Origin of the sequence: Phenylobacterium sp. LjRoot219 (genome assembly GCF_964252995.1) — a bacterium.
Taxonomy (GTDB): Bacteria; Pseudomonadota; Alphaproteobacteria; order Caulobacterales; family Caulobacteraceae; genus Phenylobacterium.
The window spans coordinates 1,159,440-1,267,329 of sequence record NZ_CAXUQI020000001.1 but is presented as its reverse complement, the minus strand read 5'-3'; the positions used below and the strand labels follow the sequence as shown (position 1 = coordinate 1,267,329).

Annotated in this window: 113 protein-coding genes, 1 tRNA gene and 1 pseudogene (2 of these 115 only partly in view); 65 read left to right on the top strand and 50 right to left on the bottom strand. The window is 70.2% G+C overall.

Features of this window, described 5'->3' with window-relative positions; genetic code table 11:
• Window positions 1-185, bottom strand: the start of a protein-coding gene (locus tag ACSQ14_RS06230) for a hypothetical protein (protein WP_436010810.1). Its footprint begins 757 nt before the window's first position; 185 of the gene's 942 nt are visible here — the first part of the coding sequence; its start codon is at window positions 183-185; the stop codon falls past the left edge of the window.
• 158 nt (window positions 186-343) lie between these two features.
• Between ACSQ14_RS06230 and purB the strand changes: the two genes are divergently transcribed.
• Entirely contained in the window at window positions 344-1,666 is a 1,323-nt protein-coding gene (gene purB, locus ACSQ14_RS06225; protein WP_436010808.1) for an adenylosuccinate lyase, read from the top strand.
• Window positions 1,667-1,945: 279 nt separating this feature from the next.
• Here purB and ACSQ14_RS06220 read toward each other — a convergent pair whose 3' ends face one another.
• A complete protein-coding gene (locus ACSQ14_RS06220) occupies window positions 1,946-2,269 on the bottom strand; it encodes a DUF1476 domain-containing protein (RefSeq protein WP_436010806.1) in 324 nt (107 codons plus the stop codon).
• A gap of 233 nt (window positions 2,270-2,502) precedes the next feature.
• Between ACSQ14_RS06220 and purC the strand changes: the two genes are divergently transcribed.
• The 6 genes from purC (at window position 2,503) to ACSQ14_RS06190 (ending at window position 7,501) form a co-directional block, all read left to right on the top strand.
• A complete protein-coding gene (gene purC / locus ACSQ14_RS06215) occupies window positions 2,503-3,258 on the top strand; it encodes a phosphoribosylaminoimidazolesuccinocarboxamide synthase (RefSeq protein WP_436010804.1) in 756 nt (251 codons plus the stop codon).
• Complete coding sequence (gene purS, locus ACSQ14_RS06210) at window positions 3,258-3,497, top strand: phosphoribosylformylglycinamidine synthase subunit PurS (protein ID WP_436010802.1); 240 nt, start codon at window positions 3,258-3,260, stop codon at window positions 3,495-3,497. Before purC ends, purS begins: the two co-directional genes overlap by 1 nt.
• Window positions 3,494-4,378 (top strand): hypothetical protein, encoded by an 885-nt coding sequence (locus ACSQ14_RS06205; RefSeq protein ID WP_436010800.1) that lies wholly within the window; start codon window positions 3,494-3,496, stop codon window positions 4,376-4,378. The genes purS and ACSQ14_RS06205 overlap by 4 nt, the downstream gene beginning before the upstream one ends.
• On the top strand, window positions 4,375-4,749 hold the full coding sequence (locus ACSQ14_RS06200) for a hypothetical protein (RefSeq protein ID WP_436010798.1): 375 nt from the start codon (window positions 4,375-4,377) through the stop codon (window positions 4,747-4,749). The genes ACSQ14_RS06205 and ACSQ14_RS06200 overlap by 4 nt, the downstream gene beginning before the upstream one ends.
• A 90-nt stretch (window positions 4,750-4,839) precedes the next feature.
• A complete protein-coding gene (gene purQ / locus ACSQ14_RS06195) occupies window positions 4,840-5,502 on the top strand; it encodes a phosphoribosylformylglycinamidine synthase subunit PurQ (RefSeq protein ID WP_436010796.1) in 663 nt (220 codons plus the stop codon).
• A gap of 64 nt (window positions 5,503-5,566) precedes the next feature.
• The gene (locus ACSQ14_RS06190; protein ID WP_436010794.1) at window positions 5,567-7,501 is read left to right on the top strand and encodes a CocE/NonD family hydrolase; all 1,935 of its coding nucleotides are present in this window, start codon (window positions 5,567-5,569) and stop codon (window positions 7,499-7,501) included.
• Window positions 7,502-7,592: 91 nt separating this feature from the next.
• Here ACSQ14_RS06190 and ACSQ14_RS06185 read toward each other — a convergent pair whose 3' ends face one another.
• Window positions 7,593-7,745: a hypothetical protein gene (locus ACSQ14_RS06185; RefSeq protein WP_436010792.1), complete on the bottom strand. Its 153-nt coding sequence runs from the start codon at window positions 7,743-7,745 to the stop codon at window positions 7,593-7,595.
• Between the two features lie 183 nt (window positions 7,746-7,928).
• Here ACSQ14_RS06185 and purL point away from each other — a divergent pair, with 183 nt between their 5' ends.
• The 6 genes from purL to ACSQ14_RS06155 all read left to right on the top strand — a co-directional run bounded on the left by purL (window position 7,929) and on the right by ACSQ14_RS06155 (window position 13,154).
• Complete coding sequence (gene purL / locus ACSQ14_RS06180; protein ID WP_436010790.1) at window positions 7,929-10,124, top strand: phosphoribosylformylglycinamidine synthase subunit PurL; 2,196 nt, start codon at window positions 7,929-7,931, stop codon at window positions 10,122-10,124.
• A 215-nt stretch (window positions 10,125-10,339) separates the two neighbouring features.
• On the top strand, window positions 10,340-11,572 hold the full coding sequence (locus tag ACSQ14_RS06175; protein ID WP_436010788.1) for a serine hydrolase domain-containing protein: 1,233 nt from the start codon (window positions 10,340-10,342) through the stop codon (window positions 11,570-11,572).
• 13 nt (window positions 11,573-11,585) lie between these two features.
• Window positions 11,586-11,990, top strand: coding sequence for a VOC family protein (locus tag ACSQ14_RS06170; protein ID WP_436010786.1), 405 nt, complete (start codon window positions 11,586-11,588; stop codon window positions 11,988-11,990).
• 75 nt (window positions 11,991-12,065) lie between these two features.
• Entirely contained in the window at window positions 12,066-12,299 is a 234-nt protein-coding gene (locus tag ACSQ14_RS06165) for a BolA family protein (protein ID WP_436010784.1), read from the top strand.
• A 78-nt stretch (window positions 12,300-12,377) separates the two neighbouring features.
• Window positions 12,378-12,722, top strand: coding sequence for a Grx4 family monothiol glutaredoxin (gene grxD, locus ACSQ14_RS06160; protein WP_436010782.1), 345 nt, complete (start codon window positions 12,378-12,380; stop codon window positions 12,720-12,722).
• Between the two features lie 12 nt (window positions 12,723-12,734).
• Window positions 12,735-13,154, top strand: a complete 420-nt coding sequence (locus ACSQ14_RS06155; protein WP_436010780.1) for an acyl-CoA thioesterase — start codon at window positions 12,735-12,737, stop codon at window positions 13,152-13,154.
• 242 nt (window positions 13,155-13,396) lie between these two features.
• Here the strand turns inward: ACSQ14_RS06155 and ACSQ14_RS06150 are convergent, their stop codons facing one another.
• The 3 genes from ACSQ14_RS06150 to ACSQ14_RS06140 all read right to left on the bottom strand — a co-directional run bounded on the left by ACSQ14_RS06150 (window position 13,397) and on the right by ACSQ14_RS06140 (window position 14,744).
• The gene (locus ACSQ14_RS06150; RefSeq protein WP_436010778.1) at window positions 13,397-13,858 is read right to left on the bottom strand and encodes a hypothetical protein; all 462 of its coding nucleotides are present in this window, start codon (window positions 13,856-13,858) and stop codon (window positions 13,397-13,399) included.
• 2 nt (window positions 13,859-13,860) lie between these two features.
• Window positions 13,861-14,208 carry a hypothetical protein gene (locus tag ACSQ14_RS06145; protein WP_436010776.1) on the bottom strand — a complete coding sequence of 116 codons (348 nt, stop codon included), beginning with the start codon at window positions 14,206-14,208 and terminating at the stop codon, window positions 13,861-13,863.
• Window positions 14,209-14,270: 62 nt separating this feature from the next.
• On the bottom strand, window positions 14,271-14,744 hold the full coding sequence (locus tag ACSQ14_RS06140; protein ID WP_436010774.1) for a hypothetical protein: 474 nt from the start codon (window positions 14,742-14,744) through the stop codon (window positions 14,271-14,273).
• Between the two features lie 251 nt (window positions 14,745-14,995).
• On the opposite strand from ACSQ14_RS06140, the gene ACSQ14_RS06135 reads away from it, so the two are divergent.
• Window positions 14,996-15,574 (top strand): hypothetical protein, encoded by a 579-nt coding sequence (locus ACSQ14_RS06135; protein ID WP_436010772.1) that lies wholly within the window; start codon window positions 14,996-14,998, stop codon window positions 15,572-15,574.
• A gap of 7 nt (window positions 15,575-15,581) precedes the next feature.
• On the opposite strand, the gene ACSQ14_RS06130 is transcribed toward ACSQ14_RS06135, so the two are convergent.
• From ACSQ14_RS06130 to ACSQ14_RS06110, 5 genes are all read right to left on the bottom strand, one after another.
• Window positions 15,582-16,385, bottom strand: a complete 804-nt coding sequence (locus ACSQ14_RS06130) for an alpha/beta hydrolase (RefSeq protein ID WP_436010770.1) — start codon at window positions 16,383-16,385, stop codon at window positions 15,582-15,584.
• A gap of 191 nt (window positions 16,386-16,576) precedes the next feature.
• Window positions 16,577-17,194, bottom strand: a complete 618-nt coding sequence (gene rpsD, locus ACSQ14_RS06125) for a 30S ribosomal protein S4 (protein WP_436010768.1) — start codon at window positions 17,192-17,194, stop codon at window positions 16,577-16,579.
• A gap of 153 nt (window positions 17,195-17,347) precedes the next feature.
• The gene (locus ACSQ14_RS06120; protein ID WP_436010766.1) at window positions 17,348-17,827 is read right to left on the bottom strand and encodes a nuclear transport factor 2 family protein; all 480 of its coding nucleotides are present in this window, start codon (window positions 17,825-17,827) and stop codon (window positions 17,348-17,350) included.
• 61 nt (window positions 17,828-17,888) lie between these two features.
• Window positions 17,889-18,962, bottom strand: coding sequence for an NAD(P)H-dependent flavin oxidoreductase (locus ACSQ14_RS06115; RefSeq protein WP_436010763.1), 1,074 nt, complete (start codon window positions 18,960-18,962; stop codon window positions 17,889-17,891).
• Window positions 18,962-19,747 carry an RNA methyltransferase gene (locus ACSQ14_RS06110; protein WP_436010761.1) on the bottom strand — a complete coding sequence of 262 codons (786 nt, stop codon included), beginning with the start codon at window positions 19,745-19,747 and terminating at the stop codon, window positions 18,962-18,964. Before ACSQ14_RS06110 ends, ACSQ14_RS06115 begins: the two co-directional genes overlap by 1 nt.
• A 203-nt stretch (window positions 19,748-19,950) precedes the next feature.
• On the opposite strand from ACSQ14_RS06110, the gene ACSQ14_RS06105 reads away from it, so the two are divergent.
• Window positions 19,951-21,165 (top strand): NADP-dependent isocitrate dehydrogenase, encoded by a 1,215-nt coding sequence (locus ACSQ14_RS06105; RefSeq protein ID WP_436010759.1) that lies wholly within the window; start codon window positions 19,951-19,953, stop codon window positions 21,163-21,165.
• 271 nt (window positions 21,166-21,436) lie between these two features.
• Window positions 21,437-22,174: a glutathione S-transferase family protein gene (locus tag ACSQ14_RS06100; protein WP_436010757.1), complete on the top strand. Its 738-nt coding sequence runs from the start codon at window positions 21,437-21,439 to the stop codon at window positions 22,172-22,174.
• A 3-nt stretch (window positions 22,175-22,177) separates the two neighbouring features.
• Here the strand turns inward: ACSQ14_RS06100 and ACSQ14_RS06095 are convergent, their stop codons facing one another.
• From ACSQ14_RS06095 to recA, 3 genes are all read right to left on the bottom strand, one after another.
• Window positions 22,178-23,125, bottom strand: coding sequence for an aldo/keto reductase family protein (locus ACSQ14_RS06095; RefSeq protein ID WP_436010755.1), 948 nt, complete (start codon window positions 23,123-23,125; stop codon window positions 22,178-22,180).
• A gap of 102 nt (window positions 23,126-23,227) precedes the next feature.
• Window positions 23,228-25,870 (bottom strand): alanine--tRNA ligase, encoded by a 2,643-nt coding sequence (gene alaS, locus ACSQ14_RS06090; RefSeq protein ID WP_436010753.1) that lies wholly within the window; start codon window positions 25,868-25,870, stop codon window positions 23,228-23,230.
• 558 nt (window positions 25,871-26,428) lie between these two features.
• A complete protein-coding gene (gene recA, locus ACSQ14_RS06085; protein WP_436010751.1) occupies window positions 26,429-27,496 on the bottom strand; it encodes a recombinase RecA in 1,068 nt (355 codons plus the stop codon).
• Window positions 27,497-27,780: 284 nt separating this feature from the next.
• Between recA and ACSQ14_RS06080 the strand changes: the two genes are divergently transcribed.
• Both ACSQ14_RS06080 and ACSQ14_RS06075 read left to right on the top strand, forming a co-directional pair.
• Window positions 27,781-28,596, top strand: a complete 816-nt coding sequence (locus ACSQ14_RS06080; RefSeq protein ID WP_436010749.1) for a sugar phosphate isomerase/epimerase family protein — start codon at window positions 27,781-27,783, stop codon at window positions 28,594-28,596.
• A gap of 26 nt (window positions 28,597-28,622) precedes the next feature.
• Window positions 28,623-29,648: a zinc-dependent alcohol dehydrogenase gene (locus ACSQ14_RS06075; RefSeq protein WP_436010747.1), complete on the top strand. Its 1,026-nt coding sequence runs from the start codon at window positions 28,623-28,625 to the stop codon at window positions 29,646-29,648.
• A 137-nt stretch (window positions 29,649-29,785) separates the two neighbouring features.
• Here the strand turns inward: ACSQ14_RS06075 and ACSQ14_RS06070 are convergent, their stop codons facing one another.
• Complete coding sequence (locus ACSQ14_RS06070) at window positions 29,786-30,574, bottom strand: SDR family NAD(P)-dependent oxidoreductase (protein WP_436010745.1); 789 nt, start codon at window positions 30,572-30,574, stop codon at window positions 29,786-29,788.
• Window positions 30,575-30,817: 243 nt separating this feature from the next.
• Between ACSQ14_RS06070 and ACSQ14_RS06065 the strand changes: the two genes are divergently transcribed.
• Window positions 30,818-31,591: an outer membrane protein gene (locus tag ACSQ14_RS06065; RefSeq protein ID WP_436010743.1), complete on the top strand. Its 774-nt coding sequence runs from the start codon at window positions 30,818-30,820 to the stop codon at window positions 31,589-31,591.
• 78 nt (window positions 31,592-31,669) lie between these two features.
• On the opposite strand, the gene ACSQ14_RS06060 is transcribed toward ACSQ14_RS06065, so the two are convergent.
• A complete protein-coding gene (locus tag ACSQ14_RS06060) occupies window positions 31,670-32,074 on the bottom strand; it encodes a VOC family protein (RefSeq protein WP_436010741.1) in 405 nt (134 codons plus the stop codon).
• 39 nt (window positions 32,075-32,113) lie between these two features.
• On the bottom strand, window positions 32,114-32,539 hold the full coding sequence (locus ACSQ14_RS06055; protein WP_436010740.1) for a DUF2214 family protein: 426 nt from the start codon (window positions 32,537-32,539) through the stop codon (window positions 32,114-32,116).
• On the opposite strand from ACSQ14_RS06055, the gene ACSQ14_RS06050 reads away from it, so the two are divergent.
• Window positions 32,538-33,590, top strand: coding sequence for a TonB-dependent receptor domain-containing protein (locus tag ACSQ14_RS06050; protein ID WP_436010738.1), 1,053 nt, complete (start codon window positions 32,538-32,540; stop codon window positions 33,588-33,590). The genes ACSQ14_RS06055 and ACSQ14_RS06050 overlap by 2 nt on opposite strands.
• A gap of 124 nt (window positions 33,591-33,714) precedes the next feature.
• Here ACSQ14_RS06050 and bluB read toward each other — a convergent pair whose 3' ends face one another.
• The 5 genes from bluB to ACSQ14_RS06025 all read right to left on the bottom strand — a co-directional run bounded on the left by bluB (window position 33,715) and on the right by ACSQ14_RS06025 (window position 36,762).
• On the bottom strand, window positions 33,715-34,365 hold the full coding sequence (gene bluB / locus ACSQ14_RS06045; RefSeq protein ID WP_436010736.1) for a 5,6-dimethylbenzimidazole synthase: 651 nt from the start codon (window positions 34,363-34,365) through the stop codon (window positions 33,715-33,717).
• Between the two features lie 44 nt (window positions 34,366-34,409).
• Window positions 34,410-35,330 carry a TIGR03619 family F420-dependent LLM class oxidoreductase gene (locus ACSQ14_RS06040; protein WP_436010734.1) on the bottom strand — a complete coding sequence of 307 codons (921 nt, stop codon included), beginning with the start codon at window positions 35,328-35,330 and terminating at the stop codon, window positions 34,410-34,412.
• 84 nt (window positions 35,331-35,414) lie between these two features.
• Window positions 35,415-35,741 carry a YnfA family protein gene (locus tag ACSQ14_RS06035; protein WP_436015373.1) on the bottom strand — a complete coding sequence of 109 codons (327 nt, stop codon included), beginning with the start codon at window positions 35,739-35,741 and terminating at the stop codon, window positions 35,415-35,417.
• 150 nt (window positions 35,742-35,891) lie between these two features.
• Window positions 35,892-36,107: a hypothetical protein gene (locus ACSQ14_RS06030; RefSeq protein WP_436010732.1), complete on the bottom strand. Its 216-nt coding sequence runs from the start codon at window positions 36,105-36,107 to the stop codon at window positions 35,892-35,894.
• Window positions 36,108-36,366: 259 nt separating this feature from the next.
• Window positions 36,367-36,762 (bottom strand): hypothetical protein, encoded by a 396-nt coding sequence (locus ACSQ14_RS06025; RefSeq protein WP_436010730.1) that lies wholly within the window; start codon window positions 36,760-36,762, stop codon window positions 36,367-36,369.
• A gap of 165 nt (window positions 36,763-36,927) precedes the next feature.
• On the opposite strand from ACSQ14_RS06025, the gene ACSQ14_RS06020 reads away from it, so the two are divergent.
• Together ACSQ14_RS06020 and ACSQ14_RS06015 are read left to right on the top strand one after the other, a co-directional pair.
• Window positions 36,928-37,410 (top strand): OmpA family protein, encoded by a 483-nt coding sequence (locus ACSQ14_RS06020; protein WP_436010728.1) that lies wholly within the window; start codon window positions 36,928-36,930, stop codon window positions 37,408-37,410.
• A 69-nt stretch (window positions 37,411-37,479) separates the two neighbouring features.
• Window positions 37,480-38,892, top strand: coding sequence for an NAD-dependent succinate-semialdehyde dehydrogenase (locus tag ACSQ14_RS06015; RefSeq protein ID WP_436010726.1), 1,413 nt, complete (start codon window positions 37,480-37,482; stop codon window positions 38,890-38,892).
• A 204-nt stretch (window positions 38,893-39,096) separates the two neighbouring features.
• On the opposite strand, the gene ACSQ14_RS06010 is transcribed toward ACSQ14_RS06015, so the two are convergent.
• Window positions 39,097-39,684, bottom strand: coding sequence for a TIGR00730 family Rossman fold protein (locus ACSQ14_RS06010; protein WP_436010724.1), 588 nt, complete (start codon window positions 39,682-39,684; stop codon window positions 39,097-39,099).
• A 179-nt stretch (window positions 39,685-39,863) separates the two neighbouring features.
• Here ACSQ14_RS06010 and ACSQ14_RS06005 point away from each other — a divergent pair.
• Window positions 39,864-40,070, top strand: a pseudogene (locus tag ACSQ14_RS06005) (cold-shock protein); the annotation flags it as partial.
• A 168-nt stretch (window positions 40,071-40,238) separates the two neighbouring features.
• Window positions 40,239-40,457 carry a cold-shock protein gene (locus ACSQ14_RS06000; RefSeq protein WP_436015371.1) on the top strand — a complete coding sequence of 73 codons (219 nt, stop codon included), beginning with the start codon at window positions 40,239-40,241 and terminating at the stop codon, window positions 40,455-40,457.
• 131 nt (window positions 40,458-40,588) lie between these two features.
• On the opposite strand, the gene ACSQ14_RS05995 is transcribed toward ACSQ14_RS06000, so the two are convergent.
• Window positions 40,589-41,272, bottom strand: a complete 684-nt coding sequence (locus ACSQ14_RS05995) for a DUF1345 domain-containing protein (protein ID WP_436010722.1) — start codon at window positions 41,270-41,272, stop codon at window positions 40,589-40,591.
• A 110-nt stretch (window positions 41,273-41,382) separates the two neighbouring features.
• Here ACSQ14_RS05995 and ACSQ14_RS05990 point away from each other — a divergent pair, with 110 nt between their 5' ends.
• On the top strand, window positions 41,383-42,021 hold the full coding sequence (locus ACSQ14_RS05990) for a hypothetical protein (RefSeq protein ID WP_436010720.1): 639 nt from the start codon (window positions 41,383-41,385) through the stop codon (window positions 42,019-42,021).
• 87 nt (window positions 42,022-42,108) lie between these two features.
• Complete coding sequence (locus ACSQ14_RS05985) at window positions 42,109-43,713, top strand: EAL domain-containing protein (RefSeq protein WP_436010718.1); 1,605 nt, start codon at window positions 42,109-42,111, stop codon at window positions 43,711-43,713.
• A 217-nt stretch (window positions 43,714-43,930) separates the two neighbouring features.
• On the opposite strand, the gene grxC is transcribed toward ACSQ14_RS05985, so the two are convergent.
• Both grxC and ACSQ14_RS05975 read right to left on the bottom strand, forming a co-directional pair.
• Window positions 43,931-44,194 carry a glutaredoxin 3 gene (grxC, locus tag ACSQ14_RS05980; protein WP_436010716.1) on the bottom strand — a complete coding sequence of 88 codons (264 nt, stop codon included), beginning with the start codon at window positions 44,192-44,194 and terminating at the stop codon, window positions 43,931-43,933.
• Between the two features lie 31 nt (window positions 44,195-44,225).
• Window positions 44,226-45,029 carry a ComF family protein gene (locus ACSQ14_RS05975; RefSeq protein WP_436010714.1) on the bottom strand — a complete coding sequence of 268 codons (804 nt, stop codon included), beginning with the start codon at window positions 45,027-45,029 and terminating at the stop codon, window positions 44,226-44,228.
• On the opposite strand from ACSQ14_RS05975, the gene ACSQ14_RS05970 reads away from it, so the two are divergent.
• Together ACSQ14_RS05970 and ACSQ14_RS05965 are read left to right on the top strand one after the other, a co-directional pair.
• Window positions 45,028-45,909 carry a methyltransferase domain-containing protein gene (locus tag ACSQ14_RS05970; protein ID WP_436010712.1) on the top strand — a complete coding sequence of 294 codons (882 nt, stop codon included), beginning with the start codon at window positions 45,028-45,030 and terminating at the stop codon, window positions 45,907-45,909. The genes ACSQ14_RS05975 and ACSQ14_RS05970 overlap by 2 nt on opposite strands.
• 225 nt (window positions 45,910-46,134) lie before the next feature.
• Window positions 46,135-47,052, top strand: coding sequence for a hypothetical protein (locus ACSQ14_RS05965; protein ID WP_436010710.1), 918 nt, complete (start codon window positions 46,135-46,137; stop codon window positions 47,050-47,052).
• A gap of 127 nt (window positions 47,053-47,179) precedes the next feature.
• Here the strand turns inward: ACSQ14_RS05965 and ACSQ14_RS05960 are convergent, their stop codons facing one another.
• Window positions 47,180-47,596, bottom strand: coding sequence for a secondary thiamine-phosphate synthase enzyme YjbQ (locus ACSQ14_RS05960; RefSeq protein ID WP_436010708.1), 417 nt, complete (start codon window positions 47,594-47,596; stop codon window positions 47,180-47,182).
• Window positions 47,596-48,003: an 8-oxo-dGTP diphosphatase MutT gene (gene mutT, locus ACSQ14_RS05955; RefSeq protein WP_436010706.1), complete on the bottom strand. Its 408-nt coding sequence runs from the start codon at window positions 48,001-48,003 to the stop codon at window positions 47,596-47,598. The genes ACSQ14_RS05960 and mutT overlap by 1 nt, the downstream gene beginning before the upstream one ends.
• A gap of 556 nt (window positions 48,004-48,559) precedes the next feature.
• Between mutT and ACSQ14_RS05950 the strand changes: the two genes are divergently transcribed.
• The gene (locus tag ACSQ14_RS05950; RefSeq protein WP_436010704.1) at window positions 48,560-50,011 is read left to right on the top strand and encodes a DEAD/DEAH box helicase; all 1,452 of its coding nucleotides are present in this window, start codon (window positions 48,560-48,562) and stop codon (window positions 50,009-50,011) included.
• Window positions 50,012-50,177: 166 nt separating this feature from the next.
• Here ACSQ14_RS05950 and cutA read toward each other — a convergent pair whose 3' ends face one another.
• Window positions 50,178-50,501 (bottom strand): divalent-cation tolerance protein CutA, encoded by a 324-nt coding sequence (cutA, locus tag ACSQ14_RS05945; RefSeq protein WP_436010702.1) that lies wholly within the window; start codon window positions 50,499-50,501, stop codon window positions 50,178-50,180.
• A 45-nt stretch (window positions 50,502-50,546) separates the two neighbouring features.
• Between cutA and ACSQ14_RS05940 the strand changes: the two genes are divergently transcribed.
• Window positions 50,547-51,569 carry a Gfo/Idh/MocA family protein gene (locus tag ACSQ14_RS05940; protein WP_436010700.1) on the top strand — a complete coding sequence of 341 codons (1,023 nt, stop codon included), beginning with the start codon at window positions 50,547-50,549 and terminating at the stop codon, window positions 51,567-51,569.
• 138 nt (window positions 51,570-51,707) lie between these two features.
• On the opposite strand, the gene argJ is transcribed toward ACSQ14_RS05940, so the two are convergent.
• The gene (gene argJ / locus ACSQ14_RS05935; protein WP_436010698.1) at window positions 51,708-53,138 is read right to left on the bottom strand and encodes a bifunctional glutamate N-acetyltransferase/amino-acid acetyltransferase ArgJ; all 1,431 of its coding nucleotides are present in this window, start codon (window positions 53,136-53,138) and stop codon (window positions 51,708-51,710) included.
• A 319-nt stretch (window positions 53,139-53,457) separates the two neighbouring features.
• Between argJ and secA the strand changes: the two genes are divergently transcribed.
• The gene (gene secA, locus ACSQ14_RS05930) at window positions 53,458-56,211 is read left to right on the top strand and encodes a preprotein translocase subunit SecA (protein ID WP_436010696.1); all 2,754 of its coding nucleotides are present in this window, start codon (window positions 53,458-53,460) and stop codon (window positions 56,209-56,211) included.
• A 125-nt stretch (window positions 56,212-56,336) separates the two neighbouring features.
• Entirely contained in the window at window positions 56,337-57,347 is a 1,011-nt protein-coding gene (locus ACSQ14_RS05925) for a beta-eliminating lyase-related protein (protein ID WP_436010694.1), read from the top strand.
• A gap of 135 nt (window positions 57,348-57,482) precedes the next feature.
• Here ACSQ14_RS05925 and ACSQ14_RS05920 read toward each other — a convergent pair whose 3' ends face one another.
• The gene (locus ACSQ14_RS05920; RefSeq protein WP_436010692.1) at window positions 57,483-58,442 is read right to left on the bottom strand and encodes an acetyl-CoA carboxylase carboxyltransferase subunit alpha; all 960 of its coding nucleotides are present in this window, start codon (window positions 58,440-58,442) and stop codon (window positions 57,483-57,485) included.
• Window positions 58,443-58,698: 256 nt separating this feature from the next.
• On the opposite strand from ACSQ14_RS05920, the gene ACSQ14_RS05915 reads away from it, so the two are divergent.
• Complete coding sequence (locus tag ACSQ14_RS05915) at window positions 58,699-59,469, top strand: glycine zipper 2TM domain-containing protein (protein ID WP_436010690.1); 771 nt, start codon at window positions 58,699-58,701, stop codon at window positions 59,467-59,469.
• Window positions 59,470-59,646: 177 nt separating this feature from the next.
• A complete protein-coding gene (locus ACSQ14_RS05910; protein ID WP_436010688.1) occupies window positions 59,647-60,078 on the top strand; it encodes a hypothetical protein in 432 nt (143 codons plus the stop codon).
• A gap of 1 nt (window position 60,079) precedes the next feature.
• Here the strand turns inward: ACSQ14_RS05910 and ACSQ14_RS05905 are convergent, their stop codons facing one another.
• Complete coding sequence (locus ACSQ14_RS05905; protein WP_436010686.1) at window positions 60,080-60,994, bottom strand: site-specific tyrosine recombinase XerD; 915 nt, start codon at window positions 60,992-60,994, stop codon at window positions 60,080-60,082.
• Window positions 60,995-61,157: 163 nt separating this feature from the next.
• Entirely contained in the window at window positions 61,158-61,700 is a 543-nt protein-coding gene (locus ACSQ14_RS05900; protein WP_436010684.1) for a hypothetical protein, read from the bottom strand.
• Window positions 61,701-61,711: 11 nt separating this feature from the next.
• On the opposite strand from ACSQ14_RS05900, the gene ACSQ14_RS05895 reads away from it, so the two are divergent.
• The 5 genes from ACSQ14_RS05895 to ACSQ14_RS05875 all read left to right on the top strand — a co-directional run bounded on the left by ACSQ14_RS05895 (window position 61,712) and on the right by ACSQ14_RS05875 (window position 66,060).
• Window positions 61,712-61,858 (top strand): hypothetical protein, encoded by a 147-nt coding sequence (locus ACSQ14_RS05895; RefSeq protein ID WP_436010682.1) that lies wholly within the window; start codon window positions 61,712-61,714, stop codon window positions 61,856-61,858.
• Between the two features lie 588 nt (window positions 61,859-62,446).
• Window positions 62,447-62,995, top strand: a complete 549-nt coding sequence (locus tag ACSQ14_RS05890) for a shikimate kinase (RefSeq protein WP_436010680.1) — start codon at window positions 62,447-62,449, stop codon at window positions 62,993-62,995.
• Window positions 62,992-64,104, top strand: coding sequence for a 3-dehydroquinate synthase (gene aroB / locus ACSQ14_RS05885; RefSeq protein ID WP_436010678.1), 1,113 nt, complete (start codon window positions 62,992-62,994; stop codon window positions 64,102-64,104). Before ACSQ14_RS05890 ends, aroB begins: the two co-directional genes overlap by 4 nt.
• The gene (locus tag ACSQ14_RS05880) at window positions 64,101-65,378 is read left to right on the top strand and encodes an HlyC/CorC family transporter (RefSeq protein WP_436010676.1); all 1,278 of its coding nucleotides are present in this window, start codon (window positions 64,101-64,103) and stop codon (window positions 65,376-65,378) included. Before aroB ends, ACSQ14_RS05880 begins: the two co-directional genes overlap by 4 nt.
• A 307-nt stretch (window positions 65,379-65,685) precedes the next feature.
• A complete protein-coding gene (locus ACSQ14_RS05875; protein ID WP_436010674.1) occupies window positions 65,686-66,060 on the top strand; it encodes a response regulator in 375 nt (124 codons plus the stop codon).
• 49 nt (window positions 66,061-66,109) lie between these two features.
• On the opposite strand, the gene ACSQ14_RS05870 is transcribed toward ACSQ14_RS05875, so the two are convergent.
• Entirely contained in the window at window positions 66,110-66,385 is a 276-nt protein-coding gene (locus ACSQ14_RS05870) for a BolA family protein (RefSeq protein ID WP_436010672.1), read from the bottom strand.
• Window positions 66,386-66,437: 52 nt separating this feature from the next.
• On the opposite strand from ACSQ14_RS05870, the gene ACSQ14_RS05865 reads away from it, so the two are divergent.
• Complete coding sequence (locus tag ACSQ14_RS05865; protein WP_436010670.1) at window positions 66,438-67,103, top strand: DnaJ domain-containing protein; 666 nt, start codon at window positions 66,438-66,440, stop codon at window positions 67,101-67,103.
• A gap of 135 nt (window positions 67,104-67,238) precedes the next feature.
• Here ACSQ14_RS05865 and ACSQ14_RS05860 read toward each other — a convergent pair whose 3' ends face one another.
• Window positions 67,239-68,369, bottom strand: coding sequence for a pyridoxal phosphate-dependent aminotransferase (locus ACSQ14_RS05860; protein WP_436010668.1), 1,131 nt, complete (start codon window positions 68,367-68,369; stop codon window positions 67,239-67,241).
• Window positions 68,370-68,619: 250 nt separating this feature from the next.
• On the opposite strand from ACSQ14_RS05860, the gene ACSQ14_RS05855 reads away from it, so the two are divergent.
• The 3 genes from ACSQ14_RS05855 (at window position 68,620) to cobS (ending at window position 72,388) form a co-directional block, all read left to right on the top strand.
• Entirely contained in the window at window positions 68,620-69,933 is a 1,314-nt protein-coding gene (locus ACSQ14_RS05855; protein WP_436010666.1) for an MFS transporter, read from the top strand.
• 66 nt (window positions 69,934-69,999) lie between these two features.
• Window positions 70,000-71,289 (top strand): MFS transporter, encoded by a 1,290-nt coding sequence (locus tag ACSQ14_RS05850; RefSeq protein WP_436010664.1) that lies wholly within the window; start codon window positions 70,000-70,002, stop codon window positions 71,287-71,289.
• A gap of 97 nt (window positions 71,290-71,386) precedes the next feature.
• Window positions 71,387-72,388, top strand: coding sequence for a cobaltochelatase subunit CobS (gene cobS / locus ACSQ14_RS05845; protein ID WP_436010662.1), 1,002 nt, complete (start codon window positions 71,387-71,389; stop codon window positions 72,386-72,388).
• Window positions 72,389-72,461: 73 nt separating this feature from the next.
• Here the strand turns inward: cobS and ACSQ14_RS05840 are convergent, their stop codons facing one another.
• Complete coding sequence (locus ACSQ14_RS05840) at window positions 72,462-72,641, bottom strand: DUF1328 domain-containing protein (RefSeq protein WP_436010660.1); 180 nt, start codon at window positions 72,639-72,641, stop codon at window positions 72,462-72,464.
• A gap of 293 nt (window positions 72,642-72,934) precedes the next feature.
• Between ACSQ14_RS05840 and cobT the strand changes: the two genes are divergently transcribed.
• The 3 genes from cobT to ACSQ14_RS05825 all read left to right on the top strand — a co-directional run bounded on the left by cobT (window position 72,935) and on the right by ACSQ14_RS05825 (window position 76,763).
• Window positions 72,935-74,884 (top strand): cobaltochelatase subunit CobT, encoded by a 1,950-nt coding sequence (gene cobT / locus ACSQ14_RS05835; RefSeq protein WP_436010658.1) that lies wholly within the window; start codon window positions 72,935-72,937, stop codon window positions 74,882-74,884.
• A 209-nt stretch (window positions 74,885-75,093) separates the two neighbouring features.
• Window positions 75,094-76,011 carry an esterase-like activity of phytase family protein gene (locus ACSQ14_RS05830; RefSeq protein ID WP_436010656.1) on the top strand — a complete coding sequence of 306 codons (918 nt, stop codon included), beginning with the start codon at window positions 75,094-75,096 and terminating at the stop codon, window positions 76,009-76,011.
• Window positions 76,008-76,763: a dienelactone hydrolase family protein gene (locus ACSQ14_RS05825; protein ID WP_436010654.1), complete on the top strand. Its 756-nt coding sequence runs from the start codon at window positions 76,008-76,010 to the stop codon at window positions 76,761-76,763. Before ACSQ14_RS05830 ends, ACSQ14_RS05825 begins: the two co-directional genes overlap by 4 nt.
• Window positions 76,764-76,965: 202 nt before the next feature.
• Here the strand turns inward: ACSQ14_RS05825 and rpmB are convergent, their stop codons facing one another.
• Together rpmB and ACSQ14_RS05815 are read right to left on the bottom strand one after the other, a co-directional pair.
• Window positions 76,966-77,259 carry a 50S ribosomal protein L28 gene (rpmB, locus tag ACSQ14_RS05820; protein WP_436010652.1) on the bottom strand — a complete coding sequence of 98 codons (294 nt, stop codon included), beginning with the start codon at window positions 77,257-77,259 and terminating at the stop codon, window positions 76,966-76,968.
• 294 nt (window positions 77,260-77,553) lie between these two features.
• Window positions 77,554-78,237, bottom strand: a complete 684-nt coding sequence (locus ACSQ14_RS05815; protein ID WP_436010650.1) for a M23 family metallopeptidase — start codon at window positions 78,235-78,237, stop codon at window positions 77,554-77,556.
• Between the two features lie 224 nt (window positions 78,238-78,461).
• Between ACSQ14_RS05815 and mtnN the strand changes: the two genes are divergently transcribed.
• From mtnN to ACSQ14_RS05785, 6 genes are all read left to right on the top strand, one after another.
• Complete coding sequence (gene mtnN / locus ACSQ14_RS05810; RefSeq protein WP_436010648.1) at window positions 78,462-79,205, top strand: 5'-methylthioadenosine/S-adenosylhomocysteine nucleosidase; 744 nt, start codon at window positions 78,462-78,464, stop codon at window positions 79,203-79,205.
• Between the two features lie 41 nt (window positions 79,206-79,246).
• Window positions 79,247-80,734 carry a hypothetical protein gene (locus ACSQ14_RS05805; protein WP_436010646.1) on the top strand — a complete coding sequence of 496 codons (1,488 nt, stop codon included), beginning with the start codon at window positions 79,247-79,249 and terminating at the stop codon, window positions 80,732-80,734.
• A 167-nt stretch (window positions 80,735-80,901) separates the two neighbouring features.
• Window positions 80,902-83,475, top strand: coding sequence for a helicase-related protein (locus ACSQ14_RS05800; RefSeq protein ID WP_436010644.1), 2,574 nt, complete (start codon window positions 80,902-80,904; stop codon window positions 83,473-83,475).
• A 40-nt stretch (window positions 83,476-83,515) separates the two neighbouring features.
• Window positions 83,516-83,797, top strand: a complete 282-nt coding sequence (locus ACSQ14_RS05795; RefSeq protein WP_436010642.1) for an RNA-binding S4 domain-containing protein — start codon at window positions 83,516-83,518, stop codon at window positions 83,795-83,797.
• A 138-nt stretch (window positions 83,798-83,935) separates the two neighbouring features.
• Window positions 83,936-84,277 (top strand): ferredoxin FdxA, encoded by a 342-nt coding sequence (fdxA, locus tag ACSQ14_RS05790; protein WP_436010640.1) that lies wholly within the window; start codon window positions 83,936-83,938, stop codon window positions 84,275-84,277.
• 308 nt (window positions 84,278-84,585) lie between these two features.
• A complete protein-coding gene (locus tag ACSQ14_RS05785; protein WP_436010638.1) occupies window positions 84,586-85,098 on the top strand; it encodes a CarD family transcriptional regulator in 513 nt (170 codons plus the stop codon).
• A gap of 264 nt (window positions 85,099-85,362) precedes the next feature.
• Here the strand turns inward: ACSQ14_RS05785 and ACSQ14_RS05780 are convergent, their stop codons facing one another.
• Complete coding sequence (locus tag ACSQ14_RS05780) at window positions 85,363-86,670, bottom strand: dicarboxylate/amino acid:cation symporter (RefSeq protein ID WP_436010636.1); 1,308 nt, start codon at window positions 86,668-86,670, stop codon at window positions 85,363-85,365.
• Between the two features lie 133 nt (window positions 86,671-86,803).
• On the opposite strand from ACSQ14_RS05780, the gene ACSQ14_RS05775 reads away from it, so the two are divergent.
• On the top strand, window positions 86,804-87,604 hold the full coding sequence (locus ACSQ14_RS05775; RefSeq protein ID WP_436010634.1) for a glycosyltransferase family 25 protein: 801 nt from the start codon (window positions 86,804-86,806) through the stop codon (window positions 87,602-87,604).
• Between the two features lie 137 nt (window positions 87,605-87,741).
• Window positions 87,742-87,818, top strand: a tRNA-Arg gene (locus tag ACSQ14_RS05770).
• Window positions 87,819-87,836: 18 nt separating this feature from the next.
• Here the strand turns inward: ACSQ14_RS05770 and ACSQ14_RS05765 are convergent.
• Window positions 87,837-88,784, bottom strand: coding sequence for a quinone oxidoreductase family protein (locus ACSQ14_RS05765; RefSeq protein ID WP_436010632.1), 948 nt, complete (start codon window positions 88,782-88,784; stop codon window positions 87,837-87,839).
• A 62-nt stretch (window positions 88,785-88,846) separates the two neighbouring features.
• Complete coding sequence (locus ACSQ14_RS05760) at window positions 88,847-89,413, bottom strand: TetR/AcrR family transcriptional regulator (protein ID WP_436010630.1); 567 nt, start codon at window positions 89,411-89,413, stop codon at window positions 88,847-88,849.
• A gap of 99 nt (window positions 89,414-89,512) precedes the next feature.
• On the opposite strand from ACSQ14_RS05760, the gene ACSQ14_RS05755 reads away from it, so the two are divergent.
• Together ACSQ14_RS05755 and ACSQ14_RS05750 are read left to right on the top strand one after the other, a co-directional pair.
• The gene (locus ACSQ14_RS05755; protein ID WP_436010628.1) at window positions 89,513-90,289 is read left to right on the top strand and encodes an SDR family NAD(P)-dependent oxidoreductase; all 777 of its coding nucleotides are present in this window, start codon (window positions 89,513-89,515) and stop codon (window positions 90,287-90,289) included.
• Window positions 90,290-90,587: 298 nt separating this feature from the next.
• Window positions 90,588-91,790, top strand: a complete 1,203-nt coding sequence (locus ACSQ14_RS05750) for a GAF domain-containing sensor histidine kinase (RefSeq protein WP_436010625.1) — start codon at window positions 90,588-90,590, stop codon at window positions 91,788-91,790.
• A 31-nt stretch (window positions 91,791-91,821) separates the two neighbouring features.
• On the opposite strand, the gene ACSQ14_RS05745 is transcribed toward ACSQ14_RS05750, so the two are convergent.
• Entirely contained in the window at window positions 91,822-92,610 is a 789-nt protein-coding gene (locus tag ACSQ14_RS05745; RefSeq protein ID WP_436010623.1) for a sterol desaturase family protein, read from the bottom strand.
• A gap of 428 nt (window positions 92,611-93,038) precedes the next feature.
• Between ACSQ14_RS05745 and ACSQ14_RS05740 the strand changes: the two genes are divergently transcribed.
• From ACSQ14_RS05740 to ACSQ14_RS05730, 3 genes are all read left to right on the top strand, one after another.
• Window positions 93,039-93,245, top strand: a complete 207-nt coding sequence (locus ACSQ14_RS05740; protein ID WP_436010621.1) for a hypothetical protein — start codon at window positions 93,039-93,041, stop codon at window positions 93,243-93,245.
• Between the two features lie 57 nt (window positions 93,246-93,302).
• On the top strand, window positions 93,303-93,575 hold the full coding sequence (infA, locus tag ACSQ14_RS05735; RefSeq protein WP_436010619.1) for a translation initiation factor IF-1: 273 nt from the start codon (window positions 93,303-93,305) through the stop codon (window positions 93,573-93,575).
• 161 nt (window positions 93,576-93,736) lie between these two features.
• On the top strand, window positions 93,737-94,228 hold the full coding sequence (locus tag ACSQ14_RS05730; protein WP_436010617.1) for a hypothetical protein: 492 nt from the start codon (window positions 93,737-93,739) through the stop codon (window positions 94,226-94,228).
• Here the strand turns inward: ACSQ14_RS05730 and ACSQ14_RS05725 are convergent.
• On the bottom strand, window positions 94,225-95,436 hold the full coding sequence (locus ACSQ14_RS05725) for a TCR/Tet family MFS transporter (RefSeq protein ID WP_436010615.1): 1,212 nt from the start codon (window positions 95,434-95,436) through the stop codon (window positions 94,225-94,227). The two genes, ACSQ14_RS05730 and ACSQ14_RS05725, sit on opposite strands and share 4 nt — an antisense overlap.
• A gap of 61 nt (window positions 95,437-95,497) precedes the next feature.
• Window positions 95,498-95,995 carry a hypothetical protein gene (locus ACSQ14_RS05720; protein ID WP_436010614.1) on the bottom strand — a complete coding sequence of 166 codons (498 nt, stop codon included), beginning with the start codon at window positions 95,993-95,995 and terminating at the stop codon, window positions 95,498-95,500.
• A 217-nt stretch (window positions 95,996-96,212) separates the two neighbouring features.
• Between ACSQ14_RS05720 and ACSQ14_RS05715 the strand changes: the two genes are divergently transcribed.
• From ACSQ14_RS05715 to ACSQ14_RS05700, 4 genes are all read left to right on the top strand, one after another.
• Window positions 96,213-97,295, top strand: coding sequence for an NAD(P)H-dependent amine dehydrogenase family protein (locus ACSQ14_RS05715; protein ID WP_436010612.1), 1,083 nt, complete (start codon window positions 96,213-96,215; stop codon window positions 97,293-97,295).
• Window positions 97,296-97,368: 73 nt separating this feature from the next.
• Window positions 97,369-97,767, top strand: a complete 399-nt coding sequence (locus tag ACSQ14_RS05710) for a VOC family protein (RefSeq protein ID WP_436010610.1) — start codon at window positions 97,369-97,371, stop codon at window positions 97,765-97,767.
• Between the two features lie 90 nt (window positions 97,768-97,857).
• Complete coding sequence (eco, locus tag ACSQ14_RS05705; protein ID WP_436010608.1) at window positions 97,858-98,343, top strand: serine protease inhibitor ecotin; 486 nt, start codon at window positions 97,858-97,860, stop codon at window positions 98,341-98,343.
• A gap of 138 nt (window positions 98,344-98,481) precedes the next feature.
• The gene (locus tag ACSQ14_RS05700) at window positions 98,482-99,369 is read left to right on the top strand and encodes a bile acid:sodium symporter family protein (protein WP_436010606.1); all 888 of its coding nucleotides are present in this window, start codon (window positions 98,482-98,484) and stop codon (window positions 99,367-99,369) included.
• Window positions 99,370-99,373: 4 nt separating this feature from the next.
• Here the strand turns inward: ACSQ14_RS05700 and ACSQ14_RS05695 are convergent, their stop codons facing one another.
• The 5 genes from ACSQ14_RS05695 to ACSQ14_RS05675 form a co-directional block, all read right to left on the bottom strand.
• Entirely contained in the window at window positions 99,374-100,492 is a 1,119-nt protein-coding gene (locus ACSQ14_RS05695; protein ID WP_436010604.1) for an amidohydrolase family protein, read from the bottom strand.
• Window positions 100,493-100,527: 35 nt separating this feature from the next.
• Complete coding sequence (locus tag ACSQ14_RS05690) at window positions 100,528-102,042, bottom strand: hypothetical protein (RefSeq protein WP_436010602.1); 1,515 nt, start codon at window positions 102,040-102,042, stop codon at window positions 100,528-100,530.
• 50 nt (window positions 102,043-102,092) lie between these two features.
• Entirely contained in the window at window positions 102,093-103,130 is a 1,038-nt protein-coding gene (glsA, locus tag ACSQ14_RS05685) for a glutaminase A (RefSeq protein ID WP_436010600.1), read from the bottom strand.
• 22 nt (window positions 103,131-103,152) lie between these two features.
• On the bottom strand, window positions 103,153-104,598 hold the full coding sequence (locus ACSQ14_RS05680; RefSeq protein ID WP_436010598.1) for a DcaP family trimeric outer membrane transporter: 1,446 nt from the start codon (window positions 104,596-104,598) through the stop codon (window positions 103,153-103,155).
• Between the two features lie 161 nt (window positions 104,599-104,759).
• The gene (locus ACSQ14_RS05675; RefSeq protein WP_436010596.1) at window positions 104,760-106,049 is read right to left on the bottom strand and encodes a patatin-like phospholipase family protein; all 1,290 of its coding nucleotides are present in this window, start codon (window positions 106,047-106,049) and stop codon (window positions 104,760-104,762) included.
• Between the two features lie 238 nt (window positions 106,050-106,287).
• On the opposite strand from ACSQ14_RS05675, the gene ACSQ14_RS05670 reads away from it, so the two are divergent.
• Entirely contained in the window at window positions 106,288-106,683 is a 396-nt protein-coding gene (locus ACSQ14_RS05670) for a PPOX class F420-dependent oxidoreductase (protein WP_436010594.1), read from the top strand.
• Here ACSQ14_RS05670 and ACSQ14_RS05665 read toward each other — a convergent pair.
• Window positions 106,680-107,594, bottom strand: a complete 915-nt coding sequence (locus ACSQ14_RS05665) for a DUF481 domain-containing protein (protein ID WP_436010592.1) — start codon at window positions 107,592-107,594, stop codon at window positions 106,680-106,682. The genes ACSQ14_RS05670 and ACSQ14_RS05665 overlap by 4 nt on opposite strands.
• Window positions 107,595-107,748: 154 nt before the next feature.
• Here ACSQ14_RS05665 and ACSQ14_RS05660 point away from each other — a divergent pair, with 154 nt between their 5' ends.
• Window positions 107,749-107,890, top strand: the 5' end (the start) of a protein-coding gene (locus ACSQ14_RS05660) for an AAA family ATPase (RefSeq protein ID WP_436010590.1). 2,714 nt of this gene lie beyond the right edge of the window; the window shows 142 of its 2,856 coding nt (coding positions 1-142); it begins with the start codon at window positions 107,749-107,751; its stop codon lies off the right edge, out of view.

The window sequence follows — 107,890 nt, the reverse complement described above, 5'->3', positions numbered from 1 at the left end:
TCGCGGGTCAGCGGGGCGATGTTGGCCTGATTGATCGCCATCAGCAGCACCGCTTCCAGCGGCTTCAGCCCCCGGATGCCGTGCCCGGCCATGTCGGAGACGAAGTTGAAGGCGAAGTAGGCGATTTCCCGGTCGCGCGAGGCGCGACCCGTTCCAGCGCCAGACTGTGTGCGCAGTTCGTCCAAGAGACCTGTCCGCAATCTCCCCTGAACTGGACCTTTACCACGTTCGCCGAACGCTTATGTCGGCGATCAGACGCAACCGCGAAATTGCCGGCGCCGTGCTCGGGCGGCGTGCGCCCTGGGCCTTGACTCCCCAGGCCCCCGCGCACACACCGCGCGCCATGATCCCCCGTTATACCCGCAAGGAAGCCGCCGAGATCTGGGCGCCGCAAACGCGCTTCAAGATCATGTTCGAGATCGAGGCCCACGCGGCCGACGCCATGGCTGAGCTAGGCGTCATTCCCAAGGAGGCCGCCCGGACCATCTGGGAAAACGGCCGCGACGCCGTCTGGGACGCCGACCGCATCGACGAGATCGAGCGCGAAGTGAAGCATGACGTCATCGCCTTCCTGACCCACGTCACCGAGGTGGTGGGGCCTGAGGCGCGCTTCCTGCACCAGGGGATGACCTCCTCCGACGTCAACGACACGACCCTGGCGGTGCAGCTGGTGCGCGCCACCGACCTGCTGCTGGAAGACGTCGACCTGCTGCTGGCGGCGCTGAAGAAGCGCGCCTTCGAGCACAAGCTGACGCCGACCGTCGGCCGCAGCCACGGCATCCACGCCGAGCCGACCACCTTCGGCGTCAAGCTCGCCGGCCACTACGCCGAGTTCCAGCGCGCCAAGGAGCGGCTGGCGATGGCCAAGTTCGAGGTCGCCACCTGCGCCATCTCCGGCGCCGTCGGCACCTTCGCCAACGTCGCGCCGCAGGTTGAAGAGTACGTCGCCGAGAAGATGGGCCTGGCTGTCGAGCCGGTCTCGACCCAGGTGATTCCGCGCGACCGCCACGCCGCCTACTTCGCGGCCCTGGCCGTGGTCGCCTCGTCGATCGAGCGGCTGGCGGTGGAGATCCGCCACCTGCAGCGCACCGAGGTGCTCGAGGCCGAAGAGTTCTTCGACAAGGGTCAGAAGGGCTCGTCGGCGATGCCGCACAAGCGCAACCCGATCCTCACCGAGAACCTGACCGGCCTCGCCCGGCTGGTGCGCTCGGCGGTGACGCCGGCGCTGGAAAACGTGGCGCTGTGGCACGAGCGCGACATCAGCCACTCCTCGGTCGAACGCGGCATCGCCCCGGACACCACCGTCCACCTCGACTTCGCCCTGCGCCGGCTGGCCAACGTCGTCGACCGGCTGCTGGTCTATCCGGAGAACATGGCCCGCAACCTCGACCACCTGGGCGGGCTGGTGCACAGCCAGCGCGTGCTGCTGGCGCTGACCCAGAAGGGCCTCTCGCGCGAAGCCAGCTACGCGGCGGTGCAGCGCAACGCCATGAAGGTCTGGCGCGGCGAGGGCAACTTCCTCGACTTCCTCAAGGCCGACCCGGAAGTGACCCTGTCGGACGCCGAGCTCTCCGAGCTGTTCGACCTCGGCTACCACTTCAAGAACGTCGACGTGATCTTCGGCCGGGTGTTCGGCCAGGACGCGGTGAAGGCCGCGGCGCAGTAAGCCGCAGCCTCATGGCTCATCCCGGACCGCGCTCAGGGGCGGTCCGGGGCTCATGCCTACGCAAAGAAAAAGCCGCAGCGGCGTCGCTGCGGCTTTTTCTTTGGCTTGGTGGCGGGCGGAGCGGCCCGCGGCGCAATGCCGCGGCGTCCAGGCGCAACGCCCTGACAGCTATCGGCGCCCAGCCGGCCTCGCCGTGGTCATGGGGCCCGGACAAGCCGCACGCGCGGCTTTCCGGGATGACAGGCGTTGAAGGACCGGCGCGCAGAGCGCCGCGGAGGCCTAGGCGCCGCCGCGGACCTCTTCACGGGCCTGGGCGAGCAGTTCGTCCATGCGACGGCGCACTTCGCCCTCGGAGACCTGCACGCCGGCGCCCTTCAGGTCCTCGAAGACCTTGCGCAGCACGTCGTCGTCGCCCGGCGCTTCGAAGTCGGACTTCACCACCGCGCGGGTGTATTCCTCGACATGCGGGCCTTCCAGCCCCATCAACCCGGCGGCCCACTGGGCGAGCGCGCGGTTGCGGCGGACGGCGGCCTTGAACTCTTGTTCCTGATCGAGCGCGAACTTCTTCTCGAAACCGCGTTCTCGATCGTCGAAGGTGGTCATGTCGTCCCCAAAAGCGGCCGCGAAAACGGCGCTGACATATCGCGGCCGGCGCCCGCCCGCAATCGAAAGCCAAAGCGCGCGGGGAAGTTTGCGCCGCAGCCCACCATCCGCTAATTTCCCGCCGCCTGAGATATGAGCGAGAGGCCGAGTCGGATCCGCGCGCGAGGGAATCATTCGCGCGCGTTTTTTCGTTTCGCCGACCGGCAAACCCCGCTCCCGGAGAAGGCGCGACGATGACCCGCCGTAAGAAGATCTACGAGGGCAAGGCCAAGATTCTCTATGAGGGTCCGGAGCCCGGCACTCTCATTCAGTACTTCAAGGACGACACCACTGCGTTCGACGCGACCAAAAAGGCCGTGCTCGAAGGCAAGGGCGTGATCAACAACCGCATCAGCGAATACATCATGACGCGGTTGAACTCGATCGGGGTGCAGAACCACTTCATCAAGCGGCTGAACCTGCGCGAGCAGCTGATCCGCGAAGTGGAGATCATTCCGCTGGAAGTGGTCTGCCGCAACGTGGCCGCCGGGTCGCTGTCGACCCGCTTCGGCCTGCCCGAAGGCCAGCCCCTGCCCCGCTCGATCATCGAGTTCTACCTGAAGGACGACAAGCTCCACGACCCGATGGTCGCCGAGGAGCACATCACCGCCTTCAACTGGGCCACCACCCAGGAGATCGACGACATGATGGCGCTCACCCTGCGGGTGAACGACTTCCTGACCGGCATGTTCGGCGCGGTCGGCATCACCCTCGTCGACTTCAAGATCGAATTCGGCCGGATCTGGGAGAACGAATTCTCCCGCATCATCCTGGCCGACGAGATCAGCCCCGACAGCTGCCGGCTGTGGGACTCCCAGACCAACGAGAAGCTGGACAAGGACCGCTTCCGCCGCGACCTGGGCAACGTCATCGAGAGCTACACCGAGGTGGCTCGCCGGCTCGGCATCATGAAAGAGATGCCGACGGTCATTCAAGGAGGCCTCCACTAGTGCGCGCCACGGTCCATGTTTTCCTGAAGCCCGGCGTCCTCGACGTGCAGGGCAAGGCCGTCGAACGCGAACTGCATGGCCTGGGCTGGAGCGGCGTCGAACACGTCCGCGTCGGCAAGACCATCGAGTTCGACCTCGCCGCGCAGGACAAGGCCGCGGCCGAGTCCGAGGTGAAGGCGATGTGCGAGAAGCTCCTGGCCAACACGGTCATCGAGAGCTACCGCGTGGAGCTGGCGTGAGGGCGCTTTCGCCCCTAGCACTCTTCCTAACCCTCTCCGCCGCCGCCCCCGCCGTCGCGCAATCCGCGGCGGAAGGGCGGTGGCACGCCTGGACCGGCGGCAAGACCGCCGACGCCTTCCAGATCGGCGACATAAGCCTACGCTTTCGCCAGGAGGTCGGTCCTGGCGACCTCCTGACCCCGGTCGCGGTGATCGAGAAGAACGGCGTCTCCGAAACCCTGCGGGGCGAAACGGCCGGGTCGTTTGGCGCCGGCGCCAATTTCGGCGTGTTCCGCCTCGACGCGGCGCGCACGCCGATCCTGCTCTTCCGCAGTTGGAGCGGCGGCGCGCACTGCTGCTTTGCTTACCTCGCGGCGACGCCAACCGCCGACGGCTGGCGAGTCGCCAAGCTCGGAGTTTGGGACGGCAGCGCCGCGCCTGACCCGAAGGACGTCGACGGCGATGGGCGGCTCGAGCTCGTCGGTCGCGATCCGCGGTTCCTCTACCGCTTCGGCTCCTACGCCGACAGCCTGCCGCCGCCGATCATCTACGAGCTGCGGGACGGACACCTGGACGACGCCTCCGCGAACCCGAAATACCGCAGCTTCTTCAAGGCCAAGATCCCCGAGTACCGGGTGCGCTGCCAGACCGGTTCGGCAGGCGCCTGCGCCGGCTACGTCGCGGTCGCCGCCCGCGCCGGCGAAGCGCGCGCCGCCTTCGCCCGGCTCGACCGCGTCACGCTCCAGGCGAAAGGCCCGTTCGAGGTTCCCGTCCATTGCGCGGACAGCTGCGCCAGCGAGCCGGCCAAGACCTTCAACCGGCTCGGCGACGCGATCGACTGGTTCCTGCGCGATCTGGGCTATCTTCCCAAGGCCCGGTCCAGTCGCGGAGCCCGCCCATGATGAAGATTCGACAGCTGGCGCCGCTGCTGGCGATCACCCTCCTCGCCGCCTGCGCGCCGAAAGCCAAGCCGTCGGCCGCGGCGGCGCTCGATTGCGGCCAGCCGTTCGAGGCGCAGGTCGCGAAGATCACCGCCCAACCCGGCCTGAAGCCCGCGCCCGAGGAGACCGGCGAGCCCTACCGGGCCTATTCGACCGCCGACGGCGCCGCCTCCTACTTCGTAACCAAGCCCGGCGCGCCGGCGCACCCGGCGATCCTGATGCAGGAGGCCGCCGGCGGGCAGATGCGCAACACCGGCTGCGCCTGGGGCGACAAGGCCGCCTACCAGGAGCTGATGACCTACCTGACCGGCCTCAGCGCCGGCCGGAAGTGACCGGTCGCAAGTGACCGGCCGCCGCAGCCGGCTTGACGCCCGCGCTGCATTCGACCACCTGAAGCCCTCCCCGCCCACCGGAACCCGCCCATGAAAGCCGCCGTCATCGTCTTCCCCGGCTCCAACTGCGACCGCGACTGCAAGGTGGCGGTGGAGCGCTCGACCGGCGCGAAGGTCGACATGGTCTGGCACGGCGACACCGAACTGCCGTCGGGCCTCGACCTGATCGTGCTGCCGGGCGGCTTCTCCTACGGCGACTATCTGCGCTGCGGGGCGATGGCGGCGCTGTCGCCGATCATGCGCGAGGTCCGGGCGGCCGCCGAGCGGGGCGTGGCGACCGTCGGCATCTGCAACGGCTTCCAGGTACTGTGCGAAATGCACCTGCTGCCGGGGACCCTGCTGCGCAACGACAAGCTGAAGTACGTCTGCAAGCCGGTGGCGCTGGAAGTCACCAACGCCCAGACCCGCTTCACCGCCGGCTACGCCGGCCGCCGCGAAGTGACGATGACCGTCGGCAACGGCGAGGGGAACTTCTTCGCCGACGAGGCGACGCTGGACCGGCTGGAGGGCGACGGCCAGGTGGTGTTCCGCTACCTCGACAACCCGAACGGCTCGGCCCGCGACATCGCCGGGATCGTCAACACCAGAGGCAACGTGCTGGGGCTGATGCCGCACCCGGACCGCGCCTTCGAGGCCGAGCTCGGCTCCGCCGACGGCGCCATCCTGTTCCAGAGCGCGCTCGCCAGCGCCTGATCGCACTTGCCGGCGGACTTGGGACGGCTTAACGGCCGTCACAATGTTACGCTCGGGGAGCTAGATGACCCTTCGTTCCTTCGCCCTGCGCACGGCCTGCGCCGTCGCGGCGCTTTCCTTCGCCCTGCCGCCGCTGGCCCAGGCGGCCGGCAAGACCGATCCGATGACGCCGGACATTCCGGCGAAGTTCGCCGCGCCGACGGCGGACAACGACTACGTCAAGCGCGTCGAGATGATCCCTATGCGCGACGGGGTGAAGCTCTACACCGTCATCGTCATGCCGAAGGGCGCGCACGATGCGCCGATCCTGCTGACGCGCACGCCCTATAACGCCAAGAAGCGCGCCGCGCGGAACGTCTCGCCGCACATCGAGGCGACCCTGGCGCAGATGGACGAGGACTTCGTTCGTGACGGCTACATCCGCGTCTACCAGGACGTCCGTGGGCTGAACGGCTCGCAGGGCGACTATGTCGCCACCCGCCCGCTGTCGGGTCCGCTGAACAAGACCGGGATCGACCACTCGACCGACGCCTACGACACCATCGAATGGCTGGTGAAGCACGTGAAGGAGTCGAACGGCCGGGTCGGCATGATCGGCTCGTCCTACGACGGCTTCACCGTGGTCAATGCGCTGATCAATCCGCACCCGGCGCTGAAGGCCGCGGTGCCGCAGAGCCCGATGATCGACGGCTGGATGGGCGACGACTGGTTCCACAACGGCGCCTTCCGGCAAGTGAACCTCGACTATTTCCCGGAGCAGATGAGCGCCAAGGGCGGCGGCGATCCGGTCCCGCGCCAGGGCTTCGACGACTACGAGAACTTCCGCCGCGCGGGCTCGGCCGGCGATTTCGCGCGCGCCGCCGGCCTCGACCAGATCGCCTTCTGGCGGAAGATCGAAGAACACCCGGCCTACGACGACTTCTGGAGCCAGCAGGCGCTCGACAAGATCCTCGCCGCCCAGCCGCTGAAGGTGCCCACCCTGTGGGTCGGCAGCCTGTTCGACCAGGAAGACATCTACGGCGCGCCGCACGCCTACGCGGCGGTGGAACCGAAGGACGTCGGCAACAACATGAACTTCCTGGTGCTGGGCGCCTGGCGGCATTCCGGGGTGAACTACGAGCAGCGCGCGCTGGGCGCCTACAAGCTGCCGGGCGACACCGCCACCGAGTTCCGCCGCGACTACCTGAAGCCGTTCCTCGACCAGCGGCTGAAGACCAACGGCCAGACGGCCGACATCCCGCCGGTGCTGATCTACCAGACCGGGACCGATCGCTGGCTGAAGCTCGACAAATGGCCGACCGGTTGCGCGGAGGCCTGTCAGGTCGGCCTGAAGCCGCTCTACCTGCAGGCCGACAAGGGGCTCAGCTTCCGGCCGCCGGCGGGCGGCGGCTATGACGAGTACGTCGCCGACCCGGCCAATCCGGTACCCTACGTGGCGCGGCCGGTGCGCACCGACGCGCCCGACCAGTGGCGCTACTGGCTGACCAGCGACCAGCGCCACGTCGACGGCCGGACGGACGTGCTGACCTACGTCTCCGAGCCGCTCACCGCGCCGATGACCATCGCCGGCGCGCCGATCGTCAACCTGATCGCCTCGACCAGCGGCTCCGACGCCGACTGGGTGGTGAAGCTGATCGATGTCTATCCCGACACCGTGCCCTCGCAGGTGGAGATGGGCGGCTATCAGTTCCCGGTGGCCATGGACATCTTCCGCGGGCGCTACCGCGAGAGCTTCTCCGACCCGAAGGCGATCGCGCCGGACCAGCCGCTGGCCTACCGCTTCGCCCTGCCGCAGGCCAACCACGTGTTCCAGCCGGGCCACCGGATCATGGTGCAGATCCAGTCGAGCTGGTTCCCGCTCTACGACCGCAACCCGCAAACCTTCGTGCCGAACATCTTCAACGCGAAGCCGGCGGACTACCGGAAGGCCGTCCAGCGGATCTACCACGCCCCGGCCCAGGCCTCGGCGATCGAGCTGCCGGTGGTCAGCGGGGGTTAGGCAAACGAAAGGGCCGGAGCGCGCCGAGCGCTCCGACCCTTCCCTTCGGCCGCCAACCGCCGATTACGACGGCCGGGCCGGACCGGCGTGGCTAGTGCTTGCTGTCACGCCGCTGTGGGGTTTCGCCGCCTTGCTTCTTGTCGGCCTGCCTCGGCGAACCCTGAGTCTTCTGGTTCAGGTCACGCGGGCCGGCTTGCTGTGGCTGGGGCGGCTGCCGGTTGTCGTTCGTCTGCTGATTGGCCATACGCGCCTCTCTTGCATCGATGTCTCCAGACATCCGGGATCGCCGAAAAACCCGCGGACGAGCGAGTAGTTCCGCTCAATCGCGGCCCACGCGGAGGCCCAAAGCCCATCGTTTTTAGCTTCGGGCGCATCTCGGGCGCCAAACCGGTTTCCACTTTGGCTGGATGCGATCTAGAACGCGCGCATGAGCGCCCAGCCTTCCAAGACCATGGCCGAATCGGCCGCCGAATTCGGCCTGAAGCCTGACGAGTACCAGCTGATCCTGCGCCGGCTGAACCGCGAGCCCAACCTCGTGGAGCTGGGGATCTTCTCGGTGATGTGGAGCGAGCACTGCTCCTACAAGTCGAGCAAGAAGCAGCTCGGCAAGTTCCCGACCACGGGCCCCCGCGTGATCTGCGGCCCGGGCGAGAACGCCGGGGTCATCGACATCGGCGACGGCCAGGCCTGCATCTTCAAGATGGAGAGCCACAACCACCCATCCTACATCGAGCCCTACCAGGGCGCCGCGACCGGCGTCGGCGGGATCATGCGCGACGTCTTCACCATGGGCGCCCGCCCGGTGGCCCTGCTCAACGCGCTGCGCTTCGGCGCGCCGGAGCACCCGAAGACCAAGCGGCTGGTCAGCGGCGTGGTGGCGGGCATCGCCGGCTACGGCAACTGCGTCGGCGTGCCGACGGTCGCCGGCGAGACCAACTTCCACACCGGCTACGACGGCAACATCCTGGTCAACGCCATGTGCGTGGGCCTGGCCGACGCTGACAAGATCTTCTACTCGGCCGCCCCGGCCCCCGGCCTGCCGGTGGTCTACTTCGGCTCCAAGACCGGCCGCGACGGCATCCACGGCGCGACCATGGCCTCGGCTGAGTTCGACGACGCCTCCGACGAGAAGCGCCCGACCGTCCAGGTCGGCGACCCCTTCGCCGAAAAGCTGCTGATCGAAGCCACCCTCGAGCTGATGGCCTCGGGCGCGGTCGCCGCGATCCAGGACATGGGCGCGGCGGGCCTGACCTCCTCGTCGGTCGAAATGGCCGGCAAGGGCGGGGTCGGCATCGATCTCGACCTCGACCAGGTGCCGCAGCGCGAAGACGGCATGAGCGCCTACGAGATGATGCTGTCGGAGAGCCAGGAGCGGATGCTGGCGATCCTCAAGCCGGGCCGCGAGGCCGACGGCTACCGGATCTTCGAGAAGTGGGGCCTTGACGCCGCGGTGATCGGCAAGACCACCGACACCGGTCGCATGGTGCTGAGGCACCTGGGCGAGGTCGTCGCCGACGTACCGCTGGCGCCGCTGTTCGACGACGCGCCGCTCTACGACCGCCCCTGGACCCAGCCCGAGCTCCAGGCGCGGCTGAGCCCCGCCGACGTCGCCGCCCCGGCCGACTACGCCGAGGCCGTGGCCAAGCTGATGAGCGCCCCGGACATGGCCTCGAAGCGCTGGATCTGGGAGCAGTACGACCGCCACGTCATGGCCGACACCCTCGAGGATTCGGCCACCGGCGCCGACGCCGGCGTGGTGCGGGTGCACGGCAGCCGCAAGGCGCTGGCCGTCACCTCGGACGTCACCCCGCGCTATGTGCTGAACGACCCCTACGAGGGCGGCAAGCAGGCGGTCGCCGAGGCCTGGCGCAACCTGGTGTCGGTCGGCGCCGAGCCGATCGCCATCACCGACAACCTGAACTTCGGCAACCCCGAGCGGCCGGAGATCATGGGCCAGATCGTCCGCGCCACCGACGGCATGGCCGAGGCCTGCGCGGCGCTCGACTTCCCGGTCGTGAGCGGCAACGTCAGCCTCTACAACGAGACCAACGGCCGCGGCATCCCGCCGACCCCGACGGTCGGCGGCGTCGGCCTGATCGCCGACTACGCCCACACCGCCGACTTCTCGAGCCTGAAGGCCGGCGACACCCTGGTGCTGCTCGGCGAGACCAAGGGCGAGCTCGGCGCGTCGATGTACCTGCGCGAGTTGCTGGGCCGCGAGGACGGCGCCCCGCCGCCGGTCGACCTGAAGGTGGAACGGCGCAACGGCGAGCTGGTGCGCAAGCTGATCCTGGACGGCGTGGCGACCACCGTGCACGACCTCTCCGACGGCGGCCTGGTCGCCGCGGCGGCTGAGATGGCGCTGGCCTCCAACGTCGGCGTCGAGCTGGCGCCGAGCGGCGAGGCCCCGCACGCCCAGCTGTTCGGCGAGGACCAGGCCCGCTATCTGGTCGCTGTCGCCGATCCCGCCCCGGTGCTGGCCGCCGCCCAGGCCGCCGGCGTCCCCGCCGCGGTCGTCGGCAAGGCCGGCGGCGAGGCGCTGAGCGTCCAGAGCCTGTTCACCCTGCCCCTCGCCCGCCTGCGCCAGTCCCACGAGGGCTGGATGCCGGGGTACATGGGCTGAGCCAGGTTCTGAAAGATCGGCCGTCATCCCGGACGGCCTGATAAGGCCGACCCGGGACCCAGGAGCCGCGCACGTCGCCCTGGGTCCCGGCTCTCCAGCCCGCCAGCGGGCTTCCGGCCGGGATGACGAACTGATTTCGGCGTTCCGCCCCGCCCCCTTCCCTTCTCCCGCGCTCTTCCCTCATCATGCGCCCAGCGCGTTGGGAGGAAGTCGCCATGGACGCACGCTCGCAATGGAGCGGCTTCGACGCCGGCCGGCTGGCGCGGATCGGCGAGCACATCGAACGGGCGTGGCTGGCGCCGGGCGTGCTCGCCGGCTGCCAGGTCGTGGTCGCCCGCCATGGGCATATCGCCTACGCCAAGTCGTTCGGCCTGATGGACCGCGAGCGCGGCAGGCCGGTGCAGGACGACGCGATCTGGCGCATCTATTCAATGACCAAGCCGATCACCTCGGTGGCGTTGATGATGCTCTACGAGCGCGGCCGGTTTCAGCTCGACGAGCCGGTCGCCAACCACGTGCCGGCCTGGCGCGACCAGAAGGTCTGGGTGTCCGGCCTCGACGCCGACGACCTGGTGACCGAGCGGGCGCATCGGCCGGTCAGCTTCCGCGACCTGCTGCGCCACACCTCGGGCCTGACCTACGGCGGCCTGCTCGGCCCGCACGCCGAGCTGCCGCTCGACCTGCTCTACCAGGCCGAGGACATCCGCGGCCGCGGCTCGACCGACAGCCCGCAGAGCTTCCTGGAGAAGCTCGGCCGCTTGCCCCTGGCCTACCAGCCCGGGACCGCCTGGCTCTACTCGCTGGCCACCGACGCCTGCGGGGCCCTGGTCGAGGTGATCTCCGGCCGGCCGTTCGAGCGCTTCCTGCAGGAGGAGATCTTCGGCCCGCTCGGCATGGCCGACACCGGCTTCCACGTGCCGGCCGAGAAGCTCGACCGCCTAGCCGCCTACTATCGCCAGGAGCCGGGCGGGACTTTGAGCCTGGTCGAGGATCCGGCCGCCAGCGCCTACGCCCGCGAGCCGGTGTTCAAGTCCGGCGGCGCGGGCCTGGCCAGCACCACCGCCGACTATCTGCGCTTCTGCGAGATGCTGCGCCGCGGCGGCGAACTGGACGGCGAACGCATCCTGGGGCCGCGCACCGTCGAACTGATGCACCAGAACCACCTGCCGGGCGGCGCCGACATCGCCGAACTGGCGCTCTCCGCCGACGTCTGCGAGGTGCAGCCCGGCGTCGGCTTCGGGCTCGGCTTCGCCAACAGCCTGGGCCAGGCGCCGACCCGCGACCTGGGCGCCTGCGACTACTACTGGGGCGGCGCGGCCTCGACCCTGTTCTGGGTCGATCCGAAGGAGGACATGTCGGTGGTCTTCATGACCCAGCTGATGCCCACCGAGCTGATCGACTTCCGCGGGCCGCTAAAGAGCCTGGTCTATTCAGCGATCGTCGACTGAGCGGCGGCCGGCGATGGATCTGCTGGTCAACATCGACGTGCCGGACCTGGCCCAGGCCGAGCGGTTCTACGTCGCGGCGTTCGGCCTGACGCCGACCCGGCGCTTCGGCGCCGGCGGGGTGGAGCTCAGCGGCTGGCCGGCCAAGCTCTATCTGCTGGAGACGGCCGAGGGCATGGTCGGCGCCGGCGCGGAGCTGCGCCGCTACGCCCGGCACTGGACGCCGGTGCATCTGGACGTGGCGGTCGACGACATCGAGGCGGCGCTGGCCCGGGCCGTGGCGGCCGGCGCAACGCCGGAGGGCGAGATCCGCACCGCCGCCTGGGGCAAGATCGTCACCCTCGCCGATCCGTTCGGCCACGGGCTGTGCCTGATCCAATTCCTCGGCCGCGGCTACGACGAGATCGCCCAGCCCGCCTGAGCCGCGAAGCGGCCACGGGCCTTGCGCCCGCCCCCCGGGAACGCCTATCGAACGGCCGCAAGACGGAGCCCGCCCATGCCGATGCCGATTGAAGACCTCGAAGCCGCCCTGCGCGAGGGCTTCCCCGACGCGCAGATCCAGGTCGACGATCTGGCCGGCGACGGCGACCACTACAAAGCGCGCATCGTCTCGAGCGCCTTCGCCGGCCTGCCGCGGATCAAGCAGCACCAGCTGGTCTACGCCGCCCTGAAGGGCAAGATGGGCGGCGAACTGCACGCCCTGGCGCTGGAAACCTCGGCGCCGGCCTGACGCGGCGCCGCGCCAACTTGACCCCTGGGGGTCCGATCCCTAGCTCTTCCCCGTAAGTTTGCGCCGAAAGGGCGATCCATGACCGACGCTGCGACCACCGATCCCGTGCACGACTTCATCGCCAAGGCGGTGGCCGACCACCCGGTGATCCTCTTCATGAAGGGCGTGCCGGACCAACCGCGCTGCGGCTTCTCCTCGACCGTGGTGCAGATCCTGGACCAGCTGGGCGTCGATTTCGTCGGCGTCGACGTGCTGCAGAGCGAAGCCCTGCGCCAGGGCATCAAGAGCTTCTCCGACTGGCCGACCATTCCGCAGCTCTACGTGAAGGGCGAGTTCGTCGGCGGCTCGGACATCATCCGCGAAATGTACGAGAGCGGCGAACTGCAGAGCTTCCTCCAGCAGCAAGGCGTGGCCGCCCAATAGCGGAGGCCCGCCGTGAGCCGCATGCTCGAGCCGCCCGACGGTCGTCAGGTGTTCGAGCTCGGCTTTGCGCCTGAGCCGGTGCACATCGACGGCAACGGCCACGTCAACAACGTGGTCTATCTGGCCTGGGCGCAGCAGCTGGCCATCGCCCACTGGTCGGCGCGCGCCTCGGAAGACGACCAGGCGCGCTGGGGCTGGATCATCCTGCGCCACGAGGTCGATTACCGCCGGCCGCTGAAGCTCGGCGAAATGGCCCGCGGCTTGACCTGGGTGGCCGACGCGCCGGACGGCCCGCGCTTCGACCGGCTGGTCCGCATCGACGCCCCGGACGGCGGGATGTGCGCCCAGGTGCGCACCGTCTGGTGCCTGGTCGACCCCGCCACCGGCCGCCCGCAGCGCGTGCCGCCGCACATGGCGACGATGTTTTCCTGAAGCCGTCCGCTCCCCGCGCAGGGGCGGAAGGGGGACCATCCGCCGACGGTGGATGGTGAAGGGACCAGCCGGTCGCGCCGCGCCGCCTTTGCGCCCGCATCCTCGAGCATCGGCTTCGCGTCGCCCTGCCTGTCGCTCGCTCCTTCAGCACGCGCTCTCCAACGCGCGGTCCCCCTCCCCCGCTGCGCGGGGAAGACGGCGAGAAACGGGCCCCGCCCCAGCGCCGGGGCCCGCCCAGATCGTCACTTGGTTTTCGTCGTCGTCCCCTCCGGCGTGGTGACCGAATAGGTCATCTCCCGCTCCGGCTTTTCGCCGTGTTGCTTGTACATCGACATGGTCCGGGAGCGGACCTCGCCCTCGCGGACGACCGTGCGGGTGCGCGAGCGCGCGCGTTCGTCCTCGTCGCGCGCCGCAGCCGTCGAACGCTGCATGGCCCGGCGCTCGTTCAGCTTGGCGTCGGACTGGGTCTTGGCGCTGCCGTCGACGGCCGTGGCCTCGCCGCCGCCCTGGACGCCGATGGAGGATCCGTCGGGCGTCGTCGTCTGCTGGCCCGAGCCGTAGGTCGAGGCCGAGACGCCTGGCCCGCCCACCCCGCCCGACGTGCCGCCGGATACGGACTGGGCCAGGGCGGCGCCCGGCAGGGTCGCGCCGATGAGGGCGCTCAGGACGGCGGCGCCCGCCGCCGCTCTCGCTTTGCTGATCATGATCATTCTCCTCGGACCGGCCGCGCGTCGATCACGACCGTGCAGCCGTCCGTCTCGTAGGTCTTGGTGATGCTCCGCCCGTCGCTCTCGCTGCGGACGACGGACGCGCCGCCGCCTGAGCTGGACGAACTAGCCGAAACGCTGGTCGAGGACCGTGCGTGACCGCCTGACGCGCTGGAGCTCACATGGACGCCCGACGGCCGGCTGTAGGGCCGGCTGGGCGGGGTCTCCTGGCGTGATCCGTCGGCGGCGTAGCGCACCACCCGGCATTGGGCGTCCTGAGGATCAGGCGCCCCCGTGAACTCGGCCGCGGCGAGGATCGAGGCGGCCAGGGTGAGACCGGCCATCATGGTTCTGCTCCCAGGGCGGGCGCGGCCTGGAGGATCCAGGCCGCGCCGCCCAGCGTGAGGGCTTACTGGACCGGCTTCTCGCCCGACTGGGCGGCCGAGTCGCCGTAGAGGTCGGCGTTCGAACCCTGGCGGTTGGTCTCGCCATAGGCGTCGATGGTCGAACCGGCGCGATTGGCGCCCGCGCCCGACGCCGCGGCGCCGGTGGTCACGCCGACATTGGCGCTGTTGCGCGTGGTGGTCACCGCCCCGGAGCCGTAGGTCGACGCGGAGTTCGCTTCAGCCGGCGACTTCGTCCGCTCGGCGCGGCGCTCGGCCCGGTTCTGCTTGTCGGACTTGTCGGCGCGATGGTCCCAACTGCGGTTGGCGGCGCTGCCGGCGCTCAGACCGCCGGCGCTGGCACCCTGAGGGGTGGTCGCCGCGGCGCCGGCGCCGACCGTGCCGGCGGTGTTCTGTTGCGCCGACTGGGCGAAGGCGGCGCCGGCGCCGCCAAGGGCGAAGCAGGCGACAAGAGCGGGGATCGTCGACTTGAAGGTCATGACTGTCTCCAGTTCTCTGAGGATACGGCTCTCCCGGTCAGCCAGAAACCCAGTGATCCAAATACTGTTCCCAGAAATACAATATAAAATTCACCTAACTTGCGCGTTCATGCGCCATTCATCTAAGATGTTAAGGCCATATCGCGGCCCACATTGGGACCTATTCTCACCCTAAGAACAGCTAACCTGAAGCTGAGCCCATGAACTCTCCGCGGAGTGAGGCGTTCGGCGCTGATCCAGGGAGAAGGCCCATGCGCATCGCCATATCCGTGCTCGCGTTCGGCGCAGCCGCGCTGGCCGTCCAGCCGACGACGGCGGCGGCGCAGGAGGGAATCGTCCGGCAAGGGGCCTCGGCCGCCGGCGCGACCGCCGGCGCTTTGGCCGGAACCGTCGTCGGCGGTCCGATCGGCGGCGCGCTCGGCGGGGTCGTCGGCGGCGCCGTCGGGGAGAACACCGTGAAGGCGGTCGGCGCGGTCATGCCCGGCAGCCGCAAGAAGAAGCGGGAGAAGGCTGAGGCCGAGGCGCGCGCCGCGCAGCAGGCTCAGGCCGAGGCCGAAGCGCGCGCCCAGGCGGAGGCCGAAGCCCGCGCCACGCAGCAGGCGCAGACCGAGGCGCTGACCCAGGCGACCCGACAGCTGCAGGCTGCGACCCAGGCCGCCGAGCAGGCCCAGGCCAAGGCCGCCGCCCAGGCTGCGGCCCTAGCCGCGGCTCAGACCCCGGCGACGCCGCACCTCGGGGCGCTGCCGCCGCCCGAGCCGGCGACAGCGGCGCCGAACGCACAGACCGCGGAACAGCTCGCAGCGCCGGCGCCGGAGGCTGGCGCCCCCTGACCCGACCTCAGACCGTGGTCGAGGCCTGCTGGCGGCTGTCGCAGTTCGTGACCGCCCAGCTGAGCGCCAGGTCGGCGACCTCCTCCCAGCCGTCGTCGAGGCAGGTCCAGTGCGAGCGGCCGGGCAGGATCCGCAGCTCCGTCGTCGAGGGCGCGCGCGACTGCTTGGCGTAGATCGCCCGGGTCATGCTGGCGTCGGCGATCAGGTCGAGCTCCCCGCCGATCAGCAGCAGCGGCGAGCGCGCCGCGTTCGCCCAGTGCAGCTTCATCGCGTTGATCACCCCGTCCCAGTAGACCTTGCCCGGGGTCGGCACGACGTATTGGTCGTAGAGGGCGTCGCTTTGCTCCGCCGGCGCGGTCTGGGCGAAGCGGGTGCGGAAAAACTTGCGCGACATCTGCAGCGCCTTGCGGCCGCTGAACGGATCGGAGAACACCGGCAGCGCCGAGACGATCGCGTGCGGGCCCAGCGGCACGCCCGGGGTCGGCGCCGGATGGATCGCCACCCCGGCCACGCCACGCCCGCGGTCGAGCAGGTGCTGGACGATCACCCCGCCGAGCGAATGGCCAATCAGGATCGGCGGCTCCGGCAAGGCGCCGATCAGCGCCTCGTAATGGGCGAGGATGTCGCGCTGCCCGAGGTGCGCCAGCTCCTGCGCCGGCGCGCGCCGCAACTCGGCCGGCGGGCGGTCGTCGAACGGCCAGTCCGGCGCGGTCACCGCATAGCCCTGCGCCTCGTAGCGGGCCTTGAAACCGTCCCAGCAGCGGCCGTTCAGCCAGGCGCCGTGGATCAGCATGATGGTCTTCGAAGTCATCAGCCCGCTCCGCTCAGAGGTTCGCAAGATGACCACAGGTTGGCGCGGCCGCCTGCACCTATGTCAGGTCGCGCGCGATTTCGCAGGCTCTGCCCAGCGTCCGCGCACGTCCTCCCCCGCTACCGGCCCCAAAAGCAAAAGGCCCCGGATCGCTCCGGGGCCTTCGCAGAACGTGCGTGAAGTCCGGCGTCTTACGACGCGTAGAATTCGACGACGAGGTTCGGTTCCATCTTCACCGGGTACGGCACTTCGGCCAGTTCCGGGGCGCGGACGAAGGTCGCGCTCATGCCCTTCACGTCGACGGTGATGTAGTCCGGCGTGTCGCGCTCGCCCGAGGACAGGGCTTCCAGCACCAGCGCCATGTTGCGCGAACGCTCGCGCACCGTCACCACGTCGCCCGCCTTCACGCGGTAGGACGGGATGTTCACGCGCTTGCCGTTCACCAGCACGTGGCCGTGGTTGACGAACTGGCGGGCCGCGAACGGGGTCGGCACGAACTTGGCGCGGTAGACGACGGCGTCCAGGCGCGACTCGAGCAGGGCGATCAGGTTCTCCGAGGTGTTGCCCTTGCGGCGGGCGGCTTCCTCGTAGGTGCGGCTGAACTGCTTCTCGGTCAGGTTGCCGTAGTAGCCCTTCAGCTTTTGCTTGGCGCGCAGCTGCAGGCCGAAGTCCGAGACCTTGGACTTGCGGCGCTGGCCGTGCTGGCCGGGGCCGTAGGAGCGGGTGTTGATCGGGGACTTCGGGCGACCCCAGATGTTTTCGCCCATCCGGCGGTCGAGTTTATACTTGGCGCTATGGCGCTTGGACATGCCAATCTCTTCACTTCGATACGGCCCGGCGCTCCTCAGGAGGAGAAGCACGATCGCAACGGCGGCGCCCGCATCAATCCGTCATAGATTTCCGCCCGCACAGGCGAACCCGGCGGCAGAAGGGCGCGTATATGCTTGCCGCGCCTTCTTGAGTCAAGCCGAGGCGGCGGGCTCGCATCCCTGGAACATCCGCCACTTCCAGTCGCCGCCGTGCGGTTCGAGCACGCCGGCCAGGCGATAGGGCCGGCGCACCTCGCCGGAGTCGGTCTTGCGGACCACGTCGCCCTCGGCGTGGATCCAGGCGACGTCGCCGCGCACCGAGACGTCGACCTCGCGCCAGGCGAAGGACAGCGCCTCCGGCTTGGCGAACAGCTGCTCGTAGTAGGCCTCGATCTCCGCCCGGCCGCGCGCCCGCTCGCCCGGCTCGGCGCCGATCAGCAGGGTGTCCGCAGCGGCTACGAATTCGTGGACGATGGACAGGTCGCGCCGGCTCAGCAGGCCGTTCAGCCGGATCAGCGCCAGCCGCACGCCGCGTTCGGCGATCGACCGCGGCGGCGCGAGCACCTGCGGTCCGAGGCCGAAGATCATCAGAAGGGCCGCGCCCGCCGCCAAGCTCCGTGTGGATAACGCCATCAATCTCTCCTGACCGGATCTGATTGATCGCCGACTGCGCCGCGCGGGGCAAGACCGGCGGTCAAATCCCTGTCCGCGCGGCAAGCCCGCGGGCCGCGGCCTGGGCCTCCGCCCACCAGCGGCGAACCAGATCCTCGGCCGGGCCGCGCTCGGCCAGCCGCACCCCCTGCCCGGCCCACAGCGAGAGCGTCTCGGGGTCCCCGGCGCGCGTTGCGGCGGCCCGCAGCGGCTGGGTCAGCCGGTTCTGCACCGGATAGGGCGGGACTTCGCGCTCGACGCTGCGCATCTCGCGCATGAAGCGGTTCTCGATGCCGCGCGCGTAGCGGCCGGTGAAGGCGCGGGTGAGCCGGGTCGGATCGTCCGGCGCGGCTTCGGCCGCCGCCCGCCAGGGCCCGGAGGTGGTCGCCTCGTCGGCCAGCAGGAAGGCGGTGCCCATCTGCGCCGCACCGGCCCCCAGGGCCAGCGCCGCGGCGACGCCGCGGCCGTCCATGATCCCGCCGGCGGCGACCACCGGCAGCTCGACCGCGGCGCGGATCGTCGCCACCAGGGCGAAGGTCCCGACCAGGCTGTCCTCGACGTCGGCCAGGAAGTTACCGCGATGGCCGCCGGCCTCGGCGCCCTGCGCGCAGATCCCGTCGGCCCCGGCCGCGGCCCAGGCGCGGGCCTCGGCGACGGTGTTGGCGGCGCCCAGCACATAGGTTCCGGCGGCCTGCAGGGCGGCGACCTGCTCGCGGTTCAGCACGTCGAAGGCGAAGGAGGCGACCGGCGGGGCGGCGGCAATCAGCGCCGCCAACTGCGCGTCGAAATCAGGCGCGAACTGATTGGGCGCGGCCGGCGGCGGCTCGCCGAGCGCGGCGTACCAGGGCCGCAGGCGCTCGAGCGCGGCCTCGACGGTCGCCGCGTCCGGCGCGACCTTGGGGGCCATCAGCAGGTTGACGCCGAACGGCCGGTCGGTCTGCGCCCGGATCTGCGCCACCGCAGGGCCGATGTCGGCCGGGGCCAGCGCGCCGGCCGCCAGCGTCCCCATCCCGCCGGCGCGGCTGACCGCGATCGCCAGCGCCCCGTCCGAGGCCCCGACCATAGGCGCCTGCAGGATCGGGATCTCCAGCCCGTCGAGCAGCGCCTGGAAGCTCATCACGCAGATTCCTCGCCAGGCCCCTTGCGGGCCAGCTTCTCCAGCACCTTGCCGCGGCCGCGCGACAGCGCCGTCACCACGCCGCGGAAGGTGCGCACCTCCTGGTCGGTGAACCGCGCGCGGCCGAGCGCGGAGCGCAGGTTCTGCACCATCGACGGGGTCTTTTCCGGCGGATGGAAGAAGCCCGCCGCGTCCAGCTCGCGCTCGAGGTGCTCGTAGAAGCCGAGCAGCGCCGCCCCGTCGGCCGGCGGCGCGCCCTCGCGGAAGGCCGGCGGCGGCGCGTCGAGCGCGGTGGTGCGCCATTCATAGGCGTTGAGTGCGACGGCCTGGGCGAGGTTCAGCGAGCGGAACTTCGGATCGATCGGGATGGTCACCACGGCCTGGCACAGGGCGATGTCGGCGGTCTCCAGCCCGGCGCGTTCGCCGCCGAACAGCAGGCCGGTGCGCAGGCCCTCGCCCGCCGCCTGCCACAGCTCGCCGGCCGCCGCGCGGGGCGTCAGCACCGGCAGCTGCAGCTCGCGCGGCCGCGCCGTCGTGGCGAACACCAGCTTCAGGTCGGCAATCGCGTCGGCGACGCTGGTGAACAGCTTGGCGTCGTTCAGCGGCCAGTCCGCGCCCGAGGCGCAGGCCCAGGCACGCTCCTGCGGCCAACCGTCGCGCGGATTGACCATGCGCAGCTCCGTCAGGCCGAAGTTCGCCATCACCCGGGCGACCGCGCCGATGTTCTCCGCCAGCTGCGGGGCGTTGAGGATGACGACGGGGGTCTGGAGCGCGGCTTCGGCCATGCCGCGTATAGAGGAGCCCGCGCTCGCGATGGCAAGCCTTCCCCGTCCGGGAATGCGAAGGGCGCATCGCCGAGGTCGGCCGCGCCCCGCCCGGCGCCTTCGTCGACTGTCGACAGTTCGGCAAAAAATCGCAGGCGTTTCGCCTTGCGTCCAACGGATTGGCCGCTATACGGCCTCAACGAAAATCCGTCTGGGAGCGCTTCGTGGCCAAGATTAAAGTCGCCAATCCCGTCGTCGATATCGACGGCGACGAGATGACCCGCATCATCTGGAAGCTGATCAAGGATCAGCTGATCTTCCCGTTCCTGGACGTCCAGCTCGACTATTACGACCTCGGCGTCGAGTATCGCGACCAGACCGAGGACAAGGTGACGGTCGAGGCCGCCGAGGCGATCAAGAGGCACGGCGTCGGCGTGAAGTGCGCCACCATCACCCCGGACGAAGCGCGGGTGAAGGAATTCAACCTCAAGAAGATGTGGAAGTCGCCGAACGGCACGATCCGCAACATCCTGGGCGGCGTCGTCTTCCGCGAGCCGATCATCTGCAAGAACGTGCCGCGCCTGATCCCGGGCTGGACCCAGCCGATCGTCGTCGGCCGTCACGCGTTCGGCGACCAGTACCGCGCCACCGACTTCGTCGTGCCCGGCAAGGGCAAGCTGACGATGAAGTGGGAAGGCGAAAGCGGCGAAAAGATCGAGCACGAAGTGTTCGACTTCCCGGGCGGCGGCGTCGCCATGGGCATGTACAACCTGGACGAGTCGATCCGCGAGTTCGCCCGCGCCTCGCTGGCCTACGGCATCAACCGCAACTACCCGGTCTACCTCTCGACCAAGAACACCATCCTCAAGGCCTACGACGGCCGCTTCAAGGACATCTTCCAGGAAGTCTACGAGGCCGAGTTCGCCGAGAAGTACAAGGCCGCCGGCCTGGTCTACGAACACCGCCTGATCGACGACATGGTCGCCTCGGCGCTGAAGTGGTCGGGCGCCTTCATCTGGGCCTGTAAGAACTACGACGGCGACGTGCAGTCCGACCAGGTCGCGCAGGGCTTCGGCTCGCTGGGCCTGATGACCTCGGTGCTGGTCACGCCGGACGGCAAGACCATGGAGGCCGAGGCCGCCCACGGCACCGTCACCCGCCACTTCCGCCAGCATCAGCGCGGCGAGAGCACCTCGACCAACTCGATCGCCTCGATCTTCGCCTGGACCCGCGGCCTCGAACACCGCGCCAAGCTGGACGGCAACGAGGAACTGGCGAAGTTCGCCAAGACCCTCGAGAAGGTCTGCATCGACACCGTCGAGAGCGGCATGATGACCAAGGACCTGGCCCTGCTGGTCGGCGACCAGCAAGGCTGGCTGACCACCGAAGGCTTCATCGAGAAGGTCGCCGAGAACCTCGAAAAGGCCGTCGCCGCCTAAGCCTGGCGACAGCCCGAAGACCAGACGCCCGCCGCGGGAGACCGCGGCGGGCGTTTTGTTTTCCCACCTATGTCATCCTGGTTTCGCGCAGCGAAGACCGGGCCCCATGCACACGGCCGGCGGAGAGTTCCAGCCGCGTCGCCGCCCGGGCCTCGCCTTACAGCCGCCGTGTCCATGCGTCCCGGATCGGCCTAGCGGCCGTCCGGGATGACAGCTGGAGTTCCCGCCCCGCCTCCGCGTATCGTCGGCTCCCCACAGGAGGCCCGCGCCCATGACCCAACCGCTCGTCGTCTACGGCATGCAGAGCCCGAACGTCCGCAAGGTCGTGATCATGCTCGAGGAACTCGGCCTCCCTTACGAGCTGCGCCACGTGGCGGTGTTCAAGGGCGAGCAGTTCACGCCCGAGTTCCTGGAGATGAACCCGCTCGGCAAGGTGCCGGTGCTGCTCGATCCGCAGCTCGGACAGCCCTTGGCGGAATCCGGGGCCATCCTGTTCTGGCTGGCCGAGCGCAGCGGCGCTCTGCTGCCGGCGGCCGGCCCGGACCGCTACGAGGTCATGCAGTGGCTGATGGTGCAGATGGCCAACGTCGGCCCGCTGTTCGGCCAGCTCAACCACTTCCAGCTGCTGCCGGCCGACTCCGAGCCCTATGGGCTGGGCCGCTACGCCGCCCAGGCCGAGAAGCTCTACCGGCTGCTCGACGAACGCCTGGCGACGCGGGAATGGATCGCCGGCGAGGCCTACTCGATCGCCGACATCGCCACCCAGCCCTGGGCCCACTACCTGGAGCGGCACGGCTTCGATCCGGCGGCCCACCCCAACCTGCTGCGCTGGCGCAACGCCATCGACGCGCGCCCGGCGATCGCGGCTGCGAACCAGCGGATCAGCGAGGCCTTCGACGACGTGGCGACGCGGACCCGGCGGGCCGCGACCAAGACCGACCTCGACCGCTTCTTCGGCCGGACCGAGACCGTGCCGGACGCCGACTACTCGTCGGTGGTCCGCGCCTGACGGCTAGCCATCCGCGACCCGAGCGACGATCTCCTCGGCCTGGCGGAACAGCGCCGGGTCGAGGTCGAGGTCGGCCGCAGCGGCGTTGTCGTCCACCTGCTCCGGCCGGCTGGCGCCGACGATGGCCGAGGCGACGTTCGGCTCGCGGAGCACCCAGGCCAGGGCGAACTGCGACAGGCTGCAGCCGGCGGCCTGGGCGAGCGGCCTCAGGTCCTGCACCGCCGCGAGCACGGCCGGCCGTAGCAAGTCGCCCATGCTGTGGCCCATGCGCTCGCTGGCCGCGCGGCTGTCGCCCGGCGGGCGGGCCCCGGGCAGATACTTTCCGGTCAGCACGCCCTGGGCCAGCGGCGACCAGACGATCTGCGAGACGCCGTTGGCGGCGCACAGCGGGAAGACCGCCCGCTCCGGCGCGCGGTGCAGCAGGGAGTACTGCGGCTGGCTGGAGACGAAGCGCTCGACGCCGGGAATGGCCAGCGCCGCGGCGATCTGCTCGGGCGACCACTCGCTGAAGCCGATGTAGCGCGCCTTGCCGGCGCGCACGACCTCGCTGAGCGCCGCCATCGTCTCCTCCAGCGGCGTATCGGGGTCGTAGCGATGGCACTGGTAGAGATCGACGTAGTCGGTCTTCAGTCGCGCCAGCGAGGCGTCGATCTGCTTCAGCACCTGGGCGCGCGACAGGCCCCGGTCGGTCGCGCTCATCGGGAAGAACAGCTTGGTCGCCAGCACGTAGGAGCCGCGCGGCCGGCCGCTGAGCGCCTCGCCGAGGAAGGTCTCGGCCGCGCCGCGGCCATAGACGTTGGCGGTGTCGATGAAGTTGACGCCCCGCTCGAACGCGCGTTCGACGCAGGCGCGGCTGCGCTCGGCCTCGACGCCGGAGCCATAGGTCAGCCACGACCCCAGCGAGATGACCGACACCTCGAGATTGCTCGCGCCGAGCCTGCGGTATTTCATCGGGAGCCTCGCCTCGCTGCGTCCGGGGTGAACTCCCGGGGCCGGCGTGGCGATCCCGGACACCCGCGCGCGGCGTGTCCGGGATGATCGCGAGGGCGGAAGCTAGCCGGCGATCGCCGCCTTCACCGCCGCCAGGCCCTCGGCCGCCTTGGCGCCGTCCGGCGCGCCGCCCTGGGCGAAGTCCGGACGCCCGCCGGCGCCCTGCCCGCCCATCGCCAGCACGGCGGCCTTGGCCAGCTCGGCGGCGTTGAACCGGCCCTGGGCCGCGCCCGTGACCGCCACGGTCACCGCCGCCTTGCCGTCGGCCACGCCGACCAGGGCGATGATCCCGTCGGCGATCTGCTTCTTGAACTCCTCGGTGATCGGCCGCAGGTCCTTGCCGCCGACGCCGTCCATGACGCGGGCCAGCACCTGGACGCCGGCGATCTCTTCCGGCCCGGCGGCCGCGCCGCCGCCGCCGCCCATCGCCAGCTGGCGCTTGGCCTCGGAGAGCTCCTTCTCCAGCTTGCGGCGCTGGGCCTCCAGCGCCTCGACCCGGGCGGTGACCTCGACGACCGGCACCTTGAACTGGTCGGCCAGGCCCTTGGCGACCGCGGCCTGCTCTAGCAGCCAGCGGCGCGCCGCCTCGCCGGTCAGGGCCTCGATCCGCCGCACGCCGGCGGCCACACCCTGCTCGGAGACGATCTTGAACAGGGCGATGTCGCCGGTGCGGGCGACGTGGGTGCCGCCGCACAGCTCGACCGAATAAACGCCCTCGCCGGCCAGCGCGTGGCCCAGCGTCAGCACCCGCACGGACTCGCCGTACTTCTCGCCGAACAGCGCCATCGCACCGGCCTCGATGGCCTCCTGCGGGGCCATCAGCTTGGTCTCGGCCGGCAGGTTCTGGCGGACGACCGCGTTCACCTCGGCTTCGAGGCGGTCGATCTCGGACAGGGTCAGCGGCTGGCCGTGGCTGAAGTCGAAGCGGATCCGCTCGCCGTCGACCATCTGGCCCTTTTGAGTCACGTGCGGCCCCAGCACGTTGCGCAGCGCCGCATGCAGCAGGTGGGTGGCCGAGTGGTTCGCCCGGGTGGTCTGCCGGCGCTCGGCGTCGACCGCCAGCCGCACCCGCGCGCCCGGCGCGAGCTCGCCCTGGAGGATCTCCAGGTCGTGGACGTTCAGATCGCCGGCCTGCTTCTGGACGTCGTGGATGCGGCCGCGGCCGCCGTCCCATTCGACGTCGCCCTGGTCGCCGGCCTGGCCGCCGCTCTCGGCGTAGAACGGGGTGCGGTCGAACAGCGCCTGGACCCGCTGGCCGGCGCCGGCGCGCTCGAGCTCGCCGCCCTCGGCCGCCAGCACCAGCAGTTCGGCGGTGGTTTCGGTGGCGTCGTAGCCGACGAAGTCGGTCGGGCCGAGCCGGTCGCGGATGGCGAACCATTCGGCCGCCGCGGCGACCTGGCCGGAGCCGGTCCAGTTCTCGCGCGCCTGTTCGCGCTGGCGGTTCATCGCCGCGTCGAAGCCTTCCAGGTCGACGGTCAGCCCCTTGGCGCGCACCGCGTCCTGGGTCAGATCGAGCGGGAAGCCGTAGGTGTCGTAGAGCTTGAAGGCGGTCTCGCCGGAGAGCACCGCGCCCTCCTGCAGGTCGGCGGTCGCCTCGTCGAGCAGGCTCATGCCGCGGCCGAGGGTGCGACGGAACCGCTCCTCTTCCTGGCGCAGGGTGTCGACGATCGCCGGCTCGGCGCGCTTCAGTTCCGGATAGGCGTCGCCCATCAGCTGCACCAGGGTCGGCGCGAGACGGTGCATCAGCGGCTGCTCGGCGCCCAGCAGGTGGGCGTGGCGCATCGCCCGGCGCATGATCCGGCGCAGCACATAGCCGCGGCCCTCGTTCGACGGCGTCACGCCGTCGGCGATCAGGAAGCTGGTCGAGCGCAGGTGGTCGGCGATCACCCGGTGCGACGGGGTGGTGGCGTCGCCCTCGGCGTGCAGCTCGCGCTTGGAGGCGGCGATCAGGTTGCGGAAAAGGTCGACGTCGTAGTTGTCGTGCACGCCCTGCATGACCGCGGCGATCCGCTCCAGGCCCATGCCGGTGTCGATCGACGGCTTCGGCAGCAGCGTGCGGTCGCCGTTGGCGTGCTGCTCGAACTGCATGAAGACCAGGTTCCAGATCTCGACGAACCGGTCGCCGTCCTCATCCGGGCTGCCGGGCGGGCCGCCGGGGATGTGGGCGCCATGGTCGAAGAAGATCTCCGAGCACGGACCGCAGGGGCCGGTGTCGCCCATCGACCAGAAATTGTCCGAGGTGCCGATGCGGATGATCTTGTCGTCCGACAGGCCGGCGACCTTCTTCCACAGGGCGTGGGCCTCGTCGTCCTCGGCGTAGACGGTGACCAGCAGCTTGTCGGCCGGAAGCCCGAACTCCCTGGTCAGCAGGGTCCAGGCGGCGTCGATCGCGCCTTCCTTGAAATAGTCGCCGAAGGAGAAATTCCCCAGCATCTCGAAGAAGGTGTGGTGGCGGGCGGTGTAGCCGACGTTGTCGAGGTCGTTGTGCTTGCCGCCGGCGCGAACGCACTTCTGCGACGAGGCGGCGCGCGGCCACGGCGCGGCTTCGGCCCCGGTGAAGTAGTTCTTGAACGGCACCATGCCGGCGTTGACGAACAGCAGGGTCGGATCGTTCTGCGGCACCAGCGGAGCCGAGGCCGCGACCGCATGGTCCTTGCGCCGGAAGTAGTCCAGGAAGTGGCTGCGGATCTCGTTCAGGCTCGCCATAGCTCGTTCACGCGTAGGGATTCAGGAAGCGGCGACAGCGCGCCGGCCCCCCGGATGTGGGGACGCTCCGCCGTTTAAGGCGCCCCTCCCGAAAGTGAAAGCCGCCAAGGCCTTGTGGAAAGCGAACATGCCGCGCGCGCCGACGATGCGGACCCAGGCGGAGGCCCGTAAAGAAGAAGGACGCCTGGGGCGGGCCCAGACGTCCTCAAACCTCGTCAGCGGTCTTGCGCGCGAGCGGGGCGCGACGCGCCGGGTCCGGGGTGGCAGGGGAGGACCCGAGGCATCGAGGCGCTTAAGACCCCCGACGGGGAAGCTTTAGCTGTGAAGCTTTGCTGTTAGCGAAGCTCGGCTGCAAAAAAGGCGATTTAAAGGAGAGACTTGGGCGAATGCGCTCAGTCTCGCTGACAGCAGCCGCATTTCCGCCCCCAGCCCGCCCTAGTTGCAGGCGCGGCACTAACCACCCGCTATACGGGTAAATTCTGTCCGACTGGAGAATTCGTCGGACTGAGCGAAATGCGACGCGCGAAGCGCCGGCCCAGCCGGACCGGCGCCGCCGGCTCAATCCTCTTCGGGTTCCGGACCGCCGACGAGGAGCTCTTCCTCGATGGTTTCCTTGCGGCCGCGGACCTGCTTCTCGATCTCGTTGGCGATGTCCGGGTTGGCCTTGAGGAACTCGCGGACGTTGTCACGGCCTTGGCCGATCCGCTGGCTGTTCCAGGAGAACCAGGAGCCGGACTTGTCGATCACCCCGGCCTTGACGCCAAGGTCGATCACCTCGCCGAGCTTGGAGATCCCCTGCCCGTACATGATGTCGAACTCGACCTCGCGGAACGGCGGGGCGACCTTGTTCTTGACCACCTTCACCCGGACGTTGTTGCCGATGATCTCGTCGCGCACCTTGACCGAGCCGGTGCGGCGGATGTCGAGGCGCACCGAGGCGTAGAACTTCAGCGCGTTGCCGCCGGTGGTGGTCTCCGGGCTGCCGTACATCACCCCGATCTTCATGCGGATCTGGTTGATGAAGATCACCAGGGTCTTGGCCTTGGAGATCGAGCCGGTGAGCTTGCGCAGCGCCTGGCTCATCAGCCGCGCCTGCAGGCCGGGCAGCTGGTCGCCCATCTCGCCTTCGATTTCCGCCCGCGGCGTCAGCGCCGCGACGGAGTCGATGACGATCACGTCGATCGCGCCCGAGCGCACCAGGGTGTCGGTGATCTCCAGCGCCTGCTCGCCGGTGTCCGGCTGCGAGACCAGCAGGTCGTCGAGGTTGACGCCCAGCTTGTGGGCGTAGGACGGATCGAGCGCGTGCTCGGCGTCGATGAAGGCGGCGGTGCCGCCGGCCTTCTGCACCTCGGCCACGACATGCAGCGCCAGCGTCGTCTTACCCGACGATTCCGGGCCGTAGATCTCGACGATGCGGCCCTTCGGCAGACCGCCGATGCCGAGCGCCAGGTCGAGGCCGAGCGAGCCGGTGGAGACGGATTCGATCTCCACCACCTTGCCCTTGTCGCCGAGCTTCATCACCGAGCCTTTGCCGAAGGCCCGATCGATCTGTGACAGCGCCGCTTCGAGCGCGCGCTGCTTATCTCCGTCTTCTTTCGCCACGAGCCTCAACGCTGACTGAGTCATTGATCCGAGCCCCTTATATCCACGATTCCGCCGGCCCGCCGCGGAGTTGATGACTCCGCCAGGGCGTCGCGCCGCGGCCATGACTTAGCTGTACGTGGTTTGTTCTCTGTTCGCAAGATGTTCTCGTTCAGACGTAGCGCAGCGGCGCACGGCGGATTGCGGCCGGCTGTCGCGATTTTGGCCGTTTTCGGCGGCGGCTTTCGCTTTCCGGCCGCCGGCATCGGGACCAAGCTGCGGCCAACGAACGCCGCCGGTCCACCGGCGGCCCTTGGGAGGAGACCGCGATGCCGGCGCTTGGGATTGAACAGATCAGCGTGTTCGGCATGCCGCCGGTCGAGTTCGTCAACCTGGCGGCGGATCTCGGCTGCCAGCACATCTCCGTCGGGCTGATCTCGTTCGGCTACAATCCGCACAACTACGCCCCCTGGTCGCTGCGCGCGGACGCCGGCCTGCGGCGCGAGATGATCGCGGCGATGGCCGACCGTGGGGTGTCGATCTCGCTGGGCGAAGGGCTCGGCGCGCGGCCGGGCGCCGACGTGCGCGACCTCGCTTCTGACCTCGACATCATGTGCGAACTGGGCGTGCGGCGGATCAACATGGTCAGCATGGACCCGGACCTTGCCCGCACCTTCGACCAGTACGGCCTGCTGGCCGAGATGGCCGCGGCGCGCGGGGTCGAGAGCACGACCGAGTTCGCGCCGGGCCTGACCGTCGCCGACCTGCCGACCGCGCTGGCCGCGGTGCGCCACGTCGGCCGCCCGGACTTCCGGCTGCTGATCGACACCATGCACCTGGTGCGGTCGGGCTCCGGCCCGGCCGACATCGCCGCGCTCGATCCCCAGCTGATCGGCTATGTGCAGCTCTGCGACGCGCCGCTGACGCCCCGCTTCGAGACCTATTTTGAGGAGGCGATGTTCGAGCGGATGGCGCCGGGGACCGGCGAGCTCGGCCTGCTCGAAGTGGTCAAGGCGCTGCCACGCGACCGGGTGTTCGCCCTGGAGATCCCGCTGCGCAGCGAGGCGGCGGCCGGGGCCGGCCCGCACGCGCGGCTCGGCAAATGCGTCGAGGCCGCCCGCAACCTGTTCGCCCAGCTGGACTGATCGCCCCGCCGATCGGAGGACCGAAGATGACCCAAGCGACCTACAAGGCGGCGATCTTCCGCGACGCCGGCCGCGTCGATGTGGTGGACCTGCCCTACCCGGCCTGCGGCGACGACGACGTCATCGTCCGCAACCTGATGACCGGCGTCTGCGGCTCCGACATCGCCGCCTACAAGTACGGCGGCGACGCCAACATGATCTGGCGCGACCACGAGTTCGGCCACGAGTCGATTAGCGAGGTGGTCGAGCTCGGCAAGAACGTCAAAGACCTGCAGCTCGGCGACCACGTCTTCCCCAACCAGGGCAAGGCGCTGCGCGACATGCGCCGGATGGCCACCGTCGGCGGCTTCTCCGAGTTCATCCGCATCCCGCAGTGCGAGGTCGGCTACAGCGTCCTGAAGATCGACACCGACATCCCGCTGAAGGCCGCGGTGCTGTTCGAGCCGTTCGTCATCGGCACGCGCGGCGCCCGCAGCCTGAACCCCGGGCCGGACAAGACCGCCATCGTCTTCGGCGCGGGCATCATCGGCATCTCCGCCGCGATCATGCTGCAGTGGTACGGCTGCCCGAAGGTGATGGTCGTCGACATCTCCGAGTTCCGGCTGGAGAACGCCCGCAAGTTCGGCCTGCTGACCTGCAACTCGGCGACCGAGGACCTCAAGAGCCGGGCCATCGCCGAGTTCGGCGCCCAGACCACCTTCCTCGGCGAGCGCTGCGGCGCGAACCTCTACCTGGACGCCGTCGGCCTGGCGCCGGCGATCGACGCCTTCGCCGAGATCGCCGGGCGCGAAGCCGCACTGGCCATCGTCGGCGTGCACCACGCGCCGGTGCCGCTCGACCTGGTGAAGGTCTGCTACAGCAACTGGCATATCAGCGGCTGCGGCTCGATCGCGATCGAGGACGCGATGGCCGACATCCTGGCGATGATGCGCTCCGGCCGCTACGACCTCGCCTCGCTGGTGACCCACGCCTATCCGGTCGACCAGATCGCCGACGCCCTGGTGATGGGGGCCAACGCCAAGGAAGCGCAGAAGGTCTGCATCACCTTCTGAGGCGGCGTTTCCATTCTTCGGTCACGGCCCGCGTCATGCGGGCCGTCCATCCCAACGTCGTCCTGCACCGGCTGCAGCCGGCGCCTTGGGCTGGGTCGCCCGGACAAGCCGGGCGATGACGATTGGGGGCCCGGCCGTCAGCGCGGCTTCATGCCGGCGGCCATCGCCCGCAGCGCGTCGCGGCGCGGCATCGACAGCAGCGCCTCGAAGCTGGCCCGGTAGTGGTCGCTGGAGATGAAGGTCGGCCCGTTCTGGATGTTGTCCAGCGTCAGCCGCGCCACTTCGGCCGCCGGCATCACATTCTGCAGCTTGGTGATGTCGATGCCCTGCTTGGCCGCGGCCTCGGATTCCGTGGCCCCGGGGCACAGGGTCAGCAGGTCGATGCCTTCCGGCTGCAACTCGGCCCACAAGCCCTCGCCGAGCGCCACGACCAGCGCCTTGGTCGCCGAATAGGCGGTCGAATAGGGGCAGCCGATCAGGCCCTCCACCGAGCTGGTGAGGATGATCCCTCCCCGGCCGCGGGCCCGCAGCCGCGGAATGAAGCCGTGGGCCAGCTGCATCGGCACGTTGCAGTTGACCATCAGCATCTCGGCCATCGCCTGCGGGTCGTTGGCCGCATGCTCGCCCTTCAGGCCGAAGCCGGCGTTGCTGACCACCAGGCCGACGTCGAGCTCGCCGACCGCGTCGAGCATCTGCTGCGCCGCATCGGGCTGCCCCAGGTCGACCTGCAGCGCGCGCGCCTGGACGCCGTAGGTCGTCGTCAGGCGGGCGGCCAGCGCCTCGAGCCGATCGCGCCGCCTGGCGACCATCACCACGTCCAGCCCCCGGGCGGCGAGGGCTTCGGCGAAGGCATCGCCGATCCCCGAGGAGGCGCCGGTCACCAGCGCCACCGGCCCATAGCGGCGCTTGAAGTCTTCGTCGTTCATGGCCTGGCGGCTCCGTCCCGTGATTTTTTGCGCGCGCGGCGCTGGCGGAATGATGGTCGCCGCACCGGGCCGCGGCAAACCCGCAGACCCCTCTCCGCCACGCCAAACCGTCGATGACCGGCCGTTTCTCGCGGCGATTTCGCCGCCGCGCCCCTGAAGGAGGCCTAGGGCCTTCACCCGATTGGCTTTCCACCACCGCCGCTAAAGGGTGCCCGCCGTCTCATGCCAAGGAAGGAGATCGCAATGATCTCGTTACGGATATTGCTCGCGACGACCGCCACCTTATCGCTCGCCGGCCTTGCGGTCGCGGGCCCGGCGGCGGCGCAGGACATGGAAGACTACTGGTCCGGCTTCTATGTGGGGGGCAACATCGGCGCCAGCTGGGCCGACACCTCGACCCAACTGCAGGCCACCACGCCGAGCGGCTCGACCATCATTCCGCCGGCCGATATCGCCCGGATCAACACCTTGTCCGACGACGACAAGAACAAGACCGATTTCACCGGCGGCATCGAGGGCGGCTACAACTATGTGACGGGCAACTTCCTGCTCGGCCTCGAAACCGACTTCGGCTTCCTCAACATCAACGAAAGCCGCAACCGGACCTTCACCTCCGCCGTGGCGGGGGCGAATCCGCCGACCTTCAACATCCAGCAGCGGGTGAAGACCGACTGGATGTGGACCCTGCGGCCGCGGCTCGGCTACGCCAGCTCGAACTGGATGGTCTACGGCACCGGCGGGCTGGCGATGACCAAGATCAAGTACACCGCCAACTACGCCGACACTCGGATCCCGCCGAACAACGTCACCGCCGACGCCAGCGACACCAAGACCGGCTGGGTGCTCGGGGTCGGCGGGGCCTATGCGATCAACCCGCAATGGTCGGTCAAGGGCGAGTACCTGTACGCCAGCTTCGGCCACGTGAACGGCAGCTCGCCGACCGGGGTGATCTCGCTCGACAGCCGCGAGCGAGTGAAGGCCAACATTCTGCGGATGGGCGTCGACTACCGGTTCTGACCGCGATCGGAAGGGCTCAAGCCTCTGCTGAGCCATTCTTCTGCGATCGGGCCCGGGTCGACCTGATCGCGAATGGCTCTAGCGGGCGGCCGGGCCGCGGACGCAGGCCTCGATGTTGTTGCCGTCGGGGTCGAGCACGAAGGCGCCGTAGTAGTCGCCGGCGCCTTCCCGCGGCCCGGGCGGACCGTTGTCGCGGCCGCCCGCCGCCAGCGCTGCACGGTAGAAGGCGTCGACCTGCGCCTTGCTGGCGGCGCTGAAGGCGACGTGCATCTGGTTCAGGCCGGCGCGCGATCCCGCCGCCCAGTAGGACGGGCGCAGGGTCCCGATCCAGAGGTAGGGGATCGGCTCCGCCGCGCTGCGGCCGAACAGGAAGGCCTGGTCGCCGTTGTCGACGGTCTGAAGCCCCAGTGCCTGGGCGATTGCGTCGTAGAAGCGGCGCGCCTGAGCCAGGTCGGAGACGACGATGCCGGTGTGATCGAACATGGGCCTCGGAAGGCGTCTTCGGCGGATTGGTTCCGCACGCTAGCCGAAGCGCACCATCAGCGCGGCCAGCACCGGGATCAGCGCGAACACCGCCAGCTCCAGCCACAGCCAGCGCCGCAGCTGCGCCACCTGGGCCGGCGACGGCGGATCCTTGCGCCATCGCAGGATCGCGATGGTCGGGGCGATCGACAGCAGGCCGACCGCGGCGAAGGCCGCCATCTTCGCCCAGAAGAACGGGTTCTCGAGGAAATAGTCGGCGCCCTTCGCGCCCCAGAACAACCGGCCGATGCCGACCGCGATCAGCAGGCCCGCCGTAGCCCCGTAGCCGGCATCGAGCCGGGCCAGCCGCGCCCGGCCAGCCGGGTCCAGCGTCGCCGCCGTCACCGCCAGCTCCGCGGCGAGGATCCCCAGCAGTCCGAAGGCCAGCAGGTGATGGGCGACGGCCAGGAGGGTGTCGATGAGCATGGCTAAACCTAACATGGTTTTCCGCGCCCGGTCCCGGCGGCGCTCCTTCAACGTCGGGCTGAAGACGCGCAGCCGTTCGACCGGCGTCTACCTTGCCGACACCTTCTCGGTGACCCCGGTGCTGCACCTGTCGCTGTCGGCGCGCTGGAACCGGACCGAGCTGCGCCTGCGCGACCAGATCGGCACGGCGCTCACCGGCGACCACGCCTACGCGCGGCTGAACCTGGGCGCCGGCATGGCCTGGAACGTCACCGATGACGCCACCGCCTACGCCGCCTACGCCGAGAACAACCGCGCGCCGACGCCGGCCGAACTGTCCTGCGCCGATCCGCAGACGCTCTGCCGGTTCCCCAACGCCTTCCTGTCCGACCCGCCGCTCGACGATGTGGTCGCCCGCACCTGGGAGACCGGGGTGCGCGGGCGCACCGGGACCGTCGCCTGGTCGGGCGCGCTGTTCCGCACCGACCTGGCGGACGACATCATCTTCATCTCGGCCGGGCCGATCATGGGCAGCGGCTATTTCGCCAATGTCGGCGACACCCGGCGCGAAGGCGTCGAGCTGGACCTCTCGCGCGAGACCGGGCCGGTGCGCTGGTTCGCTTCCTACGGCTACGTGCGGGCGACCTATCAGACGGCCTTCCAGATCCAGGCGCCGGACAATCCCGCGGCGGACGCGAACGGCGAGATCAGCGTGCGGCCCGGCGACCGCATTCCCGGCCAGCCGCTGCACAGTCTGAAACTCGGCGCCGACTGGGACGTCGCCGCGCCGTTGACGGTCGGCCTCGACCTTCAGCTCAGCTCGTCGCGCTATCTGCGCGGCGACGAGGCCAACCTGACCAAGCCGCTCTCGGGCTTCGCCGTGGCCGGCGTGCACGCCAGCTGGCGGCGTGGCCCGGTGGAGCTCTGGCTACGGGTCAGCAACCTGTTCGACGCCGAATACGAGACCTTCGGCATCTATGGCGACGCCGACGAGCTCGGCTTCGACGATCCACGCTTCCTCTCGCCCGGCGCACCGCGCAGCCTGCTCATCGGATTGCGGGCCAAGCTCTAGGGCTGCGAGCCCCATCTCCGCGCGTACCGGCGAAGGCCGGTATCCAGATTCAGCCGGAGCGCTTCGTGGGCTTCACCTGGGCCGGCCTTCGCCGGGGCGAGCGGTTCTAAAGCGACCGCTAGCTCTACCGCCGGAGGATCAGCTCCTCGGCCGATCGCCGCCGCTCCCAGCCCTCCCGCACCAGCTCCGGCGCGTCGGACGGGTCGGCCGGATAGCCGAGGCAGAAGTAGCCGATCAGCGACCAGTCGGCGGGCACCTCGAGGTCGCGCCGCACCCGGTCCGGGTCGAGGATCGAGACCCAGCCCATGCCGACGCCCTCCGCGCGGGCGGCGAGCCACAGCTGGCAGATCGCGGCCACCGCCGAGTAGCGCAGCATCTCCGGCATGGTGCGCCGGCCGAGCCCATGGCCGACGGCGGTGGTCTCATCGACGAAGACCGCGAACTGGCTGGGGGCTTCCTGCAGGCCGGCGAGCTTCAGGCGCGCGTAGCTGGCGCGCCGCTCGCCGGAATAGCTGTCCAGCGCCTCGCGATTGGCGGCCTGGAAGTTGTCGATGATCGCCGCGCGCCGCGCGGGATCGTCGACGATGACGAACCGCCAGGGCTGGCTCAAGCCCACCGACGGCCCGATGCAGGCCTCGGCGATCAGCCGCTCGAGCGCGCCGTCCGGCACGGGGTCGGTGCGAAACCGCCGCACGTCGCGACGCCAGACGAACAGATCGTGCAGCCGGGCCTGGAAGGCCGCGTCGAAGACGGGCGGCGCGGACGACTCGGGCACGGATGGCGTCTCCTCTGCTGGCGGCGGGCGGCGGGCGGCGCTCTTTAGCGCACCTTGGGCTTGATCTCCTCGATCACCCACTGGGCGTAGTCGAGATAGGCTTCGATGTCCTGCACCGCCGGCATCGGCACCGAGCTCATGGTGACGCCGAGCTCGCGGAAGTAGTTCAGCCGGTCGACGATCTCCTGCGCCGGCATGCCGGGCCGCGAATTCGGGTCGTCGAGCACGACGTGGCCCTCGCCGACCCGGGCGGTCGACATGCCGTACATCACCTCGAAGTCGCCGCCCTTGAAGGTCGGCTGCGACTTAATGAAGTCGATCCGCGCCGCAATGTTCTCCGGCTTGGTGAGGAACGGCCACCAGCCGCTGGCGAACCGCGCCGCGCGCTTCAGCGCCGCGTCGGCGTCGCCGCCCATCCAGATCGGCACGTGCGGCTTCTGCAGCGGCTTCGGCTCGAAGGCCACGTCCTTGAACGAGACGTATTTGCCCTCGTACTCTGGGTTCTCCTTGGTCCACAGCTCGACCATCGCCTCGAGGTATTCGTCGGCGATCTTGCCGCGCTCGTGGAACGGCACGCCGAGGATCTCGAACTCGCGCTCCAGCCAGCCGACGCCGAAGGTGACCGTGACCCGCCCGCTGCTCAGCCAGTCGATGGTGGCCAGCTGCTTGGCCTGCACGATCGGGTTCTGCAGCGGCAGGATGGTGATGCAGGAGTTCAGCCGGATCGTCTCGGTCGCGCCGGCGATGTAGGCCTGGGCGGTCGCGGCGTGGAAATAGTGCGGTCCGGACAGCTCGACGTGCTCGCGCGGGATGATGTGGTGCTCGGGCACCGCGATCATGTCGTAGCCCAGCGCCTCGGCCCGCTTGGCCATGCGGGTCTGGTCCGCGCCGGTGACGCTCGCCTCCCACGGCTGGACCGTCGCCTTGAGCCGCAGCATGTGGGGCAATGGAAAGGCGAGCTTCATCCCGGCGTCCTCCGTTCTTGTCTGGTTGGGAACACCCTACAGCCCTGTCGAAAGTGGCGCCAACCGCGGTTCGCCCGGTATCGCTCAGGCGCTGCGCGGCCCGAGCAGGATGAGCGCCGCGCCGGCCAGGCACACCCCGGTCCCGATCAGGTCCCAGCGGTCCGGCGTCTTCTGCTCCACCAGCCACATCCACAGCACCGCCGCGGCGATATAGACCCCGCCGTAGGCGGCGTAGGCGCGGCCGGCCGCGGCGGCGTCGACGCGGGTCAGCACGAAGGCGAACAGCGCCAGGCTGGCCATCCCCGGCAGCAGCCACAGCGGCGAGCGGTCGAGCTTCAGCCAGGCCCAGAAGGCGAAGCACCCGGCGATCTCCGCCAGCGCGGCGACCGCGTAATAGAGCCAGCTCATCAATCCCCGGCCAAAGCCGACGCATACGACGCCCAACCCATTGCGTCATCCCGGCCGCAGCGCAGCGTAGAGCCGGGACCCAGGGGCGGTGCGCACGGCCCCTGGGTCCCGGATCGGCCTTTCAGGCCGTCCGGGATGACGGATGTAGTTCGCTCAGCGGTGATCGCCGCCGTCGCCGTAGAAGTGCGGGCGACGGGTGAAGTGGTAGGCGGTGGTCTCCAGGGCGTCGAGGGTCACGGCGATGGCGTGGTAGTCGCGGCCGAACGGCTTGCAGCAGCGCTGCATCGCCCGCAGCTGGACCACGAACGGCCGCAGCTTCTCGAACTCCCGCAATGGATCGGGAAGGCCGACGTAGGTCTGACGCACCATCGCAACGCTCTCGCTAAACTGAATGATCCAGAACATAACGAGAACATTGAGGCGACGCGACTCCACGCCGGTTGCGTACGGCCGCGGCTCAACGCCTGGAGGCGCCGGCCCGCCTCACTCCTTTCCGTCACGGCCCGCTTCATGCGGGCCGCCCATCCCAACGCCGTTCGGCATCAGCAGTGGCTGGCGCCTTGGGTTGGATCGCCCGGACAAGCCGGGCGATGAAGGACTTGGTGGCGGAATTTCGAGAGCGAACCGCCTAGTGGCCGCCCTGCGCCGGCGCCTCGGCCGACTGGGCGAGCGCCGCGGCGCGGCCGAGGGCGGCGGCGATCTGGCCGGCCTGCTGCGGCGTCAGATGGAAGGCGAGCGCCCCGCCCGGTTCCGGCGCGAGCCCCAGCACGGCGGCGTCGGCGGTCACCCCGACGCGCCAGTCGGCGACAGGAATGGTCGGATGGTCGGCTTCCCCGCCTTGCGGCAGGGCCTGGCCGGCGAGGCCGACGCAGACGCTGAGCAGCGCCATCAGCTCGGCGGCGGGCAGCGCGACCTCCAGCGGGCCGGCCGGGCCGTCGAAGACCAATACGACCTGGTCGTCCGTCTCGCCCCGCTGGCCGCCCGCCACGCCGATCGCCGAATACGTCTCGCCAGCTCGGGACACTTGCAACCTCACACAGTTGGTCAGGATGGCACACAACCCATGCGTCGTCTGCCTACCGGCCCGCGCTCCGACGCCTGGCGCCACCCTGGATAGAATTCATCGGCTGTGGCACTGGCCGACGATCCCGCCTAGCCTTGTCGCGCCCGCGGTTGTAGGTCGCAGACCATGCTCGTCGCCCCGCCCTTTCGCCTCGTCGCCGCCTGGCTTGCGGCCGCCGTCGTCCTCGCCGGCTGCACGACGTCCGAGATCCAGCCGCAGCCCAGCCAGGCCGTGGCCGAAGTCCACGCCCGCCGTGCAACTGCGGCCGGACCGGTCTGTCCGCAGACTCCGCTGAACGCGGTCTCGCCGGTCATGGTCGGTTTCGCCTTCAACGACACCGACCTCACCGAGGCGATGAGCCAGCCGCTGATCGATTCCGCCCAGTGGATCGCCTGCCACCCCGCCATCCGCGTGGTCATCAAGCCGGACTCCGACACCCACGGCACGCCCGCCGATCAGGACTCGCTGGCCCGCCGCCGGGCCGAGCGGGTGCGCGACTACCTGACCACCCACGGGGTCGCCGCCGACCGCATCCAGATCCTGCCCCGCGGCCAGGCCGCGCCGGTCGGCGAGATCGTCCTGGTGAACGCCGAAGGCCGGCGCTGGTGATCTTTTGGTCCAGCGTTCGCGCGCCGTCCGGGGCACAAGTCCCCGGACCGAGGCTCGAAAGGCACGGACATGAACGAGCACAGGCCGCCAGCGAGTTCGACAGACCCTAGGCCGCATCTCGCCGTCGTCGATCCGGCGACCGGCCAGCCGGGACGCACCTATGAAGGTCACGCCCGGCCCGAAGCCCACGCCATCATCGCCCGCACCCGCAGCGCCTTCGAAAAGTGGCGGCTGACGCCGATCGAGGCGCGGGCCGCGCAGATGCGCAAGGCCGCCGAGGTGCTGCGCCGGCGCGCGCCGGAGTTCGCCCGGCTGATGACCGACGAGATGGGCAAGCCGCACGCCGACGGCCTCGCCGAGGTCGAGAAGTGCGCCTTCAACTGCGAATTCTTCGCCGACAAGGCCGCCGACTTCCTGGCGCGCCGCCCGGTCGACGTCGGCGGCCCAAAGGCCTTCGTCACCTACAATCCGCTCGGCGTGGTGCTGGCGGTGATGCCCTGGAACTTCCCGTTCTGGCAGGTCTTCCGCTTCGCCGCCCCGACGCTGATGGCCGGCAACGCCGCGGTGCTGAAGCACGCCAGCAACGTGCCGGGCTGCGCCCTGGCGATCGAGGAGGTGTTCCGCGAGGCGGGATTCCCGGCCGACCTGTTCCGCAGCCTGCTGATTCCCGGCCGCGACGTGGCGGCGATGATCGACGACCCGAACGTCGCCGCCGTCACCCTGACCGGCAGCGTCGGCGCCGGCCGCGAGGTCGCCAAGGCCGCCGGCGGGGCGCTGAAGAAGCTGGTCCTCGAGCTCGGCGGCTCCGACGCCTACCTGGTGCTGGACGACGCCGACATCGACAAGGCCGCGACGATCGCGGCCACCGCGCGGATGGTCAACGGCGGCCAGAGCTGTATCGCCGGCAAGCGCTTCATCGTCCTGAAGGCGGTGAAGGCGGCGTTCGAGACGGCCCTGGCCGAAAAGCTCGCCGCCTACCCGATGGGCGACCCGCACGACCCGGCGACCAAGCTCGGCCCGCTGTCCAGCGTTCACGCCCGGGACGAGATCCACGACCAGGTGGTCAGGAGCCTCGCCGGCGGCGCGCGGCTGCTGTGCGGCGGCCAGATCCCGGACAAGCCCGGCGCCTGGTATCCGGCGACCCTGCTGACCGACGTGCGCCCCGGCCAGCCGGCGCATGACGACGAGCTCTTCGGGCCGGTGGCGGCGATCATCGAGGCGCCAGACGAGGCCACGGCGATCAAGATCGCCAACGACTCCGACTTCGGCCTGGGCTCAGGGGTGCTGACCGGCGACCCGGAGCGCGGCGAGCGCATCGCCGCCGAGGCGCTGGAGGCCGGGATGAGCTTCGTCAACGCCAACGTCCGCTCCGACCCGCGCCTGCCGTTCGGCGGGGTCAAGCACTCCGGCTACGGCCGCGAGTGCGCCGACTTCGGCATCTACGAGTTCGTCAACGTCAAGACGGTGCTGGTGCAGGGGTAAGCCCCCTGCTGGAGGTGGCCGGCTTTAAGCCCAAGGCCAGCCAACGTCCGCTCATCCCGGCGAGGGCCGGGACCCATCCAACCGCAGCCTATGGGGATACAAGCGCGCTCTCCGGCCCCTCTGCACCCGCGATCTGGTTCCCGGCCTCCCCCAGGACGAGCGGAAGATGGGACAGGCGCTCCGTCAAGAGCTCCTTCGGACACCTCAATACCGCTGCTCGACCGGGCTCACGTTCCACTTGGGCGTTGGCGGGACATAGGCCTCGAACCGCGCCAGGGCCTCTTCGATGTCCTCGGCCCAGATCAGCATCTCGCCGTACTCCGGCTTGAGGAAGCCGTTGGCGACCATGTTGTCGATCGCCGCGCGCAGCGGCGCATAGTAGCCGGCGACGTTGACGAAGCCACAGGGCTTGGCGTGGAAGCCCAGCAGCGCCCAGGTCCACTGCTCGAAGATCTCCTCGAAGGTGCCGGCCCCGCCCGGCAGGCAGAGGAAGCCGTCGGCCAACTCGGCCATCGCCCACTTGCGCTCGTGCATTGAATTCACCACCCGCAGCTCGGTGAGCTCGGTGTGGCCGATCTCCTGGCTGACCAGGTCGGCGGGCATCACGCCGACCACCTTGCCGCCGGCCGCCAACGCCGCGTCGGCGGCCGCCCCCATCAGCCCGACCCGGCCGCCGCCGTAGACCAACGTCAGCCCCGCCCGGGCGATCAAAGTCCCAGTCTGGGTCGCCGCTTCGAGAAACGCCGGGTTATTTCCGGCGGCGGAACCGCAGTAAATGCAGATACTTTTCACGCGTTGCTTCCAGGCCTCATCAAACGGCGGGCGGAGACGCGGCAACGCGATTGCAGACTTGTGTCACAGTGCGGCTGGCCTCCTGCTCATTCGCAAGCTACAAAACGCGCACGGCTCGTCACAAGGGATGGCCGGGCGTCGATGGACGGCGCAGATTCTATATCGGTTAGGTCACGCGAATGGCGACGGGCACGGTCAAGTGGTTCAACACCGCTAAGGGCTTTGGCTTCATACAACCTGACGATGGCGGCTCGGACGTCTTCGTTCATATTTCGGCGGTGGAACAGGCAGGGCTGCGCGCCCTGAATGAAGGCGATCAGGTCCAGTTCGAGATGGAACAGGACCGGCGGTCGGGCAAGCTGTCTGCGGGCGGGCTGGTCGTGACCGGCCAAGGCGCCGCTCCGGCGCGCCCCCGCTCGGGCGGCTTCGGCGATCGTCCGCCGCGCAGCGGCGGCTTCGGCGACCGCGGTGACCGCGGCGGCTTCGGCGGCGGCGGCGGCTTCGGCGGCGGCGGCTTCGGTGGTGGCGGCGGCAGCCGTCAGCCGGGCGCGTCCATGGGCGCCGGTTCGGGCACTGTGAAGTGGTTCAACCCGACCAAGGGCTTCGGCTTCATCCAGCCGGAAGGCGGCGGACAGGACGTGTTCGTGCACATCTCGGCGGTCGAACAGGCCGGCCTGCGCGGCCTGAACGAAGGCCAGCTGGTCTCCTACGACCTCGAGCAGGACCGGCGCAGCGGCAAGACCTCTGCGACCAACCTGCGCGTGATGGGCTAAACCCCACTAGCGTAAATCCTGGCGGGGCGTTCGCGGCATCGCGGACGCCCCTTCAGCGAACCGGCCTCGCGCCGGCGCGAACGGTGAGGCCGGCCGCAGGGCCGGCCCTCGCCTCTGCAATGTATTGCGATCTAAGCCACCAGGCCGGCCAGCAGGTTAATCGTCAGCGCGACGATGACCGTGTTGAAGGCGAAGGCGAACAGGGCGTGCACCGTGTTCAGCCGCCGAAGGCTCCGGCTGGTGATGGAAACGTCGGCCGTCTGAGCCGCCACCCCGACAATCACCGCAAAATACAGGAAGTCCCAGTCGTCTGGCTCTTTCTCGCCCGGGAAACGGAGCCCGCCGGTGTCGCCCTCGCCGCTCGCGCGCTGGTCGTAATAGTCGTGCGCGTAGTGCTGGCCGAACATCAGGTGCACCATGAACCAGGAGGCCGCCACGGTGAGGAAGGCCAGGGCGACGTGCAGGCTGCGCGCCAGGCCCTCAGACTGCCGCGCCTGGGACAGCTCCAACATGATGGCGACGATGGCGGCGACCGCGGCGACCAGCACCACCGCCAGGATGGTCACCCGCCCCTGATCCTCCTGCGCGGCCCGGGCGCGGATGCCGTCCGGCGAACTCCGGGCCATGGTCGCGAGCACGCTCCAGGCATAGGCCAGGCAGACGAAGTCCCAGCCGAGCAACGTCGCCGCGACGGGCTGCAGACCGGCGACGAAGCGCAGGCCGAGCGCCGCTAGGACCCCGCCGGCGATCGCCAGCACCAGCCGCGGACGGGCGGCGAAGGGGCCGAACCAGGATGGAAGCGTCGACTGCGCCATGTCCGCCCGCCTCGTCCGCCAGGGGAAGTTCCTGACCTTTGCGCGAGTCCGGGCGCTTCGCCAGCCTCGCCGCTGAACCACGGGCCGCCGCTCCACGTTCAGGAGCTGGTATGCGCAAGATCCTGCTGATCACCCTCGCGGCGATGCTGGCCGCGCCCGTCGCCAGCTGGGCGCAGACCGAGTCCGGCTGGAGCGACCCCGGCTGGCGCGAACCCAGCGGGAGCGAGCCTAGCGGGACCGCCGGCCTGCCTGAACCCGGCTGGAGCGAGCCTCGCGGAACGGCCGGTGCGGAGCCGGGCTGGAGCGAGCCTAGCGGAACCGCCGGCTTGAACGAGCCAGCTTGGAGCGAGCCGGCTGAGACGGAGCGCTCGGAAGCCGAGTTCGGCTGGACCGAGGGCGAGGCGGCCCCGATCCTCGCTTCGCCGCTGGCGACCGACGACATCCCGGCCGCCGAGGAGGCCGAACCCGAACCGGAGGACACCGCCGCCTATCCGTCCGACGAGACGTCGGGCGACTGGGTCCCGCAGCCCGCCGCCGAGCGCCCGACCGCGGCCGCCGCGGAGGCCGCCGCGCGTCCCTCGTCCGAGACCGCGCCGTGGGACGAGCCGACCGCGCCCGTGGCCACCGCGCCCGCCGAGTGGCCCGAGGATCCGCCCCGAGAAGAGGATTCGCACCGTGAAGCTGCGCCGCCGGCGCCGGAGTACGCCCCGGAATACGTCCCCGAGCCGCCGGTCGCCGACGGGTACTGATCGAAACCCTCTGTTCATATCGTCCCGCAACCCCGGGTTAAGCCCGAACCGCTAGCTTCGCCCGCTGAGGTCGAAGGGAGCCCCTGCTTGTCGATCGGGTCGCACCGACTGCTCGGCTTTGCGTTCGCAAGCGCGGACCTGCTCCTGGAGATCACCTCCGAGGGCCGGATCGCTTTTGCGCTAGGCGCGAGCGAGGCAATTTCCGGCAGGCTGGAAGAAGCCCTGCTCGGCAAGCCGTGGCGCGTGTTCGTCGACCCCGCCGACCAGCCGATGGTGGAGGCCCTGTTCGACGGGCTCGAGGTCGGCCAGCGCGCCGGACCGCTGATCGTCCGGCTGGCCACCGAGGACGGCGCCTCGCGCGCCGCCAGTTTCTGCGCCTTCCGCGCGCCCGGAAACGCCGAGGCGCTGTCCTGCGCCCTGTCGCTCGCCGATCCCGACGCCGTGCCGCTGGCCGCCGACCTGCCGGACCGCAAGCAGTTCGAGGAACTCACCGCCACCCTGCTGCAGACCGCCCAGGCGACCGGGGCCAAGCTCGAGCTGGCCTTCATCGAGCTGGCCGGGCTGGGCGCGGTGCGCGAACAGTCCGCGCCCGACGTGCGCAAGGCGCTGGAGACGCGGCTGGCCGGAGTGCTGCGCGCCCAGGCCCACGGCGGCCAGGCGGCCACCGAGCTCGGCGAAGACCGGTTCGCCCTGGTCCGTTCGCGCGGCGAGGACGCCGCGGCGCTCAGTCGCCGGGTCGCGCGGTTGATGAACCTCGGCGGCGACGACATCCGGCCGAGCGCCGACGTGATCCCGCTGAAGGCCGAGGGCGGCTCGCGCCACGCGGTGCGCGCCCTGCGCTATTCGCTCGACGCCTACCTGCGCGAAGGCCACTCCGCCGCCCCGGCCGACCTGTCGGACGCCCTCAGCCAGGCCATGCAGCGGACGCTCGACGAGGTCGGCGCGCTGGGCGAGGCGATCCGCGAAAAGCGCTTCCGCCTCGTCTTCCAGCCGGTCGTCAGCCTGAGCGACGGGGCGCTGCACCACTACGAGACGCTGGTCCGCTTCGGCGACGAGGGCAGCCCCTTCCCGCTGATCCGGATGGCCGAAGAGATGGAGCTGATCGAGCAGCTCGACCTGGCCATCCTCGAACGCGCCATCGGCGTGCTGGACGAGGAGCCCGGCCTGCGGCTGGCGGTGAACGTCTCCGGCCGCACGATCGGCAGCGCGAACTTCGTCGAGCAGGCCTGCGCGCTGCTGGCCGCCCAGCCACGCGCCCGCGGCCGGCTGATGTTTGAGCTGACGGAAAGCGCGGCGCTGGACGACCTGGCCCAGGCCGACCGCCACCTGCACGCGCTGCGCGTCCAAGGCTGCGAGATCTGCCTCGACGACTTCGGCGCCGGCGCGGCGTCGCTCGCCTATCTACAGCAGCTCCGGCTGGACGTGGTGAAGATTGACGGCCGCTACATCCGCGACCTGCAGCACGGCGGCCGCGAGGCCACCTTCGTGCGCCATCTGGTCAAGATGTGCAGTGAGCTCGGGGTGCGCACCCTGGCCGAGATGGTCGAAACCCAGGACGCCGAGGACGCGGTGCGCCGCGCCGGCGTCGACATGGCGCAAGGCTGGCTCTACGGCGCCGCCAAGGACATGGCCGCCATCCGCGCGGCGAACAACCCGACGCCGGGCCGCATCCGCCCGGCGCTGCGGCGCTAGCACCGGCTCCACCGCAACTACCTCCCCCGCAACGCGGAGGAGGGGGACCGCCCGGGGAACACCGGGCGGTGGTGGGGGCGAGCCGGGGACCCGGCGCTTATGACATTCAATTGGTGACGCGGAGGGGATCCGCCTGTGGCTTGCCCCCTCCACCGCGCGCTCTTCGGCGCGTGGTCCCCCTCCCCCTCTGCGAGGGGGAGGAGCTATTTTAGGGGCCTCAGGCCGCGCGCTGCTGCAGCAGGGGGTCGAGCTTGCCCTCGCGCTCCAGCGCCATCATGTCGTCGCAGCCGCCGATGTGCTGATCGCCGATGAAGATCTGCGGGAAGGTCATCCGGCCCGAGCGCCGCATCATTTCCTGCTTCTTCTCCGGATCGAAGCCCGCTTCGATTTCCGTGAACTCGACGCCCTTCTCTTCCAAGAGAGCGAGCGCGCGGACGCAATAGGGGCAATAGGGCTTGGTGTAGATGGTGACTTGGGGCATGGCCGCCTAACGAAGTTCTCCAGTTGGCGACTTATATGGTGAGTCCCGCGGCCTCTTTAACCCGGGCGAGCACCGCGACATCTACGCGCACGGCCCCTGCCCGTTTCAGCGCCCGGGCGCAGCCTTCCGCCGTCGCGCCAGTGGTCATCACGTCGTCGATCAGCAGGATCCGCCGGCCCGCGACCTGGGCGCGGCGGCGCTCCGGCACCTCGAAGGCCCCGGCGACGTTGCGCCGTCGGCCGGCCCCGGACTTGCCGCCCTGGCTGTCGGTGGCGCGGCGGCGGATGAGCGCGTCGGGCAGGTAGTCGGCCCCGGCCAGCGCCGCCAGCGGCCGGGCGACCTCGGCCGCCTGGTTGTAGCGCCGCCGCAGCAGCCGGGCCGGGTGCAGCGGCACCGGCGCGATCGCCTCGGCCTCCTCGAGCAGCTCGGCCGCGGCGCGCGACAGCCAGCGGGCGAACATCGGCGCCAGGTCGGTGCGGTCGGCGTGCTTCAGCTTCAAGATCGGATCGCGCGACACCTCGTCGTAGAGGCAGGCCGCCCGCGCCGCGTCGAACGCCCGCGGCCGGGCCATGCACGGCGCGCAGCGCACCCCGGGCCCGGGATCGTAGTCGAACGGCGCGCCGCAGCCGTCGCAGACCGGACCGTCGAGGAAATGGATCCTCTGCCAGGTCTCGACCGGCAGGCCGTGCGCGCCGACCCGCGCCTCGCCGTCGAGCGTGTCGCGCGGCAGAATCAGGTCGAGCGCGCCGCTGACCGCCCCGCCCAGGGCGCGCGCCCAACTTCCGCGGAAGGCGCGCTTCCATTCTCCGCCGAATTGGCCATGTTCCGCGCCCATGTCCGCCCCGCCCCGCCTGTTCGACCGCAGCCTGCACCGCAAGCGCCTGAGCCGCGCGGCGCCCGGCTTCACCGCGGCCGACTTCCTGAAGCGCCGCGCCGCCCAGGACGTCGCCGAACGGCTGGAGCCGATCATGCGCAACTTCGCCGTGGCCGTCGACCTCGGCGCCCGCCGCGGCAGCTTCCGCGAGGCGCTGGCCGGCAGCGAGGCGCAGGCCCGCGTCGACCTGCTGATCGAGACCGACCTGTCGCACGCCATGCTGACCGGCCGCCCGGGCCTGCGTCTGACCGCCGACGAGGAACGGCTGCCGTTCGCCGACCAGAGCCTAGACCTGGTGGTCTCGACCCTGGCCCTGCACTGGACCAACGACGTGGTCGGGACGCTGATCCAGGTCCGCCGCGCGCTGAAACCGGACGGCCTGTTCATCGGCGCCTTCCTCGGCGGGGTGACGCTCACCGAGCTGCGCCAGTCGCTGGTCGCCGCCGAGGCCGAGATCCTCGGCGGCGCCGGCAGCCGCGTCTCGCCCTTCGCCGATGCGGCCGACGCCGCGGGCCTGCTGCAGCGCGCCGGCTTCGTCCAGCCGGTGGCCGACGTCGACCGGGTGACGGTGACCTACGCCCACCCGCTGAAGCTGCTCGCCGACCTGCGGCAGATGGGCGAGACTAGCGTGCTCGCCGAGCGCCACCCGCGCGCGCTGACCCGCACGCTGCTGGCGCGGGCCTGCGAGATCTATGTCGAGCGCTTCGGTGGCCCCGACGGCCGCGTCCCGGCGACCTTCGAGATCCTCACCCTCACCGGCTGGACGCCGATGGGGTCGCCGGCAGCCGGCGCAGGTCCCGCCCCCATCCGCTCGTCCCGGCGAACGCCGGGACCCAGATGACGGGCGCTGACGGCTCCAGAAAGCGCCGTCACTTCAGTCCCGCGCGCTGCGGCCTGCACCTGGATCCCGGCCTTCGCCGGGAGGAGCGGTTAAAGGAACCCGCAAGTTAGGCGTCCCCCTTAACCCCGCAGCAACCCCGGCCGCCGAACACTGATCCCGGGCGGCGCTGACGGACCTAGGTCCGATCCAGCGCCAGAGGGGGGCTCCTGTCCGCGGGGGTCTATTGTGAATTCCAGGAATCTGAAGGGCCTCGGCGCACTCGCCGCGGCGACGGCGCTGGCCTTGGCGGGCTGCGCCACCGACACGCCACGCGAACGCCACGCCGGCCTCAGCCCGGCCGGCCCGCCGGCCGGCCGTCTGGAAACCCAGGCGATGGCCTTCGAGAGCTTCATGCGCCGGGCGCGCGGCATCGACCCGAGCTTCTCCGACGCCGGCGAGGTCAGCGCAGCGCTGCAGGTCGGCGCCAGCCACGACCCCCGCCAGTTGGAGGCCGGGATGATCGCCTACGCCGCCGTGGCCGCGCTGCAGGAGCCGAGTTTCGTCGCCGGCGTGCAGCGCGCCGGCCGCGGCGGGGATCTCGCGCGGCGGCTGACCGCCGATCCGTCGGCCGCGCTCAGCCTGCCGGGCGGCGAGGCCGCCGCCGGTCGCGCCCGGGCGGCGCTGGCCCGCCAGGGCGACGGCCTGGGCGACTCCGGCAAGCGGGTGAAGACCGCCGCCTACAGCGTGCAACGCCAATCCTGGTCGAAGGCCAAGGTCGCCGATCCGCGCGGCCGGCTGAACCGGGTGAAGTCCATATCGAGCGCCGGCTACCGGCCGGCGTCGGGCGACGAGGCGAGCCTGCGCCAGGCGGTAGCCGAAGGCGGCCGCCGCGGCGGCGGCGCCAGCCCGGTGGTCGCTCGCGGGGTAGCCCTGGCCGCGCTCAGCGTGCTGGGCGAGATCGGCCGCGGCCAGGCGCTGCTGTCGGAGCCGCGCAGCGGCATGTGCCTGCGCGTCGCCAAGCTGAACCTCTACCAATGCCTGGCCGCGGCCGGGCCGCAGTACGAGGACATCTACTGCCTGGGCCAGCACGCCATGATGGAGCCCGCCAGCTGCGTCGCCGACGCCGCCCGCGCGCCCGCCTCGCGGCGGGTGGCGAGCCGGTAGGCCCGACGCCCCTTCGGTCAGCTTCGCTGACAGCTCCTCCGCACGCGGGGGAGCTACTTGCTCCCCTGCGAAGCGGGGGAGGTGGATCGGCGCGCAGCGCCGAGACGGAGGGGGCGTTCGTCCGCCCCTACTCGCCCAACAGGTGCAGCACGACCTCGCGGCTGTGCGGGCGGGTGCGGTGTTCGAACAGCCAGATCCCCTGCCAGGTCCCCAGCGCCAGCCGGCCGCCGACCAATGGGATCGACAGCTGCACCTGGGTCAGCGCCGCGCGCAGGTGGGCGGGCATGTCGTCGGGACCTTCGTCCTGATGCCGGTAGGCCGGGCTCTCCGGCGCCAGCTGGGCGAAATAGTCCTCGAGGTCGCGCGCGACGTCCGGGTCGGCGTTCTCCTGGATCAGCAGCGAGGCCGAGGTGTGCCGGCAGAAGGCCGTCAGCAGGCCGGTGGTCATCCCCTGCGCCTGCGCCCAGCCGGCCACCTCCCGGGTGATCTCGACCAGGCCCGCGCCGCGCGTCCTGACGCCCAGGGTGTGCGCGGCCTGGCGCATCAGATGCAGTCCCGCAGCCAGGCGACCAGCGGCGCGTCGGCCGGCGGCATCGGATAGTCGCCGAGGTTGTTCGGCTTCACCCAGGCCATCGCCTTGTGCTCGCGGTTGGTCACCTGCCCCTCCCACTTGCGGCAGAGATAGAGCGGCATCAGCAGGTGGAAGCTCTCGTACTCGTGGCTGGCGAATACGAACGGCGCCAAGCAGGCCTTGGCCACCTGGATGCCGAGTTCCTCCTCCAGCTCCCGGATCAGGCAGGCCTCCGGCGTCTCGCCGGGCTCGACCTTGCCGCCGGGGAACTCCCACAGCCCCGCTAGCTGCTTGCCTTCGGGGCGTTGGCAGATCAGCACGCGGCCGTCGACATCGATCAGGGCGGCGGCGGAGACGAGGACGATGGGCTTGCCGGACATGTCCGCTCCATCTCCGGCCTGGGCCGAAAAGGCAACAGCGGTCGCCGCAACGCCAGCAGCGCCAGAGGCGCCCGGGCGTGCAGCAAAAGCCTCGTCACCCGTCATGGTTTGGCCCGGCAAGGCGCTAAAAAGCTCGTCGAGCGGCGCGTCCGTCATAATAAAGGCGGCGCCTGCATAGATGAGAGGGCGACAGGCTCGCCGCACAATTCCGCGGCGGACTTTCCCGCTTCGAGATGAGTGGAATGCTCATCGGCTATGCGCCGAAAATAATCCAAACTCGACTAGGGCAAGACGCGACAATTGCGCAACATCGCGCCGGAACGCCGCGGTGCGGGTTGACTTCCAGCCGAGAATAACTCATCCGGGCGGTGCGCTGGGTTAGCTGGCGCTATCGGCGCTCCAGCCGCGTGGAGCCTCATCTGAGGCTCAGCCTGTCGAGCGCAGAGAGTATTCTCATAGATCGCCCATCACGCGGGGCGCTTCCCAACGACCCCGCGTTCCACGCCCCCGGAGGACTCCGGCCGGGCGGATTGCGCGCATATCTGAAAGTTCGATCTTGACCCAATTTACCGACCTCGGCCTCGCCCAGCCGCTGCTCAAGGCGCTGGCCGGCGAAGGCTACACCCAGCCGACCCCGATTCAGGCGCAGGCCATTCCGGGCGTCATGGCCGGCCGCGACCTGCTGGGCATCGCCCAGACCGGCACCGGCAAGACCGCCGCCTTCGCCCTGCCGATCCTTCACCGCCTGGCCGAGAACCGTAAGCCCGCGCCGCGCAACAGCTGCCGGGTGCTGGTGCTGTCGCCGACCCGCGAACTCGCCACCCAGATCGGCGAGAGCTTCAAGTCCTACGGCAAGCACATGGGCGTCTCCGTCGCCGTGGTGTTCGGCGGCGTGAAGTACGGCGCCCAGATGAAGGCCATGGCCCCCGGCGTCGACGTGCTGGTGGCCACCCCCGGCCGCCTGCTCGACCACCTGTCGGAGAAGACCATCAACCTGCAGGGCGTCGAGATCTTCGTGCTCGACGAGGCCGACCAGATGCTCGACCTGGGCTTCGTCGTGCCGATCCGACGCATCGCGGCCCAGCTGCCGAAGAAGCGCCAGAACCTGTTCTTCTCGGCGACCATGCCGACCGAGATCGGCAAGCTGGCCGGCGAGCTCTTGAACCCCGACCCGCTGAAGGTCGAGGTGACCCCGGCGGCCACCACCGTCGAGCGGATCAACCAGCGCGTCCTGTTCGTCGAGCAGACCCGCAAGCGCGCCCTGCTGGCCGAGCTGTTCGACGACACCGGCTTCAAGCGCGTCATCGTCTTCACCCGCACCAAGCGCGGCGCCGACCGCGTCGCCAAGGGCCTGGAACAGGTCGGCGTCGACGCCGTCTCGATCCACGGCGACAAGAGCCAGGGCCAGCGCGAGCGTGCGCTGGCGCAGTTCAAGAAGGGCGAGGTCCGCGCCCTGGTCGCCACCGACATCGCCGCCCGCGGCATCGACATCGACGCGGTCAGCCACGTCGTCCAGTACGAGCTGCCGAACGTGCCGGAAGCCTACGTCCACCGGATCGGTCGGACGGCCCGCGCCGGCGCCGACGGCTCGGCGGTGGCGTTCTGCGCCGACGACGAGCGCGGCCTGCTGAAGGACATCGAGAAGGTGACGCGCCAGCGCATCGCCTCGTTCGACCGCCGCAACGACAAGCAGCTGGGCGCGGCGACCGCGGCCTTGCCGGAGGTCGCCGGCAAGCCGGATCGTCCGCCGCAGCAGAAGGCCCAACCGCACCGCGGCGAACACAAGCCGCAGCGCAACCGCAACCACGCCCCGGCCAAGGCGCAGCCCGGCCACCATCGCCACGAAGGCGGCGGCCAGCAGCGTCCGGCGGCGGAAAGCCAGGCCAACAAGCCCGGCTTCAAGGGTCCGCGCCGCAACCGTAGCGGCGGCGGCGGTGGCGGTGGCGGTGGCGGCGGCCAGCGCTCCGGCGGCGGCGGCGGCCGTGGCGGCGTCTGGTCGAACCACTAAAAACGGCTGTCATCCCGGTTTTCGCGCAGCGAAAGACCGGGACCCAAGAACACGGCGCCGCAGACGAAATCGCTTGCGGCGCCGCTTCGCCTATCAGCCGCGCGCCAGTGTTCTTAGATCCCGGACAAGCGCGCCGCGCTTTCCGGGATGACACGGAAGTTGGCGGTTACTCCGCGCTCCGCGTCACGCTCCGCAGCCAGCTCAGATAGTCCCCGTCCCCCGCCGTGATCGGCAGGGCGACGATCTCCGGGGTGTCGTAGCTGTGCATCGTGCGGATCTTCGCCCGCACCACCTCGAACAGCGCCGCACGGGTCTTGATCAGCAGCAATTGCTCGGCCTCGCGCTGCACCGCGCCGTTCCAGACGTAGCGGCTGCGGACCTCGGTGATCTGCACGCAGGCCGCCAACTCCTCCGCCAGCAGCGCGTCAGCGATCGCCTCGGCCTCGGCCGCGGTCGCAGTGGTGGTCAGCACGGTGACATAGCCAGACATAGCGCCAGACTATAAGCCCGACGCTGCAACTCGCGAGGGCCGCCGATGACGCTCGAACCGCCGCTGATCCGCGTGGGCCTCTTGGGCCACGGCCAGGCCGGGGCGATCCTGCACGCGCCGCTGATCGAGGCCGCCGGCGACTTTCGGATCACCGCGGTGGCGACCTCGCGCACCGAATCCCTGGCCGAGCGCCGCGACGCGCCGCGCCAGGAGACCGACCCCCGCGCGGTGATCGAGGCCGACGACGTCGACCTGGTGGTGATCGCCACGCCCAACGCCCTGCACGTCGAACAGGCCGCCGCAGCGCTGGCGGCCGGCAAGCATGTGGTGGTCGACAAGCCGTTCGCCCTGTCCGTCGCCGACGCCGACCGGCTGATCACCCTGGCCAACGCCAAGGGCCGGACGCTGACCGTGTTCCACAACCGTCGGCTCGACGGCGACTTTCTCGGCGTGAAGCAGGCGATCGCGTCCGGCGACTTGGGCGACGTCCTGCTGTTCGAGTCCCGCTGGGACCGCTTCCGGCCGGTCCCGCCGCACAGCTGGAAGAACACCAGCGAAGGCAGCGGCGGGGTGTTGTGGGACCTGGGCGCCCATCTGGTCGATCAGGCGCTGCAGCTGTTCGGTCCGCCCGATCACGTCACCGCCGACCTCGCCTGGCAGCGCGAGGACGCGGTGAGCGACGACTATTTCGAGCTGACCCTGCGCTACGGGGCGATGCGCTGCATCCTGTCGGCCTCCTGCCTGGTCGCCGCCGCCCGGCCGCGGTTCGCCGCGCACGGCACGCACGGCAGTTTCCTGACCTTCGGCGTCGACCCGATCGAAGCGGCGCTGCACGCCCGGCGTCACCCGCAGGATCCGGACTTCGTCGCCCACCTGCCGACCATCCCCGCCGCACTGGTGCGCAGCGCCGGTCGCGAGGAGCGCCAGCTGCCGGCCGGCGACTGGGCCCGCTTCTATCGCCAGGTGGCCGCGGCGATCCGCGAGGGCTTCCCGCCGCCGGTCGACCCGCGCGAGGTGCGGGAGGTCATCGCCCTGATCGAGCAGGCGTACGCAAAGGCGGGCAGGTAGTCCCCTTCCCCGCTCTTCCCCGCGAAAGCGGGGACCCAGGGGTTTTTGTTTGCGAACTCGCCACCCGCTCAGGGCTCCAGAAAAAGCCTGGGTCCCCGCTTTCGCGGGGAAGAGCGGAGCGCGGGGGCGACCGGAGCCTTAGCTCCGATAGTCGCCGTTGATCTCGACGTAGCGCTTGGTCAGGTCGCAGGTCCAGACTGCGGCGGTCGCCTTGCCCTTGCCGACGTCGACCGTGACCTCGAGGTCCTGGCGCTTCATGTAGGCGCTCATCTTGGCCTCGTCGTAGCTGGCCGCGATCAGCCCGTCCTGGGCGGCCCAGAGGTCGCCGAACTTCACGCTGAGGCTGTCGCGGTCGACCGGCTCGTCGGACTTGCCGACCGCCATGACGATCCGGCCCCAGTTGGCGTCCTCGCCGGCGAAGGCGGTCTTCACCAGCGGGCTGTCGGCGATCGAGCGGGCGATGTTGCGCGCCGAGGCGGCGGTCTCCGCGCCGGTGACGGTGATCTTGATGAACTTGGTCGCACCCTCGCCGTCGCGCACCAGCTGGTGGGCGAGGCTCATCAGGACCTGCTCGAGCTTCTCGCGGAAGTCGGCCAGCCGGCGATCGCCGGCGCGGCTGATCTTCGGCGCGCCGGACTGGCCGGTGGCGAACAGCAGCAGGGTGTCGTTGGTCGAGGTGTCGCCGTCGACCGTGACCGCATTGAAGGTGTTGCGGGTGTAGAGGCTGCAGAGGTTCTGCAGCGCCGCCGGCGAGATCGCCGCGTCGGTGACCACGAAGGCCAGCATCGTCGCCATGTCCGGCGCGATCATGCCCGAGCCCTTGCAGATCCCGCCGATCCGCACCGTCGTCCCGTCGATGTTCGCCTCGGCGTAGGCGCCCTTCGGGAAGGTGTCGGTGGTCATGATCGCGCGCGCCGCCTGGGGCCAATAGTCGGCCGCCAGCTTCTGCTCCACCTCCGGCAGGCGGTGGACGATCTTGGTCTCGTCGAGCAGCACGCCGATCACCCCGGTCGAGGCCACCATCACGTCGCGCTGGCGACAGTCGAACCGCTTGCCGACCGCCGAGGCCAGCCGGCGCACGGCGTCGGCCCCCGGCCGGCCGGTGAAGGCGTTGGCGCAGCCGGCGTTGACGACCAGCGCGCGCACGCCCTCGCCCTTCGTGTGCTCCAGCTGCTTGCGGCACCAGTCGACCGGCGCGGAGCCGACTGAGCTGCGAGTGAACACCCCGGCGCAGCTCGCCCCGTCGGTGAAGCTCATCACCAGCAGGTCTTCACGGTCGTGCTTGTAGTAGCCGGCCCGGGCGGTCGCGAGTTGCACGCCGGCGATCGGCGGCATCTTCGGGAACGGCACCGCCAGCGGCGAGACCGGCATCGCCGCCTTGCCGCCGCTCGGCGCCGGCTGAGGCGGGGCGCTGTGCGGCTCGGCGAACTGGCGCGACTGCTTGTCGGCGCGCTTCAACGCCGCACGCTTCAGGGCGCTGGTCAGCGGGTCGAGGGCGCGTTCGAGGGTATGGCCCACCACTTCAACGGGCTTGGCGGCCGCGGATTTCTTCGTCGGCTTGCGGGTCATGGGGCGGCCCTCTGAGGCTGGCGTGGGCGGGCGCTCGAAGCGCCGATGCGTCCCTAGCGATATAAGCCTTCAAGTGCAAAGGTTGTGGAAACCCTGCCGGCCAAGATCGGAACGCCCCCTCCCCTGCGCAGCCGGGAAGCAGCCGGGAAGCTGACGGAGGGGCGTTTCTTGATGCGTCACGACGCCCCCGCCGCGTTGACACTGGATGGGGCGCTGCTTAAGTCTCGGCCGCCCTGATAAGAGCGATTTTTTCCCGGCAGGCGACGGGCCGAAAGGCGCAGGGCCGCGCCGGCGCCCCGCAATCGACCGGACCTTCCTCTTGAGCATCTTCCAACGGTTCTTCGGCTCCTCCAACGACCGCAAGGTCAAGGCCATGCAGGCCCGGGTGAGCAGGATCAACGCCTTCGAGCCCAAGCTGCAGGCGCTTTCCGACGCCGAGCTGCGCGGCAAGACCGACGAGTTCAAGGCCAGGCTCGCCTCCGGCGCGTCGCTCGACGACATCCTGGAGGAAGCCTTCGCCGTGGTGCGCGAGGCCTCCAAGCGGACGATCGGCCTGCGCCACTTCGACGTGCAGATGGTCGGCGGCATGGTGCTGCATCAGGGCGGCATCGCCGAGATGCGGACCGGCGAAGGCAAGACCTTGGTCGGCACCTCGCCGGTGTACCTGAACGCGCTCGCCGGCAAGGGCGTGCACGTCATCACCGTCAACGACTACCTGGCCCAGCGCGACGCCGAGTGGATGGGGCAGATCTACCGCTTCCTCGGCATGAGCGTGGGCGTGATCGTCCACGGCCTGTCCCAGGGCCAGCGCCAGGCCGCCTACCAGTCGGACATCACCTACGGCACGAACAACGAGTTCGGCTTCGACTACCTGCGCGACAACCTGGTCTACGACCCGGGCGAGATGGTCCAGCGCGGCCATAATTTCGTGATCGTCGACGAGGTCGACTCGATCCTGATCGACGAAGCGCGCACGCCGCTGATCATCTCCGGGCCGACCGACGACCGCTCGGAGTTCTACAAGACCATCGACCTGGTCATCAAAGAGCTGATCAAGGATCCGACCAACTACGACCACGACGAGAAGCAGCGGCAGGTCATCCTGACCGAGGAAGGCTCCGAGCGGGTCGAGGAGATCCTGGCCGCCGGCGGCCACCTCGCCGAGGATTCCGCCGGGCTCTACGACGCCGCCAACGTCTCGGTGGTGCACCACGTCAACCAGGCGCTGCGCGCCAACGTGCTCTACACCCGCGACAAGGACTACATCGTCCGCGCCGGCGAGGTGATCCTGATCGACGAGTTCACCGGCCGCATGATGCAAGGCCGCCGCCTGTCGGAAGGCCTGCACCAGGCGATCGAGGCCAAGGAAGCCGCGGTCATCCAGCCCGAGAACCAGACGCTGGCCTCGGTCACCATCCAGAACTACTTCCGCCTCTACTCCAAGCTCTCCGGCATGACCGGCACCGCCGCGACCGAGGCCCAGGAGTTCCACGACATCTACACAATGGACGTGGCCGAAATCCCGACCAACCGCGCCGTCGCGCGGGTCGACGAGGACGACGAGGTCTACCGGACCTCGGAGGAAAAGAACCGGGCGATCATCACCCAGATCGAGGACTGCTTCCGGCGCGGCCAGCCGATCCTGGTCGGCACGGTCTCGATCGAGAAGTCCGAGCATCTCTCCGAGCTCTTGAAGGCGCACAGCTTCGAGGTCGACGGCAAGACCCAGAAGGGCATTCCGCACAACGTGCTGAACGCCCGCTACCACGAGCAGGAAGCGCTGATCGTCGCCGACGCCGGCGTGCCCGGCGCGGTGACCATCGCCACCAACATGGCTGGTCGCGGCACCGACATTCAGCTCGGCGGCAACGTCGACATGAAGGTCGCCCACTGGCGCGACGAACAGCGCGGCCTAGGGATCGAGGTCACGCCGGAGATGGCGGTCCAGCGCAAGCATGAGATCGAATCCGAGATCGCCGACCTGAAGGTCCGGGCGCTGGCCGCCGGCGGCCTCTACGTGCTCGGCACCGAGCGGCACGAAAGCCGCCGGATCGACAACCAGCTGCGCGGCCGGACCGGCCGCCAAGGCGACCCGGGCCGTTCGAAGTTCTTCCTCTCCTGCGAGGACGACCTGCTGCGCATCTTCGCCGGCGACCGGCTGGACTCGATCATGCGCACCTTCGGCGTCCAGGACGGCGAGGCGATCACCCACAAGTGGCTGAACTCGGCGATCGCCACGGCCCAGAAGCGCGTCGAGCAGCGCAACTACGAAATCCGCAAGAACCTGCTCAAGTACGACGACGTGGTGAACGACCAGCGCAAGGCGGTGTTCGAGCAGCGCGCCGAGTTCATGAACTCGGCCGACATCTCCGACGTGATCGCCGAGATGCGCCAGGACACCATCTCCGACATCGTCGCCCGCCACCTGCCGCCCAAGGCCTACGCCGAGCAGTGGGACATCGACGGCCTCGACGCGCACATCCGCGAGTACCTCGGCCTCGAGCTGCCGGTGCACGACTGGGCGGCTGAGGAAGGCATCGCCAACGAGGAGATCGAGGAGCGGATCAACGCCGCCGCCGTCGCCCGCGTCGCCGAGCGCGACGCCCAGGTCGGCGACCACATGCGTTCGGTCGAAAAGAGCTTCCTGCTGCAGATGATCGACATGCAGTGGCGCGAGCACCTGATGCACCTCGACCACCTGCGCAACGTCATCGGCCTGCGCGGCTACGGCCAGCGCGACCCGCTGCAGGAGTACAAGACCGAGGCCTTCTCGCTGTTCGAGAAGCTGCTGGTCGACGTGCGCCAGAACGTCACCCGCTGGCTGATGACGGTGGAGTTCCAGTTCGAAGAGCCGCCGGCCCCGCCGCCGGGGATGTTCGAAGTCCACCTCGACCCGCTGACCGGCGAGAACGCCGCCCAGATGGGCGCCCTGCCCGACGGCCTGCCGGTCGACCAGCGCGCCGCCCTGCCCGTCAGCGCCCTGCCGGACGGCTGGGAGCAGACCGGCCGCAACGCCGGCTGCCCCTGCGGCTCGGGCAAGAAGTTCAAGCACTGCCACGGGGCGCTGGTCTAAGGGCCCACCAAAACACCCGTCATCCCGGACGGCCTGAAAGGCCGATCCGGGACCAGGAGCCGCGCGCACCGCCCCTGGGTCCCGGCTCTTCGCTTCGCTGCGGCCGGGATGACGGAGATGACGGCATGAGCGCCCGCTACGACTTCGCCTCGGACAACACCGCCCCGGCCGCGCCGGAAGCCATGCAGGCCCTGCTCGACGCCAACCAGGGCTACGCCTCGGGCTACGGGACCGACGCGGTCACCGCCCGCGCCGCCGACCTGGTCCGCGGCCTGCTCGACGTCGACGCCGAGGTCCGTTTCGTCGCCTCCGGCACCGCCGCCAACGCCATCTCGGTCGCCGCCCTGGCCCGCCCGTTCGAGGCGGTGCTGGCGCACGAGCACGCCCACATCTGCACCGACGAGACCGGCGCGCCGGGCTTCTTCGGCCAGGGTGTCGGGCTGATCCGCCTGCCGGGCGCCTCCGGCCGCATCGATCCCACGGCGCTGGAGGCCGCGCTGGCCCAGCCGGACGTCTCCTACCGGCAGCCCGCCGCGGCGCTCTCGCTGACCACCGCCACCGAGTACGGCACGGTCTACAGCGCCGAGCAGCTCGCGCGACTGATCGCGCCGGTGAAGGCCCGCGGCCATGGCGTGCACCTCGACGGCGCGCGCGTCGCCAACGCGGCGGCGGCCGGCTTCGACCTGACGCAACTCGCCGGCCTCGGCGTCGACCTGTTCGTGCTCGGCGGGGCCAAGGCCGGCATGCCGCCCACCGAGGCTCTGGTGATCCTCGACAAGGCCCTGGCCCGGCGGATCGACCCGCGCCTGAAGCAGGCCGGCCAGCTGCCGTCCAAGGGCCGGTTCTACGCCGCGCCGTTCGTCGGCATGCTGCAGGACGGCGCGCTGCTCCGCCACGCCGCCCACGCCAACGCCATGGCGGCCAAGCTGGCCGCCGCCATGCCGTTCAAGGTGCTGCACCCGGTCGAGGCCAACGCGGTGTTCGTCGAGATGGACGACGCCACGCTCGCGCGGCTGCACGCCGCCGGCTGGTTCGTCTACCGCTTCCTCGACGGCAGCGTCCGCTTCGTCTGCTCCTGGGCGACGACCGAGGCGGCGGTGGAAGAGGTGGCGGAAGCTTTGAAGGGGCTGGCGTAAAGCGCCGCAGAAGCTGCGCCCCCTCCACCCCTTCGGGGTCCCCCTCCCCCAGAGGGGGAGGAGAATCGAGGTTGCAGCTTCCTTCTCCTCCCCCCTTGGGGGAGGGGGACCGCGAAGCGGTGGAGGGGGCCGCCGCTACTGCAGCGTCCGGCCGATGGCGTAGAAGCGGTCCGAGCGGCGCTTGCGCAGCTCTTGGGCCGACAGGCCGTCCAGCCCGGCCAGTTCCTGCTCGATGGCCTCGGCGACGTTGGCCATGGTCTGCTCGCGGTCGGAGTGCGCGCCGCCGACCGGTTCGGGGATGATGCGGTCGACAATCTTGTTCGCCAGCAGTTCCTGGGCGGAGATCTTCATCGCCCGGGCCGCGTCGGCGCCGGTGCGCGAGCCGCGCCAGAGGATCGAGTTGGCCCCTTCCGGCGCGATCACCGAATAGATGGCGTGCTCGAGAATCAGCACCCGGTTGGCGCCGGCGATGGCGATGGCCCCGCCGGAGCCGCCCTCGCCGGTGATGATGGCGACGTTCGGCACGCCGAGCATCAGGCACTTCTCGGTCGAGCGCGCGATCGCCTCGGCGACGCCGCGCTCCTCGGAAGCGATCCCGGGATAGGCGCCGGCGGTGTCGATCAGGCTGATGACCGGCAGGCCGAACTGCTCGGCCAGCTCCATCAGGCGCACCGCCTTACGATAGCCCTCGGGCCGGGCGTAGCCGAAGTTGTGCTTCACGCGGCTGGCGGTGTCGCGGCCCTTCTCGTGGCCGATCACCACCACCGGGCGGCCGCGGAACCGGCCGATACCGCCGATCAGCGCCTGGTCGTCGCCGAACACTCGGTCGCCGTGCAGCTCGATGAAGTCGTCGATCAGGTCGGCGACGTAGTCGACGAAGTGCGGGCGGTCGGGGTGACGCGCCACCTGGGTCTTCTGCCAGGCGTCGAGCTTGGAGTAGGCGTCGCGGCGCATTTTCTGCGCGCGCGAGCGCAATCCTTCGATCTCGGCGTCAAAGACGCCGGGGCCGGCGGTTTCGGAGAGCTTCGACAGCTCCTCGATCTTGGCTTCGAGCTCGGCGATCGGCCGCTCGAACTCGAGATAATGCAGGGCCATACGAGGGCGGCGCTCCCAAGCGTTCGCGGAAGCGGCGGAAATTAGGCGGGATGGCTCAAGCTAACAAGAGCAGCGTCGCCGCTAACATTTCATGCCTGCAACCCCCGGACGCTTATCGTCGTTAACTCCGCCCGAGGTGGCGCCCAGCCGATCGGCCGCATCGCCGGACGAACAGCGGCTCCTGGCGCGCCGCCCATCTACACGCGGACCTGCCCTGACACGCGGCCGCGGCCGAGGAGAAACACGGAGCTAGACGATGCATTTCGCTTTCAAGACCGTCGCCGCGTCGGCGCTGGCGCTGGCCGCGGCCGCGCCGGTTGCGGCCCAGCCGTACGGCGCGCCCGCCAGTTCGCAGTACGGGTCGCCATATGGTTCGCCCTACCGGCCGACCGATCAGTACCAGCAACAGCAGCGGCAGTACGACCGCGACCGGGCGCGCTGGGAATCACAGCAGGACTCCTATCGCGCGGCCCGGGCCGACTATGACCGCCGCCGCGCCGACTACGACGCCCGCCGCGCCAGGTACGACGCCCGCTACGGTTCCGGCGCCTACGCCCGCGCCTACGGGCCGGCGCCGGCGTGGGACGACCGGCAGTGGGCGTCCAACGCGCCTGCGGCCGACTACTACGGCAGCAACGCCGGCTACGCCGCGCCGATCAAGTGCAACAACAACTCCGCCGTGACCGCCGGCCTGCTCGGCGCCATCGCCGGCGGGGTGCTCGGCTCGAACGTCGCCGGCCGCGGCGATCGCACCGAAGGCGCGGTGCTGGGCGGTTTGGTCGGCGGCGGCCTCGGCGCGGCGGTGGGCCACGCCAACGATAAGTCCAAATGCGACCAGCAAGGGGCCTACTGGAGCTACGGCGACACGGTCCCCTACCAGGTCGACAACAGCGTCTATCGCGACACCCGCTCCAGCTATTACAGCCAGCGCGGCTGCCGCCTGGCCCCGGCGCCGGTCAACAGCAGCGACTACCGCTACGTCCGGGTCTGTCCCGACGGCAGCGGGCGCTACCGCGTCGCCGGCTAAGCGCGCGATCCGCGCCGCCAACGAAGCCGCTCCACGAGGGGCGGCTTCTTTCTTTGTGGCTCCGCGGACACGTGGCGCCTCCGGCGCGCAACTTCGACCGGCGCCGGCCGTTGACGCGCGCGAGGCGCGCCCGAGCCCGCGACGCGCACGACTGCGGAGGCGTACATGCATTGCGCAATGATGATCACGATCGGCGCTGCGGCGGCGCTGGTGATCGCCGCGCCGGTCGCGGCGCAACCCTACGGATCGGCGAGTTACGGTCCCGCCCCGCCGTACGCTCAGCCGCGCGGTCCGTCGCCGGCGCCGGCGCCCGGCTTCGGGCCGCCCACGGCCGGTTACTCCTATTCCTACGCCCCCAACCCGAGTGAGGGCGCGGCCTCTGTGGGCGCCTACGGCGCCAACACGGCCGGCATCGCGCCGATGAGCGATCAGACCGGCGGCTACTGGAACTATAGCGACACGGTCCCCTACGACACCGACGCCACCGCCCGCGCCGATCCGAACGCCGCCGGCTACGTCAGCCGCGGTTGCCGCCTGGCGCCGACGGGGAGCGGCGCGGACGCTCGCTATGTCCGCGTCTGCCCGGACGGCAGCGGCAAGTACCGGTGAGCTAGCTCTTCTTCGCCAGCGGGTGCTTGGTCTCGACCACCTCGCGCAGCCGGTCACCGGCGACGTGGGTGTAGATTTGGGTGGTGGCGATGTCGGCGTGGCCGAGCAGGGTCTGGACGACCCGCAGGTCGGCGCCGCCCTCCAGCAGGTGCGTGGCGAAGGCGTGGCGCAGCACATGCGGGCTGACCCGCGCCGGGTCGATCCCGGCGTCGGCGGCGGCCTCGTCGAGCAGCTGGGCGAAGCGCCGCGGGGTCAACCGCCCGCCCACGCCGCGCGACGGGAACAGCCAGGGATTGGCCTTGTCGCCCTTCGGCAGGAACCGCGGCCGGACCTCCAGATAGGCCTTCACCGCCGCGCGCGCGGTCTCGTTCAGCGGCGCCAGCCGCTCCTTGCCGCCCTTGCCCTTGACGATCAGGTAGGCCGGATCGCGCGCCAGCGCGGCCAGCGTCAGACCGGTGAGCTCGGAGATCCGCAGGCCTGAGGCGTAGGCCAGCTCGACCATGCAGCCCAGCCGGATCCCCTGCGCCCCGTCGCGGGCGCCGGCGGCGGCGATCAGCCGGTCGATCTCCTCGCGGCTCAGCACCTTCGGCAGCGACCGGCCCTTCTTCGGGGCCTCGACCCGGCGGGAGGGATCGTCGGCGCGCCAGCCCTCGGCCAGCACGAAGCGATAGAACTGCCGGACCGCCGCGCGCCGGCGCGACGCCGTCGCCGGCGACAGCCCGCGCGCGCCAAGGTCGGCGAAATAGGCCTCCACCTCCTCCGCCGAGGCGTCGGAAAGGTCGCGTCCGCGTCCGGCCAGGAACCCGGTCGCGTCGGACAGGTCGCGGCCATAAGCCGACAGCGTGTTCTTCGCCGCCGCCCGCTCGACGGCCATCATCTCCAGAAAGGCCTCGGCCCAGGACGCGCCCTTGCTCATGGCTGAGGACGGGCGGCGAGCCCCCTCCACCGCTTCGCGGTCCCCCTCCCCCAGAGGGGGAGGAGATTCGAAGCCGCAGCCACCCCTCTCCTCCCCCCAAGGGGGAGGGGGACCCCGAAGGGGTGGCGGGGGCCGCGGCCGGCCTCTGAGCCACCAAGCTTGCTCATGGCGCCACCAACAGGCCTTCCACCGCGAAATTGCGCGCGTCGGCGTCGAGGCCGGCCTCGCGCAGCGCCTGGACGCTGCGGGCGCGGTCGCCCGGCGCCGGCCCGGCGGCGCCGGCGTCGGCGCAGGTCCACAGCACCAGCATGGCGGTCTCGCCGACCAGCCGCTCCTGGGCCGCCGCCGCGAGCGCCAGATTGCGCCCCGCCGGCGCCCGCCCCTCGGGAACCGCCAGCGCCGCCAGCCGGCCGCGCAGGTCCGGGCCGCTCGCGCCGGCGTAGGCCGCGACGATCAGGGCCGCGGCCTGGGGGCCTGCGCGCTGCGCCGCCGGCGCCTTGGCCGCCGCGTCGAGCAGGCCGCGCGACCAGCTCCGGCGCGACCGGCTGGCCCGCAGCGAGCGCCCGAGCGGCCGCCAGCCGGTCGGTGTCGCCCGCCGGGATGGTCCAGGCCGGCTCGGCCGGGTCCGTCCCGGGCAGCGCCGCGGCGAGCGCCGGTGCGGGCTTGGCCGCCGCCAGGTCGAGGCCGAGATCGCGGGACAGCGCATAGTCGAGGCCGTTGCGCAGCGACGCCGCCCCCGGATTGCCGCCGCCCGCCAGCTTGGCCGACATCAGCCGCCCGAAGGTCTCGTCGCGCGCCTGGGCCTGGGCCAGGTCGAAGGTCAGCTGCGCCTGGGCGGCCTGGCCGGCGCTCGCCTGGCAGTAGGCGCGCAGCCGCAGCCAGTAGACGTCGTCGCGCCCAACGGTCAGCGCCTGGGCGATCCCGCAGGCCCGGGCGGCGTCGCTGGCGACCAGGGCGCTCTCGGCGGCCGCGCGCGACAGCTCGGCGTTGCGGTCGAGGCCGGGCGCGCGGGCCAGGATCGCGGCGGCGGCGCGCGGATCGCCCAGCGCCACAAGCGCATTGGCCCCGCGCCGCGAGCAGCGCCGGATCGTCCCCAGCCCCTGCGGTCCCGGCGCGCCGGTCGCCAGCACGCGCCGCGCCAGCGCCGCGGCGGCGGGCGACAATGGCCGCTGGCCGAGCTTGGGCAGCACCGCGCCCAGGGTGTCGACCGAGGCCCCGCGCCAGAGGTCTGCGGACAGCCCGGTCGGCCGGCCGGCGGTCGAGAAGGCGTCGGGGGCGGCGAGCGGCGCCACCTCCACGGCCTGGGCGAGGGCCGGCGCCCCCGGGCTCGCCAGGGCGAGGCTGGCAAGGGTCAGGACGGCTGCAAAGGCCAGGGTACGCTGCATAAGCTTGAGCATACGTCGGGCGCGATATTGGCGCGAGTGCGTCGGCTCGTGTAAGCCTCCGCCATTCATGGACCGCTTTGAACCGCTGCGCCGTCGCACCATCGCCCTGGTCGGCCTCATGGGAGTCGGAAAGTCGAGCGTCGGCCACCGACTGGCCAACGCCCTGGGGCTGCCGTTTCGCGACGCCGACACCGAGGTCGAAGCCGCGGCCGGCCGCGCGATTCCCGACATCTTCGCCGAATTCGGCGAGCCCGCCTTCCGCGAGGGCGAACGGCGGGTGATCTCCCGGCTGCTGGACGAGGCCCCGCACGTGCTGGCCACCGGCGGCGGCGCCTTCATGGACACCAAGACCCGCGAGCTGATCAAGGCCAAGGCGATCTCCGTCTGGCTGAAGACCGACCTGGAGGTGCTGGCCCGCCGGGTCGGCCGCAAGGACAGCCGCCCGCTGCTGATCGGCAAGGATCCGATGGAGGTGCTGAAGGCCCAGGCCGAAGCCCGCTATCCGACCTACGCCCACGCCGACATCACCGTGGAAACCGGCGACGCGCCGCACCACGTCACGGTCGACCAACTGCTTCGCGCGCTGAGCGCCTACGTCGAGGAACAATCCCAATGAGCCGCAGCGTCCCCGTGGGCCTCGGTGCGCGCGCCTACGACGTGGTCATCGGCAAGGGCCTTCTGGCCCAGGCCGGCGAGCGGATCGCCCCCTTCACCCGCCGCGGCCGGCTGGCGGTGGTCAGCGACGAGACCGTCTGGGCCCTGCACGGGCCGGCGTTCACCGCCGCTCTGGAGGCCGCGGGCCTGGCGGTCTGTCCGGTGATCGTGTCGCCTGGCGAGCAGACCAAGAGCTTCGAGGGGCTGGCCGACGTCAGCGACCGGCTGCTGGCGCTGGAGCTCGACCGCGGCGACCTGGTCTGCGCCTTCGGCGGCGGCGTGGTCGGCGACCTCACCGGCTTCGCCGCGGCGATCTACAAGCGCGGCATCGACTTCGTGCAGGTCCCGACCACCCTGCTGGCCCAGGTCGACTCCTCGGTCGGCGGCAAGACGGCGATCGACACGCCGCGCGGCAAGAACCTGGTCGGCGCCTTCCATCAGCCGAAGCTGGTGCTGGCCGATCTCGACGCGCTGTCGACCCTCTCCGACCGCGAAATGCGTGCCGGCTACGCCGAGGTGATCAAGTACGGCCTGCTGGGCGACTTCGGCTTCTTCGAGTGGCTGGAGGCCAACGGCCAGGCGGTGCTGGCGCGCGCGCCCGCCGCCCTGGCCCACGCGGTCGCCCGCTCGGTGGAGATGAAGGCCGAGATCGTCGCTGAGGACGAGAAGGAACAGGGCCGCCGCGCGCTGCTTAACCTGGGCCACACCTTCGGCCACGCGCTGGAGGCCGAGACCGGTTACGGCGAAGCCCTGCTGCACGGCGAGGCGGTGGCCGCCGGCCAGGCGCTGGCGTTCCGCTTCTCGGCCGCCCAGGGACTGTGCTCGGCGCAGGACGCTGAGCGCGCCACCGCCGCCATCGCCGCGGCCGGCCTGCCGACGCGGATGGACGAGATCCCCGGCGCGCCGTTCGACGCCGACCGGCTGGTCCGCCACATGGCGCAGGACAAGAAGGCCGAGGCCGGCCAGCTGACCTTCATCCTCGCCCGCAAGCTGGGCGAGGCCTTCGTCGCCAAGGACGTCGACGCCCACGCGGTGAGACGCTTCCTGGTCGACGAGGGGGCGCTGGGATGACAGCCCTCCTCGCGCTTGCGCCGATCGTCTTCGGCCTGCTGGCGCTGTCGGCGTTGTTCTCCGCCGCCGAGACCTCGATGACGGGCGCCAGCCGCGCCCGGATGCACCAGCTGGAGCGCGAGGGCGACCGCGGCGCGCGCCGGGTCAACCGGCTGATCTCCGACCAGGAGTCGATGATCGGCGCGGTGCTGCTGGGCAACAACCTGATCAACATCCTGGCTTCGGCGCTGACCACCACGGTGATCACCCGGGCCGTGCCGGGCGCGCTCGGCGTGGCCGTGGCGACGGCGGTGATGACCGTGCTGGTGCTGGTCTTCGCCGAAGTGCTGCCGAAGACCATCGCCATCGTCCGCTCCGACGACGTCGCCCGGGCGCTGTCGGCCCCCACGCTCTGGGCCGTCCGCCTGTTCGGGCCGGTGGTCTATGCGGTCCAGTGGATCGTCCGGAAGACGCTGCGGCTGTTCGGCGTGAAGCTCGACATGGCGACCGACGTGCTCGCCGCGCACGAGGAGATCCGCGGGGCGGTGGAATATCACCACTCCGAAGGCCTGGTGGAGACCCGCGACCGCTGGATGCTGGGCGGAGTGCTCGACCTGGCGGAGATGGACGTCACCGAGGTGATGGTCCACCGCAAGGCGATCGCCATGGTCGACGGCGACCTGCCGCCGCGGGCGCTGCTCGCCGAGGCGCTCGACTCCGGCCACACCCGCGTGCCGATCTACCGCGACGAGCCGGAGAACATCGTCGGCGTGCTGCACGCCAAGGACCTGCTGCAGGCGCTGGCCAAGGCCGACGGCGACATCGCGGCGCTGGACCTCGCCAGCATCGTGCGCGAGCCCTGGTTCATTCCCGAGACCACCTCGCTCAAGGACCAGCTCACGGCCTTCCTCAAGCGCCAGAGCCACTTCGCCCTGGTGGTCGACGAATACGGCGCGCTGCAGGGGCTGATCACCCTCGAGGACATCCTCGAGGAGATCGTCGGCGAGATCGACGACGAGCATGACATCGCCGTCGACGGCGTGCGGCCGGGCCCGGACGACGCGATGATGGTCGACGGCTCCGTCACCATCCGCGACCTCAACCGCGCAATGAACTGGGACCTGCCGGACGACGAGGCGGTGACCGTGGCCGGCCTGCTGATCCACGAAGCCCAGCGGATTCCCGAGGTCGGCGAGACCTTCCACTTCCACGCCCAGCGCTTCCGGGTGGCCGAACGCAAGGGCAATCAGATCACGATCCTGCAGGTCTGGCCGCCCATTCCCGAGGCCGATTGAGCCCGGCGGCGGGGCCTCAGAAGTTTGACGCTTTGTGCAAATTGAGCGCCGCGGCGCTTGACGGTCCGGTCGCAATTGGGAATCGGTGGGGAACCGGCGTTGGGACGGCGTCGTTTAGCAAAGCTTGATCCAATGGGGGGATCGTCCGTCCTATGCCGAAAATCAGCACCGTCGCCTCCCGCGCGGGGCGGCCGAAACGCTTGAGCCGCCTCGGCCGCCCGGTAACGGCGCGCGCCGATTTCGACCGAAAGGCCGAACACGGACGAATCTGGGACTTCGACACTGCGACCTGCCGCGGAGCCAAAGAATGACCAATAAGCTGGATGGCCTGAGGGTGCTCGTCGTCGAGGACGAGATGATGGTCTCGATGTTGATCGAGGACATGCTGACCGATCTGGGGTGCACCATCGTCGGTCCGGCCTCACGGCTCGACGAGGCGCTGCAGCTAGCGCGCGAAGCGGAGCTCGATTGCGCGGTGCTCGACGTCAATCTCGGCGGACAGCCGATCTTCCCGCTCGCCGACCTGCTGCGGGAGAAAGGCGCGCCGTTCGCCTTCGCCACCGGTTACGGCGACGCCGGGCTGCGCGACGTCGATCGCGGCTCGCCGGTGCTGCAGAAGCCGTTCCGCGAAGCGGACCTGGCGCGGGTGCTGGGCGAACTCCGGACCAAGGCCGGGGTCTAGATTTTCCCGCCATGGCCCGGACAAGCCGGGCGATGACGAAAGCGCGGAATCAGTCGGCTTCGCCCGGGGCCAGGGCCTTCACCGACAGGGCGTGCACCGGGCCGGCCAACTCCACGGCCAGCGCCCGATAGACCATCCGCTGACGGGCGACCTTGGGCGCGCCGACGAAGGCCGGTGATTCGATCACCACGTTGAAATGGCTCTCGCCGCCCTCGCGGGCGCCGGCATGGCCGTGATGGCGCGCCGAGTCGTCATCGACTTCCAGGCGGGTCGGTTGGAAGGCCTCGGTCAACTTGTCGCGGATAGCTGCGGCTACGGCGCCCATGATCGCTTTCGTCAATTCTTGAACAGAACAATCTCGGGCCCATACTCGCCGGATGGCCGGCGCGTTTCAATACAAGCCCAAATTCCGCGACATCCGCGTTCGCCCGCCCTCCAAGGACGAGGCGGCGAAGAAGGCTGCCGAGGAGGACGTGAATGCGCTGAAGCCGGGTGAGCGGCCCTGCGACCACCCTGGCTGCCGGTCGGCGGCGACGGCGCGCGCGCCGAAGTCGCGCGAGATGCTCGAGGAGCACTACTGGTTCTGTCAGCCGCACGCGGCCGAGTACAACCGCAACTGGGATTTCTTCGCCGGCATGAGCGAGGGCGAGATCCGCCAGCGCCAGCAGGACGAGATGTTCACCGGCGGGCGCCCGACCTGGGAGATGAAGGCCGGCCGCTTCTCGCGCGAGGCGGCGAGCTTCTCGGCCAAGGTCGGCAAGGGCGAAGGCTATCGCGATCCCTTCAACCTGTTCGGCCAGGGCGGCGCCCAGGCCCGCCGCCCGGTCGAACCGGAGAACCCCAAGCTCGGCAAGATCGAGCGCAACGCCCTGGCTGAACTCGACCTCGAGGCCAATGCCGAGGGGCCGGCGATCCGCACCCGCTACACCGAGCTGGTCCGCCGCCTGCACCCCGACGCCAACGGCGGCGACCGCGCCGGCGAGCAACGCCTGCAGAAAGTGATTCGCGCCTACCAGGCGCTGCGCAAGGCCGGGATGGTCTGACACACCACCCCGCTCGTCCCGGCGAAGGCCGGGATCCAGATGCCGGGTGCGGCGGTCACGGCCAAACGCACTCACCCGCACCTGCTACGCTCAGGCGGGACCTGGGTCCCGGCCTTCGCCGGGATGAGCGGATCTTTAGCTCTGCGCCGCGAACCAGGGAATCATCCGGGCGATCGCCTCCTCGACCTCGGGCGTCGAGACCGCGAAGCTGAAGCGCATGAAGCGGTGGCCGTCGACCGGGTCGAAATCGAGCCCCGGCGCGGTGGCCACGCCGGTGTCGCGCAGCAGCCGCTCGCAGAAGGCCAGGCTGTCGTTGGTCAGGTGGCCGATGTCGGCCCAGATGTAGAAGGCTCCGTCCGGCGGCGCGATCGAGGCCAGCCCCAGCTTCGGCAGCGCTTCCAGCAGCAGTTCCCGGTTCCGGCGGTAGACCGCGACGTGGCCCTCCAGCTCGTCGCGCGCGTCCATCGCCGCCAGGCCGGCGTGCTGGCTGAGCGAGGGGGCGGTCAGGAACAGGTTGCCGACGTAGGCCCGGGCGCGCTCCGCCGCCGGGCCCGGCGCGACCAGCCAGCCCAGCCGCCAGCCGGCCATGCTGAAATATTTCGAGAAGCTGTTGATCACCAGCGCGTCGGGATCGAACTCCAGCATCGAGTGGGTCGGCCCGGCGTAGCTGAGCCCGTGGTAGATCTCGTCGGAGATCACCCGGATCCCCCGCGCCCGGCAGACCTGGGCGATGGCGGCGAGTTCGTCGGTCGGGATGATCGAGCCGGTCGGATTGGCCGGGCTGGCGACGATCACGCCGGCCGGCGGCGGATCGAGCGCAGCCAGCGCCTCGGCGGTCAGCTGGTAGCGCTCGGCGGGACCGCAGGCGATCTCCACCGGGACCATGTGCAGCGACTTCAGGACGTTGCGGTAGGCGACGTAGCCGGGCCGGGCCAGCGCGATCCGGTCGCCCGGCTCGAACGCCGACGACAGCGCCAGCACCAGCGCCGGCGAGGCGCCACAAGTCAGCACCACCGCCTCCGGATCGACGGTGACGCCATAGGTCTCGTCGTAATGGCGGGCGATCCGCGCGGTCAGCTCGGCGCTCTCCCAGTAGCCCATGGCCTCGGCGTCGAGCACCCGGTGCGCCACCTCCAGCGCGGCCTTCGGCGCCCCGGTCGACGGCTGGCCGAACTCCATGTGCAGGATCGAGCGGCCCTCGGCCTTCAGCCGGTGGGCGATGCGGCTGAGTTGGATGGCGTAGAAGGGCGCGATCTCGGCGGGCATGCGCTGGGGGTAGCTCCCTGAAGCCCAAGTGTCACCGGTCATCCCCGCGAAAGCGGGGACCCAGGTGTTTTTGGTGTTCAGTCGGCACGCCCCGTGGCGCATCGACCAAAACACAAAAGCCTGGATCCCCGCTTTCGTGGGGACGAGCGGATTGAGGAAGCGCAGCGCTACGTCCCGAGAACGCGCCCTTGACCTCCCGCGCCAACACGCGGAACCGTCGGCAAAACAATGAAATTCGGGAGGGGCCGCGATGTCGGCGACGGAAGCCTTGTCCGGGGCGTCAGCGGGGACGCCGTCCGACGCGCCGTCGGTGCGCCGCGTGCTGACCGCCAGCCTGGTCGGCACGGCGATCGAGTACTTCGACTTCTTCATCTACGCGACCGCCGCCTCGCTGGTGCTCGGCAAGCTCTATTTCCCCTCAGCCTCGCCCTCGGCCCAGCAGCTCAGCGCCTTCGCCACCTTCGCGGTGGCCTTCTTCGCCCGGCCGATGGGGGCGGCCTTCTTCGGCCATTTCGGCGACCGGGTCGGGCGCAAGTCGATGCTGGTGGCCTCGCTGCTGACCATGGGCGTCTCGACCGTGCTGATCGGCCTGCTGCCGACCTACGCCCAGATCGGCTGGCTCGCGCCGCTGCTGCTGTGCGTGCTGCGTTTCGGCCAGGGCCTCGGGCTCGGCGGCGAGTGGGGCGGCGCGGCGCTGCTGGCGGTCGAGAACGCCCCGCCCGGCTGGCGCGCCCGCTTCGGCATGTTCCCACAGCTGGGGCCCCCGGTCGGCCTGTTCGCCGCCAACGGCCTGTTCCTGATCCTCGGCCTCACCCTCACGCCCGCGCAGTTCGAGAGCTGGGGCTGGCGGCTGCCGTTCCTCGCCAGCGCCGTGCTGGTGGCGCTCGGCCTGTGGGTGCGCCTGAAGCTCTCCGAGACCCCGGCGTTCAAGGCCGCGCTGGCCGAGGCGCCGCCGGCCCAGGCTCCGCTCGGCGAGGTGCTGACGCAGCATCCGCTGGCGACCCTGTGCGGGATCTGCGGCGTCGTCGCCTGCTTCGCCAGCTTCTACCTGACCACAGCCTTCGCCCTGAGCTACGGCGTCGGCACGCTGAACCACGACCGCGAGGCGTTCCTGGCGGTGCAGATGGTGTCCATCGTCTTCCTCGCCGCCGGCGTCGTGGCGGCGGCCTACTGGTCGGACGCGACCAGCATCCGCCGGGTGATGATGACCGGCTGCGTGGGGGTGGTCGTCGCCGGGCTGCTGCTGCCGCTGGGCCTGGGCCCGGGCTCCCTGCTGGCGGTCGGCGTCTACCTATCGCTGGCCCTGTTCGTGATCGGCTTCGTCACCGGACCGCTCGGCGCCTTCCTGCCGAGCCTGTTCCCGACCCGGGTGCGCTACACCGGCGCGGCGCTGGCCTTCAACCTGGGCGGCATCGTCGGCGGCGGCCTGGCGCCGTTCATCGCCACCGCCCTGGCGCAGCGCGGCGGCCTCATGCCGGTCGGCCTCTACATGGCCGGCGCGGCGCTGATCACCCTGGCCGGCCTGATCCCGCTCGCCCGCCGCCAAAGCCACGGCCTTGGGTGACCATCGGCGCGCTTGACCTGCGCAGCCAGGAACGCGAAGCCGGGCCGCGTAACTGAGGGGGCGTCCATGGCCGCATCTGAAATCGCGCCCGGCGCGCCGTCGAACCGGCGCGTGCTGATCGCCAGCCTGGTCGGCACGGCGGTCGAGTTCTACGACTTCTACATCTACGCCACCGCCGCCTCGCTGGTGTTCGGGGCGATGTTCTTCCCCGCGGCCTCGCCCTCGGCCCAGCTGCTCAGCTCGTACGCGACCTTCGCCGTGGCCTTCTTCGCCCGGCCGCTGGGCGCGGCCTTCTTCGGCCACTTCGGCGACCGGATCGGGCGCAAGTCGACGCTGGTCGCCTCGCTGCTGACCATGGGCCTGTCGACCGTGCTGATCGGCCTGCTGCCCGGCTACGATCAGATCGGCTGGCTCGCGCCGTTCCTGCTCTGCGTGCTGCGGTTCGGCCAGGGCTTCGGCCTCGGCGGCGAATGGGGCGGCGCGGCCCTGCTGGCGGTGGAGAACGCCCCGCCCGGCTGGCGCGCCCGCTTCGGCATGTTCCCGCAACTCGGCGCCCCGGTCGGCTTCATCGCCGCCAACGGCCTGTTCCTGATCCTCGGCCTGTTCCTCACCCCGGAGCAGTTCAAGAGCTGGGGATGGCGGCTGCCGTTCATCGCCAGCGCCGTGCTGGTCGGCGTCGGCCTGTGGGTCCGGCTGAAGCTCACCGAGACGCCGGCCTTCAAGGCCGCGCTGGCCGAAGCCCCGCCGTCGCATGCGCCGCTCGGCGAGGTGCTGACCAAGCATTGGCTGGCGACGCTGGGCGGCACCTTCGCGGTGGTGGCCTGCTTCGCCATCTTCTACCTGACCACCGCGTTCGCGTTGGGCTACGGCGTCGGCACCCTGCACTACAGCCGCGAGGTGTTCCTCGGCGTGCAGCTGGGGGCGATCCTGTTCCTCGCCGCCGGCATCGTCGCCGCCGGCTACTGGGCCGACGCCACCTCGCCGCGGCGGGTGCTGATGGCCGGCTGCGTGCTGACCGTCGGCGCGGGCTTCCTGCTGCCGCTGATGATGGGCTCGGGCTCGCTGCTGCTGATCTGGGCCTTCCTGTCGCTGGCGCTGTTCCTGATGGGCCTGGTCTACGGGCCGCTGGGCGCCTTCCTGCCGAGCCTGTTCCCGACACGGGTGCGGTATTCCGGGGCCTCGATCGCCTTCAACGTCGGCGGCATCGTCGGCGGCGGGCTGGCGCCGATGATCGCCGCTGCGCTGGCCGCCAAGGGCGGGCTGCCGCCGGTCGGCCTCTACCTGTCGGCGGCGGCGCTGATCAGCCTGGCGGCGCTGGTTCCGCTGGCCCGGCGCACGCCACACGATCTCGGCTGAAGGCTTGGTTGAAAGCGCCGCGGCGGGCGCCCAGATGAAGCGGGTTCGGGCCCATCAGCTGTTTGCGTCCTGGACGCCTAGCCTGTAATCGACCGCCATGGCCGCCTTTGACTCCTCCGAAGACAAGCTGATCTCGCTGACCCCGGACACGGAGGTCGACATCCGCGAGACCTTCGGCGTCGACATCGACATGAAGGTTCCGGCCTTCTCCGAGCGCGATCCGCATGTCCCGGACGTCGACCCGGCCTACAAGTTCGACCCGGAGACCACCCGGGCGATCGTCGCCGGCTTCGCCTTTGACCGCCGGGTGATGGTCCAGGGCTATCACGGCACCGGCAAGTCGACGCACATCGAGCAGGTCGCCGCCCGGCTCAACTGGCCGCTGATCCGCGTCAACCTCGACAGCCACATCAGCCGCATCGACCTGGTCGGCAAGGACGCCATCGTCCTGAAGGACGGCAAGCAGATCACCGAATTCCGCGAAGGCATCCTGCCCTGGTCGATCCAGCGGCCGATCGCCCTGGTGTTCGACGAGTACGACGCCGGCCGGCCGGACGTGATGTTCGTCATCCAGCGGGTGCTGGAAGCCTCCGGCAAGCTGACCCTGCTCGACCAGAACCGGGTGATCCGCGCCAACCCCTACTTCCGGCTGTTCGCCACGACCAACACCATCGGCCTGGGCGACACCACGGGGCTGTATCACGGCACCCAGCAGATCAATCAGGCGCAGATGGACCGCTGGTCGATCGTCACCACGCTCAACTACCTGAGCCATGACGTCGAGGCCGGCATCGTGCTGGCCAAGGCCCCCGTCTACGCGACCGCCGAAGGCAAGCGGACCATCAACGCCATGGTCCGGGTCGCCGACATGACCCGTAACGCCTTCATGAACGGCGACATCTCGACGGTGATGAGCCCGCGCACCGTGATCACCTGGGCGCAGAACGCCGAGATCTTCGGCGGCGACATCGCGCTCGCCTTCCGCATGACCTTCCTGAACAAGTGCGACGAACTGGAGCGCGGCACCGTCGCCGAGTTCTACCAGCGCGCCTTCGGCACCGACCTGCCGGAGAGCACCGCCCGCGTCCGCGTGGCCTAAGGCTCCAGATGTGGCGACGCCCGCCCCGGGGTTTCCGGAGCGGGCGCGCTTTTCCCCGAACTCTTCCGGTCCGCTAGCCGCCGGTGATCTTCCGCCCGGCGACGATGCCGAGCACCAGGAAGACCACGAAGATGGCCAGGAACAGGAAGAACAGGATCTTCGCGATTCCCGCGGCCGCGCCTGCGACGCCGCCGAAGCCGAGGGCTCCCGCGACAAGCGCGATCACCGCGAAGATCAGAGCCCATTTGAGCATACCGCGCTCTCCTACTCACGAGGTCCCGAAGGTCCTCACGTCGGCTAACGCGGGGCTTGGCCGTGGCGTTCCCGCTCCATGTCATCCCGGAAGCTGCGCAGCGGCTGTCCGGGATCCAAGAACACGGCGCGCCTAGGTTGGTGCTAGTCGTCGGCCGCCGTGTTCTTGGGTCCCGGTCTTCGCTGCGCGAAACCGGGATGACAGCGGGGGAGAAGCGCTCGACAGCGAAATTTCACGCGGGCGTCGCCTACTCTTGCTTCATCCTACCCGCGCCCTGATCTAAGACCGCAGCGATGGCCAAGTCCCCGGAAAGCCCTGTCGAGCCCTTCAAGCGGGCGCTGGCGCATGCGGCGCGCTCGCTCGCCGAGACGCCGGACCTGGAGATCGTCTATTCCGGCGAGGGCCCGCAGCTGACCGGCAAGCGCGCCGTGCTGCCGCATCCGCCGCGCGACCTGACCGCCGCCGACGCGGCGCGGATCCGCGGCTTGGCCGACCAGATGGCGCTGCGGCTGGCGCACCACGATCCGCAGGCGCACGCCAAGAACCGTCCGGTCTCGCCGCTCGGCCAGCCGGCCTACGACGCCATCGAGCAGGCGCGGGTCGAGGCGATCGGGGCCAACGCCCTGGGCGGCGTGCGCGACAACCTGAAGGCGGTCGTCGAACAGTTCTGGACCAAGCGCGGCTTCAACGAGGCCGAAGCCATGGCCAATCCGCCGATGGCCGAGGTGCTGTCGCTGATGGTGCGCGAGCGGCTGACCGGCGAGCCGCCGCCCGCCGCGGCCAAGCCGCTGGTCGACCTGTTCCGCGCCGACGTCGAGGCCAAGGCCGGGACCGATCTCGACAAGCTGCTCGACGCCATCGAGGACCAGAAGGCCTACGCCAGGGTCACCCGCGCCATCCTGCGCGACCTGGAGATGGCCGACGACGCCTCCGACCTGCCCGAGGACGCCGACGAGAACGAGGAGTCCGGCGAAGACGCCGAGGCCGAGGGCAGCGAAGACCAGGACGACAACGAGAACCAGGAGCAGACGCCCCAGGCCTCCGCCGCCGACGAAAGCCAGACCAGCCAGCAGGACACCGACGACTCCGACAGCCAGACCACGGAGGCGCAGGAGAGCGCCGACGGCGAGGAGACCGACCAGCCGCCGGAGATGGGCGAAGGCGAACAGCCGGCCCGGCCCGAAATGAGGGGCGAAGGCAAGCCGGTCACCTACAAGGTCTTCACCACCGCCCACGACGAGATCGTCTCCGCCGAAGAGCTGTGCGACGCCGAGGAGCTGGGACGGCTGCGCGCCTATCTCGACCAGCAGCTGGCCAGCCTGTCCAACGTCGTCTCGCGGCTGGCCAACCGGCTGCAGCGCAAGCTGCTGGCCCAGCAGAACCGCGCCTGGAGCTTCGACCTCGAGGAAGGCATCCTCGACGTCGCCCGCCTGACCCGGGTGATCACCGACCCGACCGCGCCGCTGTCGTTCAAGGAAGAGGACGACACCGAGTTCCGCGACACGGTGGTCACCATCCTGATCGACAACTCCGGCTCGATGCGCGGCCGGCCGATTATGGTCGCGGCGGTCTGCGCCGACATCCTGGCGCGCACCCTGGAGCGCTGCGGCGTCAAGACCGAGATCCTCGGCTTCACCACCCGGGCGTGGAAAGGCGGCCAGAGCCGCGAGGACTGGCTGAAGTCCGGCAAGCCGCCGCAGCCCGGCCGGCTGAACGACCTGCGCCACATCATCTACAAGGCCGCCGACGCGCCCTGGCGGCGCGCGCGCAAGAACCTCGGGCTGATGATGCGCGAGGGGCTGCTGAAGGAGAACATCGACGGCGAGGCGCTGTTGTGGGCGCACCACCGGCTGATCGGCCGGCCCGAGGCGCGGCGCATCCTGATGGTGATCTCCGACGGCGCGCCGGTTGACGATTCGACCCTGTCGGTGAACTCCGGCCACTACCTCGAGCGGCACCTGCGCGAGGTGATCGCCGAGATCGAGGGCAAGAGCCCGGTGCAGCTGATCGCCATCGGCATCGGCCATGACGTGACCCGCTACTACCGGCGCGCCGTCACCATCGTCGACGTCGAGCAACTGGCCGGGGCCATCGTCGAGCAGCTCGCCGAGCTGTTCGAGGAAGAGCCGCGCAAGGTCGGCCGCGGCTCCGGCAGCCTGCTGCAGCCGCCGCCCAACACCCATGGCCCCAGCGGCGGCATGCGCCGCTCCACCTTCAAGGAAGTCCGGAGGGCCGTGGCTTGAGGCCTTGGGCGGGGGCGGCGTCTGGTGAGGCCTTGACGCCCCCTCAGTCGGCTTCGCTGACAGCTCCCCCGCGCGCGGGGGAGCTGCGCTCCCGCTCCTCCCCTGCGAAGCGGGGGAGGTGGATCGGCGCGAAGCGCCGAGACGGAAGGGGCGTCCCATTCGCCCTCCTCGCCACCCTCGCCCTCGGCGCCTGCTCGGGCCAGCCGCCGTTGCCGGTCCGGCCGGTCGCCGCCGGGCCGCAGATCGCCGTCCAGACCACCGCCCTGCCGCTCAATCCGCAGCAGCCGACCCAGGCGAAGATCGGCGCCTTCACCTACGCCGGCGGCCTGCTGCTCGGTTCGCAGGACACCGCGCGGCTGCACGGCCTCTCTGACCTGAGCGTCCGCCCGGACGGCGGCCTGGTCGCGGTCAGCGATGACGGCGACCTGTTCGTCGCCCGCCTGGCGCTCGACGCCAAGAGCCGGCTGACCGGGGTGACCGATGCCCGCCTGCTGTCGCTGATCGGCGAGGACGGCCAACCGCTGTCGGCGCGGGGCAAGGCGGAAGCCGACGCCGAAGGCCTGGCCGAGCTGCCCGGGGGCGGGCGGCTGGTCAGCCTGGAGCGCGACCACCGCATCCTGGTCTATTCCGCTGATGGCGGCCCGCCGCGCCGCGCGCCGACGCCGGCGGCCGACTTCCCCGAGAACGAGGGCATGGAGGCCCTGGCCGCCGACCCGGCCGCGGGCCCGGACGCCTACATCGTCGGCGGCGAGGCCGGCGGCCAGACCTGGACCTGCCGGCTGGCGGCCGGCTGCGCGGCGAGCGCCGTCGCGCCCCTGCCCGACGAGGCCAGCCTGGTGGCGGTCGCCCCGCTGCCCGGCGGACGGCGCGCCTATCTGTTCCGCGCCTTCAGCGTTCTGAAGGGCGTGCGCATCACCCTGCGGGTCGTCGACGCCGATGGCGCGACGCTGGACGAGCTGCGGCTCGCCGCCCCGCTGACCGTCGACAACTTCGAGGGCCTGGCCGCCCTGCCCCAACGCGACGGCTCGGTCCGCTTCTACCTGCTGTCCGACGACAACTTTTCCAAGCTCCAGCGGACGCTGCTTCTGGCGTTCGACTGGCGCCCACAAACAGGGAGGAACCCATGAGCCGCCAGGATGTGACCATCCCCACCCCCGACGGGAACGCTCAGGCCTACGTCTTCACCCCGGTCCAGGGCGCCGGCCCGTGGCCGACGGTGCTGTTCTACATGGACGCGCTGGCGATCCGCCCGACCTTGTTCGAGATGGCCGAGCGGCTGGCCTCGAACGGCTACTACGTCCTGCTGCCGGATATGTTCTGGCGCCTCGGCGGCTACGAGCCGCTGGTGCCGAAGGAAATCTTCGCCGACCAGGCCAAGATGGGCGAGCTGTTCAGCAAGTACATCGGCTCGACCAGCGCCGAGAAGGCGATGAGCGACACCGCCGCCTTCCTCGCCTGGCTGGACCAGCAGCCCCAGGCCAAGGCCGACAAGATCGGCGTCACCGGCTACTGCATGGGCGGGGCGATGGCGATCCGCGCGGCTGGCACCTTCCCCGACCGCATCGCTGCGGCCGGCGCCTTCCACGCCGGCCAGGTGGTCACCGACCAGCCGGACAGCCCGCACCTGCTGGCCCCGCAGATCAAGGCCAAGGTGCTGGTCGCCGGGGCCGACCAGGACCCCTACTTCACCGAAGCGCAGTTCGAGACGCTGAAGGCGGCGATGAAGGGCCTCGACGCCGAGGTCACCATCTACCGCGGCGCGATCCACGGCTACGCGCCGAACGACCTGCCGGTCTACGACGTCGAGCACTCCGAACGGCACTGGCGCGAGATGCTGGCGCTGTTCGACGGGACGCTGAAGGTCCCGGCAGCGGCGTAGCGGCCGCCGCGCCCAACGCCCCTCAGTCAGCTTCGCTGACAGCTCCCCCGCACGCGGGGGAGCAGCTTGGCCCCGCTCCTCCCCTGCGAAGCGGGGGAGGTGGATCGGCGCGAAGCGCCGAGACGGAGGGGGCGTTTGACGCGCAAACAAAAAGGCCGCCCTCGCGGGCGGCCTTTCCGGAACGACAGCTTTTAAAGCGCGCTTAGGCGGCCGGCTGAGCCAGCTTGGCCTTCAGTTGGCGCTTGATCTTCAGGGCGCGGGGCGAGAGCGCCTCGTCGCGGGCCTTCAGCAGGAAGATGTCCAGGCCGCCGCGGGCGTCGAGCGTGCGCAGCGCCGCGTTGCGGATCCGCAGCGTGAACGACTGGCCGAGCGCGTCGGACTGCAGCGTGACCGGGGCCAGCGCCGGCAGGAAGCGGCGCTTGGTCTTGATGTTCGAGTGGCTCACATTGTGGCCGACCATCGGGCCTACGCCCGTGAGTTCGCAACGGCGCGACATGGCGAAAGAACCTTCGCGTAGGGAAAAAGGAAGCGACAGGCCGAAGCCGGACCGCGCGGGAGCCGGCGATATAGAGGAAGGAGTCCCGATGCGTCAAGGCGAGGAGTCCCCGGCCGAACGATCCGCCGCAGGGGCCCATGGCTAAGCTCGTTGTACCCCTGCACGACTCGAATCACCATATATCGTGTGGAACAAACCCCGAATCGGCGCGAGTCGCCGATTCGGTCACGATTCGTTTCGTCGCTGTTCTGCGGATTCCCCAAAATGAGGGACCCCGGTCCCGGCCAGGCGGCGTCAGCCCCGTGCGGGGGCGCGCACCGGCTCGTAGCGGGCGGTGATCAGGCGGGTCGCGTCGATCCGCGCGCCGCGCGTGTCGATGATTTCCAGATGCACATGATCGGTCATGCCGCCCGGGTACTTGCGCTCCAGAGTGTGGTGCGCGCCGATCCGCTGGCCGACCTGCACGGCCTGGCCGACCTCGACCTCGGGATCGACGTAAAAGATCCGGGCGGTGTAGCGCAGCGCCGGATTGGTGATCTCGACGAACTTCAGATTGGCGTCGTCGGCGTAGGCGAAGCCGAGCTTGCTGACATAGCCGGAGATCGGCGCGGCCACCGACTGCCCGGCGTCGGCGATGAAATCGACGCCCTCGTGCCGCCGCGAGCCGCCGTCGCGTGAGGCGCCGAACTCGCCGTGGCCGTAGGCGTCTTCCTTGCGCGTGTCCTTGCCGGTCGGATTGGCGAAGTCCGCCTGGCCGTCGCCGTCGACGTCGACCCCGCGCCAGACCAGTTCCTCGGCCAGCACCGGCTGCAGCGCCTGCGGCGCGATCTGCGCCGTATCCAGCGACTTGGGCCCGCCGACCTTCTGCACGACCGGGGCCGCGATGGCCGAAGCGCCGGCGACCGCCAGCATGAAACCCGTCGCCAACAACAGTCGACGCTGCGCCGTGCGCGCGGCCTTCGAGGTCGTCGCCTCCATTCACCACCACCCTTTACTCGATGCGCCGGGGGCGCCGGACTTGGTCGCCGGACTTCCCCGCAGTCGAGCATGGTTAAGCCCGGCGGAAGCGGCGGATTTGCGGCCGAGCGCAGCCGTAGGGTGTGCGACACGGCGACACACTCAGACCCTGCGCGCACGCGCTGGACGAGCGCTGGCCGCCGGCGCCGCGGATCTGTAGCTTCCGCCGCCGGAGGTCGCCCCACGTGTACGGAATCCTTTGCGCCACGCCCGAGGAGTTGGACGCGCTGCGGGCGCGGCTGACGCTGGCCCCGGAGCCCGAGAGCCACGGCCCGACCCAGGTCTGGCGCGGCGAGCACGACGGCGCCGAAATCGTCCTGGCGCGCAGCGGCATCGGCAAGGTGCACGCCGCGGCCGCCGCCACCCTGCTGATCACCCTGTTCTCGCCGAGGGCGCTGATCTTCTCCGGCGTCGCCGGCGGGCTCGACCCGGCGCTGCCGGTCGGCGCGGTGCTGCTGGCCGACCGGCTGGCGATCCACGACTACGGGCTGGTCGAAGGCGGCCGCTTCACCCCGACCGCCTATGGGGTGATCCCGGTCGGCGCGCCGCGGCTCACTAAACTGACGCCGGTGGACGCCGAGGTCGCCGCCGCCCTGGCCGCGCTGGCCGCGGCGGTCGGGCCCGACCTGCCCGCGCCGGTGCGGCTGGGCGGGGTCGTCACCGCCGACTACTTCCTCAGCTGCGGCGCGACCCGCGAGACGCTGCGCGCCGAGTTCGCCGCCGACGCGATCGACATGGAGTCGGGCGCGGTGAACCAAGTCGCCCAGGCCTGGGGGCTTCCGCTTTATGTGATCCGCACCCTCTCCGACCTGGCTGGCGAAGAAAGCCACGTCACCTATCTGGAGATGGCCGCCCTGGCGGCGCGCAATTCCGCCCTCTGCGTAGAGACGCTGCTTCGACTGCTGGAGGCCCAGCGCCCGAGGCGGTAAACTGCCGCCGCCTCGCTGCTTCGCCGTTCGAGTTGGGGGTTATGGCCAGGTTTGACACGCACAAGCGCAGCGCGACGATCCCAGCGGCCGGATGGCTCGCCGGGTTCGCCGCGGCCGCCGGCCTGGGAGCGCCGGCCTGCGCCCAGCAGGTGCTGGTGCAGAAGGAAGGCGCGCGCCTGGCGCTGGAGCCCTACGGCGCCGCCTCCAAGCTCGGCAGCCGGGCGGAGATCGCTGCCCAGCAAGGCCCGCTCGACGCCTCGCTCGCCGCCGCCCTCGAGCGCGGCGGCGGCCGGCTGAACCTCGGCGACAGCCCGGCCGGCGTGGTGCAGGTCCCCTCGGCGTGGCGCAGCGAAACCGTCCGCTTCCAGGCCCGCTGGGCGGTGGCGCCGGACGCCGAGCTCAGCGTTGCGGCGGAGAACGGCGAGCGCCGGGCCTACAACGCCATGACCCCGCTGGGCGCCGCTGGCGACGGCCAACTGACGCGGGACGACACCCGCTCCGCCCAGATCCGCGCCGTCGCGCGGCTCGACCAGTTGGAGGCGCAGGTCGGCGCCGAGGAGGCGACCGCGGCCTTCCGCGCCCAGGCCGACGACGCCGCGCTGGATCCCAGCCGGCACTGGCTCGCTTCGCGGCGGCTGTTCGCCAAGCTGGCCTGGCGCCCGTCCGATCGGTTTTCGGTGGAGGCGGGCCAGGCGGCGCAGAGCTTCACCGTCGGTTGGCGCGGCCCGGAGACGATCACCTCCAGCGGCGCTTACCTGACTCCGAACGTCGCCGTCGCGCTGAAGCCCTGGGCGCGAACCACCTGGCGGCTCGACGCCGAACAGACGCTGACGCCGATCCAGCCCGGACAGTTCGCGGCCTACGCCCAGCTGGCCACCGCCGGAGCCGGCGCCGCGCCGCAGCCGGACCGCGGCCGGCGCTACGGCGCGCGGATCGACCAGGACCTCGGCGGCGGCGCCCGTCTGGGCGCGGGCGTCAGCGACTGGCGGATGGCGAGCGTCACCGAGCTCGGCCCGGTCGGCGCCGGCGAAGCGCCGATCAGCATCGGCCCCGGCGACCGCCAACAGCTGGACGTCAATCTCACCGCGCCGCTCACGCCGCTGGGCCTGGCGGGCGCGACGCTGGCCGGCGACCTGACCCTGCGCCGCTCGCAGGTGATCGACCCGTTCACCGGCGAACGGCGGGCCTTCTCCGGCGAGTCGCCCTACCGCGCGCAACTGCGCCTCAGCGGCGCCCTGGCCGCCACGGACCTCAGCTGGAGCGTCGTCGCCCAGGCCGACGGGCCGCAGGCGCTGCATCAGATGAGCCAGGTCACCAACCTGGGCGCCACCGCCGGCCTCGGCGGCGCGCTCAGCTACGGCGCCGGGCCGGTGACGCTCAGTCTGGAGGTCGAGAACCTGGTCGGCGGCTCGCGCGAGGTCACGACCTACAGCTTTGCGGGCTCCCGCGCCGACGCTGCCCTGGCCGACGTGATCCGCCGCAACGACGAAACCCGCGCCGTTCGCATCTCGCTGAAACGGCCGCTTTAGGTCAGCGCCGGAACCCGCGAGCCGCCGGTGGTCTTTCTCTCTTATGGTGCAGGCGTTTTGCGTAACTGTTCGAAGGCGTTGGCGCTTTGGGAGGCGCCCCCTGCCAGCCTCCCCCGCGACGGCAAGCCTCGCTTGTTCGACTCTGCGCGCGACCCCATTTTCCTCTCATGAGCGACCGCCCGTCCGGCGCGGCCCCGCCCAGGCTTGTGGCGGTGCTGGGTCCCACGAACACCGGCAAGACCCATCTGGCTGTCGAACGCATGCTGGGGCACGCCTCCGGCATGATCGGCCTGCCGCTGCGGCTGCTCGCCCGTGAGATCTACGACCGCATCGTCAAGCTGAGAGGCGCCCGCTCGGTCGCCCTGATCACCGGCGAGGAGAAGATCATCCCGCCGCGGGCGGTCTATTTCGTCTGCACCGTCGAGGCGATGCCGCTGTCGCGGCAGGTCGAGTTCCTGGCGGTCGACGAGATCCAGCTGTGCGCCGACCCCGAGCGCGGCCACGTCTTCACCCACCGGCTGCTGCATGCGCGCGGGACAGCCGAGACCATGCTGCTGGGCGCCGGGACCGTGGCGCCGCTGGTGCGGCGGCTGCTGCCGCACGCCGAGATCGTCAGCCGCGAGCGGTTCTCCAAGCTCAGCTATTCGGGGCCGAAGAAGCTCACCCGCCTGCCCCGGCGCAGCGCCGTGGTCGCCTTCTCCGCCGACCAGGTCTACGCCATCGCCGAACTGATCCGCCGCCAGCGCGGCGGGGCGGCGGTGGTGATGGGCTCGCTCAGCCCGCGCACCCGCAACGCCCAGGTCGCCCTCTACCAATCCGGCGAGGTCGACTTCCTGGTGGCCACCGACGCCATCGGCATGGGCCTGAACATGGACGTCGACCACGTGGCCTTCGCAGGCCTGCGCAAGTTCGACGGCAAGCGCAGCCGCTTCCTGCACCCGCAGGAGGTCGGCCAAATCGCCGGCCGCGCCGGCCGCTTCCAGAAGGACGGGACCTTCGGCGTCACCGGAGAAGCCGAGGACATGGACCCGGACCTCGTCGAAGCCGTCGAGCAGCACCACTTCCAGCCGGTGGCGGCCGCCGAGTGGCGCAACTCCAAGCTCGACTTCTCGTCGCTGACGACGCTGATGCGCTCGCTGGCGAAGCCGCCAGAGCGCGAAGGGCTGAAGCTGGCCGCCGAGGCTCTGGACGAGTCCACCCTGCGCCAGCTCGCCGCCGACCCCGACGTGGCCGACCGCGCCCGCGACCGCGCCACCGTGATGCGGCTGTGGGACGTTTGCCAGACACCCGATTTCCGCAAACTGGCCGCCGACGACCACATGCGGCTGGTGAAGGACTTCTTCTTCCACCTGACCGGCGGGCGCCGCCGGGTGCCGGAAGACTGGATCGCCCGGCAGTACGCCGGCCTCGACCGCACCGACGGCGAGATCGACTCGCTGGCCACCCGGCTCGCGAGCGTGCGGACGTTGGCCTATGTCGCCAACCGCCCGGACTGGCTGGCCGACGCCGGGTCCTGGCAGGCGCAGACGCGCGGGCTGGAAGACCGGCTCTCCGACACCCTGCACGAGAAGCTGATGGCCCGGTTCGTCGACCGGCGGACCAGCGCGCTGATGCGCGGCCTGCGGGTGCGCGAGGACATGCTGGCCGGCGTCGCCGCCGACGGCGCGGTGACGGTCGAGGGCCACTACGTCGGCAAGCTGACCGGCGTGCAGTTCGAGGCGGCGCAGGGATCCTCGGTGCTGGAGCAGAAGGCGCTGCGCGCGGCGGCGACCCATGCGGTCGGCCCGGAGATCGGCCGCCGGCTCGGCAAGCTCGCCGCCGAGCCCGACGAGGCCTTCGCGCTCTCTCCCGACGGCCTCGTGCTGTGGCGCGGCGAGGCGGCCGGCGCGCTGACCGGCGGCCAGCTGTTCGCGCCGCGGGTGCGGCTGTTCGGCGAACTCGGCCACGACGCCGCCCGCCAGCGCGCCGCGCGCCGGCTGGAAGCCTATGTCGCCGGCGAAGCGGCCCGCCGCCTGGCCGGGCTGCGGCGGCTGGAGGCGGCGGTGGCCGAGGGCAAGCTGAAGGGCCTGGCCCGCGGCGTCGCCTACCGGCTGATCGAGGCCGGCGGGCTGCTCGACCGCGCCGAGGTGCGCGAGGAGATCCGCACGCTGAGCCAGGTCGAACGGCGGGCGCTGCGCGGCCTGGGCGTGCGCATCGGCGCCTTCTCCATCTACCTGCCCAGCCTGCTGAAGCCGCAGGCGCGGGCGCTGACCCGGGCGATGGCGCTGCGCGAAGCGCCCGACTGGCGTCCGTCGCCCGACGCGCTCGGCCGCCTGCCCGAGCCCCGGCCCGGCGCGCGGACGCTGGCGGCCTACGGCCTGCGGGCGGTGCGCGGCCTGGCGGTCCCGGTCGAGCAGCTGGAGCGGCTGGACGAGCTGCTGCGCGGCGCCGCCAAGCAGGCCGGCGGGGTGCTGCTCGCCGACCAGGCCCGCGAAGAGCTCGGCTGGAGCGAGGCCGAGGCCCACGAGATCCTGCGCGGCCTGGGCTTCGCCCCGGCCAACCGGCCCAAGGCCGGCGAGCCGATCGCCTGGCGCCGCCGCGGCGAGCGCAGCCGCGCCCAGCCCGAGACGCCGGTCGCCGTGCGCCCGCATTCGCCGTTCGCCGCGCTCGCCGCGCTGCAGACGCCGGTTACGCCGGCCGCCCCTGCGCCGGCCGCGCGCCGCCCCCGCCGTCGACGCAAGCCCAAGGCGGTGCGCGCGTGAGGCCCGCCCCCTCCACCGCGCCGCTCAGCGTGGCTGCGCCATGACCGACGACGCCTGCCGCGCCGATGTCTGGCTCTGGCGCGCACGCTTCTTCAAGACCCGTTCGATGGCCGCCCGCTACGTCGAGGAGGGGCGCGTGCGGCTGACCCGCAGCGGCCAGGAGCACCGGCTCGACAAGCCGGCGCGGACCGTGAAGGTCGGCGACCAACTGGTGTTCGCGCTCGGCGGCCGGTTGATCGCGGTGACGGTGGAGGCGATGGGCGAGCGCCGCGGGCCGGCGCCCGAGGCGCGGGCGCTCTATTCCTCGCTCGACGCCGATTAAGCCGGGCAGTCGTCGGGTGCGGCGAAAAACCTGCCGCCGTTCCGCAACGGAACCGCGCGCGGCGGCATTGACAAGCCGCCCCCTGACCGTGAAAACCGCGCCGCCCCCGGTGGGGAGAGCTGGAGTTACGAGCGCGCCATGACCTACATCGTGATGGATCCTTGCATCAAATGTAAGTTCATGGACTGCGTCGAGGTCTGCCCGGTCGACTGCTTCTACGAGGGCGAGAACTTCCTGGCGATCAATCCGGAAGAGTGCATCGACTGCGGCGTCTGCGAGCCGGAGTGCCCGGTCGACGCGATCAAGCCGGACACCGAGGACGAGCCGGACGGCAAGTGGTTGCGTATCAACACCGAGTACGCAAAGGTCTGGCCGAACATCACCGTCAAGGGCGAGCCGCCGGCCGACCGCGAGGAGTTCGAGCGCGAGGAAGGCAAGTTCGAGAAGTACTTCTCTGAGAAGCCTGGCCGCGGATCCTGATCCCCCTTCGTCGCGGGCCCCTCGCCCGCGACTGCTGACGCGCACCAACTGTTTCATCTTCCAGGATTTTATGTTATCGTCACGGATGACGTGGCGAGAAGGCTTTGCCTTGCACGTCTTCCTGCAGAAGAAACGGCCGACCCGGGCCCGTCGCCCCGGAACCGGCGAGGGTGTCTTTAAGAGGTCGATATTCCCGCCATTCGAGTTGGGCGCCGCGGATCTTCCGCGGACACCTTGTCTCGTCACGGCGGTCGCTCGCGTCAGCGGTCCGGTTCCACCCCGGACAGGGATTTTGAGAGGATTTCTCGATGAGCAAGAACGGTCACGATTTCTCGGTTGGCGATCACGTCGTTTACCCGGCCCACGGCGTGGGTCAGGTGCAGGGGATCGAAACCCAGGAAGTCGCCGGTCTGAAGCTTGAGGTCTACGTCATCACCTTCGACCACGAGAAGATGACGCTCCGCGTGCCGACGGCGAAAGCCAAGACCGCCGGCCTGCGCCCGCTGGCCGAGACCGACGTGGTCTCCAAGGCGCTCACCACCCTGAAGGGCCGCGCCCGGGTGAAGCGCACCATGTGGTCGCGTCGCGCCCAGGAATATGAAGCCAAGATCAACTCCGGCGACCTGATCTCGATCGCCGAAGTGGTGCGCGACCTGCACCGCGCCGAGAACCAGCCGGAGCAGTCCTACTCCGAGCGCCAGCTCTACGAATCGGCGCTGGACCGCATGGCCCGCGAAGTCGCCGCGATCGAGCGCATCGACCGCGACGCGGCGATCACCATGCTCAACAAGTCGCTGGTCAAGGCCGCCGTCGCGGCCTGAGCCACCGACCACCGACGAACCGACGAACGCCCGGCCTCACCGCCGGGCGTTTTCGTTTTCAGATGCCCCCAGGGGGAGCTGTCGCCACCACTTTCCCGCTCGGGGACCCAGATCACGCCCGCTGAGCGGGCGGAAAAGCACTTCCGAATCTTGCGGTGTTTCGGCCCGCATCTGGGTCCCGGCCTTCGTCGGGACGAGCGGGGAAATGTCTGAGTGGAAGCCCCCTCCGGCCCTCCGGGCCACCTCCCCCTGAGGGGAGGATCCTCAATCCTCCTCCACCGTCGCCAGCACCGGCGCGCCGGCCGGGCCCGGCCCGCGGTCCAGTTCGCGCTGCAGCTGCGCGCGGTCGAGGTCGCCCTCCCAGCGCGCCAGCACCAGGGTCGCCACCCCGTTGCCCATCAGATTGGTCAGCGCCCGGCACTCGCTCATGAAGCGGTCGACCCCGACCAGCAGGGCGAGCGCGGCGATCGGCAGGTCGGGGATCACCGCCAAGGTGGCGGCCAGGGTGATGAAGCCGGCGCCCGTGACGCCGCTGGCCCCTTTCGAGGTCAGCATGGCGACGCCCAGCAGGGTCAGCTCCTGGCCCAGCGTCAGCGGGGTGTTGGTCGCCTGGGCCAGAAACAGGGTGGCCAGGGTCATGTAGATGTTGGTGCCGTCGAGGTTGAAGCTGTAGCCGGTCGGCACGACCAGGCCGACGGTCGCCTTGCCCGCGCCCAGCCGCTGCAGCTTCAGCATCAGCTGCGGCAGCACCGACTCCGACGACGAGGTGCCGAGCACGATCAGCAGCTCCTCGCGGATGTAGCGGATGAACTTGAAGATCGAGAAGCCCGCGACGGCGGCGATCGCCCCCAGCACCAGGATCACGAACAGCAGCGAGGTCGCGTAGAAGGTGGCGACCAGCGCGCCCAGCTTGACCAGCGCCGCCGGCCCGTACTTGCCGATGGTGAAGGCCATCGCCCCGAAGGCGCCGATCGGGGCCAGTTTCACCACCACGCCGATGATGCCGAAGAACACCCGGCCCATGCCGTCCAGCGCCTCGGCGGCCTTGTCGCCGAATTCGCCGAGCCGGGCGCAGGCGAAGCCGGTGAGGATGGCGATCACCAGCACCTGCAAGAGGTCGCCGCGGGCGAAGGCGCCGAAGAAGGCGTCGGGGATCAGGCCAAGCAGGTGGTCGACCAGCCCCGCGCCGTGCGCCGCCTTCTCGGCGTAGCCGGCGCCGATCGACGGATCGAGGGTGCGCGGGTCGACGTTGAAGCCAGCGCCCGGCTGCACCAGGCGGCCGACCAGCAGGCCGAGCACCAGCGCGAACGTCGAGACCACCTCGAAATAGAGCAGGGTGCGCAGCCCCAGCCGGCCGAACGCCTTCATGTCGCGCATCCGGGCGATGCCGCCGGCGACGGTGCAGAAGATCACCGGCGCGACCGCCATCTTGATCAGCTTGACGAAGGCGTCGCCGAGCGGCTTCAGGCTGGCGCCGAAACTCGGCCACAGGGTCCCGACCAGCAGCCCCAGCGCGACCGCCGTCAGCACCTGGACGTAGAGATGACGGAAAGGCCTGAAAAGCCGCGTCATTCGGGGCTTCGGGCTGGACGTGCGGCGCGAGCAGTCGGCATCCTTCCTCCCTACCCTGCCAAGCTCGACTGTTGAAGCCGACGGCGCGGCGGCCTACTGCCGCCCTTGGAGCGGTTCCAGAGCGGGAGGAGCCATGCGGGCGAGCTACATCAACCTCGACGAGGCGACCGCGCGCCGGGCCGGGCTGGAGGCGTCGTTCGCCGCCGCGCCGCACGACGGCTGGACGCTGACCCGATTTCCCGCAGTCACCGCCGCGGAGATGGCGCAAGCCCCGGGCGCGCTGAGCGCGCGTGAGAAGGCCTGTTTCGAAAGCCATCGCCGGTTGATCGGCCAGCACCTCGACGACGCGGCCCCGCTGATGGTGCTCGAGGACGACGCAGCCTTCTCCTCGGTGGTGTTTCGCTATCTCGACCACCTGCTCGCCGCGCCCGCGGACTGGGACCTGCTGTTCACCGACGTGGCGCTGCCGCAGGCGGACGTCATGGTCTCGATGGCCCGGGCCTGGGGGCCGCTGAAGCAGGCCCAGGAGCTGCGGCTGATGCCACTCGCCGGAACCGCGTTCAGCGCGGCGACGGCCTATCTGGTGCGCGGGACGTCCAAGGCCAGGCTCCACGCCCTGCTAAGCGACGCCGCGCCGCTCGACACGCCCTATGACCTGCGCCTGCGCCAGCTGGTCGCCGCCGGCGAGCTCAAGGCGCTGGCCTGCTTCCCGTTCCTCACCACCCTGGCTGCGGCCGCCGACGCCTCGCAGATCCGCCACGACGACGAGGTCCACCAGCGCGTCGCCGACACCTTCCGCCGGCTGATGTTCATCGAGCGCGACCTGGCCGCCAGCCGCCCCGCGGTCGCGGCGATCCGCGTCGAGGCCGACGAGGTCGAGCAGCTGCTGGGCGGGCTGCTCGGGGCGATGACCCGCCCCCTGCCCGGCCGCTGAGCGCCGGCAAGCTAGCCGATCCCTGTTGCCGCGCGCCCGGCGGCGTGGCATCCGGAGGGTCGAAATCGGCGCCCGGCGGCGCCCGACGCGCTCCTTGTGAACGCCGCGGCCCCGCCACTCCACTGATTTTGCAGCGTGGCCCGGTAGCTCAGCCGGATAGAGCAGGGCTTTCCTAAAGCCAAGGTCGGGGGTTCGAGTCCCTCCCGGGCCGCCACGCTGCGCCGTCACTGGCTCACGGGATGAGCAACAGCTTGCCCATGGACTTACGGCTCTCGAGAGCCTGATGGGCGAGGGCCGCATCCGCCAAGGCGAACTCGGTCGCGGGCGCGACCCGTAACCTGCCCTTGAGAACCCAGTCGAAAAGGCGGCCTGTCCGAGCGCGCAGCAGTTCCGGCGTGTGGACGTGGTCGGAGTAGACCGCGTAGCCCAGCTTGATGCTCTTGGGCAGCGACATGATCGCGATCGTGCTCTGGGCGCCGAGCACCGGGCCGTACCAGCAGAAGACGCCCGACCGGCGAAGGGCGGCGAGCGAGCCATCGAAGGTCGCGGGGCCGGAGCCGTCATAGACGACGTGGACGCCTTCGCCGCCCGACAGCCGAACCGCCTCCTCGGCGAACGCGCCATTGGCGTCGACGATCACGTGGTCGGCGCCCGCGGCTTTCGCCGCCTCGACCTTGGCGGCGCTGGACACCCGGCCGATCACGCTGCCGCCGCGCAGCTTGATGATCTGCGTCAGCAGTTGGCCAACCCCGCCGGCCGCGGCGTGCACGAGCGCGATGTCGCCTTCCTGCACGGAGTAGAAGTCGGTCGCGAAGTGGCTGGCGGTCAGACCCTGCATCATGAGCGACGCGGCGGTCCGGTCGTCGACGCCATCGGGGATCACGACGACCGAGGTCGCCGGCATCACGACCCGGTCGGCATAGCTGCCATGGGCGTAGGCCCAGGCGACACGCTGACCGAGCTTCAGGCCCTCGACGCCGGCTCCGATCGCAGCGATGCGCCCGGCGCCTTCGACACCGAGGACGTGGGGCAAGGGCACTTCAACCATCCCCTGGCGGATGCCCACGTCCATGAAGTTGACGCCGCTGACGGAGATCTCGACCAGGATCTCGCCGGGACCCGGCTCGGGGTCAGCAAGCTCCAGCACCTGCAGGACCTCGGTTCCGCCGACGGCGGTCATCGCCACTGCTCTCATCGTTGATCTCCTTGTGTTGAACGATCGTTCCAGAAAAGGCCAAAAAATCAGCGCATGGCCCGCATGGCGAGCTCGGCAAGCGATGCGAGTTGCGCAGCGCCCGCCCCGCCCCGAGCCGCGACGCGGATGCCGGAGAAGGTTGCGATCATGAACGTCGCGAGCGCGTCAGGATCGAGTTCCGGGGCGATATCGCCCTCAGCCTGGCCCCGGATCACCACCTCGCGAATGACCTTGCTCAGCTGGGCGCCCGCCTTTTCCCGGATCTCCGCCAGGTCAGGCTGTTCATTGGCGAACTCGACGATCGAGCTCACGCCCAGGCAGCCGCGACGGGCGTCCTCTATCGTGCGCTCAAGATCCTTACGGAGTCCGTCGACCGCCTTGGGACCACTCAGCAGCGCCTCGCGATGGGCGTGGCCCTCGTTTTGCGCGTAGCGCCTGACCGCTTCGCGATAGAGGCCCCACTTGTCGCCGAAGGTGTCGTAGAGGCTTTGCCGGCCGATCCCCATCGCACCAACGAGCATCTGCGCCGACGTGCCTTCGAACCCGTGTTCCCTGAACACCTCGACCGCAGCGTCCACGGCGGCGTCGATATCGAATTCCTTGGAGCGTGCCATGCACAGGCAGATAGCATTCCGGAACGATCATTCAAGATCCGGGCGGTATAAATCTCAAGCTACGACCTTCAAGTGACAGCGCAGGTCCAGGAGGAAGCCATGCTGCGGCACGGAAAGATCGGGCTCATCACCGGCGCGGGGTCGGGCATCGGACGGGCGGCCGCCGAGACGCTGGCGCGGTCGGGCGCGGCCGGCCTGGTGCTGGTCGACCTGGACGCTTCGGCGCTCGCCGCCGTGTCCGAGGCGCTGTCCGCTGAGGGCCTTCCGGTGTTGGTCCGCGCACATGACGTGAGGGACGCCGACGCCTGGATGGAAACGGCGGATGCGGTCCGCGACAGGTTCGGCGGCCTGGACTTCGCCGTCGCCAACGCCGGCGTCGCGCATGGCGCCACGATCGTGGATCAGACCTTCGCGGATTGGCGGCGGGTGCTCTCGGTCAACCTGGACGGCGCCTTCCTGACGATCCAGACGGCGCTGCGGTTGATGCGCGACCATGGCGCGATCGTCGCGGTCGCCTCCGCCTCGGCGGTGAAGGCGGAGCCCGGCACCAGCGCCTACGCCGCGTCGAAGGCCGGGGTGGTGCAACTCGTCAAGGTGGCGGCTCGCGAAGTCGCGGCGCGCGGCATCCGCGTCAATGCGATCCTGCCCGGGGGCGTGAAGACGCCGATCTGGCGCGAGGTCCCGTTCTTCCAAGACCTGGCGCGGGAGGCCGGCGACGAGACCGTGGCGTTCGACCAAATGGCGGCGCTCGCCACCCCGCTGGGGCGCTACGCCGAGGCCGGCGAGGTGGCGGGGCTGATCGCTTTCCTGCTTTCCGACGCCGCCTCGACCATGACCGGGACCGCGCTGGTCTGTGACGGCGGCTATTCCGCCTAGCGACGGTCAGCTCAGGCCCGCGAAACCCAGGGCGAGGACGATGGTCGCCCCCAACAGGTTGAAGGCCGACAGCAGAACCCGGTCCATGATGGTGATGAATTTCGCAGTCATATCGGTCTCCTCGCCCAGGCGCTGGACAAGAAACTTCGTAGGTCCGATTATTTCGCTATTCAAATTACATCGCGGTTAGGCGGGTGCGGCGATTTCCTTATGTCCGCGTCACCTTCTGACCAAAGACAGGCGATAGTCTCGGGGGTTACGACCCGGGCTGAGCGTCGTCCGTTTCCGGAGCCCCCACATGTCGCGATCGATTGAGGCGGACGTCGCGGCGATCGGCGTGATCGACGCCGTCCCGAAGCTGCTCGAAGTCATCTGCCGGGCGACCGGCATGGGGTTCGCGGCGGTGGCCCGCGTGACCGAAGACCGCTGGGTCGCCTGCGCCGTGCGCGACGAGATCGGCTTCGGCCTGCTGCCCGGCGGCGAGCTCGAGGTCGTCACCACCATCTGCGACGAAATCCGCGCCAGCGGCGCGGCGGTGATCATCGACCATGTCGCTGAGGACCCGCGGTTTCGCCACCACCCGACGCCCACCCAGTACGGCTTCCAGAGCTACATCTCCGTGCCGATCCTGCACGACGGGGAGTTCTTCGGCACGCTCTGCGCCATCGATCCCGCGCCGCGATCGTTGAAGGACTCCACCGCGCCCAAGACCTTCGAGCTGTTCGCCGAGTTGATCGGCGCGCACCTGGCGGCGCGTAGGCGGCTCGAGCGGAGCCAGGAGGCGCTGCTGACCGCCCGCGAGACCGAGGAGTTGCGCGAGCAGTTCATCGCCGTGCTGGGCCACGATCTGCGTAATCCCCTGGCCTCGATCGACGCCGGCATCCGCCTGCTCGGCAGGGGCCCGCCCGAGGCTCGCGCCACCTCGCTGACGGCGGCGATGAGCGCCAGCGTGCAGCGGATGGCGGGCCTGATCGACAATCTGCTCGACCTGGCGCGCGGCCGGCTCGGCGGCGGCTTCCCGGTCGAGCGAAAACTGGAGCCGGACCTGCGGCCGGCGCTGCACCAGGTGCTGGACGAACTGCGGATGGCCCATCCGGGACGCCGGATCGAGGCGGCGCTCGAGCTGCCCTGCGCGGTGAACGCCGACAGCCGCCGCCTCGCCCAGCTGCTGTCGAACCTGGTGGCCAATGCGCTGGCGCATGGCGCGCTCGACGCGCCGGTGCGCGTGCACGGCGCGATCGTCGGCAAAGAGCTGGAGCTCTCGGTCGCCAACGCCGGCGAGCCGATTCCGGAAGCCGCCCGCGCCCGGCTCTTCCAGCCGTTCAGCCGGACCGCGGGCCAGCCGCGCCAGGCGGGGCTGGGCCTTGGGCTGTGGATCTGCGCCGAGGTCGCCCGCGCCCACGAGGGCACGCTGAGCCTGACCTCGGACGCGACGGAGACCCGCTTCACCCTGCGCATGCCGCTGCGCGTCGGCGCCGCGGTCGCCGAGCCGGCGGAATAAGCTCGCCAGCCGATCGGCCGGCCGCCCCTCCCTAAGCCTTCGCCTCGGAAGCTTGCGCCTCCGTCTTGGCGCCTTCGCCGTTGTCCAGCGTGCCGAACATCCAGTCGTAGAGCAGGGAGATGGTCGCGAAGTTGCCGCCGGTGAACCTTGCATGATGGTTGTGGTGCATCTTCGACATGTAGCTCAGGTACTTGAACGGGAAGCGATCCGCCTTCCACAGATCGTGGTTGTGCAGGTTGATCTGGGAGAAGGCGACCCAGGTGATGACGATGGTCGCGACGTGGAATTCGCCCATGAACCGCGACAGGACGAAGATGCTGCCGGCGTAGAGGCCGAGCCCCATCGCGACCTCCAGCGGATGGATGTAGCTGGAGTCCATCCGGCAGGGGTTGTGCTGCTGGTGATGGACGGCGTGCACCCAGACCAGCGGTCCGCCGAGGAAGCCGCTGTGGTGAAACAGGAAGCGGTGCACGAGGTAATAGAAGAAGTCGTAGAACATCAGGATCACGACGATATCCAGCAGCATGTTCCACCAGGGCTGGGTCTCCAGCGTCAGGCAGAACGGCAGGATCAGGCCGAAGATCACCGCCAGGAAGACCGGGCCCCACCTGCGGTTCCATTTCTGGTTCGCCGCATAGATTGGCTTCTGCATCTTCTTCTGGCGGGCGTCTTCGTTGAGCTGACGCGCCTCCCTGAACGTCGGTACGAGCAACAGCAGCTGCTTGCCGAGGAAGGTGACGATGGCGATCCCGACCGCAGCGTACAGCGACAGCAGCCACTGATAGTGCTCCAGGATCGGCGCCAAAAACGAACTGCTCATGGTGTGCCCCGACGCCCTTCTGACGATTGGTCCTGGCGGCGCGCCGCACGATGCCGGCCGCCGCGATCCCATCCGAACAGGTAGCGGCATTTTCCAGAGCGGCTTTGACCAAGCGCAAACCGCGCGGCGGCGCCCGATGCGGCGTCGGTGTCAGTGAGCGGCGGGGCCTAGGCGGCTTGGCGGTCGCTTCGCCCCTGCGGTGTTTTGGACCACCCGCTTGCACGAGGCGCGCGCGAAGGCCATATACGCCCCATCAAATTTGGGATTGGTTCGTCTGGATCAGGGCTCGAAGACTCCGGTCTTCGCCCAGGATAATTCTCGGCCCTCTCCGATAATTTGATCTCAAAGCTTGTCATGAGCTCCAAGATCGCCGACGGAACGTCCTTTCGGACTCGTCCATCGGCGGCCAGAAAATTCAGGATAGCGCCTTGTCGACCCTTGAACGCGCCTACGCCCTTGCCCGGTCCGGAGAAGTTCGCAGCTTCTCGCAGCTGAAGGAACGGCTCAAATCCGAAGGTTGCCGCGCCGTGGACGCCCTCCTGGCGCCGCGCAGCCTCCGCGGCCACCTTGAGGCGATGTGCGACGCCGCCAATCGGGCCGCCGACGCCAAGCAGATCGCGGTCGAGGAAGCCTGAGCGACCGTGTAAAATAATCGCCGGCGCGAGGGCGCCGGCAAAGGAGCACCTACTACCGTGGCGAAGGAAGACCTCGTCGAATTCGACGGCCAGATCATCGAACTCCTGCCGGAGGGCCGTTTTCGCGTCCGCCTCGAGAACGACCACGAAATCCTGGCCTACACCGCCGGCAAGATGAAGAAGAACCGCATCCGTTCGATGGTCGGCGATCGCGTGACGGTCGAGATGACGCCTTACGACATGGACCGCGGCCGCATCACCTATCGCCACAAGCCGGAAGGCGCGCGCTCGGGTCCGCCGTCGTCCAGGCCGCAGTTCCGGCGCCGCTAACCCGGCGCATGGGTCCGCGGGCGCGCCTCGCGGACCGTCCGCACCATTGAACAACGGCCAAACCGGCGGCGGGACCTGAACGCGGGCTCCGCGCCGGCGCGTCGCTCTATGCCGCCCCGGCGGCGCTTGACCTTCGCCCGGTCGCCACCAGGATGCGGACCATGGCCAGGAAGCCCCGACCTCGGTTCGCCCTGTGGCTGGCGGCGGCCATGCTCGCCGCCGCGCCCGCGTGGGCGGCCGGTCTGAGCGAGGCCCAGGTCCGCGCCTTCGTCGCCCAGCAGGAGCGCAGCTGGAACGCCGGGGCGCTCGACGCCTACTTCCAGGCCTTCCGGCCCGACGCGGTGTTCACCGACCAGTACCGCACGCCCGCCGGGGAGATCGTCCCTTACGGCAGCAGCAGCCTGGCCGAGGCCCGGGCCCAGAGCCGCAAGTTCCGCGCGCAATCGAAAGTCTCCGAGACCGGCGAAATCGTCCGGATCGCGCTTAGGCCCGACGGCCGCTCGGCGCAGGTCGACTCCCGGGTGGTGTCGCGCACCCAGGGACCTAAGGGCCAGCGGACGACCTGCGCCATGCGGCGGCAGGAGCTAATCCTCGCCGCCGGCCGCGTGCGCTCCAAGGGCCAGACCGACACCTTCGCCCGCTGTCCGCGCTAGGCTTTGATTCCACCACGGCCGCCGCTCATCGCCCCAACCGCCACGGCGGCGAGGAGGAATCCCGCGGCGATCAGGAAGGACGCCCCAAGGATCGGGCCGTGCGCCGACTGCCCGACCGACAGCGCATAGACCCAGCCGAAGAACAGCGGCGACATCACCCCGGCGATCGCGCCGACCGAGTTGTTGGCGCCCTGCAGCTGCCCCTGCTCGGTCTCGGACACGCGCTTGGTCATCAGCGACTGCAGGGTCGGCATGGCCAGGCCCCACAGCGCGTTGGGCAGCATCGCCAGGGTGAACAGCCAGCCGTTGGGCGCCAGGCCCATGCAGGCGACGCCGACCGCTCCGCCGGACAGTCCGAACAGCATGGTGCGCCAGTCGCCGAGCCGCTTGGCCACCGGCCCGACCAGCAGCCCCTGGACGACCATGTCGAGCACGCCCACGAACGCCAGCAGCAGGCCGACCTGCAGCGCGCCCCAGCCGTAGCGATGGCCGGCGTAGAGCACGAACACCGCGGAGAACACGTGGTGGGCGAAGTAGAGCAGGAAGTTAACCACCGCCAGCTGCGACAGCTCCGGGTGCGAGCGCAGCAGGGCGAGCGCGCCGAACGGATTGGCGCGGCGCCAGGCGAAGTCCGTGCGCTTCTCGCGCGGCAGCGACTCCGGAAGGATGAACCAGCCGTAGACGAAGGCCAGCGCGCTCATCCCGGCGGCCACCCAGAACGGCAGCCGCGGCGACACCGCGCCCAGCAACCCGCCGAGCGCCGGGCCCAGCACGAAGCCGGCGGAGAAGGCCGCGCCGACCCAGCCATAGGCCTTGGCGCGCTCCTCCGGCGCGGTGATGTCGGCCATGTAGGCGTAGACGGTGGTGAAGCTCGACGAGGTGACGCCGCCGATCATCCGGCCGATCGCCAGCCACCAGAGGTTCGGGGCCAGCGCCATCAACACCCAGTCGGCGGCCATGCCGGCGACCGACAGCAGGATCACCGGCCGGCGGCCATAGCGGTCGGACAGCGAGCCGATGATCGGCGAGGCGACGAACTGCATCAGCGCCCAGAGCGCCACCAGCACGCCGTTCCAGATCCCGGCCCTGGCCGCCGAGCCCGAGAACTCCTCGATCAGCGGCGGCAGGACCGGGATCACCAGCCCCATCGCCAGGATGTCGAGCAGGGCGGTGACGAGGATGAAGCCGATCGCGGCTCGGCGTCGCATCAGGGCTTCTCCGTCGGGGGCCCGAGCGGGGGCGGCGCGCGCTCGCGCCGCCCGGCTCAGGTCAGCGGGTTCCGGGCGGAACCACCGAGGCGTTCAGGAAGGGGTCGTTGCCGATGAAGATCGGGGTGCTGTCGAACAGCGAGATCAGCCATTCGCCGTCGGCGCCCTGGCGGCACTCCATGCGGCAATCGGCGATGATCGTCGGGCCGACCAGGTTCATCGCCGGGGCCTTGCCTTCCTGGGAGTAGTTCACCAGCAGGAAGGTCACCTCGGCCTGATCCGCGGCCGAGAACGAGATCCGGTAGTTCGAGATCGTGTGGCGCTGGGTGCGGACGCCGTCCTTCTGCTGCGTACGGACCCGCTCGCCGCGGTCGGCGTAGAACTTCTGCACCGCCGCGTGGCCGCGATAGGAGGTCCCGCCCACGAGATAATTGCAGTCCTCGGTGATCAGCCGGGGCATGGTCAGCCCGCCGTTGAAGTCGAGCTCATAGCCCCATTCGGCGATCAGCTGCTGCAGCGCCACGGCCTTGACCGCGGTGTCCTGGTCGAACCTCGGCATGTGTCCTCCACGATATGATGTGCGACGCTCTTACCCGCGCCTTGCCGCCTTCGCCCAGCCCCTTCTGCCGATCGGGCGTCCCCTCACATAGGATCGCGGGTGCAGTTTTGAGACCGCCCAAGCTTGACGGCATTGCGGCGGCGGCAAGCCGTCGCCAAGTTGGACGCGCGCGGGCCAGGACGCCTGCACGCCAAGAACAGACTGGGAGGAAGACGCCATGGGTTCAGAGGTGAAATCGCTGCGGATGCCGGATCCGAACCGGGTCTATCGGGTCGCGCAGTGGGCCACCGGCCGGATCGGCCAGGTCAGCCTCAAGGCGCTCCTGCAGAGCCCGCAGTTCGAGGTAGTCGGCGTCTACGTCCATTCCGAGGCCAAGCACGGCAAGGACGCCGGCGAGCTCGCCGGCTTGCCGCCGATCGGCGTGAAGGCCTCGCGCAATATCGCGGACATCATCGCCGCCAAGCCCGACTGCGTCGTCGCCAACATGGACGGCGCCAACGTCGACGACGTCTGCCGCTTCCTCGAAGCCGGCATCAACATCGCCACCTCGCGGGTCGACTACCTCGAGCCGGAAAAGATGGACCAGGACGTCCGCCGCCGCGTCGAGGCGGCCTGCGCCAAGGGCGGCTCTTCGATCCACGCGTCCGGCTCCAGCCCGGGCTTCAGCTCCGAGGCCCTGCCGATGGTCGCGGTCTCGATGTCGCGCGGCATGGACTGCATGACCATCGACGAATACGCCGACATCCCGCTCTCCTGCCCCGACGTCCAGGTCGTCGACATGATGGGCTTCGGCCGGCCGGCGACCGGCGAGTTCGACCCTGCCCTGCTGCACCACCACGCCCACGGCTTCATGCAGTCGGTCAACGTCGTCGCCCAGGCGCTCGGCATCACGCTCGACGACATGCAGGTGTTCGGCGAGATGGCCGGGGCGAAAGAGCGCTTCCTGCTGCCCGGCGGCACGCCGATCGAACAGGGCACGCTGGCGGCCCAGCGGGTCACCGTCGCCGGCCTGCGCGGCGGCAAGCCGATCATCCAGTTCCGGGTGAACTGGTACACCACCAAGGCCATCGACAAGGACTGGGACCTGCGCCCCAACGGCTGGCGGCTGCTGGTCGAGGGCGACACCCCGGTCGACATCAACGTCACCTTCCCGCTGGCGGTCTCCGACCCGCAATTCTCCCCGGCGATGGCCGGCATCACCGCCTATCGAGTGGTCAACGCCGCGCCCTACATCGTCGAGGCCGAGCCCGGCATCCGCACCACAGCGGAACTGCCGACCATCGTGCCGCGGATCTACTGATCCGCGCAGCGGGACAGGCCGGCCGCCCCTTCCCGGGCGGCCGGGCTGTCCTGCGCCAGCCACGGAGACGCCGATGACCAGCTTCGTCCTGCCGTTTCTGATGTTCCAGGGCGGCGTAGGCTCGCAGGCCCTGGAGTTCTACCTGTCGGTCTTCCCGGACAGCCGGGTCGACGAGATGCAGCGCTACGGCCCCGGCGAGGCCGGCCCGGAAGGGACCATCCACCGCGCCCGCTTCACGCTCGGCGGCCAGTCGGTGCTCTGCTCCGACAGCTTCGTCAAACACGCCTTCGCCTTCACCCCGTCCTTCTCGTTCTGGGTCGAATGCGAGTCCGCCGACGAACTGCGGCGCCTGAGCGGACGGCTGGCGGAAGGCGGCGCCGAGCTGATGCCGGCCGGCGACTACGGCTTCAGCAGCCTGTTCACCTGGGTCAACGACCGCTTCGGCGTGTCGTGGCAGCTCAACGTCAGCTAGCCGCGGCTGCGGGTTCGGCCGGATGGGCGCGACCTAAGGTCAGCGCTAGCTGTACTCCGGCGACATCCATCTTCGCGAGGAGCCCAGGTGATGAAGCCCAGCCTCTTGGGGTGGGTCGGCGCCGCGGCCCTGCTGATCGCCGCGGACGGCGCGGCGGCGCAAGGCCGACGGCCGCCGCCGCGCGACGACCTGCAGGCCTTCCCGGCGCCGACGCGCGGCCAGGTCCGGCGCGTCATCCGGCTGCAGCCGGAGCGCGACGAGAACGCGCTGCGCGTCGGCGTCGTCGTCGGCCGCACCATGATGGTCGACTGCAACCGGCAGATGCTCTCCTCGACGCTGCAGGAGCGCACCGCCGAGGGCTGGGGCTACAGCTACTTCGTCGTCACCCAGGTCGGGCCGGCGGCCAGCACGATGATGGCCTGCCCGTCGAACACGCAGCGCCGCGACTTCGTCCGCAGCGCCGACGAACCGCTGCTGCGCTACAACAGCCGGCTGCCGCTGGTGATCTACGCGCCTGCGGACGTCGAGGTGCGCTACCGGATCTGGCGCGCGGGCGCCGAGGTCACGCCCCGCTGAGCAGGCGCCGCGGGGTCGGGCATAACCCTGGCCTCGCTGGGGTCCGCGACGGATGGCGGCCAAGCCGGGCGCATGCGGGAATCGTGAGGGCCCCCGTTGCGCCTGCCCAGGCGCGCGGGTCGCCCTGGAGCGACCTCCATGACGCTTGCCGAAATCATCCCCCTGGTCCTGAAGGCCAGCATCCTGGCGATCGTCTTCGCGCTCGGCCTCACCGCCAAACCGGCCGACCTGTTCTATCTGCTCAAGCGGCCTGGCCAGCTGGCGCGCTCGCTGCTGGCCATGTCGGTCATCATGCCGTTGATCGCCTTCGCCCTGGTGCTGGCGCTGGACCTGCCGCGGCCGGTGGCGATCATGCTGGTCGCGCTGTCGCTGGCCCCGGTGCCGCCGATCCTGCCGCGCAAGCAGTCCAAGGCCGGCGGCACGGCGGCCTATTCCATCAGCCTGCTGGTCTCCGTCGGCCTGATCTCGCTGGTCTGGATTCCCCTCGCGCTGGAGATCGACCAGCGGCTGCTCGGCATGCCGCTCGGGATCCCGGTGACGACCGTGGCGGGCCTGATCGCGATGACCATCCTGGCGCCGCTCGTGGTCGGGCTGCTGGTCGGCAAGTTGGCGCCAGCGCTGGCGGCCCGCGTCGCGCCGATCCTCTCCATCGTCGGCATGCTGCTGCTGGTGGCGGCGGCCGGGGCCATCATCTTCAGCCAGTGGGACGCGATCGAGAGCCTCGTCGGCGACGGCACGCTGCTGGCCACCGCCCTCTTCATCGTCATCGGCCTGGTCGTCGGGCACCTGCTCGGCGGCCCCGACCCGGACGACCGCACGGTGCTGGCGATGGCCACCGCCTCACGTCACCCCGGCGTCGCGCTCGCGATCGCCAGCATCAACTTCCCGGCGGAGACCGCGGTGACCGCCGCGGTGCTGATGTTCCTGCTCGCCAACATCGTCCTGACCATCCCCTACATCGCCTGGCGCAAGCGCAGCGGCGCCGCCGGCGACCTGGCGATCACGTCGAGGCCGGCGATCCGCTGAGCGCCTAGCGCGCGTCCGCAGGCACGGCGGCGGCGGCGGCCGCCGCCGGGACGTTGGCCCGCTCCCAGGCGCGGACACGTTGGCGGCCCTCGTCGAACAGCCGCACGTAGTTGGCCTTCAGCACCTTCTCGCGCGCCTCCGGCGTCAGCCGGGCCCAGAGCGGCGCGTACATCTCGTAGACGCCGAAGTACTGCTCGGGCTGGCGCGGCGCGACGACGTCGGTGCCAAACAGGAAGCGGTCGGGGTACCTGTTGATCAGGTCGGCGGTCACCGTCAGGCTCTCGTCGCTGGCGACGATGTATTTGGCCAGTTCGTCCCACGACAGGTCGAAGTAGATGTTGCGCATCGCCGGGTTGGCGAGGATCTCCTCGAGATGCGCGGCGTGGCCTTTGACCGGCTGCACCACGCGGCCGAGGCCCACGTGCGCCCAGATGATCGTCGTCTTCGGGTGCCGGGCGTAGAGCGCGGTCAGCTGGTCGAAGTAGGGCCTGACCTTGGCGTCCTTGGTGAACGGCCGGACGATGTCGTTGTGCAGGATCACCACCAGCCCGACCTCGCCGGCGAAATCGAACAGCCGGTCCAGCGCCGGATCGGTCAGGCTGGCGCCGCCGCCGGCGATCTTCGGCGAAACGAACTCCTTGTGCACCGAGAACTCGCCGATGCCGGTGAACACGCCGGGGTAAAGCGTCAGCACCCGGCGCACATGGTCGGCGGCGTACATGTCGGCTGGATTGAAGCCGGTGATCATCGGATCCAGCCGCGCGCGCTCGGCCGGCGGCAGCGCGCGGTACTGCTGGGCGATCATCGCGTCGACGAAGCTGTAGTAGTAGAGCGGCGCGTCGGCCTCGAGGTAGTAGGTCGGGGCGAAGTCGCCGGTCTCGTGGTAGTTCCACGTCTGCTGCAGCGGGATGCCAAACAGCGTCGAGCGGCAGACCCGGGGGCCGATCAGCTTCAGATGCTCCGCCGCCGAGGGCCCTTCCTGGATGTAGTTGGTCAGGTGGAAGTGCGAGTCGTTGAACTCGCAGCCCTGCGGCGGCTTGGCGGCCGCGGGGCCGGAGGCCGCAAGCCAGGCCATCGCGGCGGCCACGACCGCCGTCCGGAGATTGGCGCCGCCTAGGCTCATGTGCTGGACCCTTATCGTTCGTTCTGATGGGCGCGTCAGAAGGCCAGGGAGAAATCGCTCACGAAGATGAAGCCGTCCCCGCCGACGGGTACGGGATAGGCCGTGTAGCCGACCGGCGAGCGGTCGACGTAGAGACCCATCACATTGACCCGGAGATCCCGGCTCTTCAGCGGGAAATAGTTGAAGCCGACGGCGACGTCGTACGGATTGCCGACCTTCCCGAAGATTTTCGATCCGGAAATGTAGAATTGCAGCGTCTTCGGAATGAGCATGGCCGACGCCTGCAGCTGGAAGCCGGTGTCATACATATGATCGAAGGGGACAGGCCCCTCGATCTTGAAATTATCCAGCCAGCGAACGTAGTATTCGCCCTCTAGAGCAAATCCCTTGTATTTTATTCCCGCATCCAGAGCCATCATCTGGTAGCGAGCTTCGAGTATCCGTCCGGGCGGGAAGGCCGTGTCACTGAACAGCAGGGTCCCATCGGACAATCGCAGCTGGGTGTTCTCGATCGAGTCCGTGGCGGGCTGGGACTGCGGGTCTTCCGTGCTGCGCGTGTAATGCGCGCTGAACAGCGTCGCGACGTCCTGGTGGTGCTCGAAGTCGCCGAAGCCGTTTGCCGGCCCGAACTCTCCCGTGGTCGGCATCCAGGTCAGCGCGCCCGAGTAGGTGTTGATCTTCGCATCGAGCTGGCGCGCCTGGACGCCGAGGGCGCTCAGGTTGTTGGCCACCATCACCCGGTACTCGAGGCCGCGCGCGATCTTGCCCTCCGCCCAGATGCCCTGGGTGTAGGACCCGCGGAAGTACTCGTCGGCGATCGGCCGGTTATCGTTGCGCAGCCAGTAGGGGAAGGTCCGGTTCGTCGAGCGCGTCGATGGAAGCGAGTGGATGCCGAAGTAGACCCGCAACGCCTCGTTGAAGGTCCAGTTGATGTTCCCGGCGACCACGACCTGGGCGCCTAGCCCCTGGCTGGCCTGCGACGTCCACACGTAGGCATTGTATCCGAACCGGGGATCGAACAGCCAACCGCGAAAGGTGATCTGCACCTTCGCGAGCTGGAAGTCCTCCCGAGGCGTGACATCAAAGGGTTGGCCAAAGGCGCTGGTGTAGGTCTTGTCCATGCCATGCTGGTTGAGGTACCGCAGGTAGCTCACCAGCCCCATGTCGACCTCTCCGACGTCGGAGCGCATGAGGACGATCCCCTTCCCGGGCTCGAACCCTCCCCATTTGGCCGGCGGCGGCCCGCTGGCTTGCGCCGGGATCGTCTGGATCGCTGGAGCCGCGCCGGGCGGGGCGGCGCCGGTGGCCGTCACCGCGGACGGGGCTGCACTGCCGTGGAGATCGATCTCGAGCGCCCGGATGCGCTGGTCGAACTCCGAACGCATGGAGATAAGCTCCTGCAGCTGCTGCTCCATGCGCTGCCGCTTGGCTTCGTTTGCCGGTGCGGTCCGGACGGCCGCATCAGCGACCGTCTGGGCGGCGGCCGATTGGCCGCCGAGCACCAGCAGGCCAAGGCAGGCGGCCGCGGCTCCGGCGCGCGGCCGCGACATCTGACGCTTGGCGTTCGCTACTTTGACGCGCATTTTCTGGGCTTGCGCGACTAGACCGGGGTCACGGCGTACGGATTGCCGCCCAGCGCGTCGGAGACCGCCTTGATCGCCTTCTGGCCGCGCACGCTGTTGCCGGCGGCGTCCAGCGGCGGCGAGAAGGTGCCGATGCCGAACTTGCCCGGCGAGACGGCGATCAGCCCGCCGCCGACGCCGCTCTTGGCCGGCAGTCCGGTCATGAACAGCCATTTGCCGCTGTCGTCATAGAGGCCGGCGGTGGCCATCACGGCGAGGATCCCGGGGATGTGCTTGGCGTCGATCACCTGCTTCTTGGTCACCGGGTTCTTGCCGCCGTTGGCCAGCGTCGCGGCCATCATCCCCAGGTCCTTGGCGTTGACCGCGATCGAGCACTGCCGGGTGTAGAGGTCGACCGCCTGGGCCGGGTCGCCGGGGAAGCGCTCGTAGGCCTTCATCAGCATGGCGATCGCGCGGTTGCGCTGGTTGGTGTCGGATTCCGACTTGTAGACCTCCTGGTCGACGCTCAGCTGGCGGCCGGCGCAGGCGCTGTGGATGCCGATGATCTTGGACCAGACCTCCTCGGCGCTGCCGCCCTTGACCATGCCGGTGGTGGCGATCGCCCCGGGATTGACCAGCGGGTTCATCTCCTTGCCCTTGAACTGCTCGACGGCGACGATCGAGTTGAACACCTGGCCGGTGGCGTCGACCCCGACGCTGTTCTCGACCATCGCCTCGCCGGACTCCTGGAACACCAGGGCCATGGTGAAGACCTTGGAGATCGACTGGATCGAGAAGGTCGGCTCGATGTCGCCGGCGGTCGCGGTCTGGCCATCGGGCGTGGCCAGGGCGATGCCGAAGTAGTTCGAGTTCACCTTGGCCAGCGCCGGGATGTAGTCGGCGTTCTTGCCTTCGGCCAACCCGCGGTACTGCGAGTGGGCGGCGCTGACCGCCGCGGCTGCGCCCGCTGGCGCGGCGCGGGCGACGCCCGCGACGCCGGCTGGAAGGGCCGCCGCGGCGCCCAGCAGGGCCAGGCCGCGGGCGAGGTCGCGACGGGAAGTGTTCAGCTCAGGCATGACCGTGCTCCACGGGGGGTGATCAGCGGAAATCATCGCTGCTGAAGGCGTACTTGAAGGAGAACTGCAGGCGGGCGTCCTCGCCCTTGGAGCCGTCGTTGTCCTCGCGCTGGCCCCACAGGAACTCGCCGCCCATCATGATCCGCTTGTGCGGAGCCCAGAGCAGGTTGACCGAGGCGTACTGGCCGGTCTGGAAGGCGTCGCCGGCCTGGAACGAGAGGTTGTCGACCTTGGTCTGGCTCCAGCCGATCGAGGAGCTCCACTCGTCGCTCCAGTAGTGGTCGTAGTAGGCGGTCAGGCCGAGCAGCGGGACCACGTCGGCCCGCACACCGGTCAGCGTGCCGTCGGGCAGCACCACCAGCTGCCCCTTCGGGCCCAGGTCCATGCCGCCGTCGTTCATGTAGCTGGCGATGCCTTCGCCGTAGACGACGCCGAGGTGGATGACGTCCTTCTCGAAGAGCTTGATGTTCGAGGTCAGGTTGAGACCCCAGCCCATCTTGTGGCCCTTCGGCTCGTGGCCGACGGTGTCGGTCGTGTCGAAGCCGACCCGCCGCAGGATGCCGGCCAGCTGCACGTGGCCCCAGTCATCTGCGTAGCGCCAGTGCGCCGTCAGGTCCGGAAGTTTCTCGTCGTTCTGGATTGAGCCGGCGAGATCCTCGTCGAAGGTCCGGATGTTGCCCGGGTCGATGTCGTTGCCGGGCTTTTCGAGCGCCACGGCGAACTGGCTGCCGCCGGACTTGAAGGTGTAGCGGACCTGCGGATTGCGCAGGAACACCATCCCCGCCGGGCCCCAGTAGTCGATGGTGTTGGGGAAGATGTCACCGTCCATGAACACGCTGTTCGTCTGGCCCGCGAGCAACGGCCCCCAGCTGCCGTAGGCGTGGCGCAGGCGGAAGGTCGTCTGGCCTTCGTCGACGCCGACGCCGAACAGGTCGAACTCGAACTTGACGTAGAGGTCCTCGCCGAGGACCGGCTGCTGCGCCTGCACCCCGAACCGGCTCTGCCGGACGCTGATGATGCTCTGGCCGTTGCTGCCGAAGTCGCCGGTGGTCGGAATGCGCGAAGGCCGCAGGGTGTCGTCCCAGGCCGGGTTCACCCGCTTGAAGTCCTGCACGTAGTCGGCCTGGGCGAAGCCGTAGATCTCGAACTTGCGGCCCTCATCGCTGCGCGGGAACGACGCCTGCGCCGGGATCTGCTCGATCGGCGGCGTCTGGACCACCGACTCGCCGCTGGCGCGGGCGAGTTGCGCGGCGAGCGCGTCCATGCGCCGGGCGCGGGCCTGCTCGGCGGCCTTGGCCGCGGCCTGGTCGGCGCGCAGCGCGTCGAGCTCCTGGCGCATCTGGCGAAGGGTGTCGGCGTCGGTGGTCTGGGCGTAGGCCGCCGGCGCCGCGAGCGCGGCCAAGGCGAGGGACGCCGCGCCGAGCGCCAGCGCGGGCCGTAGAACCGGGCGCCGTGTGCGGGAAACCATGGAGACCCTCCCAGTCGCGTTGTGCGATTAAGCGGGAGCGTATGCCGGCCTAGCTCGGGGGCTTCTCAGGTGAACACCTGAGACCGGCCTCAGGGAAACCCCTAGGTGGGGCCTAAAAGTCCCTGGCGCTTAACCCCGGTTCGCAGCCGGTCTGGGGTCGCCTACCGGCCGACCGGTTGCGGCTGGGCCGGCGGCTTCGCCGGCGCGGCGGCCGACGTGGCGGCGGCCTCGCCGCGCCACTGTTCCTCGTACCCCGGCGGGGTATGGACCCAGGGGTAACCCGCACGCGCCAGGTCGTAGCCGGTCTGGTAGAGGCCGCGCATATAGGCGGTGTCGAACTGCTCCCGGCGACGCATGGTGAAGCTCGAGGGGATGTAGGCCAGGTTGAAGCCGACCCCGTCGCGCTGGCTGATCAGGAAGATGCGGTAAAGGTCGCCGACGCCCTGCGTCTGCATCAGCGACGAAATCGCCCGACTGGCGATCGACAGGGTGCGGCGCTGGACGCTGGCCCAGTCGGCGTCGAGCCGCGCATTGCGGATGACGTAGATCTCGCGCCGCCGTTCGATGCCCCTGGCCGCCGACTCCTCCCGGATGTGCAGCGCCGGCGGATAGACGAACACCTGGGCCATGGCCCCGCCGTCGACGTGCATCTCCTGGTAATGCTTGCCGTCGACCTGGACGTCGATCATCACCGGCGGAAAGGCGCCGGGGATCGAGGCCGAAGCCAGCAGCACCTTGCGGAACAGCTCGATCGCCTGCGGGTCCTTGCTCGCGGCGATCGCGGTCATGTTCCAGACCACCGGCTCCAGCGTGTCGAGGTTGGTGGTGCCGACCAGCAGCAACCGACCCTTCGCATACTCGGCGGCGATCGCGTCAAGCAGCGGGCGATCGATGTAGCGGCTAGTCAGCTCGAACAGCGGCGTGGTGTCCGCCATCGCGTCGCCGAAGAAGCCGCTGATCACATTGCGCCTGCGAAAAATGTCCTTCGCCGACACCTCCGTGTAGACCGTCCTGAGCACACCGTCATAGCGCGGCCCGAGGAAGGCGAACGGCGCGCCCAGCGCACCGGTGCTGATGCCGGTGACGGCCCGGAACTCCGGCCGGTCGCCACGCGCCGTCCAGCCATTGAGCAGCCCCGCGGTGTAGGCCCCGTCCTCGCCGCCGCCGGAGATCGCCAATAGGCTGGTCGGCGGCAGCGGCCCGGTCAGCCCCTGGCTGGCGCGCCAGGCCAGTTCCTTGCGAATGGAGTCGCGCGCCTCCTGCACGAACGGGGCGGGATCGCGGGCGGGGAGAAAGCGCAATTGGCCGATCGAAGGCGCCGCCCGGCCGGCCAGCGCCGCCGGGGCGGCCGGCACCCGCGCCGGGGTGGCGCAGCCGGCGGCCGCCAGCACCAGGCTCAGAGCGCCCAACAGACCGCCGAGCCGCGCGAGCCCGGATGCCGCCAGACGCATGAGAGAGCCGCCGTCAGACATCGCGCCGCATCCTTCGCCTCGTCGGACACCCGCAGATTGGGCTGCGCAGTGGGGCGGCGACATCAGGTGAGGACCTGACTTCAAGCTCGATACGGTACGGACGTGCGAACCGGACCTCGGGAATTCGCGCGCCTGCGCGAACCTTTGCATCGACGCCGCAAGTTTAAGCCTGGGCCCATCCGCGCCGGGCGTGGCCGCAATCCAAGGAGCCGAACCGATGGCGTCGATTCAGGACTACTCAGATCTGCTGCAGGAGAAGCGGACGTTCGCCCACCTGGCGACGACGATGCCGGATGGCGCGCCGCAGGTGACGCCAGTCTGGATCGACTACCGCGACGGCCGGGTGCTGGTGAACACCGCCAAGGGGCGGGTGAAAACCCGCAACATGCACCTGGGCTCGCCGGTCGCGCTGTCGATCACCGACCCCGACAATCCCTATCGCTATGTGCAGGTGCGCGGCGTGGTCTCCAAGATCCACGACGAGGGCGCTGACGCGCACATCGACTTCCTGGCCAAGAAGTATCTCGACAAGGACAAGTACCCGTTCCGCCAACCCGGCGAAGAGCGGGTGATCTACGAGATCGAGCCGCAGCGGGTGCAGGGCGTCGCCTAGAAGCTGTAGACCAGCGTCAACCGCGTGGTCGTGTCGGTGCTGTCGCGGTCAAGCGGCGGCTGGCTCTCGTGGCGAACTTCGAACGAGGCCCGGGCGGCCAGGGCCTCGTACAGCGTGGTGGTCAGCGCGGTCGTGCCGATCAGGGTCGAATTGCCGGCCTCCCAGTAGGCGACGGCGCGCTGGGTGAACGTGCCGCGCGACGCGAATTTCCAGGACAGGTACTCGGCGGCGCGCAGCGAGGCCGAGTGCTCGTGACCGGTGTCGATGTAGTCGGCCTGCCGCAGCGCCGGCCCGGCCTCGACCCTGAACTTCACCCCGGGCCGGTCGACCAGCCGATAGCCCAGGCCCACGCTCTCGGAGAAGCGGCTGTAGTAGCCGGCGAAGCGGTCGCCCTCCCCCCACAGCACGCCCACGGCGTAGAGCCGACGGGTGATCTTGTACTGGCTGCTGAGCGACAGGAAGAACCGCTCCTTGGTCGTCTCGCCGTCTTCCCGCTGCAGGTCGGCGGTGAGGTCGACGGAATGGCGCCAGTGCAACGCGTCCTTCTCGAGTTCGAGCCCGAGCGCGAGGCGTTCCTCGTCGGTGTTGCCGGTCGAGACGCCGCCGCCGACCTCGCCCTCGCCCTCCCAGCCCGCGAAGAAGCCTCGGCTGGCCATCTCGACCTTCCGCTCCGCCTCCCTGGCCTTCAGCTGCGCGACCTGGGCGTCGATCTCGACGATCGAGTCCGGATTGGTCTTCTTCGCGACCCGCGCCACCGTCTTCAGGGCCTCCGGATCGCTCGCCGCCGCCTCGATCATCGCCGCCACCGCCTCGGGCGGCGGCTTGGCCTGCGCCGCCGCGCCGGGCAGCAGCACCGCGGCCGCCGCAAAGGCCGAACGCACGCGCGCCGCGGTCTGGATCGGACTGGCCATGGCGGCTCCAAGCTTCACCACCGACGATAGAACCGCGTTATCGGGCCTCTGACCAGCCCGCCGCGCAGGGCCGCCGCCGGCAAGATCTCGCCGCGATCGGACGGACCTAGGGCCGACGCCCGCGGGTTTCCCCCTCCATCCAGGGAGAGATGCGATGGCCGAACTGTGTGACGTATGCGGCGTGCGGCCGGCGACGGTGCGCGCCACGGTGGCGAGCGACGGCGAGCGGCGCTCGCTGAACCTCTGCGAAATCGACTACCGCCGCCTGGCGGCGCGGCAGCGCGCCAGCTCGCCGC

What these genes read in the sequence shown, in the direction of transcription:
- purB (WP_436010808.1), top strand. Translation starts at nt 344, where the DNA reads ATGATCCCCCGTTATACCCGCAAGGAAGCCGCCGAGATCTGGGCGCCG.
- ACSQ14_RS06220 (WP_436010806.1), bottom strand. Translation starts at nt 2,269, where the DNA reads ATGACCACCTTCGACGATCGAGAACGCGGTTTCGAGAAGAAGTTCGCG.
- purC (WP_436010804.1), top strand. Translation starts at nt 2,503, where the DNA reads ATGACCCGCCGTAAGAAGATCTACGAGGGCAAGGCCAAGATTCTCTAT.
- ACSQ14_RS06200 (WP_436010798.1), top strand. Translation starts at nt 4,375, where the DNA reads ATGATGAAGATTCGACAGCTGGCGCCGCTGCTGGCGATCACCCTCCTC.
- purQ (WP_436010796.1), top strand. Translation starts at nt 4,840, where the DNA reads ATGAAAGCCGCCGTCATCGTCTTCCCCGGCTCCAACTGCGACCGCGAC.
- ACSQ14_RS06190 (WP_436010794.1), top strand. Translation starts at nt 5,567, where the DNA reads ATGACCCTTCGTTCCTTCGCCCTGCGCACGGCCTGCGCCGTCGCGGCG.
- ACSQ14_RS06185 (WP_436010792.1), bottom strand. Translation starts at nt 7,745, where the DNA reads ATGGCCAATCAGCAGACGAACGACAACCGGCAGCCGCCCCAGCCACAG.
- purL (WP_436010790.1), top strand. Translation starts at nt 7,929, where the DNA reads ATGAGCGCCCAGCCTTCCAAGACCATGGCCGAATCGGCCGCCGAATTC.
- ACSQ14_RS06175 (WP_436010788.1), top strand. Translation starts at nt 10,340, where the DNA reads ATGGACGCACGCTCGCAATGGAGCGGCTTCGACGCCGGCCGGCTGGCG.
- ACSQ14_RS06170 (WP_436010786.1), top strand. Translation starts at nt 11,586, where the DNA reads ATGGATCTGCTGGTCAACATCGACGTGCCGGACCTGGCCCAGGCCGAG.
- ACSQ14_RS06165 (WP_436010784.1), top strand. Translation starts at nt 12,066, where the DNA reads ATGCCGATGCCGATTGAAGACCTCGAAGCCGCCCTGCGCGAGGGCTTC.
- grxD (WP_436010782.1), top strand. Translation starts at nt 12,378, where the DNA reads ATGACCGACGCTGCGACCACCGATCCCGTGCACGACTTCATCGCCAAG.
- ACSQ14_RS06150 (WP_436010778.1), bottom strand. Translation starts at nt 13,858, where the DNA reads ATGATCAGCAAAGCGAGAGCGGCGGCGGGCGCCGCCGTCCTGAGCGCC.
- ACSQ14_RS06145 (WP_436010776.1), bottom strand. Translation starts at nt 14,208, where the DNA reads ATGATGGCCGGTCTCACCCTGGCCGCCTCGATCCTCGCCGCGGCCGAG.
- ACSQ14_RS06140 (WP_436010774.1), bottom strand. Translation starts at nt 14,744, where the DNA reads ATGACCTTCAAGTCGACGATCCCCGCTCTTGTCGCCTGCTTCGCCCTT.
- ACSQ14_RS06135 (WP_436010772.1), top strand. Translation starts at nt 14,996, where the DNA reads ATGCGCATCGCCATATCCGTGCTCGCGTTCGGCGCAGCCGCGCTGGCC.
- ACSQ14_RS06130 (WP_436010770.1), bottom strand. Translation starts at nt 16,385, where the DNA reads ATGACTTCGAAGACCATCATGCTGATCCACGGCGCCTGGCTGAACGGC.
- rpsD (WP_436010768.1), bottom strand. Translation starts at nt 17,194, where the DNA reads ATGTCCAAGCGCCATAGCGCCAAGTATAAACTCGACCGCCGGATGGGC.
- ACSQ14_RS06120 (WP_436010766.1), bottom strand. Translation starts at nt 17,827, where the DNA reads ATGGCGTTATCCACACGGAGCTTGGCGGCGGGCGCGGCCCTTCTGATG.
- ACSQ14_RS06115 (WP_436010763.1), bottom strand. Translation starts at nt 18,962, where the DNA reads ATGAGCTTCCAGGCGCTGCTCGACGGGCTGGAGATCCCGATCCTGCAG.
- ACSQ14_RS06110 (WP_436010761.1), bottom strand. Translation starts at nt 19,747, where the DNA reads ATGGCCGAAGCCGCGCTCCAGACCCCCGTCGTCATCCTCAACGCCCCG.
- ACSQ14_RS06100 (WP_436010757.1), top strand. Translation starts at nt 21,437, where the DNA reads ATGACCCAACCGCTCGTCGTCTACGGCATGCAGAGCCCGAACGTCCGC.
- ACSQ14_RS06095 (WP_436010755.1), bottom strand. Translation starts at nt 23,125, where the DNA reads ATGAAATACCGCAGGCTCGGCGCGAGCAATCTCGAGGTGTCGGTCATC.
- alaS (WP_436010753.1), bottom strand. Translation starts at nt 25,870, where the DNA reads ATGGCGAGCCTGAACGAGATCCGCAGCCACTTCCTGGACTACTTCCGG.
- recA (WP_436010751.1), bottom strand. Translation starts at nt 27,496, where the DNA reads ATGACTCAGTCAGCGTTGAGGCTCGTGGCGAAAGAAGACGGAGATAAG.
- ACSQ14_RS06080 (WP_436010749.1), top strand. Translation starts at nt 27,781, where the DNA reads ATGCCGGCGCTTGGGATTGAACAGATCAGCGTGTTCGGCATGCCGCCG.
- ACSQ14_RS06075 (WP_436010747.1), top strand. Translation starts at nt 28,623, where the DNA reads ATGACCCAAGCGACCTACAAGGCGGCGATCTTCCGCGACGCCGGCCGC.
- ACSQ14_RS06070 (WP_436010745.1), bottom strand. Translation starts at nt 30,574, where the DNA reads ATGAACGACGAAGACTTCAAGCGCCGCTATGGGCCGGTGGCGCTGGTG.
- ACSQ14_RS06065 (WP_436010743.1), top strand. Translation starts at nt 30,818, where the DNA reads ATGATCTCGTTACGGATATTGCTCGCGACGACCGCCACCTTATCGCTC.
- ACSQ14_RS06060 (WP_436010741.1), bottom strand. Translation starts at nt 32,074, where the DNA reads ATGTTCGATCACACCGGCATCGTCGTCTCCGACCTGGCTCAGGCGCGC.
- ACSQ14_RS06050 (WP_436010738.1), top strand. Translation starts at nt 32,538, where the DNA reads ATGGCTAAACCTAACATGGTTTTCCGCGCCCGGTCCCGGCGGCGCTCC.
- ACSQ14_RS06055 (WP_436010740.1), bottom strand. Translation starts at nt 32,539, where the DNA reads ATGCTCATCGACACCCTCCTGGCCGTCGCCCATCACCTGCTGGCCTTC.
- ACSQ14_RS06040 (WP_436010734.1), bottom strand. Translation starts at nt 35,330, where the DNA reads ATGAAGCTCGCCTTTCCATTGCCCCACATGCTGCGGCTCAAGGCGACG.
- ACSQ14_RS06030 (WP_436010732.1), bottom strand. Translation starts at nt 36,107, where the DNA reads ATGGTGCGTCAGACCTACGTCGGCCTTCCCGATCCATTGCGGGAGTTC.
- ACSQ14_RS06020 (WP_436010728.1), top strand. Translation starts at nt 36,928, where the DNA reads ATGCTCGTCGCCCCGCCCTTTCGCCTCGTCGCCGCCTGGCTTGCGGCC.
- ACSQ14_RS06015 (WP_436010726.1), top strand. Translation starts at nt 37,480, where the DNA reads ATGAACGAGCACAGGCCGCCAGCGAGTTCGACAGACCCTAGGCCGCAT.
- ACSQ14_RS06000 (WP_436015371.1), top strand. Translation starts at nt 40,239, where the DNA reads ATGGGCGCCGGTTCGGGCACTGTGAAGTGGTTCAACCCGACCAAGGGC.
- ACSQ14_RS05995 (WP_436010722.1), bottom strand. Translation starts at nt 41,272, where the DNA reads ATGGCGCAGTCGACGCTTCCATCCTGGTTCGGCCCCTTCGCCGCCCGT.
- ACSQ14_RS05990 (WP_436010720.1), top strand. Translation starts at nt 41,383, where the DNA reads ATGCGCAAGATCCTGCTGATCACCCTCGCGGCGATGCTGGCCGCGCCC.
- grxC (WP_436010716.1), bottom strand. Translation starts at nt 44,194, where the DNA reads ATGCCCCAAGTCACCATCTACACCAAGCCCTATTGCCCCTATTGCGTC.
- ACSQ14_RS05970 (WP_436010712.1), top strand. Translation starts at nt 45,028, where the DNA reads ATGTCCGCCCCGCCCCGCCTGTTCGACCGCAGCCTGCACCGCAAGCGC.
- ACSQ14_RS05975 (WP_436010714.1), bottom strand. Translation starts at nt 45,029, where the DNA reads ATGGGCGCGGAACATGGCCAATTCGGCGGAGAATGGAAGCGCGCCTTC.
- ACSQ14_RS05960 (WP_436010708.1), bottom strand. Translation starts at nt 47,596, where the DNA reads ATGCGCCAGGCCGCGCACACCCTGGGCGTCAGGACGCGCGGCGCGGGC.
- mutT (WP_436010706.1), bottom strand. Translation starts at nt 48,003, where the DNA reads ATGTCCGGCAAGCCCATCGTCCTCGTCTCCGCCGCCGCCCTGATCGAT.
- cutA (WP_436010702.1), bottom strand. Translation starts at nt 50,501, where the DNA reads ATGTCTGGCTATGTCACCGTGCTGACCACCACTGCGACCGCGGCCGAG.
- ACSQ14_RS05940 (WP_436010700.1), top strand. Translation starts at nt 50,547, where the DNA reads ATGACGCTCGAACCGCCGCTGATCCGCGTGGGCCTCTTGGGCCACGGC.
- argJ (WP_436010698.1), bottom strand. Translation starts at nt 53,138, where the DNA reads ATGACCCGCAAGCCGACGAAGAAATCCGCGGCCGCCAAGCCCGTTGAA.
- ACSQ14_RS05925 (WP_436010694.1), top strand. Translation starts at nt 56,337, where the DNA reads ATGAGCGCCCGCTACGACTTCGCCTCGGACAACACCGCCCCGGCCGCG.
- ACSQ14_RS05920 (WP_436010692.1), bottom strand. Translation starts at nt 58,442, where the DNA reads ATGGCCCTGCATTATCTCGAGTTCGAGCGGCCGATCGCCGAGCTCGAA.
- ACSQ14_RS05915 (WP_436010690.1), top strand. Translation starts at nt 58,699, where the DNA reads ATGCATTTCGCTTTCAAGACCGTCGCCGCGTCGGCGCTGGCGCTGGCC.
- ACSQ14_RS05910 (WP_436010688.1), top strand. Translation starts at nt 59,647, where the DNA reads ATGATGATCACGATCGGCGCTGCGGCGGCGCTGGTGATCGCCGCGCCG.
- ACSQ14_RS05905 (WP_436010686.1), bottom strand. Translation starts at nt 60,994, where the DNA reads ATGAGCAAGGGCGCGTCCTGGGCCGAGGCCTTTCTGGAGATGATGGCC.
- ACSQ14_RS05900 (WP_436010684.1), bottom strand. Translation starts at nt 61,700, where the DNA reads ATGCGCTGTCCCGCGATCTCGGCCTCGACCTGGCGGCGGCCAAGCCCG.
- ACSQ14_RS05890 (WP_436010680.1), top strand. Translation starts at nt 62,447, where the DNA reads ATGGACCGCTTTGAACCGCTGCGCCGTCGCACCATCGCCCTGGTCGGC.
- aroB (WP_436010678.1), top strand. Translation starts at nt 62,992, where the DNA reads ATGAGCCGCAGCGTCCCCGTGGGCCTCGGTGCGCGCGCCTACGACGTG.
- ACSQ14_RS05880 (WP_436010676.1), top strand. Translation starts at nt 64,101, where the DNA reads ATGACAGCCCTCCTCGCGCTTGCGCCGATCGTCTTCGGCCTGCTGGCG.
- ACSQ14_RS05875 (WP_436010674.1), top strand. Translation starts at nt 65,686, where the DNA reads ATGACCAATAAGCTGGATGGCCTGAGGGTGCTCGTCGTCGAGGACGAG.
- ACSQ14_RS05870 (WP_436010672.1), bottom strand. Translation starts at nt 66,385, where the DNA reads ATGGGCGCCGTAGCCGCAGCTATCCGCGACAAGTTGACCGAGGCCTTC.
- ACSQ14_RS05865 (WP_436010670.1), top strand. Translation starts at nt 66,438, where the DNA reads ATGGCCGGCGCGTTTCAATACAAGCCCAAATTCCGCGACATCCGCGTT.
- ACSQ14_RS05860 (WP_436010668.1), bottom strand. Translation starts at nt 68,369, where the DNA reads ATGCCCGCCGAGATCGCGCCCTTCTACGCCATCCAACTCAGCCGCATC.
- ACSQ14_RS05855 (WP_436010666.1), top strand. Translation starts at nt 68,620, where the DNA reads ATGTCGGCGACGGAAGCCTTGTCCGGGGCGTCAGCGGGGACGCCGTCC.
- ACSQ14_RS05850 (WP_436010664.1), top strand. Translation starts at nt 70,000, where the DNA reads ATGGCCGCATCTGAAATCGCGCCCGGCGCGCCGTCGAACCGGCGCGTG.
- cobS (WP_436010662.1), top strand. Translation starts at nt 71,387, where the DNA reads ATGGCCGCCTTTGACTCCTCCGAAGACAAGCTGATCTCGCTGACCCCG.
- ACSQ14_RS05840 (WP_436010660.1), bottom strand. Translation starts at nt 72,641, where the DNA reads ATGCTCAAATGGGCTCTGATCTTCGCGGTGATCGCGCTTGTCGCGGGA.
- cobT (WP_436010658.1), top strand. Translation starts at nt 72,935, where the DNA reads ATGGCCAAGTCCCCGGAAAGCCCTGTCGAGCCCTTCAAGCGGGCGCTG.
- ACSQ14_RS05825 (WP_436010654.1), top strand. Translation starts at nt 76,008, where the DNA reads ATGAGCCGCCAGGATGTGACCATCCCCACCCCCGACGGGAACGCTCAG.
- rpmB (WP_436010652.1), bottom strand. Translation starts at nt 77,259, where the DNA reads ATGTCGCGCCGTTGCGAACTCACGGGCGTAGGCCCGATGGTCGGCCAC.
- ACSQ14_RS05815 (WP_436010650.1), bottom strand. Translation starts at nt 78,237, where the DNA reads ATGGAGGCGACGACCTCGAAGGCCGCGCGCACGGCGCAGCGTCGACTG.
- ACSQ14_RS05805 (WP_436010646.1), top strand. Translation starts at nt 79,247, where the DNA reads ATGGCCAGGTTTGACACGCACAAGCGCAGCGCGACGATCCCAGCGGCC.
- ACSQ14_RS05800 (WP_436010644.1), top strand. Translation starts at nt 80,902, where the DNA reads ATGAGCGACCGCCCGTCCGGCGCGGCCCCGCCCAGGCTTGTGGCGGTG.
- ACSQ14_RS05795 (WP_436010642.1), top strand. Translation starts at nt 83,516, where the DNA reads ATGACCGACGACGCCTGCCGCGCCGATGTCTGGCTCTGGCGCGCACGC.
- fdxA (WP_436010640.1), top strand. Translation starts at nt 83,936, where the DNA reads ATGACCTACATCGTGATGGATCCTTGCATCAAATGTAAGTTCATGGAC.
- ACSQ14_RS05785 (WP_436010638.1), top strand. Translation starts at nt 84,586, where the DNA reads ATGAGCAAGAACGGTCACGATTTCTCGGTTGGCGATCACGTCGTTTAC.
- ACSQ14_RS05780 (WP_436010636.1), bottom strand. Translation starts at nt 86,670, where the DNA reads ATGACGCGGCTTTTCAGGCCTTTCCGTCATCTCTACGTCCAGGTGCTG.
- ACSQ14_RS05775 (WP_436010634.1), top strand. Translation starts at nt 86,804, where the DNA reads ATGCGGGCGAGCTACATCAACCTCGACGAGGCGACCGCGCGCCGGGCC.
- ACSQ14_RS05765 (WP_436010632.1), bottom strand. Translation starts at nt 88,784, where the DNA reads ATGACCGCCGTCGGCGGAACCGAGGTCCTGCAGGTGCTGGAGCTTGCT.
- ACSQ14_RS05760 (WP_436010630.1), bottom strand. Translation starts at nt 89,413, where the DNA reads ATGGCACGCTCCAAGGAATTCGATATCGACGCCGCCGTGGACGCTGCG.
- ACSQ14_RS05755 (WP_436010628.1), top strand. Translation starts at nt 89,513, where the DNA reads ATGCTGCGGCACGGAAAGATCGGGCTCATCACCGGCGCGGGGTCGGGC.
- ACSQ14_RS05750 (WP_436010625.1), top strand. Translation starts at nt 90,588, where the DNA reads ATGTCGCGATCGATTGAGGCGGACGTCGCGGCGATCGGCGTGATCGAC.
- ACSQ14_RS05745 (WP_436010623.1), bottom strand. Translation starts at nt 92,610, where the DNA reads ATGAGCAGTTCGTTTTTGGCGCCGATCCTGGAGCACTATCAGTGGCTG.
- ACSQ14_RS05730 (WP_436010617.1), top strand. Translation starts at nt 93,737, where the DNA reads ATGGCCAGGAAGCCCCGACCTCGGTTCGCCCTGTGGCTGGCGGCGGCC.
- ACSQ14_RS05725 (WP_436010615.1), bottom strand. Translation starts at nt 95,436, where the DNA reads ATGCGACGCCGAGCCGCGATCGGCTTCATCCTCGTCACCGCCCTGCTC.
- ACSQ14_RS05720 (WP_436010614.1), bottom strand. Translation starts at nt 95,995, where the DNA reads ATGCCGAGGTTCGACCAGGACACCGCGGTCAAGGCCGTGGCGCTGCAG.
- ACSQ14_RS05715 (WP_436010612.1), top strand. Translation starts at nt 96,213, where the DNA reads ATGGGTTCAGAGGTGAAATCGCTGCGGATGCCGGATCCGAACCGGGTC.
- ACSQ14_RS05710 (WP_436010610.1), top strand. Translation starts at nt 97,369, where the DNA reads ATGACCAGCTTCGTCCTGCCGTTTCTGATGTTCCAGGGCGGCGTAGGC.
- eco (WP_436010608.1), top strand. Translation starts at nt 97,858, where the DNA reads ATGAAGCCCAGCCTCTTGGGGTGGGTCGGCGCCGCGGCCCTGCTGATC.
- ACSQ14_RS05700 (WP_436010606.1), top strand. Translation starts at nt 98,482, where the DNA reads ATGACGCTTGCCGAAATCATCCCCCTGGTCCTGAAGGCCAGCATCCTG.
- ACSQ14_RS05695 (WP_436010604.1), bottom strand. Translation starts at nt 100,492, where the DNA reads ATGAGCCTAGGCGGCGCCAATCTCCGGACGGCGGTCGTGGCCGCCGCG.
- ACSQ14_RS05690 (WP_436010602.1), bottom strand. Translation starts at nt 102,042, where the DNA reads ATGTCGCGGCCGCGCGCCGGAGCCGCGGCCGCCTGCCTTGGCCTGCTG.
- glsA (WP_436010600.1), bottom strand. Translation starts at nt 103,130, where the DNA reads ATGCCTGAGCTGAACACTTCCCGTCGCGACCTCGCCCGCGGCCTGGCC.
- ACSQ14_RS05680 (WP_436010598.1), bottom strand. Translation starts at nt 104,598, where the DNA reads ATGGTTTCCCGCACACGGCGCCCGGTTCTACGGCCCGCGCTGGCGCTC.
- ACSQ14_RS05675 (WP_436010596.1), bottom strand. Translation starts at nt 106,049, where the DNA reads ATGCGTCTGGCGGCATCCGGGCTCGCGCGGCTCGGCGGTCTGTTGGGC.
- ACSQ14_RS05670 (WP_436010594.1), top strand. Translation starts at nt 106,288, where the DNA reads ATGGCGTCGATTCAGGACTACTCAGATCTGCTGCAGGAGAAGCGGACG.
- ACSQ14_RS05665 (WP_436010592.1), bottom strand. Translation starts at nt 107,594, where the DNA reads ATGGCCAGTCCGATCCAGACCGCGGCGCGCGTGCGTTCGGCCTTTGCG.